Annotated in this window: 86 protein-coding genes (2 of these 86 running past the window's edge); 17 read left to right on the forward strand and 69 right to left on the reverse strand. The window is 42.9% G+C overall.

The window, feature by feature from the left end; genetic code table 11:
• The 9 genes from M3180_RS05010 to M3180_RS05050 all read right to left on the reverse strand — a co-directional run.
• On the reverse strand, positions 1-325 hold the 5' portion of the coding sequence (locus M3180_RS05010; RefSeq protein WP_251666178.1) for a sensor histidine kinase. 1394 nt of this gene lie to the left of the window's left edge; only the first 325 of its 1719 coding nucleotides appear in the window; its start codon is at positions 323-325; its stop codon lies off the left edge, out of view.
• A 362-nt stretch (positions 326-687) separates the two neighbouring features.
• On the reverse strand, positions 688-1593 hold the full coding sequence (locus M3180_RS05015; protein WP_251666179.1) for a hypothetical protein: 906 nt from the start codon (positions 1591-1593) through the stop codon (positions 688-690).
• A 298-nt stretch (positions 1594-1891) separates the two neighbouring features.
• On the reverse strand, positions 1892-5611 hold the full coding sequence (locus M3180_RS05020; RefSeq protein ID WP_251666180.1) for a glycosyl hydrolase 53 family protein: 3720 nt from the start codon (positions 5609-5611) through the stop codon (positions 1892-1894).
• A gap of 205 nt (positions 5612-5816) precedes the next feature.
• On the reverse strand, positions 5817-6695 hold the full coding sequence (locus M3180_RS05025) for a carbohydrate ABC transporter permease (protein WP_251666181.1): 879 nt from the start codon (positions 6693-6695) through the stop codon (positions 5817-5819).
• 21 nt (positions 6696-6716) lie between these two features.
• Entirely contained in the window at positions 6717-7610 is an 894-nt protein-coding gene (locus M3180_RS05030) for an ABC transporter permease (protein ID WP_251666182.1), read from the reverse strand.
• Between the two features lie 239 nt (positions 7611-7849).
• Complete coding sequence (locus M3180_RS05035) at positions 7850-9553, reverse strand: extracellular solute-binding protein (protein WP_251666183.1); 1704 nt, start codon at positions 9551-9553, stop codon at positions 7850-7852.
• A gap of 371 nt (positions 9554-9924) precedes the next feature.
• Positions 9925-11532 carry a response regulator gene (locus tag M3180_RS05040; RefSeq protein WP_251666184.1) on the reverse strand — a complete coding sequence of 536 codons (1608 nt, stop codon included), beginning with the start codon at positions 11530-11532 and terminating at the stop codon, positions 9925-9927.
• Positions 11510-13297, reverse strand: a complete 1788-nt coding sequence (locus M3180_RS05045; RefSeq protein WP_251666185.1) for a sensor histidine kinase — start codon at positions 13295-13297, stop codon at positions 11510-11512. The genes M3180_RS05040 and M3180_RS05045 overlap by 23 nt, the downstream gene beginning before the upstream one ends.
• Before the next feature lie 215 nt (positions 13298-13512).
• Positions 13513-14466, reverse strand: a complete 954-nt coding sequence (locus M3180_RS05050) for an ABC transporter substrate-binding protein (RefSeq protein ID WP_251666186.1) — start codon at positions 14464-14466, stop codon at positions 13513-13515.
• 390 nt (positions 14467-14856) lie between these two features.
• On the opposite strand from M3180_RS05050, the gene M3180_RS05055 reads away from it, so the two are divergent.
• The 3 genes from M3180_RS05055 (at position 14857) to M3180_RS05065 (ending at position 19307) form a co-directional block, all read left to right on the forward strand.
• Positions 14857-16647, forward strand: a complete 1791-nt coding sequence (locus M3180_RS05055) for a sensor histidine kinase (protein ID WP_251666187.1) — start codon at positions 14857-14859, stop codon at positions 16645-16647.
• Positions 16648-16768: 121 nt separating this feature from the next.
• Complete coding sequence (locus M3180_RS05060; protein WP_251666188.1) at positions 16769-18376, forward strand: response regulator transcription factor; 1608 nt, start codon at positions 16769-16771, stop codon at positions 18374-18376.
• Positions 18354-19307, forward strand: coding sequence for a substrate-binding domain-containing protein (locus tag M3180_RS05065; RefSeq protein WP_251666189.1), 954 nt, complete (start codon positions 18354-18356; stop codon positions 19305-19307). Before M3180_RS05060 ends, M3180_RS05065 begins: the two co-directional genes overlap by 23 nt.
• Before the next feature lie 56 nt (positions 19308-19363).
• Here M3180_RS05065 and yjfF read toward each other — a convergent pair whose 3' ends face one another.
• The 4 genes from yjfF to M3180_RS05085 all read right to left on the reverse strand — a co-directional run bounded on the left by yjfF (position 19364) and on the right by M3180_RS05085 (position 24018).
• Complete coding sequence (gene yjfF / locus M3180_RS05070; protein WP_251666190.1) at positions 19364-20332, reverse strand: galactofuranose ABC transporter, permease protein YjfF; 969 nt, start codon at positions 20330-20332, stop codon at positions 19364-19366.
• Positions 20319-21362 (reverse strand): ABC transporter permease, encoded by a 1044-nt coding sequence (locus M3180_RS05075; protein WP_251666191.1) that lies wholly within the window; start codon positions 21360-21362, stop codon positions 20319-20321. The genes yjfF and M3180_RS05075 overlap by 14 nt, the downstream gene beginning before the upstream one ends.
• Before the next feature lie 5 nt (positions 21363-21367).
• Positions 21368-22876 (reverse strand): sugar ABC transporter ATP-binding protein, encoded by a 1509-nt coding sequence (locus tag M3180_RS05080; protein WP_251666192.1) that lies wholly within the window; start codon positions 22874-22876, stop codon positions 21368-21370.
• A gap of 101 nt (positions 22877-22977) precedes the next feature.
• Entirely contained in the window at positions 22978-24018 is a 1041-nt protein-coding gene (locus M3180_RS05085; protein WP_251666193.1) for an ABC transporter substrate-binding protein, read from the reverse strand.
• Positions 24019-24359: 341 nt separating this feature from the next.
• On the opposite strand from M3180_RS05085, the gene M3180_RS05090 reads away from it, so the two are divergent.
• A complete protein-coding gene (locus tag M3180_RS05090) occupies positions 24360-25133 on the forward strand; it encodes a response regulator (protein WP_251666194.1) in 774 nt (257 codons plus the stop codon).
• A gap of 104 nt (positions 25134-25237) precedes the next feature.
• Here the strand turns inward: M3180_RS05090 and M3180_RS05095 are convergent, their stop codons facing one another.
• The 17 genes from M3180_RS05095 to M3180_RS05175 form a co-directional block, all read right to left on the reverse strand.
• On the reverse strand, positions 25238-26773 hold the full coding sequence (locus tag M3180_RS05095; protein WP_251666195.1) for a glycoside hydrolase family 43 protein: 1536 nt from the start codon (positions 26771-26773) through the stop codon (positions 25238-25240).
• Between the two features lie 110 nt (positions 26774-26883).
• Complete coding sequence (locus tag M3180_RS05100; protein ID WP_251666196.1) at positions 26884-27378, reverse strand: DUF1854 domain-containing protein; 495 nt, start codon at positions 27376-27378, stop codon at positions 26884-26886.
• 2 nt (positions 27379-27380) lie between these two features.
• Positions 27381-29570, reverse strand: coding sequence for an ABC transporter ATP-binding protein (locus M3180_RS05105; protein WP_251666197.1), 2190 nt, complete (start codon positions 29568-29570; stop codon positions 27381-27383).
• 87 nt (positions 29571-29657) lie between these two features.
• Positions 29658-30983, reverse strand: a complete 1326-nt coding sequence (locus M3180_RS05110) for an endo-1,4-beta-xylanase (protein WP_251666198.1) — start codon at positions 30981-30983, stop codon at positions 29658-29660.
• 104 nt (positions 30984-31087) lie between these two features.
• Positions 31088-32035, reverse strand: a complete 948-nt coding sequence (locus M3180_RS05115; RefSeq protein WP_251666199.1) for a carbohydrate ABC transporter permease — start codon at positions 32033-32035, stop codon at positions 31088-31090.
• A 15-nt stretch (positions 32036-32050) separates the two neighbouring features.
• A complete protein-coding gene (locus M3180_RS05120; protein WP_251666200.1) occupies positions 32051-32965 on the reverse strand; it encodes a carbohydrate ABC transporter permease in 915 nt (304 codons plus the stop codon).
• On the reverse strand, positions 32962-35523 hold the full coding sequence (locus tag M3180_RS05125) for a DUF5696 domain-containing protein (protein WP_251666201.1): 2562 nt from the start codon (positions 35521-35523) through the stop codon (positions 32962-32964). The genes M3180_RS05120 and M3180_RS05125 overlap by 4 nt, the downstream gene beginning before the upstream one ends.
• Before the next feature lie 82 nt (positions 35524-35605).
• Entirely contained in the window at positions 35606-36241 is a 636-nt protein-coding gene (locus M3180_RS05130; protein WP_251666202.1) for a YIP1 family protein, read from the reverse strand.
• On the reverse strand, positions 36225-37691 hold the full coding sequence (locus M3180_RS05135) for a hypothetical protein (RefSeq protein WP_251666203.1): 1467 nt from the start codon (positions 37689-37691) through the stop codon (positions 36225-36227). The genes M3180_RS05130 and M3180_RS05135 overlap by 17 nt, the downstream gene beginning before the upstream one ends.
• A 14-nt stretch (positions 37692-37705) precedes the next feature.
• Complete coding sequence (locus tag M3180_RS05140) at positions 37706-38581, reverse strand: carbohydrate ABC transporter permease (protein ID WP_251666204.1); 876 nt, start codon at positions 38579-38581, stop codon at positions 37706-37708.
• A gap of 2 nt (positions 38582-38583) precedes the next feature.
• Complete coding sequence (locus M3180_RS05145) at positions 38584-39540, reverse strand: carbohydrate ABC transporter permease (RefSeq protein ID WP_251666205.1); 957 nt, start codon at positions 39538-39540, stop codon at positions 38584-38586.
• A 16-nt stretch (positions 39541-39556) separates the two neighbouring features.
• Complete coding sequence (locus M3180_RS05150) at positions 39557-42340, reverse strand: extracellular solute-binding protein (protein ID WP_251666368.1); 2784 nt, start codon at positions 42338-42340, stop codon at positions 39557-39559.
• A 195-nt stretch (positions 42341-42535) separates the two neighbouring features.
• The gene (locus M3180_RS05155) at positions 42536-43930 is read right to left on the reverse strand and encodes an ABC transporter substrate-binding protein (RefSeq protein ID WP_251666369.1); all 1395 of its coding nucleotides are present in this window, start codon (positions 43928-43930) and stop codon (positions 42536-42538) included.
• Between the two features lie 611 nt (positions 43931-44541).
• Positions 44542-48576 carry a family 43 glycosylhydrolase gene (locus tag M3180_RS05160; RefSeq protein WP_251666206.1) on the reverse strand — a complete coding sequence of 1345 codons (4035 nt, stop codon included), beginning with the start codon at positions 48574-48576 and terminating at the stop codon, positions 44542-44544.
• 193 nt (positions 48577-48769) lie between these two features.
• The gene (locus M3180_RS05165) at positions 48770-50512 is read right to left on the reverse strand and encodes a sensor histidine kinase (RefSeq protein ID WP_251666207.1); all 1743 of its coding nucleotides are present in this window, start codon (positions 50510-50512) and stop codon (positions 48770-48772) included.
• A 20-nt stretch (positions 50513-50532) separates the two neighbouring features.
• The gene (locus tag M3180_RS05170; protein WP_340837653.1) at positions 50533-52152 is read right to left on the reverse strand and encodes an extracellular solute-binding protein; all 1620 of its coding nucleotides are present in this window, start codon (positions 52150-52152) and stop codon (positions 50533-50535) included.
• A gap of 178 nt (positions 52153-52330) precedes the next feature.
• A complete protein-coding gene (locus M3180_RS05175) occupies positions 52331-53218 on the reverse strand; it encodes an AraC family transcriptional regulator (RefSeq protein ID WP_251666209.1) in 888 nt (295 codons plus the stop codon).
• Positions 53219-53341: 123 nt separating this feature from the next.
• Between M3180_RS05175 and M3180_RS05180 the strand changes: the two genes are divergently transcribed.
• A complete protein-coding gene (locus M3180_RS05180) occupies positions 53342-54241 on the forward strand; it encodes a sugar phosphate isomerase/epimerase family protein (RefSeq protein WP_251666210.1) in 900 nt (299 codons plus the stop codon).
• Entirely contained in the window at positions 54241-55278 is a 1038-nt protein-coding gene (locus M3180_RS05185; protein WP_251666211.1) for a Gfo/Idh/MocA family protein, read from the forward strand. The genes M3180_RS05180 and M3180_RS05185 overlap by 1 nt, the downstream gene beginning before the upstream one ends.
• 71 nt (positions 55279-55349) lie before the next feature.
• Here M3180_RS05185 and M3180_RS05190 read toward each other — a convergent pair whose 3' ends face one another.
• The 8 genes from M3180_RS05190 to M3180_RS05225 form a co-directional block, all read right to left on the reverse strand.
• The gene (locus M3180_RS05190) at positions 55350-56987 is read right to left on the reverse strand and encodes a response regulator (protein ID WP_251666212.1); all 1638 of its coding nucleotides are present in this window, start codon (positions 56985-56987) and stop codon (positions 55350-55352) included.
• 265 nt (positions 56988-57252) lie between these two features.
• Positions 57253-59655, reverse strand: a complete 2403-nt coding sequence (locus M3180_RS05195; RefSeq protein WP_251666213.1) for an alpha-L-arabinofuranosidase C-terminal domain-containing protein — start codon at positions 59653-59655, stop codon at positions 57253-57255.
• Positions 59656-59875: 220 nt separating this feature from the next.
• Complete coding sequence (locus tag M3180_RS05200; RefSeq protein WP_251666214.1) at positions 59876-61066, reverse strand: Ger(x)C family spore germination protein; 1191 nt, start codon at positions 61064-61066, stop codon at positions 59876-59878.
• Positions 61059-62162, reverse strand: a complete 1104-nt coding sequence (locus tag M3180_RS05205; protein ID WP_251666215.1) for a GerAB/ArcD/ProY family transporter — start codon at positions 62160-62162, stop codon at positions 61059-61061. The genes M3180_RS05200 and M3180_RS05205 overlap by 8 nt, the downstream gene beginning before the upstream one ends.
• 22 nt (positions 62163-62184) lie before the next feature.
• Positions 62185-63831, reverse strand: a complete 1647-nt coding sequence (locus tag M3180_RS05210; RefSeq protein ID WP_251666216.1) for a spore germination protein — start codon at positions 63829-63831, stop codon at positions 62185-62187.
• Positions 63832-64008: 177 nt separating this feature from the next.
• Positions 64009-64206 (reverse strand): hypothetical protein, encoded by a 198-nt coding sequence (locus M3180_RS05215; RefSeq protein WP_251666217.1) that lies wholly within the window; start codon positions 64204-64206, stop codon positions 64009-64011.
• A 4-nt stretch (positions 64207-64210) separates the two neighbouring features.
• Positions 64211-65626 (reverse strand): glucuronate isomerase, encoded by a 1416-nt coding sequence (uxaC, locus tag M3180_RS05220; RefSeq protein ID WP_251666218.1) that lies wholly within the window; start codon positions 65624-65626, stop codon positions 64211-64213.
• Between the two features lie 33 nt (positions 65627-65659).
• A complete protein-coding gene (locus tag M3180_RS05225; protein ID WP_251666219.1) occupies positions 65660-66949 on the reverse strand; it encodes a Gfo/Idh/MocA family protein in 1290 nt (429 codons plus the stop codon).
• A 129-nt stretch (positions 66950-67078) separates the two neighbouring features.
• On the opposite strand from M3180_RS05225, the gene M3180_RS05230 reads away from it, so the two are divergent.
• Positions 67079-67936 (forward strand): AraC family transcriptional regulator, encoded by an 858-nt coding sequence (locus tag M3180_RS05230; protein ID WP_251666220.1) that lies wholly within the window; start codon positions 67079-67081, stop codon positions 67934-67936.
• A 46-nt stretch (positions 67937-67982) separates the two neighbouring features.
• On the opposite strand, the gene map is transcribed toward M3180_RS05230, so the two are convergent.
• From map to M3180_RS05250, 4 genes are all read right to left on the reverse strand, one after another.
• Positions 67983-68729, reverse strand: a complete 747-nt coding sequence (gene map / locus M3180_RS05235; RefSeq protein WP_251666221.1) for a type I methionyl aminopeptidase — start codon at positions 68727-68729, stop codon at positions 67983-67985.
• 7 nt (positions 68730-68736) lie between these two features.
• On the reverse strand, positions 68737-69321 hold the full coding sequence (locus M3180_RS05240; RefSeq protein ID WP_251666222.1) for a TetR/AcrR family transcriptional regulator: 585 nt from the start codon (positions 69319-69321) through the stop codon (positions 68737-68739).
• 180 nt (positions 69322-69501) lie between these two features.
• Positions 69502-70185, reverse strand: a complete 684-nt coding sequence (locus M3180_RS05245; RefSeq protein ID WP_251666223.1) for a hypothetical protein — start codon at positions 70183-70185, stop codon at positions 69502-69504.
• Positions 70186-70227: 42 nt separating this feature from the next.
• Positions 70228-71340 (reverse strand): rhamnogalacturonan acetylesterase, encoded by a 1113-nt coding sequence (locus M3180_RS05250; protein WP_251666224.1) that lies wholly within the window; start codon positions 71338-71340, stop codon positions 70228-70230.
• A 288-nt stretch (positions 71341-71628) separates the two neighbouring features.
• On the opposite strand from M3180_RS05250, the gene M3180_RS05255 reads away from it, so the two are divergent.
• The 5 genes from M3180_RS05255 to M3180_RS05275 all read left to right on the forward strand — a co-directional run bounded on the left by M3180_RS05255 (position 71629) and on the right by M3180_RS05275 (position 76014).
• Complete coding sequence (locus tag M3180_RS05255) at positions 71629-72459, forward strand: helix-turn-helix transcriptional regulator (RefSeq protein WP_251666225.1); 831 nt, start codon at positions 71629-71631, stop codon at positions 72457-72459.
• Between the two features lie 503 nt (positions 72460-72962).
• Entirely contained in the window at positions 72963-73958 is a 996-nt protein-coding gene (glpX, locus tag M3180_RS05260) for a class II fructose-bisphosphatase (protein WP_251666226.1), read from the forward strand.
• 88 nt (positions 73959-74046) lie between these two features.
• Positions 74047-74472, forward strand: coding sequence for a nucleoside-diphosphate kinase (gene ndk, locus M3180_RS05265; protein WP_251666227.1), 426 nt, complete (start codon positions 74047-74049; stop codon positions 74470-74472).
• Positions 74473-74524: 52 nt separating this feature from the next.
• On the forward strand, positions 74525-75208 hold the full coding sequence (locus tag M3180_RS05270; protein ID WP_251666228.1) for a helix-turn-helix transcriptional regulator: 684 nt from the start codon (positions 74525-74527) through the stop codon (positions 75206-75208).
• Positions 75205-76014, forward strand: coding sequence for a pyruvate, water dikinase regulatory protein (locus M3180_RS05275; protein WP_251666229.1), 810 nt, complete (start codon positions 75205-75207; stop codon positions 76012-76014). Before M3180_RS05270 ends, M3180_RS05275 begins: the two co-directional genes overlap by 4 nt.
• A 161-nt stretch (positions 76015-76175) precedes the next feature.
• Here the strand turns inward: M3180_RS05275 and M3180_RS05280 are convergent, their stop codons facing one another.
• Both M3180_RS05280 and M3180_RS05285 read right to left on the reverse strand, forming a co-directional pair.
• Positions 76176-77690 (reverse strand): UxaA family hydrolase, encoded by a 1515-nt coding sequence (locus M3180_RS05280; RefSeq protein WP_251666230.1) that lies wholly within the window; start codon positions 77688-77690, stop codon positions 76176-76178.
• A complete protein-coding gene (locus M3180_RS05285) occupies positions 77687-79192 on the reverse strand; it encodes a tagaturonate reductase (RefSeq protein WP_251666231.1) in 1506 nt (501 codons plus the stop codon). Before M3180_RS05285 ends, M3180_RS05280 begins: the two co-directional genes overlap by 4 nt.
• Positions 79193-79342: 150 nt before the next feature.
• Here M3180_RS05285 and M3180_RS05290 point away from each other — a divergent pair, with 150 nt between their 5' ends.
• Positions 79343-80209, forward strand: coding sequence for an AraC family transcriptional regulator (locus M3180_RS05290; RefSeq protein WP_251666232.1), 867 nt, complete (start codon positions 79343-79345; stop codon positions 80207-80209).
• Between the two features lie 116 nt (positions 80210-80325).
• Here the strand turns inward: M3180_RS05290 and M3180_RS05295 are convergent, their stop codons facing one another.
• From M3180_RS05295 to M3180_RS05320, 6 genes are all read right to left on the reverse strand, one after another.
• Complete coding sequence (locus M3180_RS05295; protein WP_251666233.1) at positions 80326-80616, reverse strand: metal-sulfur cluster assembly factor; 291 nt, start codon at positions 80614-80616, stop codon at positions 80326-80328.
• 297 nt (positions 80617-80913) lie between these two features.
• Positions 80914-82146, reverse strand: coding sequence for a cbb3-type cytochrome c oxidase subunit I (locus tag M3180_RS05300; RefSeq protein WP_251666234.1), 1233 nt, complete (start codon positions 82144-82146; stop codon positions 80914-80916).
• Positions 82147-82160: 14 nt separating this feature from the next.
• A complete protein-coding gene (locus M3180_RS05305) occupies positions 82161-82736 on the reverse strand; it encodes a DUF2249 domain-containing protein (protein ID WP_251666235.1) in 576 nt (191 codons plus the stop codon).
• Positions 82737-82843: 107 nt separating this feature from the next.
• A complete protein-coding gene (locus tag M3180_RS05310; protein WP_251666236.1) occupies positions 82844-83536 on the reverse strand; it encodes a Crp/Fnr family transcriptional regulator in 693 nt (230 codons plus the stop codon).
• A gap of 43 nt (positions 83537-83579) precedes the next feature.
• Positions 83580-83993, reverse strand: coding sequence for a YlbF/YmcA family competence regulator (locus M3180_RS05315; RefSeq protein ID WP_251666237.1), 414 nt, complete (start codon positions 83991-83993; stop codon positions 83580-83582).
• Between the two features lie 33 nt (positions 83994-84026).
• The gene (locus M3180_RS05320; protein WP_251666238.1) at positions 84027-84983 is read right to left on the reverse strand and encodes a multicopper oxidase domain-containing protein; all 957 of its coding nucleotides are present in this window, start codon (positions 84981-84983) and stop codon (positions 84027-84029) included.
• A 247-nt stretch (positions 84984-85230) separates the two neighbouring features.
• On the opposite strand from M3180_RS05320, the gene M3180_RS05325 reads away from it, so the two are divergent.
• Positions 85231-86910 carry an SGNH/GDSL hydrolase family protein gene (locus M3180_RS05325; protein ID WP_251666239.1) on the forward strand — a complete coding sequence of 560 codons (1680 nt, stop codon included), beginning with the start codon at positions 85231-85233 and terminating at the stop codon, positions 86908-86910.
• Between the two features lie 99 nt (positions 86911-87009).
• Entirely contained in the window at positions 87010-87882 is an 873-nt protein-coding gene (locus tag M3180_RS05330) for a helix-turn-helix transcriptional regulator (RefSeq protein WP_251666370.1), read from the forward strand.
• An 85-nt stretch (positions 87883-87967) separates the two neighbouring features.
• On the opposite strand, the gene M3180_RS05335 is transcribed toward M3180_RS05330, so the two are convergent.
• The 8 genes from M3180_RS05335 to M3180_RS05370 form a co-directional block, all read right to left on the reverse strand.
• Positions 87968-89041: a Gfo/Idh/MocA family protein gene (locus tag M3180_RS05335; protein ID WP_251666371.1), complete on the reverse strand. Its 1074-nt coding sequence runs from the start codon at positions 89039-89041 to the stop codon at positions 87968-87970.
• 36 nt (positions 89042-89077) lie between these two features.
• Positions 89078-90265, reverse strand: coding sequence for a Gfo/Idh/MocA family protein (locus M3180_RS05340; RefSeq protein WP_251666240.1), 1188 nt, complete (start codon positions 90263-90265; stop codon positions 89078-89080).
• A 115-nt stretch (positions 90266-90380) separates the two neighbouring features.
• A complete protein-coding gene (locus M3180_RS05345) occupies positions 90381-90812 on the reverse strand; it encodes a BlaI/MecI/CopY family transcriptional regulator (RefSeq protein ID WP_251666241.1) in 432 nt (143 codons plus the stop codon).
• Positions 90813-90968: 156 nt separating this feature from the next.
• A complete protein-coding gene (qoxD, locus tag M3180_RS05350; RefSeq protein WP_251666242.1) occupies positions 90969-91277 on the reverse strand; it encodes a cytochrome aa3 quinol oxidase subunit IV in 309 nt (102 codons plus the stop codon).
• Positions 91277-91888, reverse strand: coding sequence for a cytochrome aa3 quinol oxidase subunit III (qoxC, locus tag M3180_RS05355; RefSeq protein WP_251666243.1), 612 nt, complete (start codon positions 91886-91888; stop codon positions 91277-91279). Before qoxC ends, qoxD begins: the two co-directional genes overlap by 1 nt.
• 3 nt (positions 91889-91891) lie before the next feature.
• Positions 91892-93850, reverse strand: coding sequence for a cytochrome aa3 quinol oxidase subunit I (gene qoxB / locus M3180_RS05360; protein ID WP_251666244.1), 1959 nt, complete (start codon positions 93848-93850; stop codon positions 91892-91894).
• A 17-nt stretch (positions 93851-93867) separates the two neighbouring features.
• Positions 93868-94824, reverse strand: a complete 957-nt coding sequence (gene qoxA / locus M3180_RS05365) for a cytochrome aa3 quinol oxidase subunit II (RefSeq protein ID WP_251666245.1) — start codon at positions 94822-94824, stop codon at positions 93868-93870.
• A gap of 205 nt (positions 94825-95029) precedes the next feature.
• Complete coding sequence (locus M3180_RS05370) at positions 95030-95734, reverse strand: response regulator transcription factor (RefSeq protein ID WP_251666246.1); 705 nt, start codon at positions 95732-95734, stop codon at positions 95030-95032.
• 409 nt (positions 95735-96143) lie between these two features.
• Here M3180_RS05370 and M3180_RS05375 point away from each other — a divergent pair, with 409 nt between their 5' ends.
• Positions 96144-98378, forward strand: a complete 2235-nt coding sequence (locus M3180_RS05375; protein ID WP_251666247.1) for an AraC family transcriptional regulator — start codon at positions 96144-96146, stop codon at positions 98376-98378.
• 137 nt (positions 98379-98515) lie between these two features.
• Here M3180_RS05375 and M3180_RS05380 read toward each other — a convergent pair whose 3' ends face one another.
• The 11 genes from M3180_RS05380 to M3180_RS05430 form a co-directional block, all read right to left on the reverse strand.
• Positions 98516-99655 (reverse strand): DUF2264 domain-containing protein, encoded by a 1140-nt coding sequence (locus tag M3180_RS05380; RefSeq protein WP_285855577.1) that lies wholly within the window; start codon positions 99653-99655, stop codon positions 98516-98518.
• A 42-nt stretch (positions 99656-99697) separates the two neighbouring features.
• Positions 99698-101293, reverse strand: coding sequence for an extracellular solute-binding protein (locus M3180_RS05385; protein ID WP_251666248.1), 1596 nt, complete (start codon positions 101291-101293; stop codon positions 99698-99700).
• Between the two features lie 68 nt (positions 101294-101361).
• Positions 101362-102255 (reverse strand): carbohydrate ABC transporter permease, encoded by an 894-nt coding sequence (locus M3180_RS05390; protein WP_251666249.1) that lies wholly within the window; start codon positions 102253-102255, stop codon positions 101362-101364.
• 14 nt (positions 102256-102269) lie between these two features.
• Positions 102270-103211, reverse strand: coding sequence for an ABC transporter permease (locus M3180_RS05395; RefSeq protein WP_251666250.1), 942 nt, complete (start codon positions 103209-103211; stop codon positions 102270-102272).
• A 400-nt stretch (positions 103212-103611) separates the two neighbouring features.
• Positions 103612-104613 (reverse strand): glycoside hydrolase family 43 protein, encoded by a 1002-nt coding sequence (locus tag M3180_RS05400; RefSeq protein WP_251666251.1) that lies wholly within the window; start codon positions 104611-104613, stop codon positions 103612-103614.
• 224 nt (positions 104614-104837) lie between these two features.
• A complete protein-coding gene (gene yicI / locus M3180_RS05405) occupies positions 104838-107165 on the reverse strand; it encodes an alpha-xylosidase (RefSeq protein ID WP_251666252.1) in 2328 nt (775 codons plus the stop codon).
• Between the two features lie 16 nt (positions 107166-107181).
• A complete protein-coding gene (locus M3180_RS05410; RefSeq protein ID WP_251666253.1) occupies positions 107182-109566 on the reverse strand; it encodes a GH36-type glycosyl hydrolase domain-containing protein in 2385 nt (794 codons plus the stop codon).
• A gap of 5 nt (positions 109567-109571) precedes the next feature.
• A complete protein-coding gene (locus M3180_RS05415; protein WP_251666254.1) occupies positions 109572-111071 on the reverse strand; it encodes a glycoside hydrolase family 43 protein in 1500 nt (499 codons plus the stop codon).
• A gap of 135 nt (positions 111072-111206) precedes the next feature.
• Positions 111207-112502 (reverse strand): ABC transporter substrate-binding protein, encoded by a 1296-nt coding sequence (locus tag M3180_RS05420; RefSeq protein WP_251666255.1) that lies wholly within the window; start codon positions 112500-112502, stop codon positions 111207-111209.
• 49 nt (positions 112503-112551) lie between these two features.
• The gene (locus M3180_RS05425) at positions 112552-113379 is read right to left on the reverse strand and encodes a carbohydrate ABC transporter permease (RefSeq protein ID WP_251666256.1); all 828 of its coding nucleotides are present in this window, start codon (positions 113377-113379) and stop codon (positions 112552-112554) included.
• A gap of 2 nt (positions 113380-113381) precedes the next feature.
• Entirely contained in the window at positions 113382-114260 is an 879-nt protein-coding gene (locus tag M3180_RS05430; protein WP_251666257.1) for a carbohydrate ABC transporter permease, read from the reverse strand.
• 105 nt (positions 114261-114365) lie between these two features.
• On the opposite strand from M3180_RS05430, the gene M3180_RS05435 reads away from it, so the two are divergent.
• On the forward strand, positions 114366-115343 hold the 5' portion of the coding sequence (locus M3180_RS05435) for a cache domain-containing sensor histidine kinase (RefSeq protein WP_251666258.1). Its footprint extends 840 nt past the window's final position; the window shows 978 of its 1818 coding nt (coding positions 1-978); the start codon lies at positions 114366-114368; its stop codon lies off the right edge, out of view.

The raw sequence follows: 115343 nt of genomic DNA on the forward strand, positions 1-115343 counted from the left end.
TATATACACCAACGTCACGATTAAGCTTTGCATCAATGCGTACCTTGGTCAGCGTATATTCATTGCTGTTCACAGGATACGACGAGAGTAAGCCGATATCTGGATCTAGAACAGCCATCTTGTACAAATAATCATCGATCTGCATTAAGTAGTGATCGATTTGACCTGAAAAAATGCTTAAAGTGTTGCTATAGGTTTCCGAAACCTTTGTTTTAACAAGCTCACGCGAAATGCTATTGTTGAACAGCATATAAGCAATAATTGGGATCATCACAAGCACAAAGCCTATCATTAACCGGTATTTGACAGATTGGCGAAAGCGCATTCAAAATCCCTCATTTCTATATCTACTGAATCAAATAAATTAGGGTTTTAAGATACTCTGCTAGCATATATTACAGCATTTTCATCTTTACTATATGGCGATGGTGTTTGAATTGCAAGAACTAATAGGACGCTATGGAACAAAGTGTCTTTCACTCACGTTTAAAGCCTGAGATTTTTTTAGTTTTTAAGTCTTTGTGAGGAAGCTTCCTTTTTGAAGAGGTTTAATTCACCACTATCACTTTTCAATCTTCTTTGCTGTTTCGTTAGTTTAATCTATAAGCAGATGCAAAAAAAGTTGGGTGAAAAATAACATTCCTCCCAACTTTTTTTGTAGAAACTATATCGGACACTTCCTAATAATTATCTATTTATTCCCTCAATTTCCATAGTTAATAATGGAGGGTCTTCTAGAAACATTTTTTTGAGGTAGTAAGCGTCTGATTCCAGCTGTAAATTAAACCAAGCTTCATCTAAAGTTATCTCCATGAGTTCACCGCGCGTAACTTCCATATCTACTAAAGTATTAGCATCCTTCGCTATGTCATTTGTTGAATATAAATACTCGTCAATTACTAGTAAAGCATACATATTCATATTATTCGAGCCTTCGATTAGCATCCAGGTTTCATGCTGGTTGTCAAGAAAATTCATAATTTTAATCGTAAACCTGGCGTCTGGATAATCCATTTGCAAGATATCGAATGTACGCTTTACCTCTACTTTTATAGCTGAAAGTTTCTTTGATTTATATTCTGAAATTTCCTCTGTAAATGGGAATTTTACTTCAGGAATTCGAACTTGAACATCTCCTAACGAATCATAAGGTGCAGTAGAGTCTAAAAATGGGGTATACTGCGCTTCAGTGATAGTATTGACGTACACCTGCTTACTTTCCTTATTATAGTAAAAAGAAATATAGTCACCAGTCTTCTTATCCACACCATAAATTACAGGTACTTCAAACTTATTTGAATTTTTTTGATACACTGGTTGACTGTAGTCTCTTATTTCAATATTTACCGGATCATTCATTCGATCTTGATAAAGATTAATGTTGTTATCTTCCGGATAGTAATAACTATAATAGTTTACATATTCTACAAATGCTGCTTCCAAGGCTTCAACTGTAAACGGGGCGGGAAGCTTCTCATTTATGTTAGCTTCATATATAGAGGAGTGTGAACCGTCAAACGTATTTATATTGGAAGTTTGATTTGCACCACATGAACACAAGAATATAAATACTAGTACTAATATTTTTTTCATAGCCTCCTCCTTTATTACTGCATTACACACAGCTAACATCAATATTGTCACTTATAGAGTGCTTACCTCGAAATTAGAACGCAGTGTTACAATTTAATCTTACTATTATTGAGTTCAGATTGGATAAATCACTCATAGACTGCAACAAATAAATCATAAGTGAAAAAATCCTCTTTAAGCTTTTCGCTAAGACATGGTGCCTGCGATGCTTAAAGAGGATTTTCGGTTATCGCTTCGGGAGTGCCAGCCCCCTAGTCAATAAGCTTAATTTGCTATTGCTTTATCCAACTACTTATAATTACTTCTCTAGTAAAATAATCACCTGATAGAATAGCTCAAATAGCTCTTCTCTAGTAATCGCTTCTGTATAATCAATTTCTTCTAGCTGCCCTTGCAGCAAGCCCTTCTCATGTAATGCATGAATCGAATCCATCGCCCATGAATGAGCAGCAATAGCAGGGAGCTCGCCTATTTCAGTTTCCTCTGTTGATAGGCTCAGTATGCGTGCAAGCATTACATATAGCGACTCACGGCTCATCGCAGCATTAGGTGCGAAGCTGTTCTCCCCAACGCCGAGCAACCAACTCTGCTGGGTCAGCTGATCGATGTATGGTTTAGCCCAATGCGATTGTGGCACATCAGAGAATGGCTTCGGTTCACCAGCTGGTTTAACCGCAATTGACTCTCCTTGCAGCTTTAGTAGAAGAGCCGTTAGCTTACTGACCTCTGCACGTGTCGCAGCTTGGTGCAGCTGAAGCTTTGATTGTTGATTGCCTTGTACGATACCCATGGCTGTCAGCCTACGTACAGCATCACTTTGCTCCGGAGCATCCGTATAGCTACGTGTAACAGCTGCAATGACATACGGTTGGTTAGATTGAATCACTGCCTGCAGTGAATAGTCACTTCCAATTCCTTGCTTATAGATTAACTCTTGATCATTACTTGCTTGGTACAGTGCTACACTTGCAGCTGCTTCACTAGTTTGCAGCTTATCTGTCCACAGAAGCGGAAGATTCAGCGCTTCACGACCATCCATTGTTTCAGCGATAATTTTCCATCCCACAGCCTTCAACACAGCTACATCAGCATGGCCAGCTTGCTGCTTCTGGTCGACTGTTGCTTCTTTTTTAACTGTTATTCCTTGAATCGTTATATCTTTGATAGACTGCTTAAGCTGTTCACGACCAATAACAAGCGTCGATTGTCCCCATTCTATAACGATATCAGCATCAGCAGCTCGATTAAGCTCATGAATCGATAGCTTTAGCTCTTCTGCAGTATCCGATAGCTTTGCCGTCAGTACGGTTTTACCATCTATCGTTGCTGCTGTTAATATAGGTGCTTCTACCGGTACTGTGACTGGATTGCTTGGGGAAGGAGTCGGCTCTGCCCCTGAGATGCGGATAAGCTCCCAGTCATCAAAATCTCCATAATCATTATTCGCCTCATTAACGAGCACGCCAATTTCTAGGGTACCGTCTTCAACGACGATATTAGAAACGGTTATTTTCTTCCATTTGTCCCAGCCCGTTACTTCCAATGGCGTTGTATAAAGCTTATCTCCAGCTGCTGCATACAGCACACTTGACTCAGCTATTGGATGCTCATCTACACCAATTCGAGTTTGAACAGATAGCTCATATTCACCGTTGGGCAAATTCGTGAAGTGCTGCTTCGCACTTAACGTGTCCTGATCCCAAAAATGTATCGCATAGCTGCCAGAATATGCGGCATCTGTACTTCTTGAGCTATTAACGAACTCCCAAGCACTCATATCCTCGTGTTCTAATCCCGGATTAATCACATAGTTTTTGGGGCGTACCGTAATGTATGCTTTAATGCTGCGATTATCGTGCAATGTCCCCGTTAATTCATATTGTCCAGGAACGGTAAAGTCATAGCTGCTTGGCGACCAAGATACGACCTCCGTCGTGCGGTAAGTATCATTACTATATAGCGCTTTCACTGTCTTTGGCAACTCAACATACTCATCCTGACTTGTTGTCAGCTCGATGTCATCGACCGCTACAATCGTTGGTGCCACATAGTTGTCTCTTGGTGCTCTAACCGCGGTGAATACATTGAGTGATGGCAGTGCTTCACCAAAATAATTGAACAGAGCTTGATTGGCCCAGCCACTACCTCCGTCAACAGGAATTGCTTCACCCTGATAGCTTGCGGCATGACTTGTTGCCCAGCCTGTATCGGTCCCCATCTGCCATGCTGGCTCCCAATAAAAAATTCCTATCCCTTGCTGGTCTGGGACAGCAGCAACTGCTGCGATCACATCGCGAATAGCACTTGCCTGTCCTTGTACTGTGGCTAAATATCCGGCAGCATCTGCTTGCGCTTGACCGAAGATATGACCTGTCGGACCGTTGTGAATTGGCTCCTCCAATGTGTACGCATAGGACGTTTCCACGATAGCTACCTTTCTATCATAAGCAGCTGTTAGTTCATCCATCACCGTCTGTAAATTGTCCAATGAACCGTGCCAGAATGGATAATAGGACAGTCCGATGACATCATAGTCTAGATCATCGTATATGCCGAAAAAGCTGCTAACACGCTGTAGACCATCACCTGGATTCGCGCGGTGAATGACGATATCGATATGCTCGCCTGCTGATGCCGTCTCAAAATCACGAACGGCTTGGATGCCTTGAGCAATATATCGCTTCGCTTTTTCTGGTGAGTTACCTAACGGCCATAGCATCCCTCCGTTTGTTTCATTGCCAATTTGAATCATATCTGGATAGGCATTCGCGTCAGCAAGAGCTTGAAGCGTTTCATACGTATACGTGTAGACTTGCTGCTCTAGCTCTTCCGCATTCAAGTCCTTCCATGCCTTAGGAGTGCTTTGTCTGCCTGGATCCGTCCAAAAATCACTATAATGCAAGTCAACAAGCAGCTTCATATCCGCAGCCTTTACTTGAGCAGCCATTCTTACTAGTGCAGCGGTGTCAACATTGCCCGCTCCGTAGGGGTTGCCATGCTCATCTGAAGGGTTTACCCAGGAACGAAGCCTAACCCAATTTACACCGCTTGCTTTTAGCTCATCAATTAAAGAACTTTCTGTTCCAGCTTCATTATAATATTTTCGATCTACTTCTAATAAAGCATCAAGCATAGATATATCAGCACCCATAATAAAATCACTTCGCTTACCTTCGCTTAACTCATCAACAGGCTCTACCTTGATTGGTGCAGCACTGCTTTGCATTGTGCTAGAAACATAGATTGCACTAGTGCCGGCAGCAATCGCTTCCTCTTGCTCATATACAGTCGTATGAATAATTGCTTCTCCATCACCAACTGCTGTAACTAAGCCGTGCTCATTAACCGTAGCAATCGTTACATCACTGGATTCATAGCTCACACGTTGATCATCGCCCAGGCTCGTCGTTAGCTGCACGGTATAGCTCGGTCTAAGAATGGCGGAGTTAGGCTTTACGGCAGCCACTTCTACAGGTGCTGCTGGAGCTTCCTCCCATTCCGTCAATTGAATATTACGAACGTAGCCATAATGAGCTTCTGTGCTAATCATCTTTACTCCGATCGTTAGCTCACCATCTTCACCAACGACTATATTACTAATAATAATCGCAGCTGGTGCTTCCCAGCCGCTCCCAGCATATGAGATTGGCGTAGAGTATGTACCTTCACTAGAACGTGCATAGAACAGTGCATCTGGCCCTGGTGAAGCATCTTCACTGAACAGCTCCATCGACAGCTGATACACCCCTGCCGAAATATCAGTCTGCACTGACTTCAATTCAAAATTTAGCGCGTTGTCGCTATAATACTCTAGCCTTGCAGGTCCAGCCTCGTTGTCACCAAAGGTTTCTGGTTGCTGACCGATTAGCTGCCAGGTCGTCTCTTTGCCGTTTACCGTTAAATACTTAGAAGTGTAGACGGTCTCATCTGCCGCATAGACCGCTGTAAGCCCTGCTTGAAACAAAGAGCAAAACATTGCGATTGCTAGAACAATACTAAACCAAGGACGTGCCCTCATAAACCATTCCTCCATTACATTCATTGTTTATACTTTTCATCACGCTACTAGACTTGTGCCCAAATAAACTACCTAATTTTCTTTTCTAATCTACCTACTCTAGCTAATCTGCCTAGACTTACTAATATGTCTAGACTTACTAATCCGCCTAGTCAAACTAAGCTGCCCAATCTAACTAATCTGCCCGGCCTAGTAACTCTCAGCGCTATTCCTTAACCGAACCGAGCACTAGTCCTTTTACAAAATATTTTTGTAGAAACGGATAAATAATCATTACTGGTAAAGCACCTAGAAAGATTTGCGACGCGCGTACGGTTGTTTGAGATAATAGCTCCATTTCCTTCGGATTAAAGCTCATCGAGCTCATATCGCGCTGTACGATTACGGTTTGCAAGAAGGTGGCTAGTGGATAGTCGGTTTTATCATTAAGATATAGCAGTCCATCAAACCATGAATTCCAATGGAATACAATGCTGAACAGCCCTAAAGTAGCAAGTGCGGGTAGTGATACCGGTAAATAAATACTAAACATCGTTCTGAAATGTCCCGCACCATCAATAAGTGCCGCTTCCTCCAACTCCTTCGGTACTCCTCGGAAGAAGTTAAGCAGAAGAATCGTTAGCCATACATTGACCGCACCGGGTAGAACAAGCACCCAGAAGGAATTGACTAGCTGCAGCTTTTGAATAACGACATAGAACGGAACAAGTCCACCGTTAAAGATCATCGTGAATACGAATATCCATGCGTAAACATTTCTACCACGGAACGCTCGAGATTCCTTCGATAATGGATAGGCTGCTAGACAGGCTAGTGTGAGTGTAATAAGCGTGCCGATAACTGTTCGTTTAACAGCTACCCAGATCGAGCCAAGAAACACTGGGTTATTTAATGTTTTTTCATAAGCAATCGTTGTAAAATTTACTGGCCATAGACTGACCAAATTGCCATCCGCAGCAGCCTTAGCACTAAAGGATACAGCCAGCACATGCCAGACAGGCAATACACAGCAAATAGCGACTAACAGCAGAATAATGGTATTGCACACATTGAACACACGATAAGGTAATGTTTTATGATACATTTCCGCTCCACCTCTCTTTAGCTAAAAAATTCGGTAATTGGCCAGCTTGTAAGCTAGACGGTACGAGATTACGATGAGCACCATAGACACAACGGATTTGAATAAACCGACCGCTGTTGCAATACCAAACTTTCCTTCCAAAATAGCTGTTCGATAGACGAAGGTATCAATAATATCGCCTTTCTCGTATACAAGCGCGTTATAAAGGTTGAAAATTTGATCAAAGCCCGCATTGAGGACGTTGCCAAGCGATAGTGTACCAACGACAACAGCCATTGGCAGCAGTGCCGGAATTGTAATGTAGATGGTTTGCTTCCAGCGTGATGCTCCGTCAACCTCAGCAGCCTCATATAATGAAGGATTAATATTCGCTAGAGCAGCAATGAACACAATCGTTCCGTAACCAAACTCCTTCCACACCTCAGAGACGACCACCGTAAATCGGAACCAGTTACCGTTCGATAAAAACGGTACAGGATCTATGCCAAGCATGGACATTAAGAAGCGATTAACGAGCCCTCCATCTGTCGATAAAATATCAACGAGAATACCGCCCAGAATGACCCATGATAAAAAGTGAGGCAAATAAACGAGCGTTTGAATGGTGCGGCTTAAATACGCCTTACGAATTTCATTCAGCAATAGTGCAAATATAAAAGGTACGAGCAGGTTAAACACAATTTTTAGACCTGCAATAATGAAGGTGTTCCATATGACCTGTACACTATCCTGACGTTCAAACAGTAGCTTGAAATTATCCCAGCCAACCCAAGGGGAGCCTGTAATACCAAGCCAAGGCTTAAAGTCCTGAAACGAAATGACGATCCCTAGCATAGGCACATAGTTAAACACGATGAGAAACAGCAGCGATGGCAAAATCATAAGATGAAAGGGCCAATCCTTTATTCGCTTCATAACAACGCCTCCTTAAACATTTCATGTACTGCTTCGATATACTACTTTGCTTAACATCCCTAATAAGAAAATTATAGCTAGAGGTGCTGACCATTCGACAGCCCACAAAACCAATATTCATGGCACGATTACAACATCTTTGAAAAGCAAGAATGTCTGAAAAATAAAGCTCGTTCAGCAGCTAGTAACCAGCACTGAACGAGCTTGTAAATGATCCTCACTTGTAGGGTGTGAAGCTACTACTTCACGCCGTTATACCACTCATTAACTTCGGCTGTTATCTGATCTCCGCCATCAGCTTTCCATTGCTTGACAAAATCATCAAACGCACTAATGTCCTTATTACCGTAAATGATTTCGTTAAATGCTGTCAGCTCAAGCTTTTTCAAATAATCAAGCTTGCTGTTCATCGACTCAGTTGGAGGGCCTGTGAACATATCCTTATACGAAATATCTTCTTGCTGCAATAGAACAACCGCAGCAGCAGGTGTCTCCTCGCCATAAGAGGACTTCACTTCTTTTTCTAGACGCGTGACAGGCTCCTTGCCATCAGCCAAATTCATAAGCGCCTTCATCTGTGCATCAGGAATACGTGCACCATCGCGTACAAGCAGGTAACGAACCGCATTCACATAGCCACCAGGGATATCGTCCCAACGTAATAGTGAACCATCATCTGCTATATCGTAGTCATAGTTTTTGAACAAACCGTTTTCAAATACGCCGCCTTCCTTAGGGTCAGCATAATTGTCGAACAAATAGTTTTGATACGTAAAGAACGCTTCTGGGTGCTCCATCTTCGTACTAATTAAAGTCACACCATTCGTATAGTGTGTTCCATGGCGCATTGCCGTTCCATCTTCACCAGTAGGAATTGGGTATGGCTTCCACACTGCATCTGGATCATTAACTGCGGTATCTGATAGCGGCCAGCCACTCATCCAATAAGGGCCTGCGATAATGCCTGCTGTACCAGCAACGGCTGGAACTGCTGTTTGGTTTTCATCCCATAGTGCAATCTCTTGTGGAATGTAGCCCTTGCTATGCCAGTCATGCAGCAGCGCTAAGCCGTCCTTCATGCCTGGATGAATGGAGCCATACTCCAGCGTTCCGTCCGCAGCGACATTCCATTGCTCAGGCAATGTTCCGAATGCGCCAAAGATCCAGGACGGGTCACCCATCCAAGTGTTAAGCTTCATCTTCGTTCCCATACTTAATGGAGTAACCTCGCTTGGCGATAGACCAGACGGGTTATTATTCTTGAACTGCTCTAGTACATGCTCTAGCTCAGCAATTGTTTTTGGTGCTTCAAGCTTTAATGCATCTAACCAATCCTGACGAATCCATAGTAGATAGTCATGGTTGTAAGCATAATCTAGTACGGGTATTCCCATACGTTCACCGTTACGTGTATATGGGTTCCATACATTGTCATCGAGTGCCATCGCTTGCTTCCAAGTGTCGTTTGCATATTCATCAAAAAGGGAGCCTACCTCACGGAACAGACCAGAATCGATCAGTTCGTGCGCTAGCTGTGCATCTCCAATCGTTACAACATCTGGAATGTCGTTGCCTGAGTTAAGAGAAAGACGCATTTTCGTTTGAAATGCATTGTTGGAATCGGTTACAGACCATAGCGATTTAATCTCGATCCCTAATGTATCTAGGGCCCACTTTGTCGCTACGTTATTTTCGATCGTCTCATTGTTTTTGAACTTAAGCTCTGGGTCAATGCCCCAAACTGTAGAAATCGTAACAGGCGGATCATACTTATCCTTATAAGCAGATTCATTGCTCTCGTTACCTGTTTGATTCCCTTCCTGTGTTGCTTCAGGTGTTTTTGTGCTATTCGTAGTTGTATTGCCGCCATTATTACTGCCGCTGCATGCTGCTATCGTCGTCGCCAGCATAATGAGGACCAATAATAGTAATGATTTTTTCATCTTTGTACCCCCTTACGAATAATTGCTACACTTTAATTATAGATTGGGGTCACAGGTCAGCCTATGTTACTCTCTCAACATTTCTGCACCTTTATCAACCTTTAATGCCGAATTCAAGATACGACGCCGATTAAGCTACTTATGAGCTACATCGTGATCAAGCCTGTACTTATTGAGCTACATCTTTAAATAAAGGCTAAAAAAGTTCGGCTTTCAGCACCAAGAAGATTACACGCTAGTAGAAAACGCGGAGCGCAGCTTACGCTTTTAGTACGTGAGCACCAAAGTTTTCGCTAGCGTGCAATATTCGACGCCGAATAAGCTACATCGAGCTACATCGTGATCAAAGTTGGACTTTTTTAGCCTCCTCTCTATTGGTCGCGGTATTCGTTGGGTGTGCAGCCATAATACCTCCTGAAAACCTTACTAAAATACTGTGGGTTCTGGTATCCTAGCTCAGTCGTAATTTCGTAAATTTTCTTGTTCGTATGCTTCAGCATATAAACTGCCTTTTCCATTCGAATACGGATAATATAATCGCCAAGGCTTTCGCCGGTCTCTTGCTTATATAGCTTCGATAAATAAACCGGATGTAAATATACGCGATCTGCTATCGTTTTTACTGAAGTATCTACACCGAGCTCCTTACTTACAAGCTCTTGCACCTGCTTAATAATATGCTTTTTATGGTACGAATCACTTTCGTCATATTGGATGGAAAGCAGATCAAGCATCTCATTAGACCATGCACGCAAATGAGTGGCGGTTAGCATAATTGATCGGTCAAGCAGCAGATTGACACCTTGTGGATCGATGCTATGCAGATCAACCCCCATTTTGCTAGCAACATAGATCAATCCGTTGGATATCGCAATAAATGCTTCATACAGTTTTTCACGAGTATGCTGCTCGCTGCTGATAAAAAATGCATCGAGCTTATCTTTAGCCGCTTGCCACTGGCCACTCTCTAGCAAATTAATAAAGGTCGGTGGTTTATGCAGCTCCTCTAACGCACTGTGGCTTGACAGCTGCATCAAACTAAGTTCATCCATCATGACAAGCTTCGGCTCATCCAGTCTTATGCGATAAAGTGTCGTTAACGCTTCCCGATAATGCTTGCTTAACTGTTCCGGGAAGCTAAACCAATCCGAAGCCACAATTGAAATTTCTCCATCTAGATAGCTCATAACCTTCTGCTGTAAAGATTCGCATAGCCGCTTCATCATTTCCTTACTGGAATAGCTGCTCGCTACCCCCTCCCTCAAAGCAAGGAGGATAACGACATGATCCTGTGACGAGCTGCTATGCCAAACAAGATAGGGATCACGGAAGGTCTCCTCCGCAATATTCCCAATCGCATATTCTATTAATTCGATCGACGGTCGGTCCATTTCCATAAAACGCCCTGCCAGCTGTACCGTTAGTAAGGTGCATGCCTGGTCAACCCTGAATCCGAGCTCATATTGCTGAAGCAGACGATTCAGTAATGCATCTGGCCGTCTTCTTCCGAGCAGCAGCTCCTGCATTAGCTGACTACGAAGCACCGCTTGCTCAGATTTTCTCGCATATTGTTGACTTTGCTCCTCTTCCATCCGCTTTCTTTCCTCCGTAAGCACCTTCACCTGCGAGGAGATGCAGCGAATGAACGCATCATCATCTACTGGCTTAAGCAAGTAATCACCCGCTCGAAGCTTGATTGCTCTCTGTGCATATTCGAAGTCCGAGTAACCGGTAAGCAATACCGTCTTGAGTCTTGGCCACCTGTCCTTCGCCTGCTCAATAAGCTCAAGACCAGTCTGCTCTGGCATCCGAATATCAGTAACAAGTATGTCGATATGCCGCATCATCAGCACTTCAAGTGCCTCAGCCGCAGATGCAGCCTGATATACACCATGTACACCGATCTCCTGCCATGGAATCGTCAAGGCAAGACTTTCTGTTACATACGTTTCATCATCAACCAGCAAGATGTCCACCATCGATAGGTTCCCCCTCATTATCTGTATCCTGCTTATCAGTAGCATGCCAGCTAATCGTAACGCTCAAGCCCCCAAGCCTTGAGGGCTGTATCGTAATTCCCGCATTGTTGCCATAACGTAACGTCATCCGTTGATGCACATTCCATAGACCGCAGCCCATATCTTCCTGCATCGGATAATTCAATCGTTTCATGAGAGCAACGATATGTGCCTCGTCCATTCCTTTACCGTCATCCTCTACGGTAACTGTAACCCTATGTCCCTCTCTAGCGACAACAATCGCAATTGTACTCGCCGTACTCGATCGCTCAATACCATGCAGAACTGCATTCTCCACTAACGGCTGAATCGAAAGCGGCGGTATCATCTCAAGCAACAGCTCGTCTGGGAGCTCAATATGATAGGTTAACCGCTTCATACGCATCACGCTAATATCCAAGTAATGCTGAACAAACGTTAGCTCCTCCTGCAGAGTGACCAGCTCTTTCTCCTGTCTCGTCGTGTAGCGATAATAATGTGATAGGTTTTGAGACATCGCGATAACGGCACTGTAATTTTGCAGCTTGGCCATACTAGAAATAAATGAGAAGCAATTATAAAAGAAATGTGGGTTTATTTGGGATTGCAGCTGCTTAAGCTTGGCCTCCCTTATATGTATCTGCTCGAGATAAGAGCGTTGAAACAGCTCCTGAATCTGAGTAACCATTGAATTAAATCGTTTGAATAAGAAAGTAAACTCCGTATTGCCCTTCGGCTGGAGTCGAACCGAATAGTCCTCTTTTTTAACACGCTGAAAGCTCATGATCAGCTGCTTTATCGGTACTTGAACCTGAACATAAAGAAGGTATACGACGACAGCAGCCATCAATAGAAGAGCAGCCACCGATGCATAAAACAACGTATTACTTTTAGTTATAGGAAGCATCATCTCAGAGAGTGGTAAATAATCTACTAAAATCCACCCTGTCGTCGTCGAGCGCTCCATATTGACGAGATACGATTCGCCCGCCAGCGTCACGATTTCATAGCTTGACTTTTCAAGGTCCTGCAGCTGTAGATTTTCGAGCAATTGTGCTACTAGCTCTTTATTGGCTGCACTATGATAAATAATCTCCCCTTCCTTCACATAATAGAAAGGATTGCGCTGCCCATCACCGCGAAAGGCATCCAGCATCTGCTTAATATTTCCGCTGCTGAATTGAACCTCTAATACTAAATTCGACTTCTCTGGATTACGTGAGCTAGAAAAAGGAGATACCGTAACAAGAGAAAACTGATGCTCGCGCTCCTGCTCTGACACGGAAAAGCTGGTCATTTGCCAGCCCTTAGCAGATAAAGACGGCAAATATGTCTCATCCAGATGATTAACTTTGCTTGATGTAATGATTCGCTGTAAGGAAGGAGAATAAATCGTTAGCTGACTTGCCCAGTTCACCGAGTTTTCCTGGATGCTCAGCTTTTTTTGAATTCGCTTGATAAGCTCTATCGTTTCTAGATCTAAGTGGTCGCCAACTGGATGGTGAATATCCTTCAAGTTAGATATGTCTGGATCATAAATTAATAGATTGGGCCATTGGCTAATGGAATGTATAACGGTATCTATCTGCTGCTGAAAAAAGTTAAGCTGGTCACGACTTGAGTTTTGCAGCTCTGCACGCAAAACATCTGTACTCGTTTTATTGGAATACACGTACAAAGCGATAATTGGTATAAGCATTAGTACTAGTACCGTAAGCATTTTTCGATATAAATTAAATGTTGGCATGCTGCCTCACCTCGTTATCTAAAGATCGTAACGGAAAATAAAACGCTTTCATAGTACATTTTATTAATATTTATGGTAATTTTTAAGGCATTTTATAAAAATTCGAGAAAGCTTTTCATGCTAACGACAAACAACCCCCCGCTTCTATTCGGGATGAGCCAATAAGCGGTCTCGATCCGAAATACTGCAGGGGGTTGCTGCACTAAAAATTAGTTCTAATATTTTCGATGGTCAATTTCTAGATGAGCATACTCTTGTGTAAATATATCCTCGGGCGGAATGATTCGTTTAGGTAATGTGCGGCCACCCATAATCTCTCTAGCTGCTTGCATCAGTAATGAGCCTTGTAGTGGGTTACATTCGATCACTGCATTGATCTTACCTTCGATCATCATCTCGAATGCTTGACGAGTTCCATCCACTGATATAATGATGATATCTTTACCTGGTTCAAGTCCAAATTCCTCGATCGCTTGAATCGCTCCAATTGCCATGTCATCATTATGTGCGAACAACAGCTGTGGTGGTTGTTCCCCAGCCTCCTGCAAAAATTGCTCCATCACTTTCTTACCGCCCTCGATTGTAAAATCCGCGGGCTGACTCATTATTATTTCCATATCATCTCGTTCTTGAATTACATCACGGAAGCCTCTTCCACGATCAATGGACGGTGTGGAGCCAACTGTTCCTTCAAGCTCAGCGATTCGAATTCTCCCTGGTTTATTTCTCATTTTATCTAGTACGTATTTCCCTGCCTTAATGCCTTCCTCATAAAAGTCCGAACCGATAAATGTAACATAAAGTGAAGTATCCTCTACATTGACAGAACGATCAATAATGACCACTGGAATCCCTGCTTCTTTAATTTCCTGTAAGATGTTCTCCCAGCCCGTTTGAACAACGGGAGCAATAGCGATGACATCCACCTGTTTTTCAATAAAAGAACGAATTGCAGAGAATTGCGCTTGCTGCGATTGCTCTGCATTTTCAAGCAGCAACGTAATCCCCGCTTCCTTTGCCGATTCCACGATAGATGCTGTATTAGCTAAACGCCAATCACTCTCGCTTCCTAGCTGGGAGAAGCCCATGACAATATCCTCGTTCATATGGCTCGGATACAAGGAGCTTATATTGATTGTCTCTGTAACGACTGTTTCAACGGTTGGCATCTGAGATTCTACCGGCTTATTCTTTGAAAACGCAAAGCATCCTGTAAGTAAGAAACAAAAGCAAAGCAAAAAACATAACGTAGCCCTTGTAGTCGTCTTCAAGAGATGCAATGAATACTCCTCCCTCCTAGTTCTGCGATAATGCTAGCATGCTTTCACCTTATCGAACGCATTTCTAGATAGCAATATAGTTTTTTTTGTTGTATGTGTATTTTTTTTCGAAATTCACCTGTGCATTGCCTGGTTTTTCCACAAACAATATACAATTAGAATATATTTAGTGAAAGGTATAACTTTCTTCGTTCGCTTGAAAACGTTAACATGAATGATCTTATTTGTTATATGATGTGAATATATAGACTGTTATTCAGCAAGGAAGGATTGTATCGGATGAAGCAGATCTTTTCTAGTCTTCGTGCCAAGCTGCTCGTTATGTTTATTATTTTATCATCAGTGCCCTTACTAATTGTTGGAGTTGTCTCTTATCAAAAATCATACCATACACTATCAGACCATAGTAAAGCATCCACTCTGTTATATGCAGATCAATTAGTCAGTGACATTGATACATTGTTTCTAGACACACAGAAGTTGCTAGAGCTTGGAACAAACCCGACGGTACTCTACTTTTTAAGCTCTCAAACCGAAACCTATACGGAAGCAAAAGAAATTGTACAAACATTAGATATTTATCGCGGCACCTATCAGTACGATAGTGTTCTAAATATTCAAATGGTTAATCTATATGGAAAAGGTATTAGCGAACGTAAAGGTGTTTTTCAACTAGATCATAACCCACTCAGAAATCCTCACTTCGTATTATTATCTGAACACCCAGATGAAATATTAATAATTCCACCAACAGAAGCTTCAAGCTTTGACAGGCTCGATGGCTTTACATACCCAGGGGACAATGTTATTTCTATCATCGCGCCTCTCAAGCAGCGCGTGACGCATGAGGTCATCGGTTTTATTGTTATCGATCTCGACGATCAAATGATTGAGCACTATTACAACAATATTACGATTGGAAACACTGGTTTTTTCTTTGTCGCAGATCAATCTGGCAACCCTATTTTTTGGCCAGAAGCAAGAATAGGAGATCTTCCCTCAAGCAAAACGTTACTGACACATACGACATCACCTAGGGGAAGCTTTACTGAAGAGCTAAATAACGAGAAGCAGTTTTACGTCTACGCTACATCTGAAATGACTGGCTGGAGCATCGTCGGTATAGCTCCACTTAAAGAGATTATTGCTGATGCGATTGAAATTAGATTGCTAATTCTATTAAGTGTTGGGCTAAGCGCATTATTCGCCATTTCCCTCTATATTTCATTAACTCAACGTATCATTAGGCCGCTTCAGCTGCTCAAAGCAAAAATGCGGAAGGCAGCTGACGGTTACCTTGAAGCAAAAATAAAAACAAGTGGACAGGATGAGATAGCTGATTTAAGCGACAGCTTCAATACTATGCTGGAGAACATTAAACATTTAATTGAAAATAATAATCGCGAGCAAGAGCAAGTAAAGAAGGCAGAGCTCAGAACACTCCAAGCACAAATTAACCCGCATTTTCTATACAACACGCTGGAGTCCATTATATGGATGGCGGAATCAGGCAAAAACGATAACGTTATTAAGCTTGTTAAGGCAATGTCTCAATTTTTCAGAATCTCCTTAAATAAAGGCAGAGACTGGGTAACGATTCAGACTGAGCTGGAGCATGCTAAGAGCTATTTAACCATTCAGCAAATGCGATATTACGACATTTTAACCTATGAGATCGAGGTTGATGATGCGCTTTACTCTTATCCAATTCTGGCTATGACGCTTCAGCCTTTGATCGAAAACGCTCTTTATCATGGGATAAAAAATAAACGTGGCTTAGGGAAGATTCGTGTCAGTGGACAGATAGAAAATGATTATTATATTTTGCTGACCGTTGAGGACAATGGAATTGGGATTTCGTCTGAGCGGCTGCAGCATATTAGGGAGAGTTTGACCTTACCTATGGAAAGCTCCTCATCAGAGCAGATTGATGAGGAAAGTGAAAGCGGCTTTGGCTTGTTTAATGTCCATCAAAGATTACGCCTCTACTTTGGCGAGCCATGCGGTCTTATGCTTGAAAGCATCTACGGCGAAGGTGCTCGTGTTTCTGTACGAATACCACGGAAATAAAGGGAGTTACATCGAGGCTATAACAATGTAGCTACGAAAAGTTTTAGCTTATGCTTCCGATGTACTTTTCGTTGCATCGGAGATCACAAATCGTAGCTACGAAAAGTTTTAGGAGGGTCCTATGAAAAAGATCATGCTGGTGGATGATGAGATTTTAACTCGTGAAAGTATTAGAAACTGTGTTGATTGGAAAAGCAATGGATTTATCTATTGTGGTGATGCGGCGGATGGCGAGATGGCACTGCCATTAATTGAGGAGTGGAGTCCGCAAATTGTCATTACTGATATAAAAATGCCTTTTATGGACGGCTTGGAGCTAGCTTCCATTGTTCGCAAAGCGTATCCACACATCAAAATCATTATTTTAAGCGGGCATGACGAATTCCATTACGCACAGCAAGCTCTCCGTATCGGTGTTGAAGACTATTGTCTTAAGCCTGTTGGATCTACTGACTTAATCGAGCTGCTGCAAAAAGTTAGCAAGCAGATCGATTCCGAGCAGCTTCAGAAGGAAACAGCTGCCTATACAAAGGATAAATTGCTCTCAGATATGTGCGGAGGTTTAATCAATACGTCCAAGGCAATTGAAATCGCAGCAAATTATCATATTTCCTTGATCGCCCGTTATTATGCTGTGATCTCTATCGACTTTTGTTTCCATGAAGAATTATTAGATGATAACTCTTATAAGCTTGCTGCGGAACAGTTTATTTCTTACTTTCAGTCAGACGTAGATGTATTAAGCTATCGACCAAGCCGTAGTGAGTTGGTCTGCCTCGTTAAATCCAATAATGAGTATGTGCTGCAGCAATGCTTAGCAGAGCTGCCTCAACAAACCAAGCCAATGCTGCAGCTGCTTAACTGTAAAGCTTTACTTGGTATTGGCTCAATTGAACAAAGACTGCAGAGTATTCATCAATCGTATCTAGTTGCCGATCATGAAAAAAACAAACAACGATTATTGCAGAACAGCCAGCTGGAAGCTAATACTTTTTTGCAAAATGCAACGGTACAACAACCGCTCATTGATCGAGCAAAGTTTATTAATTTTGTTAAGATTGGCACCACGGAGCAGCTACATGAATTTTCCCACGCATTCTGCAAAGATATTGAGCAGCTATCATGGAGCAATTCGATGTACGGCATATACTTGTTTAACGAACTGACGCTTGAAGCATTCCACACCGCAAAGCAATGCTTTGCTGACATTCCAAATTGCAGTGAGCTCGTTGCACAGATGCAGCAACGAGTTAGAGAGATTAATTCTTTGGAGCAGTGCAAGTCTTACCTAATCGACCTTTTATCGTTGCTATGGCAATGGAGATCAATTGGCGCTAATCAATATAGCGAGCTAATTCTGAGAGTAAAGCAATATATTACCGAGCATTATCACAATAAGCAATTATCACTACAGGAAGTATCTAGACATGTTGGAGTAAGCCCAAGTCATCTTAGTAAAGTGTTCAGTCAGGAAGCTAAGCAGACACTTACTGAATTTATTACGCGTACTAGAATTCATAAAGCTATGGAGCTGCTCAAGACGACAAATAGCAAAACATTCGAGATTGCTTATGAGGTAGGCTATCAAGACCAGCATTATTTCTCTAACATTTTCAAAAAGGCGACAGGAATGACACCAATTGAGTTTCGCAAGCAAGGCAGTGCAATGACCGCTGAGACCTTTTACTTTGCGGGAGGGGTAAAGCATGCTGCAGCTCAGAAAACTTAGCGCTCAACTCTTAGGCATACTCGTTATCGTTTTGCTTGCAAGCTGTACTGAGCAGGAAAGAAGCCATATGATTGGCATAACGGGAGAAGTAGATCAAGCCATAGCGGAAAGCTTATCCTTCGGTATAATATTTCCGATGGCTGATCCCTCGTATGAATTAATTACCGAGCACGCAGAAAAAATGGCTCAATCGCACAACATCCGTTTGCTTGTTGCAGCCCCGGACGAGGCAAATTTAGAGCAGCAAATCCGAATCATGGAATCGATGATTAGACAAAAGGTTGATGGCATTGCCATATCTCCTGTTGATGCTGAAGCGCTCGAGCCTGTCATTAACCAGGCTATCGACAATAATATACCTGTGATCTGCTTTGAATCAGACGCTCCTAACAGTAAACGGCTTAGCTTTATCGGAGCCGACAATTATGAAACGGGTCGCCAGCTTGGAATGGCGACAAACAAGCTGCTAAATAATAAAGGGATGATTATCGTTGGAACTGGCATGTCTGATATGCTTAGTCTAAAACAAAGACTGGAAGGGCTGCTTAATTATATTAATGAGGAGACAGAAATCGAAGTACTGCAGGTTAAATATAATGAAGGAAAGAAAGATATTGCTATTGAAAAGCTGGAAGAAATGATTAACGAGCATCCTCATTTTAGTGCTTTCTTAAGCCTTGATTCTGTATCTAGCTCTGCCTCAATTTTAATTTGGAAGGCCGCAGGCATGAACCGGTATGTGTTAAGCATCGGCAAAACTGCTGAGTCAGAAACGGCGATTCACAACGGACAGATCCATACGATCATTTCTCAAAATGAGCATAGCTGGGGCTCCACAATCATTGACACACTTATGAAGGCCAATCAGCAAACCGTCATACCATCGTTCATTGATATGGGAATAGAAGAATTGAACACTACTAAACAATAGAAGCAGACATGTGTCTGCTTCTTTGCTGCGCATACAATAACGCTACACATACTACGTTATGATTTAAATATCGCTTGCCTTGCACTAAGCACCTTCTGCAGTAAAATAAAAAGACAAAGCAGCAGGCCAATTACAATTTTCGTCCACCATGAGCTAAGCGTGCCTTCAAAGCTAATAATCGTCTGAATAATGCCCTGGATCATCACTCCAAAAAATGTGCCTACGATATAGCCAACACCGCCTGTCAACAGCGTCCCTCCGATTACGACGGCTGCGATCGTATCGAGCTCCATCCCCACTGCGTGCAGCCCATAGCCTGAAAGCATATAAAACGTAAATACTACACCTGCAAGAGCTGAACACAAGCCACTAAGCGTGTACACTAATATTTTTGTTTTTGCTACTGGCAAGCCCATTAGCAATGCCGATTGCTCACTTCCCCCGATCGCATATACATTTCTGCCAAACGATGTGTAGTGCGCGATATAGATAGCTGCTGCAACTACAACAAGCGCAATAATTACACTTATTGAGATGAAGCTGCCACCTGGCAGCCTAATCTTTGTTTGTGCCATTGCTGTATAAAATGGGTTGTCGATCGTAATCGTTTGGATGCTAATAACATAGCAAAGCCCGCGTGCAAGAAACATACCTGCCAACGTAACGATAAATGGCTGTATCTTAAAATAATGTATAATTGCTCCCATGCCACAGCCCAGCAAAGCACCTATCAGCAATACTAGCGGAATAACGATGATAGGAGACCAGTTCAGCTGCTGAACGAGGCTGGCTGATATCATGGTCGTTAATGCAATGACTGCGCCAACAGATAAATCAATGCCACCTGAAATAATGACGAATGACATGCCTACCGCCACAATCAGTAAAAAAGCATTATCGATCAATAGATTCAAGAGAACCTGTGGCGAAAAAAAACCATTGTAGCGAAACGAGCCTGCTATGAACATGAGCAAAAATAATGATGTCGTAACCACAATAGGTACATATTTTCTATTGATTGACATGACTCGTTGCCTCCCTTTCTGCTGTATAGTGCCTTGTATTCCAGCGATGAACGAGTGTTTTTCTGAATGTTTCTGACTGAATCAAGCATACGATAAGCACGACGCACGCTTTGACGACAAGCGTAATCTCAGGCGGAATACCAATCATATATATCGTTGTTGTGAGTGTTTGAATGATAAGTGCACCAATAATAGTACCAATGAGATAAAAGCGTCCGCCATTGAGTGAGGTCCCGCCAATAACGACGGCCAAGATCGCGTCAAGCTCATACCAAAGCCCTGCATTGTTACCATCTGCACTTGATACGTTGGAGCTGACCAATAATCCAGCAATTCCTGCACATAAGCCGCAAAAAACATATACCAACATTAGCACCATCACGGAGCGAATACCGGATAGACGACTCGCTTCAGGATTACAGCCTACTGCTTCAATAAATAACCCCAGTGCACTTTTACGCGTTAATAACAACGCAATGGCTAGCATTAGAGCAACGACAAACACAGAAACCGGCAAAGCAGCCAAAGCACCTGTACCGATAAAAGCATATTTAGGACTGTTAACTGTAATAATTTGTCCGCTAGTAATGAGCTGTGCAATCCCTCTTCCTGCAACCATCAGAATAAGTGTTGCAATAATAGGCTGAATACCTGCTTTTGCAACGAGTAAGCCATTCCACAAGCCTAGAAAAAGGGAGAGCAACAAGGCCATTCCCATAGCTGACAGCACTAAAGATAAAGTGTTTTGATCATTTCCTCTGCTAATAATCAGGCAGCTTAGTGCTCCTGCAATCGCTACGATCGAGCCTACAGATAGATCAATGCCCTTTGTAGCGATGACAAGCGTCATCCCTATAGAAACTAGCATTAATGGGGCTCCAAAATTCAATATATCAATTAAACTACCGTACAGCTTTCCATCTCTAACAACGATACTAAAAAAGTCAGGTGAATATATGAAATTAAACAACAATAAAGAAAATAATATGGCAACCGGCCAAAATAAATGATGTTTATAAAGTTGTCTCATCTACACTAACCTCCTGCGATCGTCTTCATAATGGAGTGCTCTGTCATTTCCTGGTCGCTAATCTCCTTAATTTTACGACGATCTCTTAGCACAGCAATTCTATGGCTGACACGTAAAACTTCTTCCAGCTCTGAGGAAATAAAAAGAACGGACATTCCTTTTGCCGAGAGATCCAGCACTAAGCGTTGAATTTCAGTTTTTGCACCAACATCGATCCCTCTCGTTGGCTCATCCAATATAAGCAGCTTTGGTTGCGTTAACAGCCAACGTGCTAAAAGAACCTTTTGCTGGTTGCCTCCGCTTAAATTTTTTATGAGCTGCTCTGTATGTGGAGGGTTAATATTCAATAGCTGAATATAATGCTCTGCGATCTCATTTTGTTTTTTACGTGAGAGCGGCTTATACCAGCCACGTGTCGATTGTAGTGCCACGATAATATTTTCTCTTACCGTCAACTCATCCAATATTCCTTCAGTTTTTCGATTCTCCGAGCAGAAAGCAACACCATGCTCGATGGCCTTTCGAGGTGACTGAATATGCTGGTTAGCCTTGCTCATTCGTACCGTACCTTGGTCTAGCGCATCAGCTCCAAAAAATAAGCGAGCAGTCTCCGTTCTTCCTGATCCAAGTAATCCAGCTAGACCGATGACTTCACCTTTACGCAGCTTTAGATCAAATGGTTCAATTGCTCCCTTACGTGCTGCTTGCTTTGCCTCTGCAATAATCTCGTTCCCTTCGAATTGCTCACTAGCTGATTTGCTAGGAAGCTTTTCGAGCTGCGTCAAATCCTTCCCTATCATCTGTGAAACGAGCTCCAGCTTCGGCAAGTCCTTTGCCATATATTCACCTACTAAATTTCCATTGCGCAAAATTGTAATACGATCAGATATTTCATATACCTGATCAAGGAAATGTGTAACGAATAAAATAGCTAATCCATCTTGCTTCAAGGTTTGCATAATACTGAACAGCTGCTTTACCTCATTAGCATCAAGGCTTGAGGTTGGCTCATCCAGAATTAATACTTTTGCTGATATGCTCAATGCACGTGCAATCGCGATGAGCTGCTGTATTGCAACGGAATAAGCATGTAATGGCAGCGTTACATCTATATTAAGCTGCATTCGATCCTTCAGCAGCTTGTCAGCATTACGATTCATCTGCTTCCACAGAATACGTCCAAAACGTCTCGGCTCTCTACCGATAAAGATGTTTTCAGCAACCGTTAAATTCGTACAGAGATTAACTTCCTGATATACGGTGCTTATTCCAGCTTCTTGCGCTTCAAGTGGGCTTTTTAGTGATACGGGTTGATTAGACAGCTTCACAGCACCTTGATCAATGGAATAAACACCTGTAAGAACCTTAATTAAGGAGGATTTACCCGCTCCGTTTTCGCCCATCAGCGCATGTACTTCACCAGAAAACAGCCTAAAATCTACATTACTAAGCGCCTTCACTCCTGGAAACTGTTTATGAATACCACGCATTTCGAGTACTGGTTGTTGTTCCATCTGTCTCACTCCCAAAACATGTCATAGTTATACAAGAGAAAGCCACTCTAGCAGGCTGTAAGCCAATTGGAGTGACTTTCTCACATCACATTAGTACTTTACTAGTACGCTCGTGTTGGCAATGCTTCTAATGCCTCTTCCGAAGTAAACGTTGCCTCCTCTGTCGCTACACGTCTTGGAATTTCTACACCGTCAACAACATCCTTCACCATTTCCATTAGCTGTGGCCCTAGCATTGGATTACATTCCACGATGAAGTTGATTTTGCCTTCACTTGCAGCAATCATGCCATCTTTAACCGCATCAACCGAAATAATAATAATGTCCTCCCCTGGCTTTAAGCCTGCTGCTTCAATCGCTTGAATGGCGCCAAGTGCCATATCATCATTGTGGGCATATAGTACATCAATATCTTTGTGAGCTTTCAAGAAAGCTTGCATAACCTCTTTCCCTTTGGCACGTGTGAAATCTCCTGTTTGTGAAGCAATAACTTGAAGATTAGCATTTTCTTTAATGATTTCTTCAAAGCCTGCCTTGCGATCATTGGCAGGTGCCGATCCCGTTGTACCTTGCAGTTCAACAATATTAATCGTTTCACTCGCATCTTGGAATTGCTCTACTAACCATCGGCCAGCTTTTCTGCCCTCTTCTACAAAGTCAGATCCGATAAAGGATAAGTAAAGTGACTCGTCTTTAGAATCTACAGCACGGTCAACGAGAATAACTGGGATGTTTGCATCCTTCGCTTCCTTCAACACTGTGTCCCATCCAGATTCAACAACTGGCGAAAATGCGATGACATCTACCTTTTGTTGAATGTAAGAACGAATGGCTTTAATTTGGTTTTCTTGCTTTTGCTGAGCATCAGAAAATTTCAACTCAAAGCCAGCAGCTTCAGCTGATTCTTGAATTGACTTTGTGTTCGCCGTACGCCAGCCACTTTCCGCACCAACCTGGGCAAAGCCTAATGTAATTTTCTTGTCGCTGCTAGAGTTATTATTGTTTGTATTTTGTGCGTTTGTCGTTGTTGTCGTGCTACCATTATTCGTCTTCGTTGAATCCCCCGAATTTCCGCATGCCGCTGTAATAACCATCATGATGGCTAGCGCCATTATCGCACCAAACTTGCGATATGTTCTCATTATGATTCCTCCTCTTTATTGATCACCAACAGGTGTATCCAGATTATAAACCGCTTTCACAACCCGCTTATACGAGATGCCATACGGTATTTATTGAATATTTTTTGAAGTTGAAGCGTCATAAAACCAAAAGTGTATTATTTTGTTTAGTTTTTGTAATTTTCATGCTGTAATAGCCGTCCATTGACGAAGATTTGTTCAACATGTAAACAAATGCAGCAAGTACAAAGATTTGCACATTGTTTGCAACGCTTTCATTTAACATAATTAAAGCGTATTCATTTTGTTGTTGTACTGAGCAATATATAGACCATGTTTATACAGTAAGGGGGTAACCGTTTATGTATAACGTTCTTCTAGTTGGGCCTAATCCGGTAACGTTAAAGGAAACGGAAGCTATCATTCAACGATTAGATGTAGGCTACCAAGTTCATGCCAGTATAAGTACATATGATGAGGCAATGGATCTGCTCAATGAGAAAACCATTTCACTCGTTATCATTCCGATGCAAGGGTATAACGCGAGCGGTATGTTACTATGCAGCCGTATTCGACAGCATAGCCGAATTCCAATTCTACTGCTAGGAGGTAAAAACGACTTCCAGCTTGCTAGAAAAGCGCTCACCTATCAAATTAGCGATTATTTAGCCGAACCTTTAAAAGTTGATGCCTTGGAAGCTAGCCTACTAGCCATTCGGAAAGAGCTTGAGTACCATTACACCTTCTACTCTACGACACTCATTCCTCAATCCTCTGCGATCAAGAAGAAGGATGACGCGTCTAAAGCAGTTATTGACTCCGTAAAGCGCTATGTACAAGATGAATTAAATCAAAATATTACATTGAAAAAAATATCAAGAAAGCTGCATTTTAACTGTGCGTACTTAGGACAAAAATTTAAGCTGTATGAAAACATGTCCTTTAATGAATATTTGCTGCAGCAAAGAATGGAAAAGGCGAAGCTGCTGCTAACAAGAACGGATCTTAAAATCTACGAAATTGCCAATGAAATTGGCTACACAGAGATCGATTGGTTCTACAAGAAGTTTAAGGAATACACCGGCTTGAGTGCCAACATGTACAGAAAGCAATACGAATTGTCTCGCGCTAATTAAAAAAAGAGCCTGCTGGTTGACTGATATCTCTCCCTCGTTAAACAGATTACCTGTCTAACTAAGGAAAGCGTATCAAACCAGCAGGCTCTTAACTTTCAGTGTAATTATCGGATGAGCTGAAACTCACCGTCTACCTTTTTCCAATAGTGGAAATAGTCATAATCTACATAACCGCCCGATTGCGCAGTTGCGTAGTTAAACAAACCTATTCGATAGCCCATAAAATGATCTAACGTATATCTCATTTTTAGAGGCTGACCGATGCTCATCCAATCTCCCTCTGTTGTTGCATAATAAAAATAAGCTAGATCTATGCTATCCTCAAATTCAAATTGTATTTTGAAGTATACGACTGGCGCGTCACAAGGTATCGTCTCTACGATTTGCTCTTGTCCGTCTCCGTCATTTACTGTCATTACAACCGCTCGTTTTCCTTCACTATCGACTTGCATCCCCACTGTGCCAAACCAGTTCTGCAAGGCCACTAAGCCGGCATGGTCACCTGGCTTCATTTGCGTCACATCAACTACAACCTCGCCTATACAGGATGGTCCTTCAGTACGCTGGGTAATGGTGTTTCTTGCTTCAAGCACACTGTGAGCTAATGCGCCTGTCGTAAGTCTTAAATATCCTGTCCGCTCCGTCACAGACCATAGCTGCTCGTTCGGGCGATGATTCCATTGCCACTGTAAAGCTAGCTTATTTTCCTTATAATCAAATTCGTCACTACATACGATCGGTCTAGTGCTTGTATAGGGAAGCGATACTTCAAACGACTCTGGGACTTTACCGTTTACTCCGAATACGGGCCAGTCCTCCTCCCACGTTACTGGAACGACAACGGGGATTCTGCCCACGGCATCATGATCCTGGAATAGCATCGCATACCACTTGCCATTAACATCCTTCACAATGCCGCCCTGAGCTACGCCATGATTGCGATATCCCAAATTATCATCCAGTACAACTTTAAGCTCGAACGGGCCTAGCAGGCTTTCCGAGCGATAGCAAATCTGTCTGCGACGCTGGTTGCCATCTCTTGGCCATTCGATAAAGAAAAAGTAGTAATATCCATTTAATTTGTACGCATGACAGCCCTCAGCGCGCAGCCCCATCCCTTCTGACTTCCCTTCAAGCAGCAGCTGATTCAAGCCACCTTCCTTGACTGAACGTAGATCAGAGGTTAGTTCCGTAATGTGAATGTTGCCGTTGCCATGAATGACGTATACACGATCCTCATCGAATAGTAAGCTTGGGTCGTGGAACAGCTGTTTAATAACCGATCGCTTCCACTCCCCTTGCTCGATGCTGCTTGATCGATATACATAAAACTGACGTGTATCATTGCTGGAGAAGCACACATAAAATACGCCATTATGCTCTCGAAGACAAGTAGCCCATGAGCCTTTACTATATATGTTTTTCCCGTCGACCATATTGTGTTGATCATTATCCTCTAGCGTATCAAACACATAGCTAATAATTTCCCAATTAGCCATATCTCTCGATCTCATAATCGGACAGCCCGGCATAGAATGCATGCTTGTGCTTACCATATAGAAATAGTCACCTACTGCGATGACACTTGGATCTGGAACATCAGCCCATATAATTGGGTTTTGAATCATCGTGCTGCTCATTGTGATTGATCCTCCTTTAGTTCTCATATGTATGAATAATATCTTGTACCTTCCTAAACAACAACCTGCCAGTTCACGGCTTTTATACCTGCTGAAATATGGATAGCCCGTTATAATATATCTCTAAGCAATCGCTGGCTATGTGCATCCAGCTGCCTCCAATTAACAATATCGCAGCGTCTGCCATCAAGGTCGGATAATAAAATTCGGTCTCCTCCTGGAAATTGAATATGATCATGTAAATTCCGCATAATGATACGAATCGAACCGAGATGGGTTTGCAGCTCCCAAAACCACAGATCTGAACGCTGCTTAATGGATTCAATTTTAGTGACACGAGGTAGAAAATAGCGAAGCTCAATTTCCTCCTTCAGTACAGCTGCACTGTCTCGATCAAGTCCAGCCAATGATCGGACGATTCCAAGCTCATTGCCGTCCTTCGTTCGTATTGAAACATACTCGCTTGTGTACCGCATTGGGAATGTAAGAAAAATAAGCAGCTCGTGATACGTTTTTCCATCAACAATTCCCTGTAGTACTCCACCCTCGCCACGGTATACGTAAAGCTCTTCTGACGAAAGCATTCGGATGTCCTCTGCACTCATCGTTACGAACCCACTCCTTTAATTTTTGACATTTCCATCTGCGCATCAACAAGCTTACGATAAACGCCATCCTCTTTCTCCAGCAGCTCTTCATGTGTTCCTAGCTCTACCATTTTACCTCGATCAAGCACAACTAACCGATCCGCATTGCGCAGCGTAGAAAGTCGATGGGCAATGGCAAACGTCGTTCTACCCTTAACCAAATTCGCAAGCGCCTCCTGTATTTGCCGTTCTGTTTCTGTATCGACGGATGCGGTTGCTTCATCCAGTATAAGTATTTTCGGATCATGAATAATGGCTCGCGCAATCGCTACTCGCTGCTTTTCACCACCAGAAAGCTTATGACCTCTTTCACCTACACGTGTATCATAGCCATCAGGAAGCCTAACGATAAAATCATGGGCGTTGGCGATTTTGGCTGCACGCATAATGTCTTCAGGTGTTGCGTCCGGCTTAGAGTAAGCGATATTTTCAGCGATCGTTCCATCGAATAGAAACGTTTCCTGCAGCACTACGCCAATTTGGCGTCTGAGCTCTGTTTGTTCAATATCACGAATAGGCACACCGTCTATCGTTATGACTCCTTCATCGACATCGTAGAAGCGGCAAAGCAAATTAATGAATGTAGATTTTCCAGCACCTGAATGTCCGACTAGACCGATCATTTCCCCTGCCTTTACCTCAAGATTAATATCCTTAAGCACAGGGTAATGCTTCTCATAGCCATAGGTCACTTGCTGCAGCACAACATCCCCTTTAATATTCGGCACCTTCACGGCATCAGGATGATCTGCAACGTCTGCTGGCGTGTCCATAATCTCAAAGATACGATGAGAAGCGGTCATAGCTCTACTCGTCCAGCTAATCATCTGACTCAGCCACTGAATTGGACCGAACAGCATGCCCAAATACGCTACAAAAGCAAGCAGCACACCTAATTGCAGCTCATTAGACAGCACTTGGTAGCCTCCTAAGTACCAGATTAATACAGCACCTAGACTCGTCAGTAAACCAAAGGCAGGGAAAAATAGCTGCCACATCTTTTCTGAGCGCATGTCATGATGAACGACTTCCTCGTTGGCATTGTTGTAGCGCACCAGCTCACTTTTTTCTTGTCCGAACGCTTTAATGACACGTATTCCCTGCAGCGTATCACCGACCTGCATATTCAAACGAAAGATCGCTCGCCATTGTTGATATAAACGACGCCCAACTTTTGGCCATATCGATATCGATAAGAAGACGAGCAGTGGAATAGGCACTAGAGCGAGTAATGTAAGCTTCCAATTCATAGAGAAGATGATGACTAGTATAAATAAAAACCGCAGGAGATGGCCTGCAATATAGATGACGCCATCGGTCATAAACTGGCGCATCGATTCCGCATCACTGTTCACACGACTAATGAATTGAGAGGTTTGTCTTCTATCAAAATAGGCAAGTGACAGCTTCATCAAGGATTGATACACATCCTTACGTATATCCCCCATCAGCTTCGAGCTGATCGCTACACCAATATAGCCGCGTAAAGCCTGCATGCTAGACATGACAAGCAATGTAAGCGCCCATGCGGCTATAATAATGACAAAGAGCGTGCCTGGTTGCTGCGGCTGAAGCACATCATCGACGATTATTTTCGTTAAAAATGGTGGAATTAATTCTACAATCGTCGAGAGAATCAGTAGACCTAAAGCTAGTATTCCCTTGAACTTATATGGCTTTAAGTAGCCTAGCATCCGCAGAGCGGCATACTTTTTACTCAAGCAAAACTCGCAGGTTTTCGTCCCTTCCTTCATAGGGCTATGACAGGTTGAGCAATAACGCGGGATGTCTCCTTTTGTTGCAACAGGCAGCTGTTCTCCTTGGGCAAGCGCAGTGATCAGCTTTGCTGCAAAGCTCATTGCGGTTGACAAGGTAGATGTATAGCGTGCGATTACGATAGGGCCGTTTGTAGTAGTTTCAACGACGAGCATACCACTGCCTATATTACTTACCGCTCGCGCTTCCTTAATCTCTTCAATCCCAATACGCTTGATAGGCTCAGCCTTTTCCTGCCACAGTGTTACATCTCCATGCGTAATAGCTAGCCATTGTGCAGCAAGCATCCCCTGCGTATCAAGATCCGTTTTGACGTTAAACAGAATATCCTCGCTTAGCTGTGACTTAAAAATCTCTGGTAACTCATCAACCATGAATTCACTCATTCCTTCCGTTAGAATGCCTGTGTAGAAACTTAAAGCAGCAGATTTAATTATTCATCTGCTGCTTATCTTCTAAGACTATTCCTTGCTCTCGAGCTTATCTGGGTCTACAATTGCCCAGAATGCAGGCTTAGCATGCAGCTGCTTGTCGAACAGTAAAGGAGCTTCTGTTCGATTTATAGGAAAACCGCTTAGCCACGTATGGTCGTCTGCAATTCCCCAGAACACGACCTCGCTAATGATATCTTTATTTTCCTTGAACGCTTCGAATAGCTCGCGATATCGATCTGCTTGCTTCATCAACACTTCCTCAGGTATGCTATCGCCGTAATCACTGCGGTCATCCCATGCATATAAGCTCATATCAAGCTCAGTCACAATATTATCGAGTCCTAGTTCCGCAAATCGCTTCATTGATTCAATGATCATCGCAGTTGGAGGCCAAGGAATGCTAATATGGGTTTGGTGACCTACACCATCAATCGGTACTCCTTTATCAAGCATTTCCTGCACCAGCTTATACAGACGCTCACGCTTCGCTGCACCATCTGTGCCATAATCGTTAATATACAGCTTAATTTGTTCTCCACCGGCTTCTCGTGCAGCGCGGAAAGCGGTCTCAATATAATCGGTACCTGTAATGATGTACCATGGACTAGCACGCATGCCATCAGGATCATTCGGCTCGATAACCTCATTCACTACATCCCATGACACAATATCGTCCTTGTAGCGGCTTACAATCGTGCGTACATGCGAATCAAGACGTTCGAGCAGCAGCTTTTTATTCGCCTCCTGCTTCTTAGGGTCCGTTTCGTCCACCATCGGCTTGCCATCTAGATCCTTAAAGAACCAATCTCCAACCTGACTGTGCCATACTAAGGTGTGAAAGCGCAGCTGCATGTTGTTTTCTTTAGCAAATGCAACAAGCTGATCCGCTGCTGTCCAATTATAGTTGTCTTCACTAGGATGAATCGCATCGGGCTTCATCACATTTTCGGCAACAAGCATATTGACATGCTTCTTGAGCAATTCAGCCTTCAGACCACTTGTTTGGAAAGGCTCAATTGCAGCACCGATTGGAAAATAATCTGCAAATACCTCGTGCAGCGAAGGTATATCAGCTTCAACGGACGGCTCTGGTGCTACTGTTGGCTCTGGTGTTGGCGTCGCTTCCGGCTCTACAGCTGGTGTGCTTTCCTCAGGCCCCTCCTCACTTACATCATCTATTGCTTCAAGCTCCTGAGCGCTACCGCCAGACTCAGCTGCTATATTAATTGCATCATTCGTTTTCGATTCTTGCTTGCTATCCTTACTCACTGTAATAATAAAAATCGTTGCCACAACTATAAGTACAGAAACCGCTAGTATCAAGACATGATTTTTCTTGATTTTTATATTCAATAGATTACCCTGCCTTTCCTGCAAATTAGAAACGCCTAGCGTGAACCGCATAATTTCTACGGATCCTCACTTGGCGTTTCATAGTACTATTAAACTCAATAGGCTTAGCCGACAATACCCGTACGCTCAATACTTTCGACAAAGTAACGCTGTACGAATAAGTAAATGATGATGAGCGGCAGTATCGCCATTAGTATCCCTGTATCCTGTACCATACTTAAATAAAACGGATCTGCCTGTGACGCATCTCCTCCATCCAGTTGGACGGCTAAGTTGTACGGCAGTGACGACAGCTGAGTCGACATTACTTTACTTGAGGTCAAATAAGTCGTCGTATAAAAGCTATCATTCCATTGCCATACGAAGGAGAATAATGTCACTGTAATGATGGCAGGGATTGCATTAGGGAGCATAATGCCCATAAAGGTTTTACCGATACCAGCTCCATCAATGTAAGCAGCTTCTTCAACTTCCTTAGGCACCCCTCTAAAAAATTGCCTAAATATAAAGATGTATAAGCCTGCCTTCAGTGAGCTCGCGGTTAGTGATGTTAATATAAACGGCCAGTACGAATTCAGCAGATTTACGGGTTTCCCAGTAATTAGCGGAATAAGACCAAGCAATGTAAAGTCCTTTAAGTTCATATACATCGGAATCAAGATCGTTGTAGGTGGAACGAGAATCGTCAGCATTACACCAGCAAACAACAAATTGCTTCCTCTGAATTTGAGACGTGCAAAGCCGTAGCCAGCCAGTGCACAGGATATCGCTGTTAGAATCGTTGTCATCGCGGACAAGGAAAACGTATTAAGCAGCGTCTCCCAATAATCCATAATGTTAATGACCTGAAGAAAGTTATTAAGCGAGTAATTTTGTGGGATCCATACAACAATTGGTGAGTAAAGATCCGACTTGTCCTTAATTGCAGTTGATATTTTTTGCAGTATCGGGTACAAAATTACGAATGCTAAGCCGAGAATGAGAATGTACCTTACGAAGGACCATAGCCACTTCTTCCAGTTTTCAAAGGATAACCATTTTGATCGAATCAAGCTCCGCACCTCCTTCTATTCGTGATAGAATACTTTTCTTGAGATAATGGATGTACTAATTATCAGTATGATAGCGATGCACAGGAAATAAATCCATGCCATTGCAGAGCTCAAGCCAAAATTAAACTTAGTAAATCCAGTCTCACGAATCAAATCCGTCAGTGCATTGCGTGAAAACGAATCGATGATTGTATATACCACATTAACTAGAATGAGTGGACTTACCATTGGAAATGTAATTTTCCAAAATGCTTCATAGCCTGTTGCACCTTCCATCTTCGATGCCTCATACAGCTGCGGAGAAATCGTCTGAATACCTGCGAGAAATATAAGAATTTGCACTCCGGATAAGCTTACGATTTCATAGATGCGATCAACCGCTCCCGTTAAATAAAGCACGATTGTTTCGCTAACGCCTGCTTCCAGCATGAGACGCTGAAGCTCAAAGCTGCTGAACGCATTGATAACACCTGAGCTGCCAGCATTCTGTTCATTTACAGCTTGGATTAAGCTCGTGCTCTCAAGTGATAGAATAACACCAGAGGCTAATATAACGGGCAAGAAAAATACTGCTCGAGCGAGCGAACGGCCGAAAAACTTTTGATTAAGCAGTACGGCCAAAAATAAACTGAATACAACGATAAGCGGTACGTTGACAACCATATTAATGATGGATTCGGTCAATGTACGGTTAAAGCTGGTATTGATCGTTAGTGCTTCAACATAGTTATTGAAGCCTATCCACTCAATGATCATTCCCTGTGCATTCGCTGTAATCTTACTAAAGCTGTAGCGTAGCGATGAGATGAAAGGAATGAGAAAGAAAAAGATAAAACCAAGCAGCCAAGGCAGGACATAAAGAAATCCCCACATCGCTTTTTGCTGCGTATACGTACGTTGCTTTATGCCAAGCTTCAGTCCAGTTTTCATGATTGCTCACCACCTGTTACATAGCCCACGGCATCGATAGTTACACCATCAACCGTCACCTTCGTATCACTATAATTGACGATGACATATATGCCATTTTCATAGGTTGTTTTATACACTTCTTCGCTTAATTTTTCATGCTTGCTGATTCGTTTAGAGCTAACTTGCTGCAAGAAGTCATTAACCTCGCTATAGATCGCTTCTGCCTGATCTAGCCATATCTCATAATTAACAGCAAACAGATCATTTTGATCGGTATCCTTTACAGAGTAGTTCGGCTCATAGATCCATTTGAAATAAGTGTTTGAACCATATTCCAATGTCTTCAGCACGTATTTTCGCTCATCTGTATAGGTAGATAAATTATACGGCGAACCCGTGTAATCGATAAATCCTCGAATAACCATCTGATAGAATGGAATCGATTCATCCTCAATTTTAAACTTACTGCTCGACATTGGCGCGTTGGTTACATGCGTAACGTATGGCAAAGCGTAAGCATTACCGCCATCTGCAAGCATTTCTAGGTTTTGCTGCTGAATCATCTGCAGCGCTTGGACGGAGATTTGCTCAGATTGCTCACGATCAATTTGTTTGTTTTTCAAAAAGTCGCTGTTCAGCATATCTGCTAAGTCTCTTAAAGCAATGCCTCCCGTATCGTATTTCGTTAATCCCTTCAGCAACGATTCAGTGTAGCCCTCCACATAGCGAGGCGACACGATATAAGAAGGAGATTTCTCACGATCTCGACGGTTAAGTGCCAAATCAACCGGATATAGCATTGCTGGTATTTCTCTTAGCGTACGTGATGCTCTTACTCTTTCATTAAAGCCTTTGCTGGAATTGGCCATAAGCAGCGAAGCTTCAGGAAATAAAGCGATGTTCTTTTCTTTCGTGAATGCTACAAAGCTGTTTAATCCTTTACTTCCGCCTATCCCTTTATCAACGGATACTTTAGAAGGTACTTTATGATCTAATCCGCCATTAAACCAGCCGGCATATTTGACAGCGAGCTCAGTAATATTCCGTTGCTCGAGCTGTGTAATCATATCCTTAGCTTGCTCAAAGGTCGTTAGCGGCTCAAGCGCCTCGTACGGGATACCTGCGAAATGGTTCAGCTTTGTTATACTGCCGATGAGCTCCAAATAAAATGTGCTTGCTGACTGTGTCTCGCTTGAAGGCTGCGGCAAGCCGCTTCGCTCCTGCAAATATTGCTGATAATATTGAGCCATGTCAGAATACGAAGCCTGGTCTTTTCCAAGGAACGTATAACGTACCGTGTAATCTGTAGACATCGGCTGCTCCTGAAACTTCGGCAAGGAGCGACGTTGTCCGTTCGCGTCAAGCGTGACATCACCTTTGTTAATAACATAGAAGCTTGGGTATACATAGTTGTAGCTATTCAATCTACCGCTCACGTCTGCGTTAATCGTTGCAGCGGAAGCCCCTTCTTCAATAATGGCTACAAATGCGCCGTTATTCCGAATCATACCGAATACAGGCAGCCTAATTTTCTGCTCCTGATTCGCATCCTCCGTCATCTCCATCGTCATATCAAGACCATAGACGGACTGCTGATAAGCTGGATATTTTGTTTTACCATTATTGAAATGAATTAACGCACCTGAGCCATCCGGAACAAAAATCGATCCAGCTTCTTCAGAATCAGCAGCTCCAAAAAAACTAAGCATGGAGATCATATTGACAGGATAGGCTTCTGGGTATTGTATATCCGCTACAGGGACAGTTGCGATTAAGCTTTCTCCATCAAGCGAGTATTCAATAACTGCCTGGAAAATTCTCGGCTCTGGCTTCGCTTGCGTTGAGTTATGCTCCTGAGCGTCCTGCATCAAATCTTCTTCTGTATATCCAATTGCATCAAACGCCTGCAGCGCACGATCTAGCTGTAGACCTTGAAGGGCACTATCGTTTCGCTCATAAGTTTCCGTATCTTTATTCTCCTTATAAGCAATTAATAGTGCTCGCTGCCCTGCTTTATCCATCTCACCCTTTAGCTCTTCAAATCTAGCTTTGCTCAGCTTCAAGGGCAAGTCTTCAGCCGAACGCTTCGATGTGCCGAATTGATAGGTTACTCGAATGCCATTGTCGCTCTCCTCAACCGTCAATTGCTTGTGAGCAGCGCTGTCGGTATATGAATTGATCGTGTTAATCTGACCGAAGGAGTTATAAAAATCAAGCTTTAGCTGAGCAGACAGCATATCCTTATTCACACCCGCTGCTATCGGATCTGAATCTCTTTCTAATGGGTTGCTGTACCAAACTTCTCCGCTCTTTTTTTGAACAATTGCTATTTCACCCGTCTCCTCATGCACAAACAATTGCAGCTGATCATTTTCCAGCATTCCTTTCATGTTAGGTACAGCTGTACTTGTAAATGCTGCGCGAACAGGCTTCATACCTTCTAATTTGACTGTATCAGTGCTTATTTGCCCCACATCTGGTTCTACATTAGCTTGGTTTGATGGCTGGACATTCGTGCAACCAGCAATAAGCACAACGACTATGATGAAACTTATCCACTTCTTTGCTAATCTCATTTCTATCCTCCTCAACCTTTTCATGATATGTAGCTAGGGACGCTTCTTGTACATGATAAGTACGTCGAAAGCCTGTGCTCCCTCAGCCTCTCATGACCATTTCTTGATAGATGACGGATATGAAAGAAATGATTTGCTGTACAAGACTGAAAAAAAGCAGGCAAAGGAATGCCATAAAACCGATGGCCAATAAAGTTAGCAGCATCGTAAAAATTGTTTTTAGTGGTGTATATTGATGCACCGTCATATTACCGACAAAAAGTAAAAATACAAACCATATCACTGCAAAGCTCCTTGAGAAATAATAGAAGGTCGTCTCTTCTAGCGCAACCACATTGCTTAACCATATCCACGGAAAATTAATTACGACTAATGGAATGAGAGCAAAACAGGTTGAATTAAAAATCTCAACGAATTTCCCTTCACCGTCCATTAGCGTCGTCAGCGACCAGTTTGCGATACACCAGAACAGCACCGGTACAATGACGTACAGAAACTCCATTAAGCTGTTCATCTCTTTTGGATTGTAGATGTTGACGAGAAATCCAGCGTATTGTGAATGTAAAATATTCGTCAACGCAAGCAGAAACAATATGACAAATGAGATGATTACATTCCATTTGTTACTGCGCTCATATTTAAGCTCCCAATAGCCATTAAAGGGATGGACAATAAGATAAAAAGGATATTTGATCAGTTCTTTACTCGATGGTGACAATCTTTTTTCCTCCCTTCCACTTCCGAACTTTTCTCCATACAAAAATAGCAAGCAGTAAAGTAACGAGTATTGTCATAATGGTTGGGAAATACGATCGCAGAATCTCTTTACGGTGCAGTAAAAAGGCTTTAGAGTATCCTTTGTTATCGTAGCTTTCCTTAAAGTATTTCATCGCTTCTCCGTAATTGCCCTGACGCAGCAGCGCCTTTCCAATTCCTGAGTATGCGAATTCAAGATTGGCATTCATATTAATCGTTTCTAAATAGCGTTGAAAGGCTGCTTCTTCATCACCACGATAGTAGCTGCGAACCGCTTCATTCAGCGTTCTTCCATATGGTGTTGTCTCGAACACTGTAATTTCACCCAGCGCTTTATCGAGCACAAGCATCTGATCACCAACTCGCTCGATAGCAACTGGGGTTGTAAACTTTCCAAGCTGATTGCCGAGACCCCCGAATACATACATTAAGTGTCCATCGCCGTTGTAGGTGAAGATACGCCCACGCTTAGAATCTAGCACGGAATAAATTTCGCTATCGGTAACATCGATATCGATCATACGGGATGGCCCATCCGTTACTCTATAGCGTATATCTCCCGTTGGATTAAAGTAGCCTTCTCTTCGTAAAATATCGGTGCCCTGAGCATTCAGCTTTTTGATGTTATCGCCCCATTGATCACCGTTCGTTGCATAAATAAAGCCTTCATCATTAATATCGAGATTAGTGAATTCAGTAGGTGTAAACTGAACCATTTGACTCCGTTGTTCTCGTGTAGATAGCGTTTTCCATAAATATTCGAGCGGATCGACATTCACACGATTGGCTCCGATAAACGTTGTAAATTCACCGTTAGCATTAAACTCCATAAAACCATCAAATACACCGGTTGCCATCACATATATACGATTCGCCTTATCTACAACGACACGTACAGGCTTAAACTCAAAGTTGGCCTGCAGCAGTTCAGATTGCGGAGAGTCCACGATCTGTACAAGCTGCCGCTGCTCGTCAAGGTGGACAACTCGCTTATTGCCTGTATCTGCAATGTAAAGCTGATTATGCTCTGTAACAAAGATACCTTGCGGAGATGCAAACGTATCCTGCTGACCTGCATGTTCAAAGCTATCAATGATGTGAAGCAGCTTAAACTTATCATCAAGCACGATAATACGGTTGTTGCCTGAATCCAGCACATAGATGTGACCGTCCGCCGTAACATGCAGATCGCTTGGATCCTTTAAGCTGCCAACTCCTAGATTATGGCCTGTAAGCAGCTTCGTTGCGTCATAAGCATCTGGCGAAACAACAGTGTTTCCCCAAAACGAATAGTTATAAGAATTGGAAGCACCCTCTGCTTGAACAGTTGCAGTGCCAGTGATTGGGCTAAGCAGCAGCGCCACACTTAGAACAAGCATGATGACGAGCTTACGTTTACGATTCGATGTCATGATTGTGCCCCCCTCTACTCTTTCATTCCAGAAGTTGCCATTGTTTGAATGACAGAGCTTTGTGAGATGACAAAAAGCGTAATTGGAACAATCATCAATATTAGCGCAACTGCTGCTCCGACACCGGCTCGAGCAATACCGCCCTGCACAATTTGCCCGAGTGCATAATGGAGCGTCTTCAGATTCTCGCTATAAATAAAGCTTCCTCCGTCCGTACCCCAAAGCGCTGGAAACTGTAGAATTAACAACGTTAACCAAGCCGGCTTAACGTTCGGCATGACAATAGTCCAGTAAATACGGTATTCATTGGCACCGTCAATTTTTGCTGCTTCAAGCAGTGCATCCGGAATTTGCTCCATAAACTGCTTCATTAGAAACAGTCCTAGTGGAAATGCTAGCGCAGGGACAATAATTGAAGCATGCGTGTTAATCCAACCTAGCCATGACATCACCATATAGTTTGGTGTTGCTGTAACGTGACCGGAGAACATTAACGCTAATACGACAATTGAAAATAGCGACTTAGAGCCTAAAAATCTGTACTTCGCTAGCGGATACGCTGCAGCAGAGGCGAAGATAATATGCCCTGCAGTACCGATAAGCGTAATGAGCAGCGTATTCGTAATATAGCGTGATAGCGGCACCCAAGAATTCCCCATAATGGCTACAAGATCAAAGAAATTGTCGAACGTCGGATTTTTAACGAAAAAACGTGGTGGAAATATAAACAATTCATCTAACGGCTTAAATGCGTTATTAATCGCATAAATCAGTGGTAATGCCATAAACGATCCGAACAAGGCAAGGAGCACGAACAGCAAGAAACTGACCGTGAACGAGCGATTCAGCTTTCTAGGCGCCCGCAAGGAAGCAATCAATTTTAATCCCACCGTTACTCACCCACCTTTCTTAGCAGCTTCTGCGTTAATAGATTTGTTCCGATCATAATGCCGAACAGTACCGTTGCAATGGCGGAAGCATAGCCCATCTCGAAGCGAATCGTACCGTAATCCATCAAGTGAGTTACGATTGTATGTGCGGCATAGTTAACGCTCGGAAAACCTGCCAGCGCTATCGATATATCCGCTACTGCGAACGAGGCTGTGATCTGCATAACCGCACCGAACATAAGCTGTGGTCTCATGGATGGAAGCGTAATGAACCATAGCTCCTGCCATCTGTTGCGAATGCCATCAACTGCTGCCGCTTCAATAAGCGAGCGATCAATCGTCTGTAGTCCGGCAATAAAGGCAAGGAAGCTTGTTCCAAGACTCAACCAAAGCTGTACAATCATTACGATTGGCAAAATATACTTTTCATCCTGGAGCCACTGGATGGGCTCAAGAATAAAGCCCACCTTCATTAAAAAGCCATTCAAATAGCCATAGCTATCTCCCGAGAAAACGATAAGCCAGATGAAGAATACATTTCCTGAAATCGAAGGGGCATAGAATACAAGCGTCATAAATGCCCTGACCTTAGGAGACAGCTCATTGATAATCCACGCAAAGATAAAGCAGGCAATGTAGCTGAGAGGACCCGTGACGACTGCGAATAGGAAGGTATTTTTCAGCGCGATCATAAACACATCATCATTTAGAAATAATCGCGAATAATTTTGCCATCCAACAAATCGCGGAAACTCCAGCATGTTGAAATAGAAAAAGCTAAGCAGTAAAGAAAATACAACAGGTATGACGGTAAAGGTAAAAAATATGATCATGTACGGACTCATCAAAAAGTAATAGTGCTTATTCTTTTTCAGCTCACTTAGTATTTGAGACATTTTTGATGATTTCACCGGTCGGATGGAGCCCTGTACCGTTTGTTTCGACGTTTCCGTTTGCATCGGCTTCCACCTCCAACTAATAAGGTAAATTGAACTCTTTCCGTTTAATCTCTATTTCGTCATTGATATATAGAATGTAGTCAGATAGTGCTTCACGAGGATTTTCGTTGCCATTTACAACTTTTCTGAACGCATTATCTAAGTGTCGTCCAGTAAAGTAGCCACCTGGCACCTGTGGAATCCCTTCCACCCACTGCCATTGACTTTCCAGATTGTTGTAATCTTTTACTGGCCACGGCAGCTCCTCTAGTGCCTCGATGTTAGCTGTTGGATAGCGAGCCGCTTCCCCCATCAGACCTTCCATCTCACGACCATATTGAATTTGGATATCTTTCGATGTCCACCATTTCATAAATTCCCATGCAGCCTCTTTATCCTCTGCGTTTTCTAGCATCATGACTGCCGTCGTTGAGCTGGCCACTTGATGGTTAATCGTACCATCGGCTTGCTCTGTGCCTGGAACCATCGTGAAGTCCCACAATCCTCTAATCTCAGGCGCCATTACAGTCAGCATATTGTACGTTGTATAATCGGCAATTCCGATTGGCATTTCTCCTGTACGAAAACGGTTAGGGAAATCAGCTATAAGCGGGAATTTATAGTTTGTATAAAACTGTGTCCAGCGCTTAAACATTTCCATCGATGTTTCGGAATCGAGTGCACTTTTCTTATCATTATCCCGGTAGAACTCTCCACCGTTCTGATAGAGAAGCATGGCAAATGTTGCATTCGGCACTAGATTCACGTTATTCGTAGGCGTTTCCAGCGGCAGCCAAAACTCCATATTGTGCTTTTGCAGAACGGAAATCATGTTATAGATGTCCTGCCATGTTTTTGGCACTTCCAGCTCTAGCTCTTCTAATATGTCTTTGCGATAGAACAGCATTGGGAACGTTTGCTGCTCTGGCAGCCCGTAAATTCCTCCGTTGTACTGATATGGTACGACACCACTTTGACGGAAGCGTGAAAGAACGGATTCATAATCTGGGAATTGCGTCAGATCAGCAGCCGCATTTCTCATCGCATAGTTTATAGGCACATCCTCGCCAACCTGCAATGCCACATCTGGTCCTTCATTCGCTAGAGTTGCAGGCAGTAGAATATTGCCTGGTACTAGTCTGAGTTGTACTGATATATCCGTATCTGGGGTAAATGAATCGTCGATTAGATTTTTCAATACTTGAGCCTGATCTCGACCAGTCGTTATCCACACCGTAATTGAGCGCTGATTCTCCGTAATGTTACCGATGCTGTCATAATCCTCTGTGTATGAGGCTACTAACGCGCCTAGCTCATGCTGCAGCTCACGGAACATATTTGCATCGGCTTTAGGAAGATCCTGATCAGGTGAAGCAACGACGAGGTAATCCAACGTTAAAGGCTGTTCCTGTACTTGCAGAATCCACGTACCTAAGCTACCAACGTTGAGCTTAAACGTTCTTAAGCGTTTAGCAATCGTTTCTGGGTACTCTATCATATCTTTTAATTGAACAACTAGAGAGTGAAGTGCAGCTACTTTATCACTACGTTCTCCTGTCATATCCTCAAGATATTTGGCTACACTATCAACCGTTTCTGCTTGTTCGGATAAAACCTCTATGAGGTCAGGAATACGTTTTTCAAGCTGATAATCACGATACGGGTCAGGTGTATTTGACGTAATCATCAATATTTTGCGGTACATTTCATTCAGCTGCAGAACGCTAGATTCAATCGTGCGCAGCAATGGTGCAATATCACCAAGAGATACGGCTAAGCGAATATTATGCTTGCCCTTTGTTAAGTAAAATAGATATGGCTCATCCTCACCAAGCACATCCATCTGCCATTCTGTGTTGTAGTTGAAGCGAATACGCTTCATTTCTTCAAATGGATATTCGCCATCAATCATTAGGCTGCGCGTGGAGTATACGCCTCGTAATTGATCCTGCTTGCGCTTAAGTGCGATTTGATATAAACCATCCTCTTCAACCTCGAACTCCCACTCGATCCATTGACCCGGAAGTCTCCAGTTCAATCCACCAATTGTGTTGATGCGCAGTTTAGATACATGGTAAGGCTCTACGGATGGGCTCGAACGATCCGTTAAGGCATAAAGCGTCGGTGATGATTTCGATGTTGCATGTTCAGCTTGAATGATCTTGATCTGATTCGATGCCTCCGGAGTTTGTTCTGCTTCATATTGCTGTTTTAGCTGCTCGTAGCTTAGCAGCTCCTTCTCTTGATACAATTCAATATAATCAATTGCCATTGGCTCTCTTAGAGCTCGCAACGTTATCGTCTGCTGTCCTTTTTCAAAATAAAAGGAATATGGATCCTCATAGTATCCATCACCATCAATAAAGGACTTGAGCTGCCAGGACGGCTTCTCAATTTGTCTCGGGCGCAAATCATTGCCGCGATCATCCTGCCTCACTTCATCGCTTGCATTGGCCCAAATACGGTTAAACAGCAAAATATCCGCGCCTCTAAAAGGAATTTCTCCGTTTATTAGAAACTCTCGCTCAATGGCAGAGCTTTTTCCTTCGATCGGGTAATAATGAACACGAATGTTGTACAATCCTGCTGATGGAAGATTAACATCCCAGCTAATTTCTCCTGTCTCAGGAGTTATTACAGCCTTACCTGCTAAGCCTTCATATTGATCGACAACTTCGAAGCCAGTCCCTTCTACTTTCGAGTATTGCTCGCCTTCTATACGTATAGCTTGCTCAGGACGATTAGCGGCTTCATAGCGCTGCAAGTAATGCGCATAGTCGTTCTCATCACTGTCGTCAGTAACTGCCACAAAGTCACTCATAGCTAGTGCCAGCTGTGTATTCGAAGAACGGGAAGGAGCAAACACTGCGATGGACGTAATGATTAAGGCAAGAACTAGGAAGATAATCACGTAGTTCTTTATACTTTTTTTCAACTTTCTTCCCTCCTTGCAAGAGCTACATCATCAATTAGAGTCCCCCAGTTAAATCATTTAAATGGGGGACTAAGTAAACTATTATTGACCGTAAATCTCGTCAATTGCTGCTTGGAATGGAGCTTTATAAGACTCGACTACTGTCGATACCGAAGTGCCGGACGTTAACTCAGCTTCAAAATCCCAATAAGGCAAGGACGGGAAAGTGTTATGATCTAGTACAAGCAAACCAGCCTGTGCTTGTATTGCATTGTTGATATCATCTTCATTATCGAAATTACTTTCAAAGGAAGCTTGTGATGGGTAATCGTACATCGATTCAATGTCATTGATTTTTTCCCAGATGTACATGAGCTGCTCTGGGTTTTCTACTGTTTTAGGGATCGTTAATGCCTGGAACAACGCTTCACCAGAGTGATATTCCGTAGCACTAGGTCCTTTTGGTAGTGGAACAAAGCCAATATCGTAATCGGCCATATCCGTTTTAATACCGCTTACCTCATACATCGCACCTACAAACATCAATGTATTGCCTTGACGGAAAAACTGGCTTGGCTCTGTCCAATCGCCGCCTTCTGTAGGTCTAGATACTTGTTCTGTTGCTAGTCTAGAAACAAAGTTTAATGCTTCTAATGTTTTTGGATCTTCTAGGTTTTGACTGTTGCCTAAAGTAAGAGCTGCATTATTGGAGTAAAGCGCTTGCTCAAGCAAGCCACGATTTGCAAGCCCCCAAGTATCTAATTTACCATCATTATTTGTATCCTTATTAGCTTCCTTAGCTACTTGAATAAACGATTCCCAGTTCCAATTATCTTCGTTCACATATTCCTGCAGCGGCTTTAAGCCAAGCTGATTCATAAGTGTGCGATTATAAAAGACGCCAGTTGTGTGGTTCGCTTTGTCATCAGTGAAACCATATCCTTTGCCTTCATACGTATACAGCTCTTTGGTAACTTTTTGGTTAAAGGCGTTATCGTTTTTCACATAGTCATCAAGAGGCCATAATAGGTCTTGTTTAACTAGCGTTGGAACCGTGTACGTTTTACCTAGTCGCACGATATCCCCAATTGGTTCGCCTGCCATCAAGGAAGCAACAACCTTTGTTTGATACTCGCCATAGTCAATAGCGATGTATTCTATGTTAAAGTTATGCTTCTCCATTAAAGCATCCAAGTTAGCTTTGCGTTGGATGTTGTCAGGATTGTCCTCTGGTATTGTCATATCCCACCAAGAAACGACTTTAATTGTACGTCCGCCTAAATCAAAATCCATTTCTGGTGTTGCATTAGGATTGCCTTCAACGACTTCCTCTTCTTCCTCTTCTACTGGATCAGCGCTTTCTGTTACAGCAGGCTCATTAGTGGAGGTATTCCCTCCGTTTGCTGGCGTGTTTGTTGTAGAATTACTACTGCATGCAGCCAGCACAAGCATAAAGACTAAACAGATTGTTAATAGCATCGATTTTTTCATGCGCATCATGTTTTCCCCCTAAAAGATTGTTGTTTACACAGAAAGTGTAGCGCTTACATTACTGCATCAACAACCTTACTTTATGTAGTTTTACTACCTGACTAATTATAGATTCCTTTATTTCATGCGGTTTGGCAGCCTTCGCCAAAAAGCCAACAAGTAAAGATTTGCATCGTATCCAAACAACGGGATAGGGCTCCGCCATATACTCTAACGCTCGAACCTTCCTGCGGCAGGAGGGCGCTTTTAGTGATTATATGGACTTCGCTTGGAGCTTTGTGAGGATTTTACTTGAAGCTCTGTTGTGGGTTTCTCACGCTCCGCCATATATTCTCTAACGCTCGAACATTCCTACGGAATGAGGGTCGCTTTTAGTGAATATATGGACTTCGCTGGAGCTTTGTGAGGGCTTTACAGGAAATTTTCGTAAGCACCTCACTCTCCGCCACATAATCACTACGCTTGTACCTTCCTTCGGAAGGAGGTCGCATTAATGATTATATGGACTCCGCTGGAGCTTTGTGGGGGATTCTCAGGGAGCTTTGTACCCTAAAACCACAAAAACCTCTCTACCGAGAAAGTAGAGAGGTTTTTGTTTAGTTGTCCTATAATTACCGTTAATTGAATGTCCAGTAGTCTAGCTCCATCAGCTTGCTGCCAGCTGCGCCTCTGAAGACTAGGAATAGATGATGCTCGCCTTGTACCTTTTCGATTGCCGTTGTCAGCTCAACGAATCCTGATTCTCCGTTTGCTGGTACAGCAAGCTCACCAATCAGCTTGCCTTCTGGATCTCCCAGACGAAGCTCTATAATGGAAGACATGCTGCCCGCTGCTACGGAAGCTTTGAAGGATGTAGCGCCCTCGCTACCAAAGTCTACATTCGATATACCAATCCAATCTCCATCATCAATGTCCGTTACTGCTCTTCCGCTAGCTGCGCTATCATTAGCCGCTGTCTTAATGCCTGCATTCCAGCCAATCGTTTCAGCTTCTACACGTACGTAAGGGTTAAGCGGCTTGATTTGTGGAACGCCTTTATAATCTGCTGTAATTGTCTGAATGCTGTCATCATTAAACACAACCTCGTTCAAATGCGTCGAGCGATAGCCTTTCTCCACTCCCATTGCCTTAGACAGCGTTTGAGCGTGATAAGCAATATAATGGCGATCATGGAACTCGAAGATTACGTGGTGGTTGTTGCCCCCAACGTTGAAGAAATGTACAGGGTTTTTCAAAATAGTCCCGGCATAAGTCCAAGGCCCCATCGGTGAGTCGCTAACCATGTGAGCAATCTCGCCAGCCGGCGGACTTCCTGGCTCACGTGTGCCGCTATAGAAGTTCGTGCAATACGTATAGTAGTATTTATTCCCTACCTTGTTAATGCCTGAGTTTTCGAACATATATGGAGCAGGAATAACATCAGCTTCACCAACGACGCTGATCATATCATCCCCAAGCTTCATCACTCTTGCCGTATTAGGCATCGCATCTTGGCCCTGCGGCACACCGCCGCCAAAGTAAATATAGCCTTGGCCATCATCATCTACAAATACTGCTGGGTCGAAAAGCCACGTTACATCCGCAACACCTGGTGTTTGTCTTGTAATTAACGGTTTACCGATCGGATCTACCCACGGTCCAGTCGGGCTATCACTTGTTAATACACCAATATTGCTAGCGTTATTAGCGAAGTATAAAAAGAACTTATCTTCTCCATCGATTACTTTATGCACAGCGGCAGGCGCCCATGATTGCGTTGCCCATTTGGCAGCACCCTCGCCTCCTGCAACATGAATCTCACCATGATCCGTCCAATTGACTAAATCATCGGAAGAGATAACACCTAGCTTATTAATTGAGCTGTACGTATTGTCCTTCACATTGCCACTTTCATCGTATTCCAGCACATCATTCGTCATATAAAGATAAACACGATCCTCATACACCAATGCATATGGATCTGCTCCAAATCTGTACGTAACTAGTGGATTATGATTGCCTAGTTCTTTACCAATTGCAGTAGCTGGCGGTGTATAGACAGCTTTCGTTACCGCCCCGCTTACATCTGCCTCGATGCTCTTACCCTCTCCGTCAACTAGCTTTACACTCTCTACTTTAATTTCCTCGTTTTTCATTCCATTCAGCTCCTCTGTAAGTTTTAAGCTTATCGTTGCAACATGCTTGCTTCCATCTTGATTAACGTATAACGGCTCTGTTGAGCCTATATGAGCAATTTGAAGCTTGATTCCTTTCTCTGACCGCTCTAAGGTCAGGGCAGCAAGAGGTAGGTTAGCTTCATTCAGCTGCGCATCCTGTACCTCGAACAATTCTGAGACAATTAGCTCTGCTTCTATACGTTCGATAGCTAGCTCAGCTGGCCAATCATCAAGCAGCAGCTTGAGCTCATAGCCGCTTTCCTTATCCTTGCTGATCGCAAGCTTACTTTCCTTTAAGTAAGCTGACAGCTGGTACGGTGTCTCCGCACCCGTTGCTTCTGAACTAAATCTGAAGAAATCAAAATCAACGTAGCCACCAGCCTGCTGTGTAGCAAAGTTGAATAGGGCAAAGCGATAACCCATAAAGTGCGGAATCGTGTAGCTCATCTTTAGCTTTTTGCCAAATTCCGTCCATTGTCTGCCGTTATAGCTATAGAAAAAGGTAGCTTGATCGATCATAAAATCAAAGTCAACCTTTAGATAGACCTGCTGCTGCTGTAATGCCTCTCTTGCAATTTCTTCCCCTTTATCAACCATAACGAGATATTGCTTACCCGCTTCCTGCGTCACGCCAATAAAGCCGTATTCCTCCTGGAAGGCAGCTAGACCAGCATAATCGCCATCGAGCATGTGACTCGTATCTACTGATATCCAGCCCGAGCTATATGCTCCAACCGCGCGCTGCGTCAACGTATTACGAGCCTCCATAATATTGGTTACGGGATTGCCCGTAGTCAGCCGCAAAAAGCCTTGACGTTCAGTTAGTGACCAGCGTGTATGATCAGGATTATGATTCCATTGCCATTGCAGGCCAAGCTTGGAGCCGTTAGGCATGCTTTCCGCGAGTTCAGCTGTCGAAACAGGGTTAGAGGTAATAGAAACATCGTCTACATAAAAGTCCATAAGATCCAGCTCTTGAGACGGTGCCTCAGTCCATGGTGTCTCTATAAACAAGTATACAAATGCAGGAACATCCTCCAGTGTAAAACTGCCTGTGATCTCGGTCCATTCATTTTTGTTTACTGTGCCGCGTACTAGGTTTTGATAGCTTGTTTCGCCAGCACTCACTTTTCTTGCAGTCAGTATAAACTCTTTATTGTCAGGCCCATCCGTATATTTAACTTTGAAGCTTGCCGTGTAGCGCTCACCAGGTTCAATCCTCTTCGTGAAGTTCTGCTCGATGCCTGCGTAGGTCGCACGGCGGTTAGAAATCAATGCAATGTTGTTATCGCTCGAATCTGGATCAATGATTACCTCGATTTTTGCTTGATCCTTGCCGCTCCAGTCCGCAATACTGGAGTTAAATGAACCGTTTGCAGCTATCTCGATTCCAGATGATATATTCGAAGCTGGTCCAAGCGATTGATCGCTCGTTGCATTCTCTTCAGCTGACAGCTGCAGAAACTCATCGCTTCTCGTTAACGCTGTCGACATATCACTCTTGCCCGGTGCAGTGAATGTGAGTGGCACTATGCCATCCTCTCCATAGATTGGCCAATCATCCTCCCATTTCACTGGAACAAGAACAGGCACTCTACCTACTGCATCATGGTCCTGAAACAGCATAGCGTACCAACTGCCATCTGGTGTATCAACGAGTCCACCTTGGGCTACACCGTTTTGCTTATAGCCCATCGTATCGCTTAATGCCAATCTCCCTTCATAGGGACCATTAATTTGGTCAGAGCGGTATATATACTGCCTTCTAATCTGTCCTTGCTCCCACCAAATCGCGGTAATATAATATTTACCGTTAATTTTATAGACATGTGCACCTTCCATGCCTGGTTGACCTGATGTTAATATCACTTGATTAAGCCCGTTAGGATTGATCGCCTTGTAATCTGCAGTGAGCTCCTTAATCGAAAAGTCCTCGACCCCATAAATAATATAAGCCTTGCCATCGTCATCAAAAAACAAGGCGGGGTCATGTAAATACTCATTAAATTCAGTACGTTCCCAATCACCGCTTGGGTCTTCAGTAGAGAATAAGTACGTCTTCCCGGAATCGAGCGATGCCGTTAGCACATAAAATTTACCGTTATAGACCTTCAGACTGTTAGCCCACGAGCCTTTCCCGTATATATTCATACCATTCCTTAGGTTGTGTGCATCATTTTCCTCTAAACGGTCATAAGGATAGCCAATAATCTCCCAATGGACAAGATCCGTTGACTTCATGATCGGTGAGCCAGGCATCATATGCATGCTAGTGCTTACCATGTAATAGGTATCCTCTACTCGCACGACATCCGGATCAGGTGCGTCAGTCAACATGATTGGATTAGAAACGGCTGCTCCTTCATGCTCAAGTGATTGTCCGTCGTTAACTGTAGGAAGCTCCGTTTTCCCAAGAGATCGCACGATGAATATTGCCATCAAAACAGCAACAATCAATAAGGCGCCCACAATTATTTTCTTTTTATTAACGCTCACAAATTGAATCGCCCCCCTGTACCAATTAATGTCTATACTTCAATAGGGTAACGTTTACAATTGCCAGCTACAACCTGTCAAACTGATGTGGAAGTACCCTTCAAGTTATAGATTGCGGAAAAATCAAGTAAGCTTTATTGGGTATAAAAAGTATAAAAAATGGCGTGCAGCACAATGCTGCTACGCCATTAACCTAATGCTCCAACTGATTCAATTGAATATGAATGGTCACTTGAAGTCCACCCAATTCGCTTCGTTCAAGCTTCAAGCCGCTTGCTTCACCAAAGGTCAGCACAAGACGACGGTGAATATTAATAATTCCAGTCATCTCACTTGATTCATCGATGTGCTTAAGACTGAGCTTCAGCTGCTCTAGCTTTTCATCGGATAAATGCTCCCCATTATCCTCTATTCTAATGAAAACATCATCATTCTCCCTAGTAAAGGTAACGCGTAATCGTCCATCCTCATCCTTATTCTCCAGACTATGCTCATACGCATTTTCAATTAAAGGCTGAATGATAAGTCGTGGCACCTTTATACTAGCGATTTCATCTGGCAGCTCATCAAATTGCACTTGAATACGACGGGAAAAACGAAGCTCTTGAATTTCTGTATACACTCTAGAATGCTTCGTCTCCTCTGACATTGGGACGAGATCATCGCTGTTACGCGTAATGAAACGGAAGTATTCACCCAGCATAATTGTAAACTGCTCGATCCGATCTACATCTCCAGTCTTAGCCAATGAATTTAGAATAAAGAAGCTATTGTATAGAAAGTGCGGGTTAATTTGAGACTGGAGCTGTTTGAGCTCAGAACGCTGCATCATCATTTTTTGCTTATAGTCCTGATCAATTAATGTTTTCAGCTTTACGAGCATTTGATTGAAGCGTGTATACAGGTAGCCGAACTCATCCTTCTTATCATGCTCGATCGTACTATCGAGTTCCCCCTCCTCCATACGCCGAAAGCTTTGCATAAATTGCAGCAGCGGCTTATGGATAAAGCGATACGTAAAATAAGACACAACGATAATTGCTATAAATGAAGCAAGAGCAAACAGCCATGCCCATTGATAAAAGAAATTTAGTGGGCGCTTGACTGTTTCTTCAGGTAAATATGTCACAACGGTAAGATTCAAATTATCTGAGCTTGCTTTGTCAACGTGATATCTCATGCCAATATGATTAAGCAGCGAGGTCTTTTCTCTTGCTTCCTTCGTTTGCATGAGATAGCTTTGCAGTATTGGCTTTGATTGCTCACTATCCATTAGACGAAAGTCTGTTGTGTTTGAATATAAGAACGCACCACTGTCTGTGTATAGATTCATTTGTTTCAGCGAATCACTTAGCTTCTCTAAGTCAAATTCAATCTGAATAATGAATAGAGGTGCTTGTCCTTTTTTACCTCCATACTTGGCAGCTATCAAGTGCATCGATGAATCAAAATAAGTTAATCGTTCGCGATTATAATTGATCTTCGATTGCAGCGCTTCATAATGCTTCATATCCAAATCTAAGACAGAATGAACAGCTGAGATCGTTTTCCCATTCTTACCGATATGAATATTGATATCTTTAATATAGGCACTGCTGTTTTTGAATGAGGTCAGGCGATGCAGCAAATACGTAAGGCTTGATCTCAGCTCAACGCTGCTCATCATCTCCCAGGTCACGGCAAGCTTATTTAGCTCACTATCTTCAATAAAATCAAACTGCTGCAGCTCCATCCATTCAACTTCTCGATTGAGATCTTCAAGATAGTAATTTAATTGCGTGACCGTTGCTCTAGATATATCCTCACTCGCATTATTATAGCTCCAATAATATAAGTAAAAGCCGAGTAATATAATTGGAAAAATCACAATAACATACGTAATTAATAAACGAAAATAAATTGAGTTTTTAAATGAGGTTGCTGGAAATTTTATCAAATAGAATTCCTCCGCATGTCTTATTCTCTAAAGCTTTGAGAATACCATTCATTCACTTCCTGCGTAATGGCTGCGCCTCCTAGCTTATACCATGTATCGACGAATGCATCGAAGCTCTCTATCGGATCACCAAGAATAATATTAATGTAGGTTTCGTGCTGTAAATCATGCAGCATGCTTTTCGCTTCGATCATCGTCTCCGTTTGAACCCCTGTATATTTTTCATATAGCAGCAGATTGTCTCGCTCGTATTGATCGAGGATCGAAAAGGCACTATCTTCCCCATACGTTTTTTCCCATCCCCAGCCTGCTGAGCTATTAGCACCACCATTCAAATACGTATCTATGAGCTTTTGGATCGATTTCGCTTCTGGGTTCAGCATGCTCCAATCTCCTGAACGACGCGCATCATTTAATTGACGATAGGCATTCAAGTTTTTCTTCACAGGGTATGGCGTCACCGGTGATAGCTGCCAAACAGGATAAGGTGAGCTATAGTACGTCTCGAAGTCCGCTGTTACCCCCCAGTTTTTTTCGAGATGCAGGTTGAATAGCTTTACAACCGCCTCGGGATATTCAAAGCCTTTACGAACAGCTAAAAACTGCCATGTACTGAATTTAAGTGGTACCTTTGCTGGCTCTTCATTTACGGAAACGATAGGAAATGCCTTCCAATCAGCATTTTCATCGGTTTCTCGACTGCTTTGAACTAAAAAAGAACCCCACTGTTCCCCATACATAATGCCAATTTTCCCATCTCTAATTTGTTGCTTAACCTTATTGCCGTTTTTGAACGAAAATTCTGGGTCAAGCTCCCCGTTTATATACATCTCCTGCAGCACTTTTAAAGCATTTTTCACTTCAGGCTGTATTCCTCCGTAAACTAGCTGACCATGCTCGTCCTCTATCCAAATTTCAGGGTATGCGTGATAGCCTGCTATAAATCCTTTCGCTCCCATAACGGGATCCCACAAATAATTCGTTAGCGCTAAGCCAAAGGTATCATCCACCCCGTTCTGGTCTGGATCAAGCTCTGTAAACGCTTTAGAAATCTTCAATATATCCTCCATCGTTCGAGGAGACTGCAGTCCAAGCCGCTCAAGCCAATCCATTCTAACCCATATATACATCGCACCTTCAATAGAAGAGCCTGTCTCAGGTATTGCCATTAGCCTGCCGTCAAAGGTTGCTGCATCGAACGGTCCACTACCTTCCTGACTAAGAATAGTCTTCGTAAGTGGCGTTGCATACTGCTCATACACTTCTGTTAAATCCTGAATTAATCCAGCATTATTTAATGCTCTTAGCTGATCTGGAGACACCTTAACAATGTCGGGCAGCTGTCCAGAAGAGATCGCATAGTTTAGCTTTTGTCGATAAAAATCATCTTTTGCTGTCCAAGCATATGTAATATCTATGCCAAGAATTTGCTTATATAGTCGAGACCATCTATTGTTTTCAAGCGTTTCGCCGGGAAGAGAGCTGATTAAGCTATCAAAATCTCCTCCTACATCACGAATGAAGGAAACCTCGATAGGTGGATCATACTTGCTTAGTCCTATATCCTCATATACATGAATATCAGCCGTCTGACCTTGCTCATTAGATGCGGCTTCATCGTTATTCGTGCGCTGAGACATACATGACGACAGTAAAATAAATATGAACAGTATTCCAGCAACGTAGCGAATTGTTTTCTTCGTGGATATTCGCAAGCGATTCCCCTCTTTCAAGATAAGAGTATCCATTCATTATTGCGATACGTCACCTTTGCGGCAACGTACATTTCTTTACTTCCTTACCCAATCTTTACGTCATTCAAAGCTGTTTTCTAGCCTCGGATGGCGTCATGCCCATATACTGTTTGTATAGCTTCGTAAAATAAGCTGCATTATCACAGCCTACTCTGTTCGCGATCTCTCCTACGGTGGCTTCACTATACTTAAGCATACGTTCAGCCTCTGTCATTCGGTATACATTGACATATTCGATAAAGGTTCTGCCGGTCAATTTTTTGAATTGCTTACAAAAATAAAATGGATCAAGTCCTACCATACTTGCTGCCTGTTTCACAGTAGGCTTCTCAGTATAATGAAGCTTGACCCAATCAATAAGCTGTTTGAATCGATCTCGATTCGCAAAATATGGTTCTTGTCCCTGCGTTGATAATGACTTGCTGTTTAAGCGTGCAAGCTTGACAAGCCATGCATACAGCTTAGCCTTCACAATTAATTGGTAGCCAGCTTGCTTAGTAGCTAGCTCACTTATGATAATATCCAGCTCATTCTGAAGCTCTCTGGCGTATTGATCACTTGCTGAAAGCAGCAACGGGAAATTGTCTTTCCCTTCCATATACCTTGCTAATAGCTGAACATGAACCGAGTCATTCAACCATTCATGAAATAAAGCGGCATTAAAAACGACGCAGTCCATTGCAACGGCTTCATCAGCTTGTGAATAGCCAACATGTAGACTGCCACCTGGCACAAACACAATATCTCCTTGCTCAGCTTCAATTGGCTGACTATCTATGTAAAATAGCACCTTTCCTGCTCTTACAAGTATAAGCTCCATATGTGCATGCCAATGCAAATAAAGCACACAGTCCTCGGCTTTTTTGTTCGTTGGCCGATTAGGAAACAGTTGAATAGGATACGCGGGCTGCGACATATGCGTATCCTCCCATAGCTCCTTTGGATAACTCACAGCACTACACCTCCACAAGATAAGAGAAAGTTCCGCCAATTTTGAATAGCGTAACCTTGTAATATCTGATCTATAATAGTGTTGCTAGCAATACTATATGACAATATTGGAGTGATAACAAGCATGGAACAAGCGATTAAAATCGGTACACTTGTTAACGGCAACAGTGCCCCGCAGATTATCCCACAAATTGTTGGTCATGGCTTCGAATCGTTTAACTTAACCTTCTGGCAAACGACGGGTCAGACTGATCTAAAGGAACTAGCATCACGCTTACGTGCTTTAGCAGATGAGCATAACTTTGATATCTCTGCGATAAGCGTATTCGGAAACCCGCTGACAGGTAGCGGCAACAATGCAGATACGCTGGCGAGCTGGGAGCGCTTGATTGATCATGCCCATTTGTTCGGCACCAATATCGTATCTGGCTTTACAGGACGATTACCAGATCGACCAATCGATGAATCTATTCCAAAATTCCAGCAAGTGTTTGGCGAGCTGGCTAAGCGAGCCGAAGATAAAGGCATCCGAATCGCCTTTGAGAACTGTGATATGGGAGGTACGTGGGAGCGAGGCGATTGGAATATCGCACATAATCCTACGGCTTGGGAGATGATGTTTAATAGCGTCCAAGCTGACAACCTTGGTCTTGAATGGGAGCCATGTCATCAGATGGTTAGCTTGATCGATCCAATCCCACAATTAAGAAAATGGGTAGATAAAGTATTTCACGTGCATGGCAAGGATGCGACCATCGCTTGGGACATTGTCAAGGAGTATGGTGTCCATGGTCCTAAGCCTTACGTGTGGCATCGAACACCTGGCTTTGGCGACAGCAATTGGAGCGACATTATAACTATATTAAGACAGCACGGCTATAAAGGCTCAATTGATATCGAAGGCTGGCATGATCCTGTGTATAAGGATGAGCTTGAGATGACAGGTCAAGTACATGCGCTAAACTATCTCAAATCATGCAGAGGTGGTAGCTTCGTGCCAAACCCTATTGAGGGGGGATTATAATGGCTAGCTATAAAATCATCATCGCAGGCTGCGGTCATATGGCAAATGTTTGGGCTGATTATGCCTTGACAAGACCTGATAGCGAGATTGTCGGCTTAGTTGATATACAGGTTGAGGCCGCTGCTAGATTCGCAGAAAATAAAAAACTAAGCTGTCCTGTATTCACAACGATCGATGCTGCCATCGAGGCGACCGATGCTAACCTAGTCTTTGACATTACCATTCCTGCCAGCCATTACTCCATAGCCTCAACAGCAATGAAGCTTGGTTGTGATGTATTTAGCGAGAAGCCACTTGCTGAGTCCCTTGAGCAATGCGTTGAGCTTGTACAGCTCGCACAGAAGCTTGGACGAACGCATGCTGTTATGCAAAACCGCCGATTCGATCCAAGAATCCGCGCATTAAGACAAATGATTACAGACAACACGATAGGTACAGTAGGCTTTGCAAGCGCTGACTTTTTTCTTGCTCCACACTTTGGTGGATTTCGCGATGCGATGGAAAGCCCGCTTCTGCTAGACATGGCCATTCATACGTTCGATCAGGCAAGGTTTATTATGGGCGCGAATCCTGTCTCCGTATACTGTCATGAATTTAACCCAAAAGGATCGTGGTATAGCGGCAATGCAATGGCACTCTGTATATTTGAAATGTCCGATGGCTCTGTATTCGATTATCGAGGCTCCTGGTGTGCTGAAGGTGCGCCAACCTCATGGGAAGCAGCATGGCGTGTAGTAGGAGACAAAGGAACAGCGATATGGGATGGACATAAAGAGCCATACGCAGAGATCATTAAGGATGATGCTCAGCATGGAAAATTTCTTTACGAGTATGATAGAATAGGCAGCAGTGTGTTAGAAATGCCGTTGACATTCCATCAGGGCTGTCTTGCTAATATGTTTGACGCACTTAGTCAAGGCACTGCCCCTGAAACGAGCAGCAGCGATAATCTATACAGCATGGCTATGGTTTTAGCAGCAGTAGAGAGTGCTCGGCTAGGTAAAAAGATTGATATTCGTACTTACTTAACGAAATAAAACTGTATAAAGACTAATGAAAACCATACGCCCCTGGAGCAAATTCGCTCGAAACGTATGGTTTTCTTACGTTACACCTCAATGATAGATTCACGATATTCCTGTGGTGTCATGCCCGTAGACTTTTTGAAAAAGCGGGTAAACGAATGGGCAGCTTCATAGCCGACAAGTAAGGCAACATCCCTTACCTTTAACTCCGCATTCGAAAGCAGCTCCTTCGCTTTTTTAAGTCTGCAGTCTTCTATATACTCCGATAGCTTCACTCCGCGCTCCTGCTTAAAGAAACGAGATAGGTAGGAAGGGTTAAAGTAGTGCAGCTCCGCTAATCGCACAAGAGATAAATCCTCACTTAAATGCTCCTGAATATATTTGCATATTTTATCAATGATTAATGATGCTCGATCACGCTCATCAATCAGCTTATGGGCAAATATCCGCTCAGCCAACGTACGCATATATTGAAAGCTATCCTTAATCGAGCTGTGCTCATCAAGTCTCATTAATTTACCAACCTCTCCTACCTGCTCGTGGAGTTGATTTCGGTTTATGTAGGACAACAGCAGGAGAGCCACCGCATAGTACGCTTCTACTGAACGATGTACATTGTCGTTTTTGCACAATATATAATCTTCAAGCTCAGCAAAGCTTTGCATAAACTCATGTACTCGCCCTGCCTCCAGATGTGCGCCCATGATTTCAACCTTAGGCATGATCCGAAAGCCTTCCTGACACGTAGTCGTTGCAGCTTCTCCATGATAATCAATCTGTATTAATGGGATTCCCTCTCCAACCTTCATTTTTTGCAGCTGCCGCAATCGATCATATTGCTGTGAGACGTGTGTCCAAGCACATCTCTCACTGCTCATCGTGAAAGAGATAACGATGCCAAGAGAATCGTAGCAAGCTTGTTGAATTAATTCTAGCGTTCCTTCAACATAACGAATCATGTGCTGGCTGAACTTCTCTTCGGCAGCTGGCGATGTTTGCAAAAACCAAAGCAAGTCACCATACCTGTCGACCAACGCTACGCTATGTATTTGTTCTGACATGAAAGAGTTCCAGATATGCTTAACCGATGCAATCGTTTCGCTTATTTCACTATAGGCTGCATCAGAGGAATAGGATAAATGAGCAAGCACAATAGCAGTTGGCTTCGTCGCATCAAGTGCAATATTCATCCGCGAGAAATCCTTCGCCATCGATTGCATGTTGTCTGCATCATCCAGCAACGTTTGATCTAAGAGACAACGTCTAAAATAATCCTCTTGAGCAACCTGCATTAAGGAAGCCTTCTGCTCCTCTGATTGCTTTAGTATATTGTTAATATGATGGTCATAATTAATTTCACTCATTACTTCTTGTACGGTCTCAATAACCTTTGCATAGCCCTCTGTTTTCAGTAAATATTTTATGTTTGCTTTCTGGATTGCTTGATAGGCGTATTCAAACTCACTATATCCAGTTAAAAAAATAATTCTGCACCTTGGCCAATAGGTTTTAATTTCCTCCATTAGCTCAATGCCACTCATGCCCGGCATTCGAATATCTGTCAGTACAATATCGACTCTAGTCCGTGCTAACCACCTCAATGCCTCCTTAGCAGAAAATGCTTTGCATATATCAAGCTCCTCTCGCATGGACTGGCTCAGCACTTCGTACAACGCTTCAGTAATAATTTCCTCGTCATCAACAATTAACAATCTGTACATCGAATCTTCTCCTTCTGCCCAGTTCGAACGACATTAATGATTTTTCGACTATATATTGACAACGCTTACAAAATTTGTTCTCTTCCGTACCTTCACTTAATATTCATCTATTATTATAGAATATAAATGGAACTGCAAGAAGCATATTTTTTCTTTATATCCATTTTTTTACCTATTCCCTTGTTCAGCTATTTTCCTGAAGCAAAAAAGGTTATCTCTAGGTCACTTTCAACCTTCTGAGATAACCACTCTGCTTATTCATAGGTTAATTTTGATAAGCTTTTTTTATTGCTTCGTACTCGTCCTTCAAGCGAAGCACAGTTATAGAATGAGGTTGAATCATGTAGGTAAAGCTCTCCGCTGCATTATGCTCCACATGATATAATTTTTGCTTTGGAGAAACTCTCGTAGGTGCAGCAAAATCATTCTCATCCTCTAGTTGGCAGCCGCAGAGCTCATATACTTCAACAGATCCAATTGAACGGTCGGACACATCAAAAGCGATCTCTAGTGATTGATTCTGAACATTAACCGCCTTTACAATAATATCTCCACTAGCTTCTTCATAGCTAGCCGTATAGTACAGCGGCTCGATTACAAGCGGTTTATCCTCTTCCGCATTGATAAGCTCACCGTTTATATACGCCTTCAATTGTCGGCCTGTTACTTCAAGTGAAAATTGATATACTACATCGGTTTCTACCGTAAACAAGCTCTGTGTTAGGCATGAGCCTCGACCATTCACAAAAGAAACAAGTGCAGAGTCTTGGTTTTGCCAGCCACCGATTTCCCACAAGTAACGATTGCCGTTGCCTCTGTCTCCAAAGCTTAATTCGAAGCCTTTCTCACCTTCCAGTCTGCGCGCCTTGAACGATATCGTATAATGATCCCAATCTGTCTTACCGAGCTCACGTAGATTTCGGTACGTTTCTGAGCCTTGCGCAGTTGCATAATCTAATTTAATTATTTCTCCCGTTATATTGTTCTCGAGCTGAATATCCCAAAATTCAGCCGTATCTGGGTTCGCACCAAGTGCCAGCATTCCTGTTATCGGTGCTTCATTAACCGTTATCGGTTGACTTAGCCCTTCAGCTTTCATCTCTAGCAAATAATCACCTTGATGATGCATAAACAGCTGTTGCACATAATAGTTTGGCGTTCCAAACACCTGATGATTGTTAAACCAAATTAAATCTGGTCGCCAATTCACATAATCAACATTGCAAAGCAATGGTGCATAGCATGCCAAACCTACCGCATGTGCATTGTTTTGTAGGCCCGTCATATATGCAGCTTCTGCTAACGCATTGTAGTACGTATTGCCCCAAGAAGCATACTCACCTAAAAACACCTTTGGATCATCTGCACTGAACGAAGCGTAGCGATGAATGTTTGCCAGCATCCATTCTGGAGAAACGTAGTAATGCTCATCAACATAATCGGACCTATGCTCACGTGCCGATGCCCAGCCGCGCTCATACTCTCCTCCAGCAGGGAATGGTCCGCTGGAATTAATAATTTTCATCTCAGGGTAACGCGCTTTGATCGCATTGTGAAAGTATGTATATCGCTCAAAGAATGGCTCACCCACTTCTTCATTACCGATCGCGATGTACTCCATGCCGAACGGCTCAGGATGTCCTAGCTCTGCACGCTTCGCCCCCCATGTAGTCTCTATGCTGCCGTTTGCAAACTCTATTAAATCTAGGGCATCATCAATCCAAGGCCCAAGCTCTTCAATCGGTACGATTCGTTTATGGTGAGGATCATAGCCCGCAGGCAATACCGGAATAGGCTTCGCACCAATATCCTCGCTTAATACAAAATATTCGTAGTAGCCAAGTCCAAGCGTCTGATTATAGCCCCAGTTGCTGCGGCGCGCTGGTCGATCATGCACTGGTCCAATCGTATTTTTCCAGCGATACATCGAGTTTCTATCGTCTGCATTTAATGATCCATCATGTACAAGACAGCCGCCGGGAAAGCGCATAAATTTCGGCTTAAGCTCCTGCAGCATACTAGCAATATCTTGCCGCATGCCATTCGAACGTTGCTTGAAGGTTTCCTTAGGGAACAACGATACGTGGTCAAGAGCTAAGCTTCCTGTGCCTTTTGTTAACAGTATAAGACGTCCAGAATGATCCGTAGACTTTGCCGTTAAAATTGCTTCATATCTAGTCCATTCATTACCTGATACAGCGATAGATGCCTCTGCCAGCACAACGCCATCTGGATTTTCAACTGCAATGCTTACAGCCTCTGCCTCAGACTTACTGTCTTCTCGCTTAGCATACATCGAGAACAAGTACTGCTCACCTTGTTTCAGTGAGATACCTGTGTTATAGCCGTAATTCATTAAGCCTACCCCATCACCCTCAGCAACAATTTCAATCACAGCATAATGAGGATTTTTCGTATTTAAAGGAGCTTCGGTCTGGATTGAGACTTGTGCTTGACCTCCACCGCGTTCAATCTTCTCCCATGCCGTTAAAGCATGATAGCTGCTGTTGTCAATTCGATCAAACTCGAATGATCGATTACGAACGAGTTCACCGTACAAGCCACCATCCGCTGCATGATTCAGATCCTCAAAGAAAATGCCAAACAAATCACCAAGCTTCGCTCCTCGATGCTCCAAGGAAACAGATAAACGACCAACTTTGCTCATTGCCACTACTCCTCTTCCTAATGAGTTGAATTCGCTTTCAATTTTTGCTTTACTTAAAATTGGATTAACATAAATATTAAACAGTTATTATATCAATTAATCTAACTTGATTTTAATCGAGGATACCGAAATGTGCAATATTCTGATAGTATGTTTTCAGAAAAAATAGCCCCCTTCAAGCTTTAAGCTTAAAGAGGGCTTCCCATTGAGACTCAAGCAACTATTCTGCTGATGAACCGTAATCTGTTATTTTTAACTTAATCGTAACGTTAACATCGGCATCACTAAAAACTTCATCCCAGTCCTTCTTCACTTTTTGCCATACCTTTGGATGAGTTATTTTTAAGCGTTCACCAAAACCTGCTACCTCGACTTTAAACTCCTTTTGCAGCTTATTCATAAGATTTTGGATCATAGTCGCTAAGCGTTCCTCGAATAATTCCTCCATTCTCGTTTGTACATCTATTTTTGAAACATCTACTCTATTATCCCAATTTTCAATTAATCTGCCCTCTGAATTAATATTCACCTGAAAAGTCATGCGGTCGCCATCTACTTTTGGTATAATTTTAGTTTTTAAAGACTTAATTTCATAAATAATAATTTTATTATTGTCATTAACTGCTTTAAGTAAGCCTCCTTTCCCCTCACCTCTAACCCAAGATATACTACTGACATCCTCCTGAGTTAAATTGCCAATCCACTTCCCTGTTGCTCCTTTTATAATGCCTGCTCCTGCAAATTCAGACTCTCCTTGATAGGACGCTATATTTTGCAATATGAAGCTTTGTTTAGATTCGATATATTGATCCAAATTAGTTAGAATGACTCCGTCCAGAATTTCATTATTTCGGTATTTATTGAGAGTCATATTTCTAATATAAAAAGCAGGGATTTCATCTGGCTGATTTGTTTCTAGCGCATCAGCTGCCTTGCTTCTAGCGAGAAACACCATACAGCTTGGCCGAAGATCGTTGTCACGAAGTATAAAATCAGACAATGTCGAAATATCTATTTTTTCTAATAGTTCTGTAGATATGATAAACACCTTCATGTGATGGCCGATAACTGCACGATCTCTCTTTAGTGCATATTTACGCAATATTTCAAAGATCGAATCTCCTGTTTCTGAATCATTCAAATATTTCTTAACTCCTCCTTCTTCCTTAGGTTGATTTCCTTTCACTGATTTGATTGGTACAATTTGCAGCGTTGCCGTAATTAACGAATCTACTTCTGTTATCCCCCCCTGTGCTTCCAGCTGCTTATCTCTTTCGGATTTATTAGCGATATCAAGAGCCATCCCCACATAAACACTTTGCTCTTCGATTTCTCTACTACTCCAGCATGCGGATAACAATAATGTGCAAATCATAAGCGTACTGACAAGCTTGAATAAACACTTAAACATGCTGCTTCAATCCTTTACTTCGTATTAGCCATATCAGGTACAGAGGTAACGGTATGATCATGAACAATACAGTACTAGACCATCCGATAAAGTCTCCAACAGCAAATATGTCATTGCTTCGTTGGGGGATCATAGCTGATAGATATATAAAAGGCATTAGCCCTAAAATGACAGGACCAATGTTCACCTTTATTAATTGAGAAATGCCTAACGAGGCCCCGTAATAATAGCATGTAAAGTTACTAAACATTTGCATCGTCCATATAACCAGAAAAGGAAACTCCAACCGTTCGAAGAACAAGCCTGATATCTCAAAGCTTCGAAGTAAATCAATCGTTGGCCAAGTACTACGTAAAACTGCATCTACTGATAAACCACCAATTACAAAAATTAGGGTAAACAAGTATATACATGCTGGAATGCCTAAACCTGTAACGACAGCCTTAATCGCTTGTTCTGGATGCTGCATATGCCCAATAAGGAACATTGTGATCTCGAATCCTGAAAAAATTAGAACGGTTGATTTTAAACCGTGTATTACAGGTAGCAAACCTTCACCCAAAAACGGACGAAGTTGATTGATATCGAATATTTTTAGACTAAGCAAATACGTGATAATCAGCACGAGTACACTAATCGGAAAGATAATTTGTAATAAACGAGCAATCGCGTTGATGCCCCCAAAAAGCAAGTATCCACTTAACCAAATAAAAGGGATGATTATCGCCCATATTGGAGTGCCTTCTAATAAGAAAAACATTGTAACTTCAGCTAGTACTCGTAGTTCGAAGCCTGCAATCATAATAAAATATACAAGCAACAGCGTACTGATAATAAAAGCCAATGGTTTACCAGCGATATTGCTAGCATATTGAAATATCGTTTTATCAGGAAACTTTTGGCTAAGCTTGGCCATTACAATGGCCATCAAGATGACGATAATACCACTGATTAAGATTGACAGCCAAACATCCGGTGTTTTAGCAGCTGACACGACAGAACGAGGCAGCGTTAATATACCTGCTCCTAGAACAGAGCTCGATATAAATATAGATGCTTGAGTAGTTGTTATTTTGTCATCAGTACGTGTGAACATATTACTCCCCCAATCCTTCCTGTTATGACTTACGCTTCTTATTCTGTGTTTTCATCATAGCTGGGCGATACTTCATTAGAGGAATAGGTGCTCTCAGTATAAGATCCTTCCAATCGCTGAACCTATATGGTGAAACCGGAGTTACATAAGGTACACCAAAGCTTTTTAATTTTGTAAGATGGCTACATATAAACAAGAAAAATAATATGGTCCCAAACATGCCCAAAATTGCTGCAAACAACATCCCTGCAAATCGCAATATTCTAAGCGTAATTCCTGCGCTGTACATTGGAATAGCAAAGGAAGAAATTGCAGTTAAAGCAACGGAAATGACCAGAATTGGACTTACAATTCCTGCCTGTACTGCCGCATCTCCTATAATCAAACCGCCTACGATCCCCATTGCCGGACCAATTGGCTTCGGTAATCGAATTCCTGCTTCACGTAATATTTCAATAGAGATTTCCAAGATTAACACTTCAATAAGAGAAGGAAATGGAACACCCTGCCTCGTTTCAATAATCGTAATTGCCAATTCAGTAGGGATTAATCCTGGATGAAAGGAGATGAACGAAATGTACAAAGCCGGTGTCATTAGTGCAAGAAAAGCAACAAAGAAGCGAAGTGCTCGCAGTAATGTACTTGGCAGCCATCTCTCATAATAGTCCTCAGGAGATTGGAGTAGCATAGTAAACGTAACAGGAGCAATAAGGGCAAATGGCGTCCCGTCTAGTAATATACCTATCCTTCCTGAAAGCAACGCATTAATGACACGGTCCGGCCTTTCAGTATTTTGCAGTTGTTGAAAAGGACTTAACCAGTCATCCTCAATAAACTGTTCGATATACCCCGATTCTGCGACAAAATCGATATCTATATTAGCAATGCGATCCTCTACCTCTTTCAACAGATCGGGATTAACGATGTCATCCATGTAGGCAATAACCAAATTCCTCTCAATTTCATTACCTACCTTTACCATCTTTAATACTAAGTGAGTGGTTTGACCATGCTGACGGAGCAATGCAGTATTCTCTCCTAGTACCTCTGTAAAGCCAACACGCGGCCCGCGTAATAACGCTTCTGAGGTAGGCTCATCTGTAGATCTAACCTTTGGTTTAGGCTCTCCTACTATTAAAGCGTGAGGCATTCCATCTATAAGTAATGCAGTAAATCCTAATAGTATTGATTCCTCTAACTTATATAGATCCGTTACCTCGCTTATTTTACTTACAGACAGCAGCTTTTCTTTCAAGTACGCCGTAAATGCATCGCCTTGGCTCTGAATCAAATAACCATCACTGCTCCATGCTTTGTTTTCCATTAACACTTGCATGATGTGTTTATTGATTTGAGATTCATCCTGCATCCCTTCTACAAAAATTAAGACTGCTCGACTCCCCCGTAAACCAGTTCGAAATTCTCGGAAATTCACATCTCCATTTTTCGCTAAATCATTTCTTAGATTATTCAAATCTATATCATAATTACCACTTATCTGCTGTGTCTTCTTTTCATTAGTCTTTTGTTGTCTGTTTATTGTTTTAGCTTTTCCCCAATCAAATATATACTTATGGATGATAAATACACCGATCGCAATTAGCATCGTAGCTATAGCTTGGCACCAAATTTTCCAATCTGGAAAATATTCAATGATTGTGTCCCACATACTGATCATTCCTAACTCTGAGATGTCAGTTTATTTTTCCCCAAGTTTTTCTTATTCATGCACCTTCACCCTTCGTTTGAGATTAAGATTACAATCCATGTCCTTAACAAAAAAGAGCCAGTTATCGAATAAATATCGATAACTGACTCACTTTCGGAAACTAACTTTTTCATTGTATTATTTTCGATCCAACTTTTTCAAAATGAGATAAAGCAATATCACAATAACCCACGGCAACCCATAGGTCGTCATCCACTCAAAGCTTTCCTTTACCCATGACAAATCTGTATGGATATCACTTAATGCAGAAATAATTGTAATGCAAAGAAATAATACTAAGCCTGCTACAGATAGTAAAAATACTTTCTTGCCCACAGTATTACTCCGATCCAAAGCGGAAATACTGCTCCGCATTGCGATAGCAGATACCTTCAATAATGCTGCCTAGCAGTTCTTTATCGTTAGGCACTAAACCGGCTTCTACCCAGTCCCCTAATAGATTACATAGAATACGACGGAAATACTCATGACGAGGATAAGACAGGAAACTGCGAGAATCCGTAAGCATCCCTACAAAGCGAGCTAACAGTCCCATATTAGCAAGAGATTTCAACTGTGCAAGCATGCCATCGATAGTATCGTTGAACCACCAAGCTGAACCAAGCTGGATTTTCCCAGGAATACCATCCCCTTGAAAGCTTCCAATAATTGAAGCTAGCACGTCGTTGTCTCCTGCATTAAGAGAGTAAAGAATCGTACGCGGCAAGCCGCCTTCTCTCTCAATCGCGTCTAGCAGCCTAACAAGTGGTTCTGCTAGCGGACCATCATTAATAGAATCAAAGCCTGTGTCAGGACCAAGCTTAGAGAACATCGCAGCATTGTTGTTGCGATGAGCTTTAATATGAAGCTGCATCGTCCAGCCGTACTCCGTATACAAACGTCCGAGATAACGAAGTGTAAAGGATTTGTAGGCAGCCTCTTCCTCAAGCGAGACAGCTTCCCCGTTCAAAGCTTTTGCAAATATTGCCGCAGCTTGCTCTTCGGTTGCTTCTGCATACATCACTTTATCGATAGCATGGTCAGATAATAAGCAATCCGTCTCATGAAAAAACTGTACCCGCTCCTTCAGTGCTTGCAGCAATACGGAATAGTCGGTTATCGCATAGCCACACACATCCTCTAGTCGTTTCAACCATGGTAAAAACGTCGTCCGATTAATTTCTAGCGCTTTGTCTGGACGGAAGGAAGGGCGAACCTGGAAGCCAAGATCATTCTCGTTCTTTAAAAGCTGATGGTATTCTAATGTATCGGCTGGATCATCTGTTGTACATACAACACGTACATTAGAGCTGCGAATTAAGCCACGTGGAGAAAAACCTTCCTCCTTAAGTCTTTCATTCGCTTTTTCCCAGATCATCGGTGCGTTTTTCTCATTAATAATGTCCTCGATGCCGAACAGGCGCTTTAGCTCGAGATGTGACCAATGATACAAAGGATTACCAATCGTCATTGGTACTGTCTTCGCATAGGCTAGAAAACGATCATAATCCGATATCCCTTCACCGCCTGTGACATGGGATTCCTCTATACCGTTTGCGCGCATCGCACGCCACTTATAATGATCCCCGTACAGCCAAACCTCGGTTAAATTGCTAAAGGATTTATCCTCGTAAATCGCTTGCGGATCGAGATGGCAATGATAATCAATAATCGGCATTTCTTTGGCGAATTGCTCATACAGTTCAACAGCTGATTTCGAATTCAACAAAAACTGCTCATCCATAAATGCTTTCATTCATTCATCTCCTTGCATCTAATTTTCTTAATTTTAGTAAAATTTAACTAATTCATCAACTTTAACCGCTTGCCCCGTGCGAATCGACTTGTTAGCAGCAATTCCAGTTAGAATAGAGCGAGCTCCGTCAATATGGTCGGCAGCGCGATTATACTCATCATGCTCAGGAACGCCAAATATATCATTGAGCAGTACAGGATCACCGCCGCCATGGCCACCTTGCCCCGTCTCAAACTCTACTTTATAAGGCTCGCCGAACATCGGGAACACGAGAATCGTAACACCCTTCACCGCTCCTTCTAGCGCCTTGTCTCCACCAGAATTGACGTAGGATTGCTCAACAATTTTCATTTCGATACGACCATTCGTTCCGTTAAAGGCAATACGATAGCCCTCCCATGGCAGATATGCATTAAGCGAATACGTAAGCTGTGCTTTGTTTTTGTATTTAACGAGCACACTCATCGTATCTTCAATAGAAATTCCATCTCCAAATACGCTTTGATCACGCTTATAGCCATCTTCAAATTCTGCATCTAGGTACATCGCCTTTAGGTGCTCATTACTATCGAGCGGTAGAGCGAACGGATCGTCCTGTGCATTAGGATGACCTGTAGCCCGATCATAAAACGCTGTTACGCCTCTTTTTTCTGCATTCTCACGTCCATAGAACAGTAAATCACCCATTGCAAATACAGTGTCCGGCTGCGATCCGATCCAGAAGTTTACTAGGTCGAAGTGATGAGTAGACTTATGAACTAGCAGCCCTCCGCTATTGCGCTTGTCGCGATGCCATCTGCGGAAGTAATCTGCACCGTGCTGCGTATTAAGCAGCCATTCAAAGTGAATCGATGTTACATCACCAATGACACCGCTTGCAATTAACTCACGCGCTTTTGTGTGATGCGGTGCATAACGGTAGTTGAATGTAACGCGTACGCTGCGTCCTGTACGCTCAACAGCATCAAGAATTTCCTGACATTTCTCCTCGTCTACAGTCATTGGCTTCTCTGTAATGACATCACAGCCAAGCTCTAGTGCACGAATAATGTAAGTATGGTGGGTGCGATCCACGCTTGTCACGATAACTGCGTCAGGCTTTTCTGCTTCGATCATGTTGTCGAACTCTTCACTTTTATATGTTTTTACGGCATTATAATTATATTTATCAGTCAATAGCTTATTCGCATAATTCATTCGAGTTTGGTTCACATCACAAAATGCAAGCAATTCCGAGGTTTCACGAAATGTTGTAGCAATCGCAGAATAGAAAAACTCTGCACGACCTCCTACGCCAACCTGTACATATCTTTTCTTCGTCATCTCATCATCTCTCCTTGTCATTTAATTGCCTATGCTTAAAATTTACCGCAAAATATCATTATTTTCCTCGTATATTATGCTAATATTAATAAAAGGTCTTATATTTTGTCCTTAAGGAGAAGGCTTTCTATGAAAATAAAAAGTAAGCTGCATTATGGTGATCCATTAGAGCCGTTGCATGTGGAATACGACCGACGTAAAGGTCATTTCTCTATGTCTAGCAGTCATATGCACAGCCATTATGAACTATACTATTTGTTCGCAGGACAGCGAGTTTATTTCATTAGAGATCGTTCTTACACAATTCAAGCCGGTGACTTTGTCATCATCCCTAGCGATGTCGTTCATAGAACGCTGGATAGCGGTGTACCTGACCACGAACGACTGGTGCTCTACTTCAATGAGGATTACTTTAAGCAGTTTGCGAGAGAGGATGCCGAGCTTTTGCTAGCCCCTTTTCACAGCGCACGACATATACATCGAACTGCACCTCACGAAAAGCTCCATATCGAGCAGCGTTTATATACGATGCTGCATGACATTCAGGAGCAACAGCCAGGTTATAGGTTAACTGTACAAAATACGGCCACGGACACGTTATTATATGTAGCACGTCAAATGCGAAATGCTGTAGTTGATCCTGCTGATGATATCCTTTCTCCAACCGAAGCAAAAATGATGGAAATTGCTCAATACATCAACGCTCATTTTCGTGATGACTTGACCTTAGAACGATTAAGCAGCAGATTTTACCTAAGTGAAAGCTATTTGAGCCGTACCTTCAAAAAACTGACGGGCTTCGCCTTTACTGAATATGTTGGAATGACGAGGGTGAAGGAAGCACAAAGACTGCTTCGAGAGACGAATAAGCGGATTACTGATATTTCGGAGGAGGTCGGCTTTGGCAGCTTTGCTCATTTTCAGAAGGTATTCAAGGAGCTAACCGCACTCTCGCCGCGGGATTATCGCGCGCAGTTTCGCAAGTAGAAAACTAAAAAAGAAGTCGACCCATGCGATGGTCGACTTCTTTTTTCTATTGAGCAGTCAAAATTTGGGGACCCTCAGAGGTAATCGCAATCGTATGCTCGTATTGTGCAGCGAGCTTGCGATCCCTTGTTCGCGCAGTCCAGCCATCCTCATCGATTGTCATGTAGTAGGTGCCCTCGGTAATCATTGGCTCGATCGTGAATACCATGCCCTCCTTGATGCGGGGGCCTTTGCCGAGCTTGCCGACATGCATATAGTTCGGTTCCTCGTGCAGATCCCGGCCAATACCATGCGCAAGAAGATCGCGCACGACGCCGAAGCCATTCGATTCCGCATGACGCTGAATCGTACTTGTCACGTCGCCGAGTCGATTACCAGGCTGCGCTTGCGCGATGCCGAGGTCAAGGCATTCCTTCGTAATGCGCATGAGCTTCTCTGCTGTCGGAGAAATCTTCCCGACCGCATAGCTCCATGCCGAATCGCCAAGCCAGCCGTCGAGCTCTGCGACCGTGTCGATCGTCACGATATCGCCTTCCTTAAGTGGTTTATCGCTAGGGAAGCCATGTGCGATTACGTCGTTGACAGAAGCACAGGTCGCATATCGATAGCCCTTATAGCCCTTCGTGTAGGGCTTTGCACCATGCTTCACAATAATCTCTTCAAAGATGCGCTCAATCTCGTTAGTCGTGATGCCAGGCTGAATAAGCGGTGCGATCGTGCGATGGCATTCAGCCACCACTTGACATGCCTTACGGATGGCCTCGATCTCATGCTTGCTTTTTAAGATAACCATATTCGTTTCACTGCTCCTTTGTAATTGCTTGCACCGCAAGTCGGGCGATTCGATCGATTTCCAGCTCGGTAATACCCGAATAATAATGCAGCCCATAACAGCCGACCAGCACTGCAAGCATATAGTCGCCGCTGTCGTCATCGTATGGAATGATCGATTGGAGTGGTGCGTATAGTCGTTCTCTGAAACGTCTTTTACAGTGATGCTGATCCTTCTCTGGCAAGCCTGCATAATGTTCTGCAGCCATTTTGTAGATAAGATATGTACGTGCGTCTGACTGCCATAGCCGAAGCAGCGCCTTGGAATAAGCGATAACCTGCTTATCTTCCAGACCTCCGCCACCGATGCTTGTCCATTCTTCTAGAGCTTGCTCACATCGTTCAAAGCCACTTTCCAACACATCCTGGATCAATAAAAGTCGGTTAGGGTAATAATGGTACACCGTACCATAACCAAGCTCGGCCTCGCGAGCAACATCGCGAATATCAAAGCTACCGCCCGTGCGAAAGTAAGTGCGCGCGGAGGCGTCTAGGATCTGCTCTCTACGCTGCATGCGAATGAGCTCATTTTGTTCCTTTGTACGCGGACTCATGAATTCGTGGACCTCCTTGTTTAGACCTGCATATTTGTCGATGTAAAAATATTACCGCATATGGCAGGGATCTGCAATATTTTCTATTGTAATAAAAGTGATATTTAGAACAACGTTACAATACAGCCACCACTATTAGAACTAGAGTAGAGTAACCGGATTGTGAACGTCAAATAGCCCTCATCCATTGATGAAGGTTATTTGACTTCCCTTTTCCCTTGCTACATAGCAGTGAAACACTGCATCGAAGCGTTTAAAGAATTGATGTCCATCCTCCCACTCTTTAAAATGCAGGTCCATTCGTGTTGTTGCCCAAGGGACGGGCGTGTGCTTGGAGGTTAATCTTCCAGGTAAAATCGGCTCTTCCACAACAGCCGGAAATTCCTGATAACCAAAGAGCAGATTTTCATGCATCCCGATCATTTCATACTTAGGACCTGTAAAGCCTCTTTCCTCCTGCAGCTGGTAATGATAAAAAATATAGCTGGCTACCATTTCTGGTCGAAGATACGCTACCCTCCCCCCGATACGCTCTGGTTTTTCCTTCCTTCTCCAGTGATCAAGTGAGGCTGGCTCGTTAAAATGAAACACGTCGATGAGAGCTATCCACTTACGTGCTTCCTCTTGTCCTGGCCAATCCTCCAGCATTGCGTTCAAGCCAGGGACAATTAGCTCAGGGGCAACTTGGCCTGTTAACTGTTCAATATAAAGAAATGCATCACGTTCAAAAATAAATCCAGCGACCGTCATACAATGCCCCGTATCTATGAATGTTTGTCCGGCATGCTCCTGATACATGACGGCAACTGCTCGCTCTTCCATCCCTTTTTTTAATCGAGCTCTAAACATATGTCGCTCAATCATTGCCCCTCACTCCTAGAATGTATTCATTACTTAAGCTGTCATCTATACCGCGTCCGGCTTCATAAACATTGTGAGCGGCATTAATTGAAGCTCGCGAATGCCCTGAGCGACAAGTGCAGCAATCGCTAAACCTCCCTGCTCTTGGAAATGTGTATTATCTTTAATCCCGCTGGAGTAGTTTATCCACTCACCCGGTTCGCCCCATAGCAGCAATGATCTACTAGCTTCCTCGCCCAGCTGCTCGAACAGCTGCTTGCTCTTCTCGGCTAAGTCGATCAATGGAATATGTTCGTCTGCTGCCAGTTGTCTTACTGCTTCTAAATAATCTTTATGTGTATCGATCAGCCTTCCGTTCTGATCAAAGTATCTGCGATGTACGGACGTAAGCAGCACAGGCGTTGCTTGAACCGAGCGAGCAGCTTCGATATATTGCTTCAAATACTGTGGGTAGGTTGTTGCGGGATCGGTGTGTCGCTCCTCATCAGACTTTTGATCGTTATGTCCGAATTGGATGAACAAAAAGTCTCCTTCCCTCATCGTCTCCATTATTCCATCCAGCCTGCCCTCTGCAATAAAGCTCTTGGAGCTGCGTCCACCGACCGCATGGTTAGCGACTACGACATCATGCTTGAAATAGTAGTTCAGCATTTGACCCCAGCCTGAGAATGGAAAACGACTTGGTGCAGGATCTGTGACTGTAGAATCACCTGCCAAATAAATCGTAATCTGCTGTTCTGATGCAGTCAGCTCGAGCGCGTTAATGCGCGGAGCTAGTCCTCCAAAGCTAAGCTTCAGCCTGCCATCCCTCACATTTACCCCAAATTGCTCATGTGCAAATTGACCCGCTACGGTCTCATAGTTTTGCAATACAACATGCTCACCATTTGTCTTTAAGGATGTTTGCGTTGGTGCAATGGCATCGCCAATTAATACTGTAACGATGTAGTTGCCATTCGGTACATCCGCTATAAACGTTGCATCGAAGGGAATGCAAAAATCTCCATTCAAAGGCTGCTCCGTCCGTCTCTTAGCTGAGAGTTTATGAGGCGAAGTAAAGCCATAGCCTAGGCTAGCGTCATACAGCGTCGTATGCGTCACCTTTTTATAATTTTCAGCTGTATCTGCTTCAGGCCCAAAATCAAATTTCCACGACATACTTAAGCTCCTTTCTTAGTCTACGATACACTTATGAAATAAAGCTGCTGTTAGGTTTGATCGTTGCCTATTTTCATTTACTGTAGCGAAACTATCAGCTATAATCGACTATAATAATTGCTCAGTTCATAAAAAAGTTGCATATTTTGCACCAGCAAACTCTCTAGACTTACTCCATGAAAAGCTCAATGACTATCTTCATAGCAACTTTCATAACAAATTTCATAGCAATCTTAATAGCAAATATGATGGTGAATGACATGTAGGAATAGTTTTGGAGGTGAGCAGGTGGGGATCTTTCACAATAGCACGGGGACGATTGCCGTTGATCATTATAAACGTAAAGGCTTCTATGCGATGCCCGTTCACCATGCCCACGATGTGTACGAGCTGTACTATTTATTCCATGGTGAACGCACCTTTTTTATACGAGATCGTTCTTATCGCATTGAACGTGGCTGCTTTGTTTTTGTAGAAAAAGAGGAGCTGCACAAAACGATTGATGCTGAGGTTCCTAACCATGAGCGACTCGTTATCAATTTCAGCTCTGAGGTCATCTCAGATTTCCCTATACGTGGACATAGTGGCGTCATTCTATTGCCACCGCAGGAGCAATATAAGGGCGAAACGCTTGTACGGGAAATTATAGCGGAAGCTCAAAATGATGCTGAAGGCAGAGATGTGATGTTAGGGTCTTTACTCAAGCAGCTGCTGCTGCTATTGTTTCGTGCACAGAGAGAGCAGCCTGAGATTAAAGCAGATACATCAAGTGTACATAGAACAATCTCTGAGGTGGCCGCCTTTGTCGGTAAGCATTATAACGATGAGCTTCGACTCCATGATGTTGCCAATCGTTTTTTTATAAGTCCATATTATTTAAGTCGCAAATTTAAAGCGTGCACAGGCTTCGGCTTCTCTGAATATGTCCAGCTTGTACGCATACGCGAGGCACAGCGCTTGCTAAGAGAGACCGAGCTTAAAATCATTGAAGTCGCAGAACAAGTCGGCATTGACTCTGTTGCTAATTTTCATAAGCTGTTTAAATCAGCGAACGGCTGCTCACCGCTGCAATATCGTAAGCGTCAGCAGGCAAGCGTAAGAAGCCACCGCTATATTTAACTCCGATACACGATACGCTAAGGTGGTACAAGCCTAAAGCTGTTCAAAGTAGCCAACAAAAAAAGCATCCTAGCAACGCTCTATAAAAGCGCTCAGGATGCTTTTTGAAGTTATTTTGCTGCTTTATATTGCTCGGCGTCCTTCTGCAAGCATTCTTCCTTCTTACAGCTCATGTAAAATACACTAACTCTCGACGTATCCACTTCTCCAATACAATCGTTACAATGTTTGCATAAAATTGTGCCGTATAAGCTAACCTTTCGTTGTTCCATAAAAACCCCTCATTTCATTGAATGGTTTTAGCATAAATCAGTCACAACACATCATATGAGTCCTTTACATTTAATATACACTATTTATTATATAATGCAACATAATTTTAGTCGCACAAACTAAAATGAGTAATATACACATTTTAAGCTAAATAAAAAGAAACATTTGCCAGTTACTGCACATATAGTGTACACTATATAAAAATAAACCACACTAAAGGCGGAGAAGCAATGAAATTAGAACGGGAATTATCACTTGAGATTGTTAGAGTGACAGAGCTAGCAGCATTAGCCTCAGCACCTTGGACGGGGCTGGGCGATAAAAACAATGCTGATGAGGCTGCCACAGAAGCGATGCGCGAAATGTTTGATTCCGTTTCAATGAAGGGTACTGTTGTTATAGGTGAGGGAGAAATGGATGAATCTCCGATGCTGTACATTGGAGAACAAGTTGGAACTGGACAAGGACCCGAGCTCGATGTTGCGGTTGATCCACTTGAAGGTACGGAATTAGTAGCCAAAGGGTTTAATAACGCCATGTCTGTCATCGCGGTTGCTAATAAAGGCAATCTATTACATGCACCCGATATGTATATGGAAAAGCTAGCAGTTGGTCCGGCGCTTGCAGGAAAGCTTTCTCTAATAGACCCCATTGACGTTACTTTGCGGAAAGCGTCACAGCTTCTCTCCAAGCCGCTTCATGAATTAACGGTTACGATTCTCGACAGAACAAGACATCAACGTATTATTGAACAAGTACGTGAGCTAGGTGTAAGAATTAAATTTTTGACGGCAGGAGACGTAGCTGGAGCCATTGCCCCTGCATTTCCGGAAGCAGGTGTTGATATGTACATCGGTTCAGGCGGTGCTCCCGAAGGCGTTTTAGCTGCTGCTGCACTCCGCTGCTTAAGTGGCGAGTTACAAGGCAGACTTATGCCAGAGGATTCACTTCAAGAGCAGCGCTGCTTGAGTATGGGACTAACGGATCCAAGGAAGCTGCTAACGATGGAGGATATGATCGGCAATGGGGATGTAATATTTGCTGCGACTGGTGTTACCCCAAGTGACTTTCTTAACGGTGTACGGTATTTACCTAATCAACGCGCAGAGACCTATTCTATGGTTATGCGTGCACAGACTAAAACTATTCGATTTATTCATTCAATCCATGATTTGGCGATGAAGCCCTATTTGCAAAAACAAATGCAGGAGCAATTTACAAGCTAAAGCTTTATTCAATCCTACGAACGAAACTTAGGCTGTTCAATAATTAATTAGAGCCTCATTAAAGGTGATACAGGGGGATTCGAGAAAGATGGAGCAAACATTTGTCATGATTAAACCAGATGGTGTGCAGCATGGACTAGTCGGTACGATTATTCAACGATTCGAAAATAAAAGACTGCGTCTTGTGCGGGCAGAGCTGCGTCAGCTCACCGTAGAACAAGCTAAGGAGCATTATCGTGACTTAGCACATAAGCCTTTCTTTAACGATCTAATAGCGTTTATTACTTCAAGTGAGGTTATGGCTATGGTGTGGGAAGGTCCTCATGCCATTAAAGCTGCACGTAGCTTGATCGGTGCTACCAATCCATTAGAGTCGCCTACAGGTACGATTCGCGGAGATTTCGCGCTAGAGCTGGACAGCAACATCATACATGGCTCAGATAGCCTCGAAAGCGCTGAACGTGAGATTCAGCTGTTCTTTCCGAATCTGCATCCGGCCAAGTCCGTATCTTAATATCTTAAACTAGACGATTACGTGATATAATGAGAAGCAATATGGTATGTGATTGGCAAGGGAGGTTATTCATATCCAGCTTACACAAAGACAAATTGACATTATTGAGTTTGTTCAGAATCAATCTCCAGTGACAAGCGATCAAATTGCGGAATACCTCAATGTGAATCGCGCCACTTTGCGTTCTGATCTTGCTGTTCTCGTCATGCTAGGCTATCTAGATGCTAAACCGAAGGTTGGCTACTTCCCTGGCAAAGCAAAAAACGAATCGAATTGGTCATCACGCTTAGAAGATATGAAGGTTCGAGATGTGCAGGGAGTTCCGTTTGTGATCTCGATGAATGCAACCGTACAGGATGCTGTCATCTCTCTGTTTTTGGAGAATGTAGGCAGCTTAATCGTAACGGATCAGCGTGGAGCACTTGCAGGAATGGTTTCACGCAAAGACCTGTTAAAAGTCACACTCGGCAATCAATCCGCGCCAACGATGCCCGTCAGTCTTGTCATGACAAGACAACCGAAAATCGTTACCGTAGAGCCTGACGATTCCGTATTAACAGCTGCAAAAAAGCTGATGTCTAATGAAATCGGAATGCTTCCGGTTGTTCGTGTATCGGTTGATGAGGAAGGCGTAGAATACCTTGAACCGATTGGCCGGGTAACAAAAACAACGATGACAGAAATACTGCTTAGCTTAGCTACTGAACCTTTCGCAAAGGATGGCAATAGTGTATGAAGATAGATAATCAGCACTGGATCTACATCTGCTCGGACTCCGTAGGTGAAACCGCTCAAGCGGTCGCAAAAGCAACGCTTAGACAATTTCAGATGGAAGAGATTAAACTGAAGCGCTTCTCGCAGCTTCAATATGAAGAAGAAGTTCGAGCAATTGTGCAAGAAGCAGCTTCTACTCAAGCGCTCATCATCTACACTCTAGTTCAGCCTGAGCTAAGAGAAATGATGCGACTAGAAGCAGCACTATACAATGTTCAAGCAGTGGATATTATGGGCCCGGCTATGAAAGGTTTCGTCCATACCTTCCATGATCCTCCGCGAAGAAGCCCTGAACTGCCTCATATGATGGACCAGGATTATTATCGAAGAATTGATGCGATAGAATATGCTGTTCGTAATGATGACGGGAAAAGCTTAACAGAGCTTATGCATGCTGATATTGTGCTGATTGGGGTCTCCAGAACGTCTAAAACACCACTTAGCATTTATCTCGCTCATAAAGGCTATAAAACAGCGAATATCCCAATTGTGCCTGAGGTACAGCCACCGGATATATTGCAGCATATTGAACCGAAGCGCATTATTGGACTGACAATGAAGGCAGAGCAGCTCGTCCGCATTCGTGAAGCTAGATTAAAGGATCTCGGGCTAACCTCGGGGGCGAAGTATGCGGAGCATGCAAGAGTCGAACTAGAGCTTCAGCATGCACAGCAGTTTATGGAGCGAATCGGTTGTACGATGATCGATGTAACAGATCGAGCCATTGAAGAAACAAGTGAAATCATTATTGAATTTTTACAGCAATAATCTAATTAATCTAATCCTAATGCAAAGGCGCCTTTACCTGCCTCTCTTCCTGAGATAGGTAAAGGTGCCTTGTTTATTCTTAGCACAGCGCAACAAGCTTGCGGCTACGCTGTAGAAGCATGCCGCAAGCTTGTTGCTAATCGTACTTATTTCATTACAGCCTATAATGTTACGCCATCCTTGAAGATAGCAATTTCCTTAAAGCCGTTTCGCTCATTATGCGTTAACACGTCTCCAGATGCGATCGCGATAAGCCGCTCCCATAGATCATCGCTTAGCTGATCCATCGTACGTCCATCCAGCAGCCGCCCTGCATTAAAATCAATCCAGTTCTTTTTACGCTCTGCTAATTCACTGTTTGTCGAGATCTTAACGGTTGGAACAGGCCCGCCAAATGGTGTTCCTCTTCCTGTTGTAAATAAGACGATATGTGCACCTGCTGCACTTAATGCCGTAACCGATACGAGATCATTGCCTGGTGCCTCAAGCAAGGTTAAGCCCTGCTGCTGTACCCGCTCCCCATAATCGATCACATCCGTAACAATTGCATGCCCGCCTTTTTGCGTGCAGCCTAAAGATTTCTCCTCTAATGTTGTAATGCCACCTGCTTTATTGCCCGGAGAAGGATTTTCATAGATTTCCTGACCGTGGCGAATAAAGTACTCCTTAAAGCCATTAATAAGCTGAACAACACCGTGGAAAACCTCTTCGCTTGCTGCCCGCTCCATCAATATTTGTTCGGCTCCGAACATTTCAGGCACCTCGGTTAATATAGCCGATCCGCCTGCCCCAATTAATCGATCAGCCATTGCGCCAGCCAGTGGATTAGCCGTGATGCCGGACAAGCCGTCTGAGCCGCCGCATTTCAGACCAAGCTTTAAGCGTGATACTGGAACGGGCTGTCTCTGAAAGCCCTCAGCATATTCAACGAGCTCATCAATTCGTGCTAAGGATTCTTCAATCTCATCCTCAGACTGCTGCGCCTTTACGAATTTAATCCGTCTTGGGTCATAATCACCGATTACTTGCTGGAACAGCTCGATTTGATTGTTTTCGCAGCCTAGTCCAATGACAAGAATACCCGCAGCATTAGGATGAGCCACTAATGAAGCAAGCAGCTTCTGTGTATACGTCAAGTCATCTCCCAGCTGCGAACAGCCATACGGATGCGCAAAATGATAGATACCATCTACTCGACCTGCGTACAGAGAAGAAGCTTGACGCGCGACGATTTCGCATGTTTTATTGATGCAGCCTACCGTGTTAATAATCCATATCTCATTGCGAATGCCAACCTCGCCATCCTCGCGAACATACCCCATAAACGTTCGAGCTGCATCTTGTGATTGCGTCTGAATCGCTGCCGCCTGCTCTAATGCAGCGAGATTCGGCTCATATTCATAGCTTAGGATGCCCTTCAAGCCGGTGCCCATATTATGTGTATGCACCCATGCCCCGGGCTCAATCGCTGTACTTGCGACCCCAATCGAATAACCGAATTTAAGCACATGCTCACCTGCAGCAATCGATTGCAGCGCAATTTTATGACCGAAGGGAACATCATCAAGCAATTCAAGCGATTGGCCGCCTTCAAGCGTAAGCTGCTCACCCTTCGCAAAGGCGCGAAGGGCAATGACGACACTATCCTTCTCATGAAGCTTTACCCATTCATTCATCCCTTATATTCCTCCCATCGCATGAGAATTGCCGTTAGCTGGTCTGCAATTTGCGGATAATGCCCATTCACATTCAAGCCCCATAATGCTTCAAGCTCCAACAGCTGTACAACAGCCGCCTGCAGTGATGCCCCAGTTCTAGTCGCCAAGTGACTACTCCAAGCTTGTTCTATGATCTCTAGTAAGGACTGATCATCGCGTGGCACATACGAAGCTCCTGCAAAGGTTCTGCCTTCATAGCCAGCATCGCCTTTCCTCACTTGATAGTACCGCAGCAAGGCAGCAAAAGCGGTAGCTAGCCCATCTGGAAGCTTAGCATCCTTTTCAAGATAATAATGTATGGCTGGGAAAAGTCTCGTTTTGAATTTGCTTAAGCTGTTCATTGCAATATCTGATAATCGATGCTGAATAAACGGATTCAAAAACCGCTCGTACACTTCTCCAGCATATTGCTTCAAAGCTTCGTCCTCATAAGGCAAAGTCGGAATAATCTCCTGCTCAACCGTTCGCTTAATAAGCTCCGATGTGTGCTCCTGCTCCATCGTCACTCGAACCTCTTCTAGCCCCTGCAATAGACCGTATAGCGCCATAAAGGTATGTGCTCCATTCAGTATGCTTACCTTTCGCTGCTGATACGGCTTTAGATTATCTACCCACAGCACGTTAAGACCCGCCTTATGCAATGGCAGCTCCTCCGCTAAGCTTTGATCTCCTTCAATCGCCCATAAATGGTAGGGCTCAGCTGTAGTCAGCATCGGATCTCGGTAGCCCCACTCTTCGAACCACGCCTCTGCCTGCTCCTGCTTCGGATAGCCAGTTACGATGCGGTCGACTAATGAATTTAGGAAGTAATTATGCTCCAATACCCATTGCCTAAATGCATCTGGCAGCTGCCAATCATCACAATATTTTAGAATGCATTCGCGAAGCGTATCACCATTACGCTCTAATAGCTCGCATGGCAAGCAGATTAATCCGCGATCAGCAGCTCCTTGAAACGCCTCGTATCTATGATATAAAAATCGTGTAAGCTTACCCGGATAGGATGCGATCGGCTCATGCTCTGTCCAAGCTTCAGGCTGATAAACAAGCCCTGCTTCTGTCGTGTTCGAGACGACAATTCTTAACTCAGGGACTTCTGCTAGCGATAGAAACCGCTTCCAATCCGAGTAAGGATCGAATACCTGTGAGAAAACATTCAGCACTTCAGCACGCTCCACTGTAGCGCCATTCTCAAGTCCGCGTGTCACTAATGTATATAATCCTTCTTGGCTTGCTAGCGCCTCAATCTTCGGCTTACCGCTTGGACGCGGCTGCACGACTGCAATGCTTCCATCATATAGCCCTTGCTTACGACTTTCATGAATCATCCAATTAAAAAAGCCGCGTAAGAAATTGCCCTCACCGATTTGCAATACGGTAACTGGAGCCTCACTAAGCTTCTCATAAGCAGAGGCTTGCTCCTTATTAAGCATTTTTTGAGTTAGCTGCTGTAACACCATTAGATTCATCTCCTTCACGGGAGGTATTTGTTTCCTTCATTATAGATAACAAATATGATTCAAGAAATAGCTAATTTGATCATAATTGTACTCGATCTTGATCTCTGATAGACTTAGCTCATAACAAACATAACGTCGGGGTGGTTTTCTATGAATCCTTATCGTAAGCGATTCCAGTTTGATGGCGAGTTTCCATTCGAATATGTGTACCATGATGTTAAAAGCGCGCAAAATGAGCTGCCCGATCATGTTCATGACTGGTATGAATTCGTTTATGTCTATTCCGGACGGGGGACGTTTTTTATAGACCATATCTTTTATGATGCTGAGCCTGGCGATATCTTTTTAATACCAGGCAACACGCTGCATCGCTCCTTCCCTGTTGAGGACGATCCCAAACGTTCTACTGCGCTATTTTTCAGTGCTACCCTCATACATGCTGCTTCACTTGGTGACGCCTTTACTTACTTACAGCCTTTCGAGGCGGCCAAACGTAATCAAAGCTACCGCTTATCGCTTCCTGCAGATGCACAGGAGAGAATCATAGCAATTCTTGACCAAATTCACGAGGAGCATAGTGAAGCTAAAGTCGGCTATAGGCAAGCTATTAGACTGCATATTCAGCACATCTTACTGCTGCTAGGCAGATTTGATCTGCAAACGATAGACTCGCAGCAGGCAAGACATAATAGCTCGATGATGCCTGAGTGGATGACGGATGTACTCTCCTATGCTGATGCGCATCCTGAAGCGGATTTAAGCTTATCTGCTTTAGCTCGACATGCTGCGGTCACACCCTCGCATTTCTCAAGAGTGTTTAAGCGACTAACAGGCATGAATGTCACAGATTACGTGACCGCGAAACGAGTGATGCGTGCCAAGGAGCTCATCCAGCAAAGCCATATGAGCATTTCGGAAATTGCTGAGCAATGTGGGTTTGGCAGCATTACACATTTTCATCGCAAATTCAAGGCTCTAACAGGTATGACACCTGCACAGTATAAGCGACACGAATGATCACAAAAGAAGCCTGCTCTGATATGGTTGCTGCATGCACCATATGCTCGAAGCAAGCTTCTTGTTCATTTTCATATAAGCCGCATAGGATTCGTACATCCTTATGCTAGAATCTATTAACAGCCTAGCATATCCTTTGCCCAATCTGACATTTTACTCGGGTTCCATGCAGGCTCCCATACGACATCGACTTCAATCTTCGGTTTTTCATCCTTTAACACCCACTCGACTGCGCCTACGATTGTGTCATGCATCGGGCAGCCTGGCGTCGTTAACGTCATGCGAACGTAAAGCTTATCTGTTTCTTCACGAACTTCATAAATTAGTCCCAGGTCAACGACGTTAATGCCGAGCTCAGGATCATATACCTCCTTGAGGAGGGTGAGGTAGTGTTCATCATTAACCATTAATCTCATCTCCTTTTATATAGGTAATTCAAAATATTTAACTTTGATCACGATGCTGCACTGTATGTTTATTCGGCTTCGAATATTGAATTCAGCCGGGCCTTCCGGTACTCACGTACCTATTGCGTACGCTGCGTTCCTCAGTCCCTAGCTTCTTTCAATCTTCTCGGTGCTGAAAGCTAAAATTTTGAACCTTTATTGGATTGGTAGCTATAAATGTTCAACTTTGATCACGATGCTGCACTGTATGTTTATTCGGCTTCGAATATTGAATTCAGCCGATCTATTCCGATGCCGCTACCTTCTGAACACTGAGCTGATCAATGCAATGTAGAAGAAGGAGCATAGAGTAAATATGATTCCCACGATTGAAATAAGCAGCTTGGTGTCTGAAAGCAGCCCCGCAATCATCAATGCACTACTTACTGCTATTGCTGTTAAACACAATTGCACTTTGCGATCATTCAACAGGTCACTCATTACTGGTGTGCCTCGTTTTCCTGCCTGCTTACCATACTTGTGTGTCCACCATAAGAATGGAATAATTTTTGAAGCATAGCTTAATATCATGAGTGAAACCCAGCCACCAAGGTATAGCCAGCCTGCCAAGCGTACAACCTCTTGAGTCAGCAGCTTCTCTGGCTGCCAAAAGCTATACATTAAAGCGAGAGCCGCGATTATTGCAAAGGCTTGGTTAAAGTACATCGACCACTGAATGCCCGCACCTGGGTTTCGTTTGTGACGATGCTTACGAATTTGCAGCAAATGTACATTATATACAATGATGGCGGCGGTGAGGATTGCTATCGCAAGCTGCAGCATCCTTGGTGCTCCGCCAAGCAGGAAGCACAGCGCACCTGCAATAACAGCTGCATTCCATAGGATCATTGTTACCTTCTGCAGTTTCTCTGGATAATTGTGCGACAGGTAAAACATTGGGAGCATCTTGTAGCTAAAGCCTGTTATCAATAAACCAAACCATCCGATGGTGCCGAGCCATATATGCGCCCCGTACAACCGACCATGCAGCTCAATCCAATAGCCTAGTGCTAGATTCAATCCCATCAATAATCCTGAAACTGCAGTAAGCACAAGATAGATTACCGCACATGAAGCGCTAATCGTCACCGTATTCCACAGCTTCGCACGATACAGTGTAATGGCCATATTGTAGGCGAAAACTAGAATACTGATCATCAGGATCGTTGCGCTTATTGCTATCCAGTAGATCGCCCCTTGATGGAAGCCATATAACACGCCAACTAAACCGACTGTAAAAAGCACGTAGTGAATATAGCCTAGCTTTTCACTGTAAATGTTGCGCTGCAGAATAACATGGATAAGCTGATATATAGCGCCCATCGCAAGCATCGTCGCCCAGCCTAACACAAACAAATGAATATGAAACCATCCGCTAGGTCCGCGCAGCTCCTCAGCGAGCCATTGTGTAAGAGACAGCAAGGAAGCGGTATGGAACGCAACAAAGCCTAGAATTCCAGTTATAATAAACAAGAATGGGAGACGTGACATTGATAACTCCCTCCTTATACCTTTCGAATTTTGATCTTTGCTGAACCATCCGCTTGCTCTTCTACCTCATAAGGACATCCCAAGCTATTAAGCTCCTCAATAAGAAATACGGGGACTCGATCATTATGAATGTGCACCTCATCACCAGCATGACAGCGATCGATCGCAGCTAGCGTACGCATCATAGGCTTTGGTGGCTCAAGTCCACGGTTGTCTAGCCGAATGATCTTACTATCCTTTGCAGGCTCATCATCAAAGTTAATCTGATCAGTTTCTGCACCCTCTTGCAACCGAATATCATTCTCAATTAATATATCTTCTTTACTATCATCTTCGAGCCAATGCTTATTGCTCTTATGGACAAATGTCGTGATCCAGTGCTCCTTGCTTATTTGTTCAGCTTTGCCGATTAGCCCCTTCATCTTTAGCAGGCCGAGCAGCGGTGTCGGCTTGAATGTAGCATGCAGCAGGAAAATCTCCTTTTTATCGAGCGTCTTTACCGTATCCATAATAAGCTGAAATGGCTCTAGCTTTTTTCGCAAGTGAGGTCGAACATCAAGCTCAACGACGTTAGCTTCTTTTCTCTCCATAATTGTGCGCCTCCTTTACATTACTAAGCGACGAGCTTATTTACTTCTTGCTGATTTTCACTTGGAATACTGTTGGACCTTGTTCAATTTACTTGATAAGCTCAAATTTATTTAGTTTCCCGAAGCTGCTTTAACGCCTCTAGATCCTTCACAATAATACGATTTCGTTCTACTTGAATCAGGCCTTCCTTATTTAATTGGCTAAGCAGGCGATTAACTGATTCTCTCGTTGTGCCAACACAATTGGCAAACTCTTGGTTTGTTACCGGCAAATTTATCGTAATAACCTCAGCTTTACTAAGCCCATGCTGCTCAGCTAGCAGTAGTAAAAAGGAAAGAATGCGATGCTTTACATCGAGCTCAGACAGCATTTGCAGCTTATCTTGAAGCTCTTTAATTTTATCTCCCATCACACGCATCATCTTTATAGCAATGCTAGGCATTTGCATCATGAGGCCTTCAAACGTTGCAACGGATATTGCTAACAACGAGGTTTCCACAATGGCTTCTGCAGTAGCAGGGTAAGGATTAGCATTAAACAATCCAGTGTGTGGAAACATGTCACCAGCCTTCAGAAAGGATACGATTTGCTCATGTCCGCTCTCATCAGTTTTATAGGTTTTGATAAGACCCTCTTGGATGAAATAAACTGCTTCCTTATGACTGCCTTCCGTAAATATGATGGACTTTTTTGCTGCGATGCGCTGACTGCAAATTTCTTCTACCTGCCTCAGCTCCTCATCGTTCAGATCCTGGAACAGCATAAAATCCTTTAGCATTCGGTTCGTACTTTTCGTCATAGGCTACCTCTTTCGTTCATCGTTCATTAGGCTAACGATAAAGTTAATGTCCACCACAAGCACCGCCGCAGCCGCAGCCTTCCTTCTTCAATTCACTTAGCTCTGGCAATCTGTCAAACTCGATCGTTTTGTTGTAAAATTGGCTCATTAGACGGTGCAGCTTACCAAACTCCTGCTCGGCGTATAAATATTGGCGAATAACTGGATTTTCATATAAAGCCATCTCCTCCTGCTCATAACTACGAAGCTCCTCAGCTGTTAACTGCTCCCTTTCTTCCTTCTGTTCCAGCTCCTGCTGATGCTGTAAGAAACGCTTATATTGCTGTACAGCTTCCTCGTCATGGACGAATTGATTAATCATTGCTCGTAAGCTTTTATACGACTCCTGCTGGAGCAGCTCCTTGCATAGCTCTGCCACTTTATCAATTAAGGTTTGATTAGCTAGTGTAATAATCATCCTTTTTCCTCCTTAGTTTTTCTTTGATAGCCACTACTCTGTTACTCTAATCTTTCCTATTGCTCCTTTAGCTGCATGATTGAGCTGATGTGTTAGAAATGAATATTCTCCAGCTTCCGTCACCGTAAACTCAACAATCGCTCCACCGCCTGCTGGGAGCATAACCGTCTGCATCCCCTTCAATACATTGCTCGGATTACCGTCCAAATAAACGGTATCCATTATCGTCCCTACGACATGGAACGAGGAAACCTCATTAGGGCCAGCGTTAGCTACATATAATCTAATCTTCTCCCCAGCTTTAGCCTCTAAAGGATTGTTCGTTAACGCTTGAGCACTTCCATTAAATACAACATATTGCGGCTCTCCATTTTCCAGTGCTTCATAATCGTCATAGGGATACCACTCACTTTGTACGATCGTATATTCACGATCAACCTCATCATCTGTAGGGTAGCCTAGCTCTGGCTCAACGATAATAACGCCATACATCCCATTAGCTACATGAAGAATCATTGGTGCGGTACCGCAGTGATACATAAACACTCCAGGACTGTTAGCAGGATATACAAAGCTCCCTTCCTCGTCTGGCATAACATCGAGAAATTTTTCACTTGGTGCAGCATGCACAGCGTGAAAGTCCATGGAATGCGGAACATTCGGATCTAAGTTCTTTAACGTGAAATGAATCGTATCTCCTTGCTTAACTGTTAACACAGGGCCAGGTACGGTTCCATTGAAGGTCCAAGCATTAAAGATCTCTCCCTCGGATATTTCAATATTTGTTACTTGCGAGGTCATCTCAATATACACATCATCTCCATCACGAGTAATGACTGGATCGACAGGAGGTTGATCAATCAACGTTTGCGAAGCTGTAGCTGAGCTCGAGACTTCATTGGGTTCCTTCTTTGAAGTAATTGCACATCCAGCAAGAACGACAACAATCAACAACAGCAACCATAGCTGCATCATATAACGTTTTTTCATCTTTGCTCCCTCCATCTCGTTCGTTATAATCCAAGGTTTGATTTTCTCTATACGTATACGATACGACAGAGCTAAACTATAAAGTGTGATGAGGAACACATTTTTCGAACTGTCACTAATCCGTAATAAATATCCTTCCTATGAAATTATTTAGTTTTATCAGTAAAATCCATGCTTTGAGAGGTTTTTATTTTAGTCAGATTACGATAAGATGTGCAGATAATGCGATAGAAAGGAAGACATCAATATGAGCAATCAAAAAGAGCGCAAAGGCTTTTACATTATGCTTGATTCAATGATTGAGGCATCTCCTAAACCGGATGGAAAATTTGTACAGGACATATATTTGGAAGGTCGACTTGTTGATTTAGCAAAATATACAGGTGGAGTTACCGATGAGAGTATCCTGCAATTGCTGAAAAACTGTGAAGGATTTCAACAATTCGTTCACAGCATTGGTGTATCCATTACCACACAAGAGGCTTCAAGCGACGTTATCTTTACACTAGAAAATTGGGGGAAAACAAGTAAATATGAATCTGGCTCTCGTATGAGTGTAAAATGTCCTGCTGATGGGACAGAAATGATCATAAATGTGAGCGATTTCAATTTATCTGCCGAGGATGATGTTCCAGGTAAATTTACATTTGAATTCCAGCAGGCTGGGTTGCTTGCAACCGCAAACGTAATCTTCTACGTCAATGAAGGCTATGATGTACCTAAGCTTGAAGCTGATGAGCCTGTTGATTTTCAATCACGAGCTTACGAGAATATGATTAGCCGATCCTTGTTACATCAGGGGAACAATAAACGTCTAAAGGCTGCGATCGAGAAAGCTAAAAGAGGAGAAGATGTAACAATCGCTTATATTGGCGGGTCCATTACACAAGGTGCAGGTGCCAAGCCGATCAACCATGCATGCTATGCTTACCAATCGTACAGCATCTTCAAAAGGCTATTTGGGCAACATGGAGGCGAGCATATTCACTTTATTAAAGCAGGAGTAGGTGGTACCCCATCTGAGCTTGGAATGCTACGCTATGAGCGAGATGTGCTGAAAAACGGAGCGGTGCAGCCGGACATCGTCATTGTGGAGTTTGCCGTTAACGATGCCGACGATGAAACTGCTGGTAAATGCTACGAAAGCCTTGTGCTTAAAGCACTTTCTGCTGGCAATGAGCCTGCAGTTATTTTACTGTTCAGCGTATTCATTAATGACTGGAACCTGCAGGATCGATTGGCCCCAGTAGGCTTCCATTATGATCTTCCTATGGTTAGCGTAAAGGACGCTGTTGTTGAGCAGTTTTATTTATCGAAAGCAGAGGGCAATGTTGTTACGAAAAGACAGTACTTCTATGACAGCTATCATCCAACGAATACTGGTCATACGATTATGGCTGACAGTCTTGGTTATCTGTTTGCCGAGACGGACCGTGCTGCGATAAGTGTACAGGATATTGAGCTAAACAAAGCACCGGTAATCGGCAATGACTTTGTCACGGTTCGTTTGTTGGATAGAGAAAGCAATACGCATGTTGCACACATCGTAGAAGGCAGCTTCAGTGCTGTCGATACAGAGCTGCAACTGGCTGAAATGGACGATCAACCACACGGTACACCGCAGTTTCCTTACAACTGGATGCATACAGACAGCTCCGGCAACGATAGCTTTATGATGAAGATCAGCAGCAAAGCACTGCTGCTAATTTACAAGGATTCTGGCAATCAGGCATTTGGCAGCGCACAAATTTTGATTGATGGAGAGATTGTAAAAACGGTCGATCCGCTTGCAATCAGCTGGACTCATTGCCATGCCGTTATCCTTTATAATGAGCAGTACTCAAGCGAGCATACCGTCGAAATACGGATGGATCCAGAGCATAAGCAGAAGCACTTTACAATACTCGGATTTGGTTATGTTGAATAAATGTGAATATATATAAATTGAGGGCTTGAAATTCTCGTATCATTCGATATATTGAAGGTATGTTCCGTACTTGTTCAATAGGAGTGAGTGCACTTGGCTATGAGATTCGTCGCTAACGCTACTCTGAATGAGGAGCCACTATATTTTGCTTATAGACGAAGCAGCTCTAATAATCAGCTTAAAGAAACGTTTCACTCTCATCGTGGTACAGAAATTTTATTCATTCATCAAGGCAAAGGCACGATGATCGTCAATAACATCAGCTATGACATCAGACCCGGAATGCTATGTATATTTCAGCCCTTTCAGCTTCACCATCTTAAGCTGGATTATTCTGACCAGCAAGTCTTTGAACGCTCGCTCGCAACCTTTGAACCAAGCATGTTCGAGTGCTATTTTGAGCAATGGCCTGCTCTACATGCGTTTTACAAGCATATTAACTTAAGCGAGCTAGAATCTCCCTGTATTTATGATATAGAGGAGAATCACGAGCTCGTAACGGTATTTTTAGGCATGCAGCAAAAGCTTATAAGCTTACCGGAGACGGAACAGCTCGAGGAGGTTTCTTTGTTTCTTATCTCCCTGTTCCGTAGTCTTAAGCCATTATGGATGAAGCAGCAAGCAAACAGCGTGCCGTTCCGCACACGCAAAAATCATCAGGTCGAGCATATGCTGCATTGGATCGAGAAGCATTATACAGCTCCTTTCCAGCTGCAAAGCATGGCTAAGGCGCTGCATCTATCGCCCTATCATTTGTCACATCTGTTCAAAGAGATGGTCGGGATTAGTATTACTGATTACATTGCTACACGTAGAATACATCAGGCAGTCACACTGCTCACAACTACGGATAAGTCGATCCAACTGATTGCAGAGGAAATTGGAATAACGAACACCTCTTATTTTTGCAAATTTTTCAAGTCTCGTATGGGGATAACTCCACATCAATATCGTAAAAAGTGGAACAAGTAATTACTCCCGTCCCATTATTGTTATTAATTAGTAATTAAAAAGCTCGAGCTGCCAGATTCATTGAACCCGCAGCTCGAGCTTTTATCTATTCGATCTGTGTCGCGTTAGACTGAGCAATGACGCTTAATTCTGCCGCCTTGAAGGCATGCTCCTGTGTCATCGCATTCTCAGTGCGATGTATGCAGTCAAGGATCAGCTGTCCAAAGTAAGGATAACCGACCTGCCCAGATATATTCAAGCGATGCTCCCCTTCGCCATTAACGAGGTACACATTACCTGAACCTTGCTCTCTTCCGATATCCACATATTTTCTCAGTTCAATATAGCCTTCTGTCCCTAGTATAACGGTACGTCCATCTCCCCAAGTTGAAAGACCATCTGGTGTAAACCAGTCTACACGGAAATATCCTGTAGCTCCGTTATCAGCAACTAAGGTTGCATCGCCAAAATCCTCGAATTTCACATGTTGTTTGTTATGATAATTCGCTATTTTACTATGCACAACCTCAGCATTTTTCGCGCCTGTATAATATAAAAATTGCTCGATTTGATGACTGCCGATATCACATAGAATACCGCCAAATCTATCTCTATCAAAAAACCAATGCGGTCGGTGCTTCGCATTAAGTCGGTGAGGTCCTAAGCCAAGCACCTGAATAACACGACCAATAGCTCCCTGATCAATAAGCTGCCCAGCGTATACTGCACTTTCTACGTGCAGACGCTCGCTATAATAGACTGCATACTTTCGATTTGTTTCAGCTACTTTTTGCTTCGCCCGCTCCAGCTGCTCTAAGGTGGTTAGCGGCGCTTTATCTGCAAAGTAATCCTTGCCATGTGACATCGCACGAAGCCCTACATCGCAGCGATCCGATGGAATAGCTGCACTAGCGACGAGCGCAATTCGTTCATCCTGCAAAATCTCTTGCTCTGAGCGTGCCACCTTTACTGTAGGGTATTTCTGCTGAAACGCTGCGACCTTCGCTGGATCTGGATCATATACCCAATCCAGCTGAGCACCAGCTTCAATAAGTCCATTGCACATTCCATAAATATGTCCGTGATCCAGTCCTATTGCTGCTATGCGAAATTCTCCTGGTGAAACAACTGGGTTAGGCTTTCCTTTAGGCGCATAAAACATTCCGCTCTTATTATCCATCATCAGCTCTTCCTTCCTATATTTTCTCCAGAATCATTACTCACTCTTGCCACTCTTAGATGAACGATCACTTGCTCCAGAAAGACTGCCTGTAGTAATCGCTAAGTCAGCGAAGTTTTCAACATGGCTTTTCTTCTCGTAAAAGTATGTCGCGTTTTTCAATATTCCTTCTCGTGTATAGAAGGGATCGTCTGGCTGTAGCGGCAGCTTCACGCTTTGACCAGTGCTTGCAGATTTATAAATGCTCATAATGAGCTCCAACGTTTCACGTCCACTAATACCATCTATGAGCACAGGTGCGCCTGTCTCAATTGCTGTCAATACATTGTCAATCTGAGCAGCATGCCCTTCGTGTTGAAGATCCTGCATGCCATCATAATACTGTTGAATCTCTTGCTCAAGCTGTGAATCTCGTTCAGGAAAACCATTGGGCTTACTAACCGATGCAGTAAGCTTCCATGGCACGGACACACGAGCATTTGATCCTTGGAAAATAAGCTGCTGCTCTTCTCCATGATGAACGACCGAGCTTGTAATCTGTCCAAGCGTTCCATCTGGAAAACGTAGCATGGCGATCGATAAATCTTCAATCTCAGCATTATCGTGTGCAACATTGCTCATAAATGCTTGTACTTCACTTGGACGACCACGCATCCATAGCAGAGCGTCGATATGGTGTACTGCATGATTCAAGGTTGGACCTCCGCCTTCCTTCTCCCATGTTCCACGCCACCATAGATCATAGTAGCAATGCCCGCGCCACCAATAAGAGTCTACTTGTGTATGAAGGATTTTCCCTGCTAAGCCACTGTCCAGTACTGACTTCAGCTTCATCATTGGATTTCTAAAACGGTTCTGTGCAATAACGGACACGATCTTACCATTGTTAGAGGCTGCCTCATTAATCTCATCACATTCCTTAAGTGAGGAAGCCATCGGTTTTTCTATAATGACATTACTACCTGCATTTAAGAAATCAATAGCGATTTCCGCATGTGAATATGGAGGCGTGCAAATCGACACCAGATCGATATCCTCCAGCAGCAGCTCCTTATAATCCTGCAAAGCTTTTGCTTCAAGACCATATTTCTCTATTCTTTGTTGAGCCTTATCAACGTACAGATCACATATCGCTACGATGCTGCAACGGTCCTTGAAGTTCAAATATCCTTCGATATGTGCTGTAGAAATCGCCCCTGCTCCAATAATTGCAACCTTTAACATGTCAATCCTCCATTCGTTTATCTATGATTTCATGCTTGCACTATCACTATAAACGAAGCAGTAAACACATTGTCCTGCTATAAGGCTACAAAAATAACGCTATGTTGCGGAAATTTTACTTTCGCAGCATAGCGTTAATCTCATCAAGCTTATTCTGTAATCTTTCAAGCAGCTCAGGATCTGATCCATCTAGCCGATCTATAAAATGATCTATAATAATGGAGCCAAAATCATTGATTAAGCCGTCTGTTACCGCCTTTGTTTGCTCAATGATAAATTGCTCTTTACTTTGCAAAGGAGAAAATAACGTTAAACGGTTTCTCCCTCCACCTGAGGTCTCCTTATGTAGAACCTCTTTTTCAGCTAGCCTCATCATGACGGTCATGACGGCATTAAAGGAGATAGGACTCTCTTGATTAAGTATTTCATGTGCTTGCTTAATGGTGAGCTTTTCTTTTTCCCACAAGATATTCATAACCTTGGCTTCTAAGGAGCCGAAGAAACGACAGATCCCTACTTCGTTTAAATTAATTTTTTTAACGATCATTATTGTAATTTTCCTCTCGATAAGCCATTTTATTTCATTTTATCACAATTTTCTTGGCGAGGAATTACTGTTTTTACCATTTCCTTTCTCCAGAAATAAAAAAAGAAGCAAAAGAGCCTATTAAGCTCTCTTGCTTCTTCTCTATTATTGATCCTATTAATGCATTGAGTTCATGACCCAGACACTTCCTGCAACAATGACTATTGCGAAAAATGCAGCTGAAAACATTTTACCTAACTGCCATTTCCCCTGCTCTCCCTCTGTTACGTGCATAAACATGAACAGCTGAACAGCCGCTTGAATAAATGCGATAGCAAATACGATAATAGCAATTTGACTATAGGATAAGTCGGTAATCTTTCCAACCCATACGGCTGCAAAGGTTAATAAAATCGATAGGAGGAAACCAATAACCTGTGACCATGGGAAACGATTCGCTTGAACGTTTTTGTTTTCCGTTTCCATTATTTCACCATCCCTAATAGATAAACTCCTGTGAATACGAAGATCCATACAAAGTCTAGGAAGTGCCAGTATAAGCTAGATACAAAAACCTTTTTAGCCGTATCTGGCGTTAGACCTCTTTTCAGTGCCTGAAAAATAATTAGCGTTATCCATACAATACCAATTGCTACGTGGACGCCGTGCGTTCCAGTTAATAGATAGAACGAAGACCAAAGCGCGTTCGTGCCAAGCGTAGCGCCTGAGTGCACAAGATGAATAAATTCAGCAATTTCCATATATAGAAAGCCTGCACCGAATAATAACGTAATAACGAGCCATACAACCATTGCTTTAATGTTGTTTCTTCGCATTTCATGAATAGCTAAGCCGGATGTAAAGCTGCTCGTCAGCAAGACGATCGTCATTATAATGGTGTAGTTAAAGTCAAAGACATCAATGGGAAGAGGTCCCTCCATCACACCATCTTTAAGCGCAAAATATGCTGCATACAAGGTAGAGAATAAAGCCACCTCTGCCCCTAAGAAAATCCAAAAACCTAAAATATTCAATTTACCCGTTTCAGTTTGGTATTCCAAAGGCACATTTGTATTTAACTTATTTGTATTTTCCATTACTTAGGCCTCCTTATGAAACGGTTGTTCTAATCTTTTAATTTCTTCAACACTTACATAGTATCCCTTGTCGTACACATGGGAACGAAGTGAACGGAAGATCATGCAACCAAATGAACCTGCAATACCCAATATCGCCATCCACCATATCTCAAAAACTAGACCGAAGCCAGCAATAAAGAAGAATATGGACATGACAAAAGGCGTACCAGTGTTATTCGGCATATGAATTGGTTCATATTCGATATCCTTTTTATTAGCTGTCCCTTCTTGCTTCATCTGCCAGAATGCATCAACATCCTTCACGACAGGTGTAACTGGGAAATTATAATGCGGAGGCACTGCAGTTGCTGTTGCCCATTCTAACGTACGACCGTTCCAGGAATCTCCTGTCGTCTCCATCTTCGAATGACGCAAGCTGTAATATACGTTGTACACGATAATAACAAAACCAATTCCCATTCCAACCGCACCAATCGTTGAAACCACGTTCAATGCTGTCCATCCATCCTCTGGAAGGTACGTGTAGACACGTCTTGGCATACCAGCAAAACCTAATAGGAACTGTGGTAAGAAGCAGACATTAAATCCAATTGTAAAGAACCAAAATGCCCATTTACCAATTGGTTCATTCATTTTATGGCCAAACATTTTAGGGTACCAATATACAAAGCCTGCGAAGCAAGCAAACACAACACCGGCAATTAACGTATAGTGGAAGTGAGCAATGAGGAAGTACGTGTTATGGTACTGGAAGTCAGCAGCTGCCATTCCAAGCATTACACCTGTTACCCCACCAATAACGAATGTAGGAATAAACGCAAGTGCCCACATCATTGCTGCAGTAAATTGTATTCGGGCTTTATATAGCGTCCCCAGCCAGTTAAAGATCTTGATCCCTGTTGGAATCGCAATGGCCATCGTCGTGATCGAGAAGATGTTATTGACATTGGCGCTTCCTCCCATTGTATAGAAATGGTGTACCCAAACAAGGAAGCTTAAGCCCGAAATCACGACTAGAGAAATAATCATCGATTTATGGCCAAACAATGTTTTTCTCGAGAAGGTTGCAATAACCTCTGAGAATATACCAAATGCAGGCAATACAACAATGTAAACCTCAGGATGCCCCCATAGCCAGAAAAAGTTGGCCCAGAGCATCGGATTACCGCCCGCTGTCAGTGTAAAGAAATGCGTTCCGAACAATCTATCGAATGTCATCATGGCTAGCGTTACTGTTAGAATTGGAAACGCAAAAACAATGATAAACGAAGTAATTAACGTCGTCCAAGAGAACATTGGCATACGCAGCAACGTCATACCCGGTGCACGCATTTTTATAATCGTTACGATAAAGTTAATCCCTGTTAATAGGGTACCAATTCCTGAAACCTGTAGCCCAAGTAAATAATAGTTTATTCCTGGTCCAGGGCTTCCCTCGATAGCTAACGGTGCATAGTTTGTCCAACCCGCATCCGGCGATCCTCCGAAAACAAAGGAAATATTAAAGAGGATTGCTCCGAAGAAGAATGACCAGAAGCTTAAGTTATTTAGATAAGGGAATGCTACATCTCTTGCTCCTATTTGCAGTGGAACGACAACGTTCATAAGTCCAAGTAGAAACGGCATGGCCATGAATAGGATCATAATCGTTCCATGCGTCGTAAAAATCTCATTATAATGCTGTGATGATAGGAACGAGGCATTAGGCACTGTTAGCTGTGCTCTCATCAATAAAGCGTCAACGCCACCGCGGAACAGCATTAATAATGCAGATATGATATACATGATTCCAATGCGTTTATGGTCGACGGTCGTAATCCATTCCGTCCAAAGCCATTTCCATTTTTTAAAGTACGTAAGAACAAATACAAGTACAATGACCGTTAATAAAATCGATATATTTGCTCCTACAATCATTGGATCATTTAAAATTAAATTGTCCTTAATAAATTCAACCATCTAGATTTCGTCCCTTCTTAATGGTTCGAGTGAGATCCATTATTTGAAACTTGTTTATATTCTTCCGTAGTAATTTTTACTCCTTTGATTTCAACTCCATATTTCTCACGAATATGCATTGCATAGGTAGCGTCGATTCCATGATCTACAAAGTCCAAGTGAGTGGATGAAAACGTCATTTCCCCAACGTTATCAGGGAGCATTAATTTCTCATAGGTAGTTTCATCTAGCTTTGGTGCATTTTCTTGTGTTTCCTTCACCCAGCTTTGATAGCTGTCTTCATCCAATGCAACCATATTAAACTGTTGATGAGTCATACCTTCACCAGTAAAGTTAGAGTTTCTACCTTTGTATTCTCCTGGCTCATCAACCTGTAAATAGAGTTCATTCACCATGCCTGGCATACCATAGATTTGCCCTCCGATCTGTGGTACCCAGAAGGAAGCCATAGAATCTGCGGCAGTAATCTTAAATAAGATTGGATGGTCTTCCGGAACATTTACATAGTTAACTGTTTCGATATTTTCTTCTGGATAACTGAATATCCACTTCCAATCTGCTGCAGTCGCATGTATAACAATCGGTTCCTTACCAGCAGTTGATGCTGGCGGCTGCTTTAAGTCATAAAGAGCTTTAGCGTTAGGTATCGCTAAGGCGATGACAATGATAACTGGAATAGCTGTCCAGATGATCTCTAGCTTTACGCTTCCATGCATATCAGGTTTATAGTTTTTGCTATCAACATTTTTATGGTCTCGATACTTGATCACCATATATGTAAACAAAACATAAACAACAACTAAGATAGCGAGCATAAAGTAGATGGAATACATAATAAGATCCTTTTGAATCTCTCCAACAGGTCCTTTAGGATCCAGTACGATCAGATCTGCTTGAAAACCTAATACAGTAATAACGATTAGTGATACTAAACTTAGCATGATGATTAACCAGGTTTTATAATTTTTGAACATACTCGTTCAGCTCACCTTCCTTTCTAATGATGCTAGTTTTCGATTCTCTCAATATGCTACAACAATAAAACTACGTTTCGTAGTATAAAAAATTAATGTCACAGTTTATTCAATCTTTGTTCACTAGTCACTCACAGGTTACTCATAACTTGTTCACAAATCCGAAATGTCTCTACCTTCAGCTAATCCCAGCTTCTAATTTTAGTCAAATCTCAAAAATATAACCTACTCGCCATACTGTTTTAATGGTAGAAGCAGTCTCCGGAGATATTTTGCTAAATTTATCGCGAAGCCTCTTAATTGCGGTATCCACTGTCCTTGTGTCCAGGCTCTGCTCATCGCTCCAAACCGCTTGGAGTAGCTCATCCCGTGACAAAATTTTATTGGGCCAGCTCGTCAAATATTGCAGCAATTCATATTCCTTAGGTGTGAGATAAATCTCTTTACCACCTCCGGTAATCCGATGAGCCTCCCACTCAATCACCGCATTCGGCAAACGAATTTGATTCTTATCTTGCTCTATAACAGTAGAATCATTAGTAGTCGCTCTTCTAAACGTAGCCTTCACACGATGCAGCATTTCAGCTTTAATATATGGCTTCAATATATAATCATCCATGCCCGCTCGTAGGCTGCTAAGCATATTTTTTTCTTCACCATTTGATATGAGGACGATAATAGGCGTTTCTTTTATTTTTCTAACGATATTACATACATCGGCTCCATTGATTCCGGGCAGCTCTAATTCTACGATAATAAGATCATAGTCTCCTTCTATTAATAGCTGAATTCCCGTTTCGCCATCCACCGCTCCCTCTACTTCAAAGCCTTCTTTCTCAAGAAAATGCTTGAGCTTGCTTCTCTCGCTTTCATTGCTATCGATAATAAGAATTTTTTTAAGAGCTTTCATCCTATAAAACTTCCTTTCACAAAAGGCGTATTTCTATTACACTACAATGTTTAGTTTGAAATGGTATAAAAATAAGAGAACTCGACAAACGCGAGATCTCTTTTCGTCAGATTACTCTCAAAATTCCTTAAACATAATGGACTGTATACGACTTCACCGCTGACTAATTACTTTTTATTCGTTACTAACTTGTAATCATATTAACATAGGAATAACTGACCATTCAAACGATTGAGGCCAAAAGACGTATACATATGTACGAATTGTGTACAAAAAGCAAAATAGTACACTGCCTCATCTCAACATTGTTCACTATTTTAGCATCGTTCTACTATTGCATGCTGCAAGGTCGAGCTATAATAAAGCTGAAAAGTACACAACTATACAAATGTGTAAAAGGGGAGTATACATGAAACTAAATAAAATTCGAAAGCATGGCAGCTTATATGCCAAAATGCTAATGGGGATTACCCTTGGCATCGTCATCGTATTAATTGCCAGTTCCTCGGTCTATTACGTTTCGTTTACTCGCATCCTTCAACAGAAAGCATTTGAATCAGATTTAAGCGATCTAGAGCATACCGGTCAAGCCATTGCAATTACGACTGAAAACGCGCAGACGGTTTCCTTTCAGATTTATCGAAACAGCACAATTGCTAAAATATTGTATTATAACGATCCTCACCCGTTTGATATTCAGGGCGCGATGCTAGATCTGTACAATTATCTAAATTCTATGCCTTTTATTGAATCAATCTATGTGTATAACGCCTCACAGGATCGCTACTATATCGTATCTCAGAATGGTCAAAGAGGGGTCATAGAAGAAGAAGCTTTGGCAGACACCGCATTTATCGATATTTTGAATGATTACCGTGATTACGAACCGTTCGCTCCCATTCCTAGAATTTTAGACTCATCGTCTACCAAAAATAATGAAACCGCTGTCTATACGTATTTATGCTATGACGCTATCGGAACAGATGGTAAATTAAATTCAGCGATCGCCGTCAATATTTCCGCTGATTGGATAAATCAGGGTATCACGCTAAGCAGCAATGATGATACAGAGCAAATTTACGTGATCGATCAACACGGCTCTATCCGAAATGTCCAGAACCTACAGGAGATCGAGCCTGATTCAGCAGTTTCTACTACACTATTAACTTTAGATCCTAGTCATGAGGCCAACTATTCCATCTCAAGCTTTAATGGGGTCAAATCACTGCTAACCTATACTGCTCGTGATCAGTTTGGCTGGTATTATGTGCGAGTTACGCCGTATCGAGATATTATCGGAGAAGTGCAGCAGGTTGGTGTCACAACGATCCAAATCGCCTCAATCATACTCATCGCCGGACTACTGCTATCGTGGCTATTATCTAAATATTTGTACGCGCCCATCAACAAAATTAAAGTTCGCATGGAGGATCTCGAATCAGAATGGCGCAACAGCAGCTATACAATCAGGCAAAATGCGCTAAGCAAGCTGCTGCAGATTCAAGGCTTCAATCCTAAATTACAGCTAGAGAAGCTGCGCAGGATAGGTGTACAGTTCGATTTTACTAAGCCTTATCAGCTCGTTTTTATAAGAATCGATCGATATGATGAACTGAAAACCCAAGGTCATCGAGATATACTCACCTATAAATTTGCCATTATGAACATTAGTACAGAAATTTGCTCAAAGCATTTCCATGTCGATGCGCTTGATCTAGAGGATGATTGCTTGCTAATGTTTTTGAATATACCGGAGCAGACAACAATCTCATCTGAAACACTTCCGCTGATTATGAAGGAAGTTCAAGTGGCCTGTGAGGAGTATTTGCGCTTAGGTATAACGATTGCTGTAACACCACTTAGCAGTGATCCACATCAGCTGTACACTTTATACAAGCAAGCAAAGGATGCCTCTCTCCATCGTTTCTTCAAGGGACGAGGCGCAATAATAGATGTACAGCAGCAACCTTTAGCGCAAAAAGCACACACCTTTCCGATCGGCAAGGAAAAAAGGCTCATCGAAGCAATAAAAACAGGAAAATGCGAGGAGGCCAAGCAGCTCTATGATGAAATTATGGAAGGAACAAAGCAGTATCCGCTTCAAGTAGTCCAGCTAACGACGAAGCATCTAACGGTCACGCTTGAAAATATGATCTCAGAGATTGAGAAGAATAGCTCCCTGCAGCTTGGTTTCGATCGTGAGCTTATCCTGCCTAAGTTCGAAAACTATGAAACCCTCGAGGAAATGTCCTATCAATTTCACCAGCTCTTTGAGAAGCTGACTTCTAAGCTAAGCGAAAAAAGGAACGGCAAGCAGGAGGAGCTTACAAGGAGAATCAATGAAATCATTGAGGAGCGATATGCCGATCCCGCACTTGGTCTCAATTATATTGCTGATGAGCTTAACATGTCCTCCTACCATATTAGCCGGGTATACAGGCAGCATAATTCAAGTAATATTGTGGACATGATTAACCATATTCGTATGGAGCACGCGAAGCAGCTACTTATAAAATCTGCGATATCTATTGCTGACATTGCTGCAAAAACTGGCTACACTAGCAGCTCTTATTTCCACCGAATGTTCAAAAAGCTCTACGGTGTTACCCCATCAGAATTTCGCAATGCGAATCGCAGCAGCTAGCAGGGTACTCCATTATATACGACAAAAAAGGCCGACTCTGTAGTCATTCTAACAACTACAGAGTCGGCCTAGCTATATCTATTGCCGCTGGGTAACCTATTAACTCACCCGATGCAACATTTCAGCTCTCTAGCTCATTAATCTGCTAATGCTTTATCTATCGGGAACATGCCGCCTGACCAGGCCTTCTGCGCTGTCCACTCTGCCTCCCCTTGCCAGAATTCTGCTTCTGGAGGAAGCCCAAGAGCAAGGAATACGGTAAGGCATAAATACAGACTGCCAGTTGATATATAGCCTTCTCCGATCTCCTTCTGGCTGCCAGCAAAACCGATACGAAGCCATCCGTCCTCATCGAACGTACCCGGAAGCTCCAGCTGGCGCTTAATGACAGCCGTCAATGCACAGCGAACCTGAGCAGGTTCCAGCTCCTCTGCAAGCTCATTCCTTAGCGCCATCAACGATAAATGCTGAAATGCACCGAAGCGATAGGCTAGTGATCGACCAATTGGGGGATACGTTCCCTCCGGTGAAATCAATCGTTCGAGCACAGAGGCGAAGCGTACAGCCCGTTTCATCGTGTTCGCTCGAAGCTCAGACCAATCGTGAAATTGGTCTCCCAATACGTCCAATACGTCTACGAGCATCGGCTGAATGACAAAGCTGTTGTAATAATCCCAATGAAAATCCGGTCCATCTCCGTAGGCTCCATCCCCTACGTACCACTGCTCATGCTGTCTCAGCGCATAATCTACTCGCATGCGATCCCACGCTTCTCCCATACGGAACAACGCTGCTTCAATGGTTGCACTAAACAATAGCCAATTGCTGAATACGGGGCGAATAACTCGAGTCGCCATAAGCGCTTGCGCCAAATTTCCCTTCACCTTCGGCTCAAGCTTCTCATACAGCTCAGTAGGAGCGCGAAGCACCGCGTTGGCTAGAAACGCTGCATCAACGAGAGGCTGACCGCCTCTATCAAAATTCATATAGTCAGGCGAAGCTGGCTCCGTAGCTGCATCAATAGCATCCCTTGCCAAGCTAGCCATCTGAGACCTGCGTTCCTCTTCCTCGCCAGATAGCGAAGCGCTTTCAAGCCACGGTGCAATTCCAGCTAGTGTACGCCCTAATGCCTCTAGATGCGTATATTCCGATCGATCGTCTGTCCAGCCCTCTACTGGCATAGCTTTGCGAAGCTTTCGCTCTGATAAGGCGTACAGCACTGGATGCGCGATTCGTACTAACGTGTCGACCCAATATTTTCGGTCTGCTCCCACCATGATTCCCCCTTGCTTTAGTTAAGGCTACCTGAATATATTTCTCTAATTGTGACCGCTTTCCTGCAAATATTGCAGCCATTGCTGCTTATAGCTCTCCTGAATTTTTTCCAAGCCAGCCTGATTCGCTTTCTCCATAAAGGTTTTCAGGCCGTCCTCTACATCATCAACCAGCCCTGCCATTAACGGATATAAATATTGCTTCTCTACTTGTTCTAATGCAGCTCGTTCTGCTTGATAAGGTGTGTAGTCCTCTGCAAAACCAGTATAGATATCTGGTACTTGAATTTTATCTAATTCATTAAAGATCGCTTCAACTCCGTCATAGCTCGGCTCGAATATCATATATTCAGGGTTACGCCATGCCCAGCCGTTCATCGCTTCCCGCACAAATCCGTTCGTTGTGTTATCACCAATCATCTTGTAATATCCGTCTTCAACGGTATAGTTGACGTCTTCAAAGCCATATTGAGTCAATAAATTATAGCGCTTGTCTGTAACCATTAATTCATAGAATGCGAGTGCACGCTCTGCTTTTTTACTGTTTTTCGGAACAGCGAAGCCGTTATGAATCGGATGAACGGGCGTCGCGTAGCCAAGCGTCAAGCCATATGGATGATAGGCTAGATCCCAATCAGGGTGCAATGCTTTCATCTGATTCAGCACACTATTGTATCTAGTCGGGTTATCGGATAGCATCGCCGCTGCTGTGCCGTTCGTTAGTTTATCTTGGTTACCATCTGTTTCATTCAGCTCATTTTTAGAGAAGTAGCCATTGTCTGCCCAGCTTTTATAGCGCTTTAGATCCGTTAAATGCTCCTCTGATCCCCAGTAGCCTACTATATTGGAAGGGTCACTATAGGAAGCATGCAGACCATACGGCATCGCGCCTACTCTTTGACGTTGAAAATCAAGATAGGCATCCTCAAGCGTTGCACCAACATCCTGACCTACTGCAAGCGGCTGAATATTCGGTTCATTTTGTTTAATTCCTGCTAGATAAGCCTCAAAGGTCTCGATATCAACTGGCTTCGGTAAATTATGCTTCACACGTAAATCCTCACGCCATACGAAGCCACCAGTTACATACTCCTTATAGGTTGCTGGCACAGTATAGATATTGCCATCGATTTTAACGGCCTCCCACATATCCTGCGGAACAAACTCATAAAGCTTTGGCGCTGCAACAGGCAGCAGCTCATCCAGTCGCATGAAGGCACCGTTTTTAGCATATTGCTGATATTGCGTCCACTCAGCTGTAAAGATTAAGTCTACATCCTGCCCTGTAGATAGGAGCAATCTGTATTTCTGATCCCAATCTGTCCATGTTGTATAGTTAAATTTCACCGTTGCATTCAGATCTTCAAGGAGCCACTCGTTAACCTGTGCTTCTACCTTATCCAGATCCTTCGGAGCATTACCTAACATATAAAACTGCAGCTCAACCCGTTCAGAGGTATCGATACCGGATATTGAGCTTTCGTTGCCTTCAGCATTCGTTCCCTCGGTTGTAGTAGACTTGGATGGCGCTGGGCTTGGCTCGTTGTTCGTTTTGCTGTTATTGCTGCATGCTGCGAGCAATGTGAGCACCAACACGAGTGAGATGAATAGATGTAACACCTTTTTCTGTTTACCTACCATTGGAGAATCCTCCCTTTATCTATTTAATATATATGTTAGCTAGCGTATCCTCAAGAGGGCTGCCAGTTCTAACCTTTCACTGCACCAATCGTCAAACCCTTCACGAAATACCGTTGGATGAACGGATATAGAAGTAAGATTGGCCCCGTTACAACGACTGCCATCGCCATCTTCATCGATTCCGAAGGAACAGGTCCCGATAGCACAACTCCTGCACCAGCCCCTATGCTATTCAAGAAATTGGATGTGTTAATAATGTTGTATAGGTAGAACTGCAGCTGGTACTTCGCTGTATCGTTAATAAACAGTGCGGAATGGAACCAGTCGTTCCAGTAATGCAAGGCCAAAAACAGCCCTACCGTTGCCAGCCCTGGAACGGCGAGTGGCAGTACAACGCGATAGTAAATAACAAAATCATTTGCGCCATCGATTTTTGCTGATTCAACGACCTCATCAGGTACCGCTGAATGGATAAAGCTTCGCATCAAAATAATTAAAAATGGCGTCATTAACGATGGCCAGATGAGAGCATTCATCGTATTCCCAAACTTTAAATAGTTCGTAATCAGCATGTAGTACGGAACAAGTCCACCACCAAACAGTGTAGTAAAGTAAATGAAAAACGAGAAGAAATTTCTATACTTGAAGTCCTTTCGCTGTAGCACATAGCCCGCCATCGTCATAAGCAGCAGTCCGATAGCCGTTCCGACAATCGTGACAAAGGTCGTTACACCATAGGCTCGAAGCAGATCCTCAGGAAACATAAAGACGATCTTATAAGCATCAAGCGTGAAAGAAGACGGAATGAGATTATATCCCTCTCTAACGATTTCTTCATTGCTCGTAAGTGAAGCGGAGATGATCAGCAGGAATGGGAGCAAGCACAATACGCTTCCGGTTAGCACGACGACATAGGCTATGAAGCGAAACCACTTTGTGGCGCCGTCTTCTTTGATCTTCATACTGTCCACCCCCCTTAAAATAGTGCGTAATCTTTATTGATTTTTCGAATGATTGTGTTGACGGTCATAATTAAAGCAAAGCCAAAGATGGATTGATATACACCAGCAGCCGTTGCCATCCCCATATCAAACGTAACACGCAGTGATCGGTAAACATACGTATCCAAAATATCTGTCGTGCTGAATAGAAGCCCGTTGTTGCCGACCATTTGATAGAACAGATCGAATTGCCCCTTCATAATGCCGCCTAGCGCAAACAGCAGCAGAATGACAAACGTATTTTTTAGCATCGGCAACGTAATGTGCCAAGATCTTTGAAAAATATTCGCACCATCGATTTTGGCGGCTTCATAGTATTCCTCGCTTATCCCAGTAATCGAGGCCAAGTAAATCACCATACTGTAACCAAAATTTTTCCATAAGAAAAAGATAATAATGAGAAATATCCACGCTGTTGGCTTAGCATATAAATTGATCGGCTCAGCACCGAGCTTCTCCAGCACCGTGTTCAGCACACCTTGATCGTAGTTGAACAGGTTGAACACGATAACACTTAAAATAACGAAGGATACAAAGTAAGGTAAAAACAATATCGATTGTGTTATCTTTTTGAACCATTTCCCCCTAAGCTCACTGAGCAGCACCGCTACCGATATCGCCAGCCCATTGACGAGGACGATAAAGGCGATATTATAGCCGATTGTGTTGATCGTTAATTGAATGAGCTTGCCAGATTTCCATAGAAACTCAAAGTTTTTAAGTCCAATAAAAGCCATCTGAAACATATTCGTAGAATGAAAATCAAACTGGACAAACGCATAATAAATACCAATCATCGGCACATAATTGTTGATCAAAAAATAAAGCAGAGTGGGCAGCAGCATAAGGAATAAAATTTTATTTTTATTCAGCTCATGCAGCAGACCCTTTTTCTTATGCACCATCGTTTTAGACATAGTAAGCTCCTTTCCACATATTAAATTGTTGCTGCTTGTTTTCGTAAATTTGTGCGCTTGATTTAGCTAGCTCAAACTATAATTCAGCAGCAAAGCCATTAAAAGTGAAATTCCAGTTCACTATTGAATTATTCAGCAGTTGTGTAGTGAACGATTGTGATATTACTGTACAAAAGCGCTAATTTGCAGACATTAGCACTGTAAAGTGCCTTGAATATCTGTGCACAGACTGTTCAAACAACAAAAAACAGACTACCTATTATCGATAGTCTGTCGGGTTATTGCTGAAATTGAATATATTATTGAACCTGTATACAGAAGTGGTACGTCCTGTGAATTAGTAATTTTCAACATTTTTTATTCTACTACATTTAATTAGTGCACATTGTTCACGATGCCATTAAAGTTCACCATGCAGATGCTCGCAGCTTTTCACTACTGTGAGTCCTTCTCCCGCTTCCTCCATGAGATACAGCTTGCAGCGCGATTGCGGCATATCGAATGGCTGGTGAAGGATAAGCATCAGCTCCCCCTCCAACGTATGAAACAGCATGCCGTGTCCGCTGTCTCCGTGAACGAGCGGCTCTAGCTGCTTCCAAGGGCCTTGCAGCTTTCCTGATTCCGAGCGGGCAATCGTCTGCACATACTGCCCGTTGTCATAGCTGGACCACAGCATAAGGAGACTGCCGTCCTGCTTTCTATACAGCTGGCAGCCATCCGTTACATAAACCTTTCCGTCATATCCTTCAGCTGGTCCACCCGTATCCCATGTTGCTTCTGAAGCGTTGAACAATCGAATAGGCTCCCCTATCGCTTCTCTTAGATCATCACTGAGTGGAGCTGCATCAATCGTACCGTCGATCGTCTGAATCCACTCATGACAATAGACCATCCACGGCTTTTTCTGCTCATCCACAAATAGTGTTCCGTCAAGCGTCATCCTTGACGGATCGATGACAGGAGCATCCTCTCGTATCAGCTCAAACGGACCTTCAGGAGAATCGCTAACAGCAATCGCCGTCCCGCGCCAATGCTTAGCAATTGGAATCGTGTTGTTATCTTCTAGCGTACGCATGCGGTTATGCAGCGTTACAAACAAATAAAACCGTCCTTCGTAAGCATGCACCTCAGGAGCCCAGGTACCATGCATCGGATGTGCCCATACGTTATCTGGAACAGTAAACACAACATACGGACCTTCCCACTCTAATAAATCATTGCTGCGATACGTTAGTACACCATAGCGCTCCATCCCCGTGAATGTAGGGATACCACTTGTATATAAGTAGTAAACACCAGCTTGCATATCGACCCATACATAAGGGTCATGTGCAGGGATGTCGCTCAGCCTTAAGCCTGAACGTGGATTGGATACATCAGATGCTTCATTATAAATCGCCATCTCGTTTCCTCCTGTACAATCGTTTCGTTGCATGCACGTATTAGATTATTTTTCCTTTGCAACTAATATTCGATATAGCTGCAAGTAACCCTGCCTCCATTCAATCCATACTTGCTGATGATTCTTATCAACTAGTTGTTACCCGTAACAAAAAGCCCTAACTAGATATGGATTTGACGCACGTCGCCGCCAATCTAATTAGGACTCTCATTAGTTCAACTTATTTAGTTAGATAAATTCAGCGTTAATGTGATGTGTTCCTTGCCAGCTGGAATGTGAACGATACCGTCGATTAACTCGCCCGCTTCTCCATCGACCGCAGTGACTTGTTTGTCATCGTGCACTCGAATAGAGAACGGCTTACCACTGCCAGCAACTGTAATCGAGATTGTATTCTGCGCTCTCGTCGCTTGCACATTCACTTCTACTGCACCGCTCACATTATAAATGTTCGCTGCAGCACTCTTTCCATCCTCTAGCTGATATATCGCTATCTGTGCATCCTGAGCATAATCATAATCTGGTCGACTATGATCCGCTCCTTGTACGATAATTGAATTAGGTCGTGCATATAAAGGTAAGCTGAAGAAATCATACTGCTCAGTAAACCACTTGCCGCCCTCTACAACCTTACCACTGATGACATGCGTCCATTTCCCCTCTGGCAAATAATAACGTACCACGCCATCTTCCTTAAGCACTGGCGCTACGAGTAAATGATCTCCCAGCATATACTGTCGATCAATATATTCGACCGCAGGATCATTTGGAAACTCTAGCACCATCGCACGCATCATCGGAATGCCTTGCTCATGAGCCTTTGCTGCCATTTGATACAAGTAAGGCATGAGTCGACATTTTAAATTCGTAAAGTGACGAGTAACATCTACCGCTTCCTCATCATATACCCATGGTACTCGGTACGATTTACTTCCATGAAGACGACTATGACTAGAAAGCAAGCCGAACGCTAGCCAACGCTTAAACACATCGTCCTGCGGCTTATTCTCGAAGCCACCAATATCATGACTCCAATACGCAAAGCCTGATAATCCTAGTGACAGCCCGCCACGCAAGCTTTCAGCCATCGATTCATAATCAGAATTACAATCGCCTCCCCAGTGAACTGGGAACTGTTGCCCACCCGCCGTCGCGGAACGAGCAAAGACGACCGCTTCGTTTTTGCCAAGCTTTTCTTCCAGTACCTCGAATACAACTTTATTGTACAAGTAAGCATAGTAGTTATGCATTTTGTGCGGGTCGGAGCCGTCGTAGTATACAACATCCGTTGGAATTCGCTCACCGAAATCCGTCTTAAAGCTATCTACTCCTTGATCAATTAGCTGGCGCAAATACCCTGCAAACCACTCACAAGCAGCCGGATTTGTAAAATCAACGATGCCCATTCCTGCCTGCCACATATCGGTCTGCCATACATCACCATTTGGTTTTTGAAGTAAATAGCCATGCTCCATACCTTCATCGAACAGCTTAGAGCGCTCAGCAATATATGGATTAATCCATACACTAATTTTCAAGCCCTTTGCTTTCAAGCGCTTCAGCATACCTACAGGATCAGGGAACGTTTGTTTATCCCATGTAAAATCAGTCCAATGGAAGCCGCTCATCCAAAAACAATCAAAGTGAAAAACAGATAATGGCAAATTACGTTCAGCCATTCCATCGATGAACGATTGAACCGTTTCTTCATCATAATTTGTTGTAAACGATGTGGTGAGCCATAAGCCAAACGACCATGCAGGCGGCAATGCTGGCTTGCCGGTTAAGTCTGTATATTTCGTAAGCACATCCTTCATATCCGGACCATCGATAACAAAGTACTCTAATGATTCGCCTTCTACTGCGAATTGCACTTTTTTCACTTTTTCCGATGCGACCTCAAAGGAAACGAGCTCTGGGTGATTTACAAATACACCGTAGCCTTTGTTGCTTATATAGAATGGAACATTTTTGTAGGCTTGCTCAGAGCTTGTGCCACCGTCCTTGTTCCACATATCAACCACTTGACCATTTTTCACAAAGGAAGTGAAGCGTTCGCCTAAGCCGTAGACTAATTCACCTACACCTAGGTCTAATTCTTCGCGCATATACGTGTTCGTTTTACCTTCTTTAATGTAGGCCATTGACTTCACTCGACTGCCTGTCAAACGCTCACTGCCTCGGTAGAAGGAAACTTGCCACTCTTCGCCTTTTTGCACATGAGCGCGTAACGAACCACTAGTAAATATAATCTCACTATCTGTCTCTTCGATTGTTACAAAATCTCCTGTCTCTGGAGTCAGCATAAATTGTGGTCCACGTTTTTTTGTTCCTTTAAAGTGGACGAGCTTTACACCGATAATACCCGGTCTTGGTGAGTGGAATATCACTCTTAACATCGGCGTATTTAAAATATTTGAGCGAATAACGATTGGTTTCGGAGATACGTTGACGGTTAGCTTATGATCTTCAACATAATGATCATAGGGCTCAACTGCACTAATTACCTCATACTGCTCACGAATCATCCAATTTCCATCAGTAAACTTCATGTTGTCTCACCTTTTTCTATGTCTCTTGCGGTAGCTTCACAAGGACTTTATATTTTTCACCCGCTTGGATATCTCTAATGATATGATCCTTCAATATCTGCTCGTCCACAGCAATCGTCATCTCTTTCACATCTGCATGACGCTCGATAACAATATTAAACTCGGCACCTCTAAATTGACGTTGAATCGATGCCGTTTGCCAGTCAGACGGAAGCTGAGGAGTAATCATTAGTCCTTCCTTATTGCCTTTCACTCCGAATAGACCGTCAATAATACAGCGATAAATCCAAGCCGCTGTTCCCGTATTGAACAGATGACTTGATCTACCCGCAGTTCGAGGAATTTGACGATAGGCACCACGGTAATAGTTAGGAATAAATGCTGGCAATTGACCACGATGAACAATATCCTCTAGATCTGGACCAGGTATCATTTTTCTTAATAAGCGATAAGCATTATCCTGCTCCTCTACTTGATACAGAGCGAAAATATAAAATGCTGCCGCGTGATTGTAGACTGCACCATTTTCAGCGCTGCCTGGATGCTTCTGCGTCACTCGCCCTACGTCCTCACGCATTTTTGTATAAGCAGGCGCTAGCTTTTCCACCCCATAAGGTGTTTCTAGCAGCTCCTCTACGGATTGTAAAATCTTCGCTTGCTTATCCTCATCTGCTGCTCCACTCATTAATGACCAGCCTTGAGGATTGATAAAGATTTTACCTTCTTCATCCGTATGAACACCGAACACCACATTATCGTCTGTTATTCCTCTTGCATACCAGTTGCCATCCCATAGATATTGATTCGCAATGGCATTGGTTTGCTCAGCTTCTGCTCTAAAGCGCGCTGCAACATCCGGCTGTTCAGCAGCTTCACATATTTCCGCCCATACATTAAAGGCATAAGCAGAAGCAATCGTTAGCCAGCCAGAAACACCCTTACCTTTGTACCCAACCATGTTCATAGGGTCACACCAATCACCCTGCTCGATATAATTCAATCCGCGTTCATCTCTCGTCGCTAATAGCCAATTCATCGCGCGCACGATATGCTCAAACACACTAGCTGGCTTTGGATCATCCTGGAATGGGATCATTTCATCCAATATTGAATAATCATTGGTCTCATCCAAATAAGTCATTAAACAAATCGGCAACCAGATGCAATGATCGGTATGCGGAACCTGATTGATATATTTCAACTCAGCATCTTTATGCAGTATAATTCCATCTGGCATAGCGCCACTCGCAGCTTGCTGCTGCAGAGCAGTTAGAAAGGCTTGACGGGCAATGGGTCCATCGATATAACTCATTCCCATATTATCCTGCAAATAGTTACGTGTCTGCGGATCTGTCGTTAGTCGGTTGGTCTGCCCATGATAGTAAATTTGTCTCGGCAACCAATGATTGACGAATTGATCAAACGAAGCATCCGGTGTTTTTATGTTCATAATGCCTGCGCCGCGTTGAATATATTGCTCATAAGTTTGCTTCGCCGTAGCAAAGCCATCCTTGCCTGCTGCATTCGTTCTAGTAAAATACTTATCTCTTATATTTGCAATTTCTTGCTTGTTGTTAGCAGGGCCGAATAAAAATCTAAATTGCTGCTCCTCTTGCGACTCTAATGTTATACGATATTGCATGACTGCAGCTGGTGTCTCATAACGACTGTCGCTATTGCTTAACGCTTCAGTTGCTAATGCTGAAGGATTATGGATGCCTCCCTCTCCTTCGAACACCTCCCAATTCGCTTCCCAGCTATGTGGCGCTCTATCAGCTAATAAAAACGTCATATCTTTCAAGTTTTTAATTTTTTCATAATCCTTGTACTTTTGATACGGCGTAATTGAGGTAGCAACGATACCTTGGAGATCTGCCTCATATTGTCCAGATTGATTCATCCAGGACATATAACCAATCGTAAACGATGGATAGATACTGATCTTCCGTTGTTTATTAGAATTATTTTTAACGGTAACTTTCCACATCTCGATCGGCTCATCAGGTGATAGAAAGAGTGACATATTCAACTCAATATCATCAAATACTACTTTCCAGGATATATCAGACTTCCCTACAATAAATTGATATTGATCTGGCATTGCGCGTACTGGCTCATATGGAGCCGAATATAACTTAGAATTCTCTTCATCCTTTATATAAACGAATCTGCCCGGATGATGTGCGTAATAAGGCTGCTCAGGCTGCATGAACGTTTTCGCTTCCAGATTGGGAGCATAGGAATATTTGGCTGGTTCAGGCTGCATGAATTGCGCAACAGCATAGCCTCTACAATTCACATCCATCATCATATGATCGTTCCATAAAAACCCTGATGCTTTGGGCATAACGACCGGGCTTTTCAAAATAATATATTGCTCATCCTTTGTTGTTTCTATCATGTGATCTACTCCTTAGCTTCATATTCAAACCAATCATAATATGCTTTTGTCTTATTACGTGAGTAGTTGTACATTGCAATAAATACTCCAGTAAATCCGCCCGCAACCTCAGTTGATAGCAGGCGTGTTTCACCATCTCCAAGCAAGGTCCACTGCTTACCGTCTACTCTGTAATAGAAATGATAGTCTGTCGGTGTTGCTTCAATCCGTAATTCTGTAGTCGTTCCGTCGATAGGTTCAGAGAGCTTTTCATCTATTAAACTACCGACTTGTCTACGCAGGATAAACTGAGTCTGACCATTAACCTTTGTCAGTGCAAGATCGTAATGATTCTTATCATCCATGAACACCGTTAAGCCAGCTTCGTCGTCCTGTTGCGGTTCATATTCCATACTGACCGTTACCTCGCAGCTATGGTGCTGCTGTCTGCGGCCAATAAAGGCAGGATACCCTCTACTATCTAATCGATCAGAAGAACCAGCAAGCATTAGCGTGCTTTCTTTCTCCGACAAGGACCATTCCGTCTGTTCCTCACTACGTAGAAATGTCCAGCAAGCTTGCAGCTGCGTTTCATTAAACTCATCGCGACTAGGTGCCTGCTTCCACTTGGCAACGGGTAGGTTTGGTGCATGCTCTTCTAATTCAACCGTGCCTTGATTGCCAATGATCGGCCATCCATCTTCTGTCCAATGGACAGGAGCTATAAACGTTTCTCTGCCAATATGATGGCGATATGGGTAAGAGACTGGACGAACTCCTAAAAACACCGCCCACCAGCTTCCATCTGATGCTTGTACGAGATCAGCATGACCAGTAGATTGAATGCTGCGGCCAGAGCTGCGATGAGTAAGAATAGGATTATAAGGACATGACTCAAATGGACCATACGGGGATCTACTACGAGCAATTACCTCGGTATGTCCGTACTCCGTTCCTCCCTCTGCACACATTAAATAATAGTAATCGCCTACTTTATATAAATGAGGAGCTTCTGTAAACTTCCCCCCAGTACCTTTCCAAATGAGTTTTGTATCCGTTAATTTCTTACCCGTCTCAATATCAATTTCGCATTGATAAATACCAATTCCTTCTTCTGTCCCTGTGCTTGAAAAATAAACCTTATCATCCTCGAAAAATAGTGATGGATCAATCCCTGACTGATCGACGTAAATCGGTTCTGACCACTCGCCAGCAGGATCTTCTGTCCACACATAAAAATGACCGCATTTTGTTTCATTTGTTGTAACCATATAAAAGCGCCCTTGATGATATCGAATCGTTGGAGCCCAGACGCCTTCTGAAATTTTTGCTCCTTCTAGCTGCAGCTGACTCTCTTTCGTTAAACAATGCCCGATTTGCTGCCAATGCACGAGATCTTTACTGTGCCAGATCGGAATTCCTGGAAAATAACCAAAAGAACTAGTTACAATATAGTAGTCCTCACCAGCACGACATATGCTAGGATCAGGATAAAAGCCTGGAATTATTGGATTTTGGAGCTTCATGTGATCTCATCTCCTACCTGCTAAAATAGCTTCTCTCTCGTATGCTAATATATCTGGATAAATTTGCATAAAGGCTGTTCCGACAATCGAATGATTTCGTTGGAACAGCCTTATGCTACTCTAATATATAATTTATTATTTCAGTTTATCCCAAGCAGCCTGCATGTTCTCTGTCCATTGCTGTGCATCTACTTTTCCAGCTAGGAATTCTTGAATGACACTACCAAATTCTTGTGTCACACCATCTGGGTACTTACCAGAAATATTAGGGAATGCTTCACCGCGGTCTACGTATTCAACTAGTGCAGAAGCGAGAGAGCCCATATCTTCTGGAGATGCTTCAATTGTAGATAGAGTTGGAATGAATTTGAAGTTTTTAGTAATATACTCTTTACCCATATCAGAAGTAACAAGCCAGTTCAAGAAAAGCTTAGCTTCTTCTTTTACTTTTGAATCTTTATTAACGACTAGGTTTACAGGCACACCAACAGTTACTTTGCTTGTTACTGCTGCGTCATCGCTAATCGGCATTGGCAATACGCCCATATTCATGTCTGGGTTAATGCTGTCGATCATGTTTTGCGTCCAGTTACCTTGTTGCATCATAGCCGCTTCGCCATTAGCAAACATCGTTACTGCCGTATTATGATCAGTAGTCAATGGATTTTTATTACCATAGTCTAATGTTAATTGCATTAGCTTCGCCCAATTTAGGAAATGCTCATTGCCAGCAATCGTAGTTGTACCATCATTCAAGCCTTCGATAAATGCATTCGTATCTGGTTGGTTGTTGAATGCTACACTCACACCCTGGCTACCTACTAACCACCATTCGTAATACGCATTAGCAAATGGAGTAACGCCAGCGTCAGCAATCTTTTTCGCTGCTGCTTCTAGCTCTGAATATGTTTTTGGAAGTGGGTCGATGCCTACTTCTGCAAAAATATCTTTATTATAGATATAACCGAAGCCTTCCATGCTTAGAGGCAAGCCATATACTTTACCATCTAGCGTAACCGGATCAGCTGCTGCTGGAGCAATGTCCCCTACCCAAGGTTGATCAGATAAATCTTCAATACGTTCTTGCCACAGCATTAATTTAGAATAGCCGCCATTAGAGAAAATATCTGGACCTTCGCCAGAAGCAAACTTCGTTTTCAGGCCAGCTTCATAGTCACCGCTGCCGCCTACCGTTTGAACATCAACTTTAATGTTTGGATGCTCTGCCTCAAACGCTCTTGCAAGCTCATGCAAGCCTTCTACAATTTCAGTCTTGAATTGGAACACAGTTACTGTCTTTTTCTCCTGTGATCCACTTGCTGCTTTATTGTTGCTACTGTTCGAATTTGAATTACCACCGCCACAAGCAGCGAGTACGATAACGAGCGTTAACAACAATGATGACATTTTGACCAATTTACCCTTTTGCATTGAAATAATCCCCCTCTAATTTAATTCATCTATAATAACATGTAAGTTATTATCCTTTGACTGAGCCAGCTGCAATTCCCTCTACAATGTAACGTTGTAAAAATAAGAAAAATACGATAATTGGAGTAATGCCAAGTACTAATGCTGGCAGCGCTAGATCCCATTGCTTCGTATATTCAGAGAAGAATGAGAATGTTGCTAATGGAATCGTTCGCAGATCTGGTTTCTGCAAAATTAGCGATGGTAGCAAGTAATCATTCCAAATCGCTAACGTATTCAGTACAACGACCGTCATAATCATCGGCTTCAACATCGGTAATACAATTCGGAAAAATACACCAATGCGTGTTGTACCGTCGACCGTAGCTGCTTCTTCAATTTCTAACGGAATGGATTTCACAAATCCATGAAAGAGAAAGACAGCCATCGGCGTACTTAAACCTAAATAACTAATAATTAGCCCTGCTTTCGTGTTCATTAAATTCAACTCGCTAATGACACGAATTAACGGCATCATGATCGTCTGAAAGGGAACGACCATTGCGGCTACTAATACGAGTAGAAAAATCTGATTAAAAAGCGTATTAGCACGAACCATGCGATAAGCAGCCATGCAGCTGATAAGCGCGATTAACGCTACACCAATAACGGTGATCACAAGGGAATTCGTAAAGGCTTCAGGAAAGCGAGTCAATGACCACGCCTTTGAGTAGTTTTCCCATTGAAATACTTGCGGCCAGCTCGCCGCATCCGACATAATTTCACCGAATGGCTTTACGGAGTTAACAAAAAGGAAGTAAAACGGTGCGAGAAAAACGAGTGAAACTAGCACCATCCCTATTTCAAGAATAAGTGTTCTACCAGTGTATCGTTTCATCGTTATGCCTCCACCTCCTTGCTTTTCGTTACGCGAACCTGAATTAAAGTAATAATAGCTACGGTTACAAAGAATAATAATGCTTTCGCAGTACCTAACCCATAACGGTTATTTTGGAAAGCTTCATTGTAGATATTCATCGCTACAGATTCCGTCGATTTGTACGGGCCACCTGCGGTCAACGATAAGTTAATATCAAAGATCTTGAATGACCAGGAGATAGCTAAAAATAAACAAATCGTAACAGCTGGCATAACCAATGGAATCGTAATATTGCGAAGCAACTGCCAGCGGTTAGCTCCATCTATTTCTGCAGCTTCAACAATTTCCTTAGGTACATTCGTTAAAGATGAGATGTAGATAACCATCAAGTAACCAGCTTGATGCCATACAAACACAATGACAATCCCCCAGAAACCAGTCGTAGGATCACCAAGCCAAGCTAGTCCAAAAAATGACCAATCTGTCAGCCTATAAACGGTATCAAACCCCTTAATAAAGATAAACTGCCAGATAAAGCCCAGTAATAAACCGCCGATGACGTTCGGCATAAAGAAGACCGTCCGCATAATGTTTCGTAATTTTAATGCATTCGTTAATACGTAAGCAAATCCGAAGCTCACGACATTAACTAGAACTACACCAACAATAGTGAACTTGGTGGTAAATATGAATGACTCCCAAAAGTTGGAATCATTTGTGAATAGTGTTTTAAAGTTGCTCAACCCTACCCAGTTGACTGTTTTCGCAATCCCATTCCAATCCGTCAATGAATAGTACATCCCTAATAAAAATGGTACTATGAGAATAAGAACGAAGAATATGAACACGGGTCCAACAAAGAACGTTTGTAGTCCCCATTCCATCTTTCTCTTTTTCATGCGGTATCTCCCTTCTTCTGTCTTGCTGCTAAAGTATCTTCATTATAAGGACTAGAAGAACAGACAAATACCTACTAGAGTGAACTAAAAGGGGTAAAATATTGATTGGGGAGTGTTAAATTGAAGTTCAAAACGATACGAAGCAAGCTCATTATCTTTTTATTACTGGCAACGATCATACCCATTTCGGCGACGATGTTAGTCAGTTACCATTACACGAGTGAGTCGCTAAAGAAAAGAATGGCTACCGAAAATATGAATTTACTATTTCAAGGGGCTAATAATTTATCAACGCTATTAGATAATTTAAACCGAGCGAGCTCTAATATTTATACGATACAGTCCCTTATTCAAGGCGGCTATAACGATAGGTATAGTGAATCACGTGTTTATGATGCACTACTGTACATGACCAGTGTTGTCCCTGATGTGTATCAAGTGTATTTGTACGAGAATAAAAATAACAAGGCTACACTTGTTACATTAAACACACCTAGCCGAAACTATAATATTGATGTCCATCCTTCCACCGATTCCGACGAGCATTTACTGCCAACTCATCTAAGCCATACATACGGATTAACTTCGTTAACGGCTAATCATACCGCTCGTCATGTATTTACATTGCAAAATAAAATACAAAAGATCCCATCCACCGAGGTGATCGGACATTTGGCGATAGATGTTGATATTAAGGCAATTACGAGCATTGTTCACAATCTATATAATCCGGGTGCTGAAAAATTTTATATTATCGATCATAATAAACAGCTTATCTATAGTGATGATGAGACGCAGTATGGACAAGCCTTTGCTAGTGCTTGGTATGACGAGGGCGTACAAGCTAATGAACAGCTGCAAAGCTATTTTGAGGCAGAAGATAGCTTATTTGTTTATCACAAAATAAAAAACAATTTAACGGATTGGACATTAGTGAAGGAGATACCTATTGCTTATTTAACGAAGGAAGCTAAAAATGCTGCGGCTATTAACATCCTATTGTTAGCGATCTCCTTAATTACGATTATTGGGGCGACTATGATCATCTCGATTCGTCTTACTATGCCAATACGTCAGCTTTCT

This window comes from Paenibacillus camelliae (assembly GCF_023715345.1).
GTDB lineage: Bacteria > Bacillota > Bacilli > Paenibacillales > Paenibacillaceae > Pristimantibacillus > Pristimantibacillus camelliae.

Bases quoted from the DNA above. Each gene is read 5' to 3' on its own strand.
- M3180_RS05020 (WP_251666180.1), bottom strand. From the start codon at position 5,611: ATGAGGGCACGTCCTTGGTTTAGTATTGTTCTAGCAATCGCAATGTTT.
- M3180_RS05250 (WP_251666224.1), bottom strand. From the start codon at position 71,340: ATGTCGTGGAAATTTGATTTTGGGCCTGAAGCAGATACAGCTGAAAAT.
- M3180_RS05225 (WP_251666219.1), bottom strand. From the start codon at position 66,949: ATGACGAAGAAAAGATATGTACAGGTTGGCGTAGGAGGTCGTGCAGAG.
- M3180_RS05430 (WP_251666257.1), bottom strand. From the start codon at position 114,260: ATGAAAAAGAGAAAGATGGAATGGGGACTACAAACGTTCTTTGTTGGA.
- M3180_RS05275 (WP_251666229.1), top strand. From the start codon at position 75,205: ATGAAGATAGATAATCAGCACTGGATCTACATCTGCTCGGACTCCGTA.
- M3180_RS05335 (WP_251666371.1), bottom strand. From the start codon at position 89,041: ATGGATAATAAGAGCGGAATGTTTTATGCGCCTAAAGGAAAGCCTAAC.
- M3180_RS05310 (WP_251666236.1), bottom strand. From the start codon at position 83,536: ATGACGAAAAGTACGAACCGAATGCTAAAGGATTTTATGCTGTTCCAG.
- map (WP_251666221.1), bottom strand. From the start codon at position 68,729: ATGGTTATCTTAAAAAGCAAGCATGAGATCGAGGCCATCCGTAAGGCA.
- M3180_RS05030 (WP_251666182.1), bottom strand. From the start codon at position 7,610: ATGAAGCGAATAAAGGATTGGCCCTTTCATCTTATGATTTTGCCATCG.
- M3180_RS05415 (WP_251666254.1), bottom strand. From the start codon at position 111,071: ATGAAGCTCCAAAATCCAATAATTCCAGGCTTTTATCCTGATCCTAGC.
- M3180_RS05095 (WP_251666195.1), bottom strand. From the start codon at position 26,773: ATGAGCAGCACGATGATTCAAAACCCAATTATATGGGCTGATGTTCCA.
- ndk (WP_251666227.1), top strand. From the start codon at position 74,047: ATGGAGCAAACATTTGTCATGATTAAACCAGATGGTGTGCAGCATGGA.
- M3180_RS05075 (WP_251666191.1), bottom strand. From the start codon at position 21,362: ATGAGACAACTTTATAAACATCATTTATTTTGGCCGGTTGCCATATTA.
- M3180_RS05125 (WP_251666201.1), bottom strand. From the start codon at position 35,523: ATGAGATTAGCAAAGAAGTGGATAAGTTTCATCATAGTCGTTGTGCTT.
- M3180_RS05420 (WP_251666255.1), bottom strand. From the start codon at position 112,502: ATGCAAAAGGGTAAATTGGTCAAAATGTCATCATTGTTGTTAACGCTC.
- M3180_RS05170 (WP_340837653.1), bottom strand. From the start codon at position 52,152: ATGTCTCAGCGCACGAATAACGATGAAGCCGCATCTAATGAGCAAGGT.
- M3180_RS05015 (WP_251666179.1), bottom strand. From the start codon at position 1,593: ATGAAAAAAATATTAGTACTAGTATTTATATTCTTGTGTTCATGTGGT.
- M3180_RS05280 (WP_251666230.1), bottom strand. From the start codon at position 77,690: ATGAATGAATGGGTAAAGCTTCATGAGAAGGATAGTGTCGTCATTGCC.
- M3180_RS05090 (WP_251666194.1), top strand. From the start codon at position 24,360: ATGTATAACGTTCTTCTAGTTGGGCCTAATCCGGTAACGTTAAAGGAA.
- M3180_RS05210 (WP_251666216.1), bottom strand. From the start codon at position 63,831: ATGTGGGACACAATCATTGAATATTTTCCAGATTGGAAAATTTGGTGC.
- yjfF (WP_251666190.1), bottom strand. From the start codon at position 20,332: ATGTCAATCAATAGAAAATATGTACCTATTGTGGTTACGACATCATTA.
- M3180_RS05120 (WP_251666200.1), bottom strand. From the start codon at position 32,965: ATGAAAACTGGACTGAAGCTTGGCATAAAGCAACGTACGTATACGCAG.
- M3180_RS05295 (WP_251666233.1), bottom strand. From the start codon at position 80,616: ATGGTTAATGATGAACACTACCTCACCCTCCTCAAGGAGGTATATGAT.
- M3180_RS05050 (WP_251666186.1), bottom strand. From the start codon at position 14,466: ATGCCAACCGTTGAAACAGTCGTTACAGAGACAATCAATATAAGCTCC.
- M3180_RS05190 (WP_251666212.1), bottom strand. From the start codon at position 56,987: ATGTACAGATTGTTAATTGTTGATGACGAGGAAATTATTACTGAAGCG.
- M3180_RS05290 (WP_251666232.1), top strand. From the start codon at position 79,343: ATGAATCCTTATCGTAAGCGATTCCAGTTTGATGGCGAGTTTCCATTC.
- M3180_RS05325 (WP_251666239.1), top strand. From the start codon at position 85,231: ATGAGCAATCAAAAAGAGCGCAAAGGCTTTTACATTATGCTTGATTCA.
- M3180_RS05320 (WP_251666238.1), bottom strand. From the start codon at position 84,983: ATGAAAAAACGTTATATGATGCAGCTATGGTTGCTGTTGTTGATTGTT.
- M3180_RS05400 (WP_251666251.1), bottom strand. From the start codon at position 104,613: ATGGCGATTTATAATGAAGCATCTGATGTATCCAATCCACGTTCAGGC.
- M3180_RS05025 (WP_251666181.1), bottom strand. From the start codon at position 6,695: ATGTATCATAAAACATTACCTTATCGTGTGTTCAATGTGTGCAATACC.
- M3180_RS05065 (WP_251666189.1), top strand. From the start codon at position 18,354: ATGCTGCAGCTCAGAAAACTTAGCGCTCAACTCTTAGGCATACTCGTT.
- M3180_RS05240 (WP_251666222.1), bottom strand. From the start codon at position 69,321: ATGAGTCCGCGTACAAAGGAACAAAATGAGCTCATTCGCATGCAGCGT.
- M3180_RS05375 (WP_251666247.1), top strand. From the start codon at position 96,144: ATGAAACTAAATAAAATTCGAAAGCATGGCAGCTTATATGCCAAAATG.
- M3180_RS05105 (WP_251666197.1), bottom strand. From the start codon at position 29,570: ATGGTTGATGAGTTACCAGAGATTTTTAAGTCACAGCTAAGCGAGGAT.
- M3180_RS05340 (WP_251666240.1), bottom strand. From the start codon at position 90,265: ATGTTAAAGGTTGCAATTATTGGAGCAGGGGCGATTTCTACAGCACAT.
- glpX (WP_251666226.1), top strand. From the start codon at position 72,963: ATGAAATTAGAACGGGAATTATCACTTGAGATTGTTAGAGTGACAGAG.
- M3180_RS05150 (WP_251666368.1), bottom strand. From the start codon at position 42,340: ATGAGTGACTTTGTGGCAGTTACTGACGACAGTGATGAGAACGACTAT.
- M3180_RS05370 (WP_251666246.1), bottom strand. From the start codon at position 95,734: ATGAAAGCTCTTAAAAAAATTCTTATTATCGATAGCAATGAAAGCGAG.
- M3180_RS05055 (WP_251666187.1), top strand. From the start codon at position 14,857: ATGAAGCAGATCTTTTCTAGTCTTCGTGCCAAGCTGCTCGTTATGTTT.
- M3180_RS05145 (WP_251666205.1), bottom strand. From the start codon at position 39,540: ATGCAAACGGAAACGTCGAAACAAACGGTACAGGGCTCCATCCGACCG.
- yicI (WP_251666252.1), bottom strand. From the start codon at position 107,165: ATGAAGTTTACTGATGGAAATTGGATGATTCGTGAGCAGTATGAGGTA.
- M3180_RS05080 (WP_251666192.1), bottom strand. From the start codon at position 22,876: ATGGAACAACAACCAGTACTCGAAATGCGTGGTATTCATAAACAGTTT.
- M3180_RS05285 (WP_251666231.1), bottom strand. From the start codon at position 79,192: ATGGTGTTACAGCAGCTAACTCAAAAAATGCTTAATAAGGAGCAAGCC.
- qoxA (WP_251666245.1), bottom strand. From the start codon at position 94,824: ATGTTCAAAAATTATAAAACCTGGTTAATCATCATGCTAAGTTTAGTA.
- M3180_RS05245 (WP_251666223.1), bottom strand. From the start codon at position 70,185: ATGATTGAGCGACATATGTTTAGAGCTCGATTAAAAAAAGGGATGGAA.
- M3180_RS05085 (WP_251666193.1), bottom strand. From the start codon at position 24,018: ATGAGAACATATCGCAAGTTTGGTGCGATAATGGCGCTAGCCATCATG.
- M3180_RS05305 (WP_251666235.1), bottom strand. From the start codon at position 82,736: ATGGAGAGAAAAGAAGCTAACGTCGTTGAGCTTGATGTTCGACCTCAC.
- M3180_RS05205 (WP_251666215.1), bottom strand. From the start codon at position 62,162: ATGTTCACACGTACTGATGACAAAATAACAACTACTCAAGCATCTATA.
- M3180_RS05100 (WP_251666196.1), bottom strand. From the start codon at position 27,378: ATGAGTGCAGAGGACATCCGAATGCTTTCGTCAGAAGAGCTTTACGTA.
- qoxD (WP_251666242.1), bottom strand. From the start codon at position 91,277: ATGGAAACGGAAAACAAAAACGTTCAAGCGAATCGTTTCCCATGGTCA.
- M3180_RS05425 (WP_251666256.1), bottom strand. From the start codon at position 113,379: ATGAAACGATACACTGGTAGAACACTTATTCTTGAAATAGGGATGGTG.
- M3180_RS05035 (WP_251666183.1), bottom strand. From the start codon at position 9,553: ATGAAAAAATCATTACTATTATTGGTCCTCATTATGCTGGCGACGACG.
- M3180_RS05135 (WP_251666203.1), bottom strand. From the start codon at position 37,691: ATGACATCGAATCGTAAACGTAAGCTCGTCATCATGCTTGTTCTAAGT.
- M3180_RS05060 (WP_251666188.1), top strand. From the start codon at position 16,769: ATGAAAAAGATCATGCTGGTGGATGATGAGATTTTAACTCGTGAAAGT.
- M3180_RS05045 (WP_251666185.1), bottom strand. From the start codon at position 13,297: ATGCCAACATTTAATTTATATCGAAAAATGCTTACGGTACTAGTACTA.
- M3180_RS05330 (WP_251666370.1), top strand. From the start codon at position 87,010: ATGAGATTCGTCGCTAACGCTACTCTGAATGAGGAGCCACTATATTTT.
- M3180_RS05180 (WP_251666210.1), top strand. From the start codon at position 53,342: ATGGAACAAGCGATTAAAATCGGTACACTTGTTAACGGCAACAGTGCC.
- M3180_RS05315 (WP_251666237.1), bottom strand. From the start codon at position 83,993: ATGATTATTACACTAGCTAATCAAACCTTAATTGATAAAGTGGCAGAG.
- M3180_RS05380 (WP_285855577.1), bottom strand. From the start codon at position 99,655: ATGGTGGGAGCAGACCGAAAATATTGGGTCGACACGTTAGTACGAATC.
- M3180_RS05040 (WP_251666184.1), bottom strand. From the start codon at position 11,532: ATGGTGGACATCTTGCTGGTTGATGATGAAACGTATGTAACAGAAAGT.
- M3180_RS05185 (WP_251666211.1), top strand. From the start codon at position 54,241: ATGGCTAGCTATAAAATCATCATCGCAGGCTGCGGTCATATGGCAAAT.
- M3180_RS05230 (WP_251666220.1), top strand. From the start codon at position 67,079: ATGAAAATAAAAAGTAAGCTGCATTATGGTGATCCATTAGAGCCGTTG.
- M3180_RS05195 (WP_251666213.1), bottom strand. From the start codon at position 59,655: ATGAGCAAAGTTGGTCGTTTATCTGTTTCCTTGGAGCATCGAGGAGCG.
- M3180_RS05385 (WP_251666248.1), bottom strand. From the start codon at position 101,293: ATGGTAGGTAAACAGAAAAAGGTGTTACATCTATTCATCTCACTCGTG.
- qoxB (WP_251666244.1), bottom strand. From the start codon at position 93,850: ATGGTTGAATTTATTAAGGACAATTTAATTTTAAATGATCCAATGATT.
- M3180_RS05345 (WP_251666241.1), bottom strand. From the start codon at position 90,812: ATGATCGTTAAAAAAATTAATTTAAACGAAGTAGGGATCTGTCGTTTC.
- M3180_RS05410 (WP_251666253.1), bottom strand. From the start codon at position 109,566: ATGATAGAAACAACAAAGGATGAGCAATATATTATTTTGAAAAGCCCG.
- M3180_RS05155 (WP_251666369.1), bottom strand. From the start codon at position 43,930: ATGCGCATGAAAAAATCGATGCTATTAACAATCTGTTTAGTCTTTATG.
- M3180_RS05395 (WP_251666250.1), bottom strand. From the start codon at position 103,211: ATGTCTAAAACGATGGTGCATAAGAAAAAGGGTCTGCTGCATGAGCTG.
- qoxC (WP_251666243.1), bottom strand. From the start codon at position 91,888: ATGGAAAATACAAATAAGTTAAATACAAATGTGCCTTTGGAATACCAA.
- M3180_RS05200 (WP_251666214.1), bottom strand. From the start codon at position 61,066: ATGTTTAAGTGTTTATTCAAGCTTGTCAGTACGCTTATGATTTGCACA.
- M3180_RS05390 (WP_251666249.1), bottom strand. From the start codon at position 102,255: ATGAAGATCAAAGAAGACGGCGCCACAAAGTGGTTTCGCTTCATAGCC.
- M3180_RS05300 (WP_251666234.1), bottom strand. From the start codon at position 82,146: ATGTCACGTCTCCCATTCTTGTTTATTATAACTGGAATTCTAGGCTTT.
- uxaC (WP_251666218.1), bottom strand. From the start codon at position 65,626: ATGAAAGCATTTATGGATGAGCAGTTTTTGTTGAATTCGAAATCAGCT.